At 39.8% G+C, this 115,343-nt stretch carries 118 protein-coding genes, 2 tRNA genes, 1 other RNA gene, 2 pseudogenes and 1 riboswitch (2 of these 124 only partly in view); of the genes and pseudogenes, 31 read left to right on the forward strand and 92 right to left on the reverse strand.

Translation table 11 applies throughout. The annotated features are described in order from the left end of the window. The 36 genes and pseudogenes from BK009_RS04765 to BK009_RS04940 all read right to left on the reverse strand — a co-directional run. Positions 1–439: the 5' portion of a 30S ribosomal protein S4 gene (locus BK009_RS04765; RefSeq protein ID WP_100906053.1), read on the reverse strand. It extends 143 nt beyond the left edge of the window; the window shows 439 of its 582 coding nt (coding positions 1–439); the start codon lies at positions 437–439; its stop codon lies beyond the left edge, outside the window. 18 nt (positions 440–457) lie between these two features. Next, positions 458–910, reverse strand: a complete 453-nt coding sequence (locus tag BK009_RS04770; protein WP_100906052.1) for a 30S ribosomal protein S13 — start codon at positions 908–910, stop codon at positions 458–460. A 178-nt stretch (positions 911–1,088) separates the two neighbouring features. Further along, positions 1,089–1,173: transfer RNA gene (locus tag BK009_RS04775), tRNA-Ser, on the reverse strand. A 175-nt stretch (positions 1,174–1,348) separates the two neighbouring features. Beyond that, positions 1,349–2,311 (reverse strand): RNA-guided pseudouridylation complex pseudouridine synthase subunit Cbf5, encoded by a 963-nt coding sequence (locus BK009_RS04780; protein WP_100906794.1) that lies wholly within the window; start codon positions 2,309–2,311, stop codon positions 1,349–1,351. 45 nt (positions 2,312–2,356) lie between these two features. Next, complete coding sequence (locus tag BK009_RS04785; RefSeq protein WP_100906050.1) at positions 2,357–2,587, reverse strand: 50S ribosomal protein L14e; 231 nt, start codon at positions 2,585–2,587, stop codon at positions 2,357–2,359. Continuing rightward, entirely contained in the window at positions 2,575–3,105 is a 531-nt protein-coding gene (gene cmk / locus BK009_RS04790) for a (d)CMP kinase (protein WP_100906049.1), read from the reverse strand. Before cmk ends, BK009_RS04785 begins: the two co-directional genes overlap by 13 nt. 7 nt (positions 3,106–3,112) lie before the next feature. Continuing rightward, on the reverse strand, positions 3,113–3,421 hold the full coding sequence (locus BK009_RS04795; protein ID WP_100906048.1) for a 50S ribosomal protein L34e: 309 nt from the start codon (positions 3,419–3,421) through the stop codon (positions 3,113–3,115). Between the two features lie 68 nt (positions 3,422–3,489). Continuing rightward, complete coding sequence (locus BK009_RS04800) at positions 3,490–4,059, reverse strand: DUF106 domain-containing protein (RefSeq protein ID WP_100906047.1); 570 nt, start codon at positions 4,057–4,059, stop codon at positions 3,490–3,492. 159 nt (positions 4,060–4,218) lie between these two features. Beyond that, positions 4,219–4,779, reverse strand: a complete 561-nt coding sequence (locus tag BK009_RS04805) for an adenylate kinase (protein WP_100906046.1) — start codon at positions 4,777–4,779, stop codon at positions 4,219–4,221. Continuing rightward, positions 4,780–6,126: a preprotein translocase subunit SecY gene (secY, locus tag BK009_RS04810; RefSeq protein WP_100906045.1), complete on the reverse strand. Its 1,347-nt coding sequence runs from the start codon at positions 6,124–6,126 to the stop codon at positions 4,780–4,782. A 41-nt stretch (positions 6,127–6,167) separates the two neighbouring features. Continuing rightward, complete coding sequence (locus BK009_RS04815; protein WP_100906044.1) at positions 6,168–6,608, reverse strand: uL15 family ribosomal protein; 441 nt, start codon at positions 6,606–6,608, stop codon at positions 6,168–6,170. 83 nt (positions 6,609–6,691) lie between these two features. Then, positions 6,692–7,143 (reverse strand): annotated as a pseudogene (locus BK009_RS04820) (50S ribosomal protein L30). Positions 7,144–7,152: 9 nt separating this feature from the next. After that, positions 7,153–7,800 (reverse strand): 30S ribosomal protein S5, encoded by a 648-nt coding sequence (rpsE, locus tag BK009_RS04825; protein WP_100906042.1) that lies wholly within the window; start codon positions 7,798–7,800, stop codon positions 7,153–7,155. Beyond that, the gene (locus BK009_RS04830) at positions 7,800–8,381 is read right to left on the reverse strand and encodes a 50S ribosomal protein L18 (RefSeq protein WP_100909166.1); all 582 of its coding nucleotides are present in this window, start codon (positions 8,379–8,381) and stop codon (positions 7,800–7,802) included. The genes rpsE and BK009_RS04830 overlap by 1 nt, the downstream gene beginning before the upstream one ends. Before the next feature lie 13 nt (positions 8,382–8,394). Further along, complete coding sequence (locus BK009_RS04835) at positions 8,395–8,841, reverse strand: 50S ribosomal protein L19e (protein WP_100906040.1); 447 nt, start codon at positions 8,839–8,841, stop codon at positions 8,395–8,397. A 271-nt stretch (positions 8,842–9,112) separates the two neighbouring features. Further along, the gene (locus BK009_RS04840) at positions 9,113–9,439 is read right to left on the reverse strand and encodes a 50S ribosomal protein L32e (protein WP_100906752.1); all 327 of its coding nucleotides are present in this window, start codon (positions 9,437–9,439) and stop codon (positions 9,113–9,115) included. A 5-nt stretch (positions 9,440–9,444) separates the two neighbouring features. Further along, positions 9,445–9,978, reverse strand: a complete 534-nt coding sequence (locus tag BK009_RS04845) for a 50S ribosomal protein L6 (protein ID WP_100906795.1) — start codon at positions 9,976–9,978, stop codon at positions 9,445–9,447. 10 nt (positions 9,979–9,988) lie between these two features. Next, positions 9,989–10,381 (reverse strand): 30S ribosomal protein S8, encoded by a 393-nt coding sequence (locus BK009_RS04850; protein ID WP_100906038.1) that lies wholly within the window; start codon positions 10,379–10,381, stop codon positions 9,989–9,991. Between the two features lie 10 nt (positions 10,382–10,391). Further along, positions 10,392–10,544, reverse strand: coding sequence for a 30S ribosomal protein S14 (locus BK009_RS04855; protein WP_172636146.1), 153 nt, complete (start codon positions 10,542–10,544; stop codon positions 10,392–10,394). Further along, positions 10,545–11,066 (reverse strand): 50S ribosomal protein L5, encoded by a 522-nt coding sequence (locus BK009_RS04860; protein WP_100906037.1) that lies wholly within the window; start codon positions 11,064–11,066, stop codon positions 10,545–10,547. 1 nt (position 11,067) lies between these two features. Beyond that, on the reverse strand, positions 11,068–11,793 hold the full coding sequence (locus tag BK009_RS04865) for a 30S ribosomal protein S4e (protein ID WP_100906796.1): 726 nt from the start codon (positions 11,791–11,793) through the stop codon (positions 11,068–11,070). Between the two features lies 1 nt (position 11,794). Beyond that, the gene (gene rplX, locus BK009_RS04870) at positions 11,795–12,148 is read right to left on the reverse strand and encodes a 50S ribosomal protein L24 (protein ID WP_100906035.1); all 354 of its coding nucleotides are present in this window, start codon (positions 12,146–12,148) and stop codon (positions 11,795–11,797) included. An 8-nt stretch (positions 12,149–12,156) separates the two neighbouring features. Further along, the gene (locus BK009_RS04875) at positions 12,157–12,555 is read right to left on the reverse strand and encodes a 50S ribosomal protein L14 (protein ID WP_100906034.1); all 399 of its coding nucleotides are present in this window, start codon (positions 12,553–12,555) and stop codon (positions 12,157–12,159) included. Continuing rightward, positions 12,552–12,875 (reverse strand): 30S ribosomal protein S17, encoded by a 324-nt coding sequence (locus BK009_RS04880; RefSeq protein WP_100906033.1) that lies wholly within the window; start codon positions 12,873–12,875, stop codon positions 12,552–12,554. The genes BK009_RS04875 and BK009_RS04880 overlap by 4 nt, the downstream gene beginning before the upstream one ends. Before the next feature lie 4 nt (positions 12,876–12,879). After that, positions 12,880–13,170 carry a ribonuclease P protein component 1 gene (rnp1, locus tag BK009_RS04885; RefSeq protein WP_100906032.1) on the reverse strand — a complete coding sequence of 97 codons (291 nt, stop codon included), beginning with the start codon at positions 13,168–13,170 and terminating at the stop codon, positions 12,880–12,882. Between the two features lie 265 nt (positions 13,171–13,435). Then, a complete protein-coding gene (yciH, locus tag BK009_RS04890; protein ID WP_008514880.1) occupies positions 13,436–13,741 on the reverse strand; it encodes a stress response translation initiation inhibitor YciH in 306 nt (101 codons plus the stop codon). A gap of 5 nt (positions 13,742–13,746) precedes the next feature. Beyond that, on the reverse strand, positions 13,747–13,953 hold the full coding sequence (gene rpmC / locus BK009_RS04895) for a 50S ribosomal protein L29 (RefSeq protein WP_100906031.1): 207 nt from the start codon (positions 13,951–13,953) through the stop codon (positions 13,747–13,749). A 641-nt stretch (positions 13,954–14,594) separates the two neighbouring features. Further along, positions 14,595–15,326 (reverse strand): annotated as a pseudogene (locus BK009_RS12630) (30S ribosomal protein S3); the annotation flags it as partial. Next, positions 15,323–15,787, reverse strand: coding sequence for a 50S ribosomal protein L22 (locus tag BK009_RS04905; RefSeq protein WP_100906030.1), 465 nt, complete (start codon positions 15,785–15,787; stop codon positions 15,323–15,325). The pseudogene BK009_RS12630 and the gene BK009_RS04905, both read right to left, overlap by 4 nt. A 12-nt stretch (positions 15,788–15,799) precedes the next feature. Then, positions 15,800–16,210 carry a 30S ribosomal protein S19 gene (gene rpsS, locus BK009_RS04910; RefSeq protein WP_100906029.1) on the reverse strand — a complete coding sequence of 137 codons (411 nt, stop codon included), beginning with the start codon at positions 16,208–16,210 and terminating at the stop codon, positions 15,800–15,802. 91 nt (positions 16,211–16,301) lie between these two features. Continuing rightward, positions 16,302–17,027, reverse strand: coding sequence for a 50S ribosomal protein L2 (locus tag BK009_RS04915; RefSeq protein WP_100906028.1), 726 nt, complete (start codon positions 17,025–17,027; stop codon positions 16,302–16,304). A gap of 12 nt (positions 17,028–17,039) precedes the next feature. Further along, positions 17,040–17,300, reverse strand: coding sequence for a 50S ribosomal protein L23 (locus tag BK009_RS04920; protein WP_100906027.1), 261 nt, complete (start codon positions 17,298–17,300; stop codon positions 17,040–17,042). Positions 17,301–17,317: 17 nt separating this feature from the next. Then, the gene (gene rpl4p, locus BK009_RS04925) at positions 17,318–18,097 is read right to left on the reverse strand and encodes a 50S ribosomal protein L4 (protein ID WP_100906026.1); all 780 of its coding nucleotides are present in this window, start codon (positions 18,095–18,097) and stop codon (positions 17,318–17,320) included. 20 nt (positions 18,098–18,117) lie between these two features. Then, positions 18,118–19,128, reverse strand: a complete 1,011-nt coding sequence (rpl3p, locus tag BK009_RS04930) for a 50S ribosomal protein L3 (protein WP_100909168.1) — start codon at positions 19,126–19,128, stop codon at positions 18,118–18,120. Positions 19,129–19,371: 243 nt separating this feature from the next. Next, positions 19,372–20,193 (reverse strand): putative RNA uridine N3 methyltransferase, encoded by an 822-nt coding sequence (locus tag BK009_RS04935; RefSeq protein ID WP_100906024.1) that lies wholly within the window; start codon positions 20,191–20,193, stop codon positions 19,372–19,374. Between the two features lie 250 nt (positions 20,194–20,443). Further along, entirely contained in the window at positions 20,444–21,067 is a 624-nt protein-coding gene (locus BK009_RS04940) for an METTL5 family protein (protein ID WP_100909169.1), read from the reverse strand. Positions 21,068–21,439: 372 nt separating this feature from the next. Between BK009_RS04940 and BK009_RS04945 the strand changes: the two genes are divergently transcribed. The 3 genes from BK009_RS04945 (at position 21,440) to BK009_RS04955 (ending at position 25,465) form a co-directional block, all read left to right on the forward strand. Beyond that, positions 21,440–22,927 carry an acetyl-CoA carboxylase biotin carboxylase subunit gene (locus tag BK009_RS04945; RefSeq protein WP_100906799.1) on the forward strand — a complete coding sequence of 496 codons (1,488 nt, stop codon included), beginning with the start codon at positions 21,440–21,442 and terminating at the stop codon, positions 22,925–22,927. 52 nt (positions 22,928–22,979) lie between these two features. Next, positions 22,980–23,954: a biotin--[acetyl-CoA-carboxylase] ligase gene (locus BK009_RS04950; protein WP_100906800.1), complete on the forward strand. Its 975-nt coding sequence runs from the start codon at positions 22,980–22,982 to the stop codon at positions 23,952–23,954. 155 nt (positions 23,955–24,109) lie between these two features. Beyond that, a complete protein-coding gene (locus BK009_RS04955; RefSeq protein WP_100906801.1) occupies positions 24,110–25,465 on the forward strand; it encodes a PIG-L deacetylase family protein in 1,356 nt (451 codons plus the stop codon). Positions 25,466–25,717: 252 nt separating this feature from the next. Here the strand turns inward: BK009_RS04955 and rtcA are convergent, their stop codons facing one another. The 8 genes from rtcA to BK009_RS05000 all read right to left on the reverse strand — a co-directional run bounded on the left by rtcA (position 25,718) and on the right by BK009_RS05000 (position 36,649). Beyond that, on the reverse strand, positions 25,718–26,746 hold the full coding sequence (gene rtcA / locus BK009_RS04960; RefSeq protein ID WP_100906802.1) for an RNA 3'-terminal phosphate cyclase: 1,029 nt from the start codon (positions 26,744–26,746) through the stop codon (positions 25,718–25,720). Positions 26,747–26,974: 228 nt separating this feature from the next. Continuing rightward, complete coding sequence (locus BK009_RS04965) at positions 26,975–28,105, reverse strand: TIGR03576 family pyridoxal phosphate-dependent enzyme (RefSeq protein WP_236951037.1); 1,131 nt, start codon at positions 28,103–28,105, stop codon at positions 26,975–26,977. 28 nt (positions 28,106–28,133) lie between these two features. After that, the gene (locus BK009_RS04970) at positions 28,134–28,631 is read right to left on the reverse strand and encodes a TIGR00288 family NYN domain-containing protein (protein WP_100906017.1); all 498 of its coding nucleotides are present in this window, start codon (positions 28,629–28,631) and stop codon (positions 28,134–28,136) included. Between the two features lie 635 nt (positions 28,632–29,266). Then, complete coding sequence (locus BK009_RS04975; protein WP_100906016.1) at positions 29,267–29,599, reverse strand: hypothetical protein; 333 nt, start codon at positions 29,597–29,599, stop codon at positions 29,267–29,269. A 253-nt stretch (positions 29,600–29,852) separates the two neighbouring features. Continuing rightward, positions 29,853–31,439 (reverse strand): sensor histidine kinase, encoded by a 1,587-nt coding sequence (locus tag BK009_RS04980; RefSeq protein WP_100906804.1) that lies wholly within the window; start codon positions 31,437–31,439, stop codon positions 29,853–29,855. Positions 31,440–31,635: 196 nt separating this feature from the next. Beyond that, positions 31,636–35,046 carry a PAS domain S-box protein gene (locus tag BK009_RS12635; protein WP_157809707.1) on the reverse strand — a complete coding sequence of 1,137 codons (3,411 nt, stop codon included), beginning with the start codon at positions 35,044–35,046 and terminating at the stop codon, positions 31,636–31,638. 167 nt (positions 35,047–35,213) lie between these two features. Continuing rightward, entirely contained in the window at positions 35,214–35,342 is a 129-nt protein-coding gene (locus BK009_RS12785) for a hypothetical protein (protein ID WP_255553842.1), read from the reverse strand. Between the two features lie 92 nt (positions 35,343–35,434). Continuing rightward, positions 35,435–36,649, reverse strand: a complete 1,215-nt coding sequence (locus BK009_RS05000; RefSeq protein ID WP_100906805.1) for a cation:proton antiporter — start codon at positions 36,647–36,649, stop codon at positions 35,435–35,437. A gap of 156 nt (positions 36,650–36,805) precedes the next feature. Continuing rightward, positions 36,806–36,869, reverse strand: a riboswitch (Fluoride riboswitch). A gap of 430 nt (positions 36,870–37,299) precedes the next feature. Between BK009_RS05000 and BK009_RS12860 the strand changes: the two genes are divergently transcribed. Together BK009_RS12860 and BK009_RS12865 are read left to right on the forward strand one after the other, a co-directional pair. Then, positions 37,300–37,764 (forward strand): IS630 family transposase, encoded by a 465-nt coding sequence (locus tag BK009_RS12860; RefSeq protein ID WP_394340069.1) that lies wholly within the window; start codon positions 37,300–37,302, stop codon positions 37,762–37,764. Positions 37,765–37,793: 29 nt separating this feature from the next. Next, positions 37,794–38,294, forward strand: a complete 501-nt coding sequence (locus tag BK009_RS12865; protein WP_394340079.1) for an IS630 family transposase — start codon at positions 37,794–37,796, stop codon at positions 38,292–38,294. 237 nt (positions 38,295–38,531) lie between these two features. Here the strand turns inward: BK009_RS12865 and BK009_RS05010 are convergent, their stop codons facing one another. After that, positions 38,532–38,993: a hypothetical protein gene (locus BK009_RS05010; protein ID WP_100906812.1), complete on the reverse strand. Its 462-nt coding sequence runs from the start codon at positions 38,991–38,993 to the stop codon at positions 38,532–38,534. Between the two features lie 754 nt (positions 38,994–39,747). On the opposite strand from BK009_RS05010, the gene BK009_RS05015 reads away from it, so the two are divergent. From BK009_RS05015 to BK009_RS05025, 3 genes are all read left to right on the forward strand, one after another. Then, complete coding sequence (locus BK009_RS05015; protein ID WP_100909171.1) at positions 39,748–41,889, forward strand: acetate--CoA ligase family protein; 2,142 nt, start codon at positions 39,748–39,750, stop codon at positions 41,887–41,889. Positions 41,890–42,466: 577 nt separating this feature from the next. Continuing rightward, positions 42,467–44,833: a PAS domain-containing sensor histidine kinase gene (locus tag BK009_RS05020; RefSeq protein WP_100909172.1), complete on the forward strand. Its 2,367-nt coding sequence runs from the start codon at positions 42,467–42,469 to the stop codon at positions 44,831–44,833. Positions 44,834–45,015: 182 nt separating this feature from the next. Next, the gene (locus BK009_RS05025) at positions 45,016–45,246 is read left to right on the forward strand and encodes a hypothetical protein (RefSeq protein WP_100906003.1); all 231 of its coding nucleotides are present in this window, start codon (positions 45,016–45,018) and stop codon (positions 45,244–45,246) included. An 84-nt stretch (positions 45,247–45,330) separates the two neighbouring features. Here the strand turns inward: BK009_RS05025 and BK009_RS05030 are convergent, their stop codons facing one another. The 7 genes from BK009_RS05030 to BK009_RS05060 form a co-directional block, all read right to left on the reverse strand. After that, the gene (locus BK009_RS05030) at positions 45,331–45,522 is read right to left on the reverse strand and encodes a 4Fe-4S dicluster domain-containing protein (protein WP_100906002.1); all 192 of its coding nucleotides are present in this window, start codon (positions 45,520–45,522) and stop codon (positions 45,331–45,333) included. Between the two features lie 513 nt (positions 45,523–46,035). After that, on the reverse strand, positions 46,036–46,338 hold the full coding sequence (locus BK009_RS05035; protein WP_236951038.1) for a hypothetical protein: 303 nt from the start codon (positions 46,336–46,338) through the stop codon (positions 46,036–46,038). Positions 46,339–46,511: 173 nt separating this feature from the next. Further along, positions 46,512–47,654, reverse strand: a complete 1,143-nt coding sequence (locus BK009_RS05040) for a hypothetical protein (protein ID WP_100909174.1) — start codon at positions 47,652–47,654, stop codon at positions 46,512–46,514. 1 nt (position 47,655) lies between these two features. Beyond that, the gene (locus BK009_RS05045; RefSeq protein WP_100909175.1) at positions 47,656–48,324 is read right to left on the reverse strand and encodes a hypothetical protein; all 669 of its coding nucleotides are present in this window, start codon (positions 48,322–48,324) and stop codon (positions 47,656–47,658) included. Positions 48,325–48,398: 74 nt separating this feature from the next. Continuing rightward, entirely contained in the window at positions 48,399–49,193 is a 795-nt protein-coding gene (locus tag BK009_RS05050; protein WP_100909176.1) for a DUF6282 family protein, read from the reverse strand. A gap of 137 nt (positions 49,194–49,330) precedes the next feature. After that, positions 49,331–49,888 carry a FumA C-terminus/TtdB family hydratase beta subunit gene (locus BK009_RS05055; protein ID WP_100906749.1) on the reverse strand — a complete coding sequence of 186 codons (558 nt, stop codon included), beginning with the start codon at positions 49,886–49,888 and terminating at the stop codon, positions 49,331–49,333. 163 nt (positions 49,889–50,051) lie between these two features. Continuing rightward, a complete protein-coding gene (locus BK009_RS05060) occupies positions 50,052–50,609 on the reverse strand; it encodes a hypothetical protein (protein ID WP_100906819.1) in 558 nt (185 codons plus the stop codon). 779 nt (positions 50,610–51,388) lie between these two features. Between BK009_RS05060 and BK009_RS05065 the strand changes: the two genes are divergently transcribed. Next, positions 51,389–53,203: a DUF2070 family protein gene (locus BK009_RS05065; RefSeq protein WP_100909177.1), complete on the forward strand. Its 1,815-nt coding sequence runs from the start codon at positions 51,389–51,391 to the stop codon at positions 53,201–53,203. Positions 53,204–53,368: 165 nt separating this feature from the next. On the opposite strand, the gene BK009_RS05070 is transcribed toward BK009_RS05065, so the two are convergent. After that, on the reverse strand, positions 53,369–53,650 hold the full coding sequence (locus tag BK009_RS05070) for an EMC6-like membrane protein (protein WP_100909178.1): 282 nt from the start codon (positions 53,648–53,650) through the stop codon (positions 53,369–53,371). A 60-nt stretch (positions 53,651–53,710) separates the two neighbouring features. Here BK009_RS05070 and rqcH point away from each other — a divergent pair, with 60 nt between their 5' ends. Then, the gene (rqcH, locus tag BK009_RS05075; RefSeq protein WP_100909179.1) at positions 53,711–55,840 is read left to right on the forward strand and encodes a ribosome rescue protein RqcH; all 2,130 of its coding nucleotides are present in this window, start codon (positions 53,711–53,713) and stop codon (positions 55,838–55,840) included. Positions 55,841–56,019: 179 nt separating this feature from the next. Here the strand turns inward: rqcH and BK009_RS05080 are convergent, their stop codons facing one another. The 10 genes from BK009_RS05080 to BK009_RS05125 form a co-directional block, all read right to left on the reverse strand. Then, positions 56,020–56,325 (reverse strand): Zn-ribbon domain-containing protein, encoded by a 306-nt coding sequence (locus BK009_RS05080; protein ID WP_100906822.1) that lies wholly within the window; start codon positions 56,323–56,325, stop codon positions 56,020–56,022. After that, positions 56,309–56,692 carry an OapB/ArvB family protein gene (locus BK009_RS05085; protein WP_100905993.1) on the reverse strand — a complete coding sequence of 128 codons (384 nt, stop codon included), beginning with the start codon at positions 56,690–56,692 and terminating at the stop codon, positions 56,309–56,311. The genes BK009_RS05080 and BK009_RS05085 overlap by 17 nt, the downstream gene beginning before the upstream one ends. A gap of 12 nt (positions 56,693–56,704) precedes the next feature. Continuing rightward, positions 56,705–57,349 (reverse strand): Era-like GTP-binding protein, encoded by a 645-nt coding sequence (locus tag BK009_RS05090; protein ID WP_100909180.1) that lies wholly within the window; start codon positions 57,347–57,349, stop codon positions 56,705–56,707. A 4-nt stretch (positions 57,350–57,353) separates the two neighbouring features. Next, positions 57,354–58,049, reverse strand: a complete 696-nt coding sequence (locus BK009_RS05095; RefSeq protein WP_100906824.1) for a metal-dependent hydrolase — start codon at positions 58,047–58,049, stop codon at positions 57,354–57,356. Beyond that, positions 58,046–59,332 (reverse strand): DUF308 domain-containing protein, encoded by a 1,287-nt coding sequence (locus tag BK009_RS05100; protein WP_100905990.1) that lies wholly within the window; start codon positions 59,330–59,332, stop codon positions 58,046–58,048. The genes BK009_RS05095 and BK009_RS05100 overlap by 4 nt, the downstream gene beginning before the upstream one ends. A 183-nt stretch (positions 59,333–59,515) precedes the next feature. Beyond that, a complete protein-coding gene (locus BK009_RS05105) occupies positions 59,516–60,673 on the reverse strand; it encodes a UDP-N-acetylglucosamine--N-acetylmuramyl-(pentapeptide) pyrophosphoryl-undecaprenol N-acetylglucosamine transferase (RefSeq protein ID WP_100909181.1) in 1,158 nt (385 codons plus the stop codon). A 142-nt stretch (positions 60,674–60,815) separates the two neighbouring features. After that, on the reverse strand, positions 60,816–61,943 hold the full coding sequence (locus BK009_RS05110; RefSeq protein WP_100906827.1) for a DUF362 domain-containing protein: 1,128 nt from the start codon (positions 61,941–61,943) through the stop codon (positions 60,816–60,818). Between the two features lie 42 nt (positions 61,944–61,985). Then, a complete protein-coding gene (locus BK009_RS05115; RefSeq protein ID WP_100906828.1) occupies positions 61,986–62,903 on the reverse strand; it encodes a lysylphosphatidylglycerol synthase transmembrane domain-containing protein in 918 nt (305 codons plus the stop codon). Positions 62,904–63,229: 326 nt separating this feature from the next. Next, on the reverse strand, positions 63,230–64,099 hold the full coding sequence (locus tag BK009_RS05120) for a decaprenyl-phosphate phosphoribosyltransferase (protein WP_100906829.1): 870 nt from the start codon (positions 64,097–64,099) through the stop codon (positions 63,230–63,232). A gap of 430 nt (positions 64,100–64,529) precedes the next feature. Continuing rightward, positions 64,530–65,096, reverse strand: coding sequence for a hypothetical protein (locus BK009_RS05125; RefSeq protein ID WP_100906830.1), 567 nt, complete (start codon positions 65,094–65,096; stop codon positions 64,530–64,532). 205 nt (positions 65,097–65,301) lie between these two features. Here BK009_RS05125 and BK009_RS05130 point away from each other — a divergent pair, with 205 nt between their 5' ends. The 4 genes from BK009_RS05130 to BK009_RS05145 all read left to right on the forward strand — a co-directional run bounded on the left by BK009_RS05130 (position 65,302) and on the right by BK009_RS05145 (position 66,508). Continuing rightward, positions 65,302–65,481 (forward strand): class III signal peptide-containing protein, encoded by a 180-nt coding sequence (locus BK009_RS05130; protein WP_100909182.1) that lies wholly within the window; start codon positions 65,302–65,304, stop codon positions 65,479–65,481. 112 nt (positions 65,482–65,593) lie between these two features. Then, positions 65,594–65,773 carry a class III signal peptide-containing protein gene (locus BK009_RS05135; protein WP_100909182.1) on the forward strand — a complete coding sequence of 60 codons (180 nt, stop codon included), beginning with the start codon at positions 65,594–65,596 and terminating at the stop codon, positions 65,771–65,773. Positions 65,774–65,906: 133 nt separating this feature from the next. Then, the gene (locus BK009_RS05140; protein WP_100906833.1) at positions 65,907–66,086 is read left to right on the forward strand and encodes a Flp family type IVb pilin; all 180 of its coding nucleotides are present in this window, start codon (positions 65,907–65,909) and stop codon (positions 66,084–66,086) included. Between the two features lie 254 nt (positions 66,087–66,340). Then, positions 66,341–66,508 carry a class III signal peptide-containing protein gene (locus BK009_RS05145; RefSeq protein WP_100906834.1) on the forward strand — a complete coding sequence of 56 codons (168 nt, stop codon included), beginning with the start codon at positions 66,341–66,343 and terminating at the stop codon, positions 66,506–66,508. Between the two features lie 271 nt (positions 66,509–66,779). On the opposite strand, the gene BK009_RS05150 is transcribed toward BK009_RS05145, so the two are convergent. Continuing rightward, a complete protein-coding gene (locus BK009_RS05150; RefSeq protein WP_236951039.1) occupies positions 66,780–68,771 on the reverse strand; it encodes a dolichyl-diphosphooligosaccharide--protein glycosyltransferase subunit STT3 in 1,992 nt (663 codons plus the stop codon). Between the two features lie 192 nt (positions 68,772–68,963). Continuing rightward, on the reverse strand, positions 68,964–70,472 hold the full coding sequence (locus tag BK009_RS05155) for an ArnT family glycosyltransferase (protein WP_100909183.1): 1,509 nt from the start codon (positions 70,470–70,472) through the stop codon (positions 68,964–68,966). Between the two features lie 402 nt (positions 70,473–70,874). On the opposite strand from BK009_RS05155, the gene BK009_RS05160 reads away from it, so the two are divergent. The 4 genes from BK009_RS05160 to BK009_RS05175 all read left to right on the forward strand — a co-directional run bounded on the left by BK009_RS05160 (position 70,875) and on the right by BK009_RS05175 (position 75,379). Then, the gene (locus tag BK009_RS05160) at positions 70,875–71,468 is read left to right on the forward strand and encodes an acyltransferase (protein WP_232728111.1); all 594 of its coding nucleotides are present in this window, start codon (positions 70,875–70,877) and stop codon (positions 71,466–71,468) included. A 228-nt stretch (positions 71,469–71,696) separates the two neighbouring features. Then, on the forward strand, positions 71,697–72,641 hold the full coding sequence (locus BK009_RS05165; protein WP_100906838.1) for a glycosyltransferase: 945 nt from the start codon (positions 71,697–71,699) through the stop codon (positions 72,639–72,641). A 76-nt stretch (positions 72,642–72,717) separates the two neighbouring features. Beyond that, positions 72,718–73,734: a glycosyltransferase family 2 protein gene (locus BK009_RS05170; RefSeq protein WP_100907917.1), complete on the forward strand. Its 1,017-nt coding sequence runs from the start codon at positions 72,718–72,720 to the stop codon at positions 73,732–73,734. A gap of 76 nt (positions 73,735–73,810) precedes the next feature. After that, complete coding sequence (locus tag BK009_RS05175) at positions 73,811–75,379, forward strand: glycosyltransferase family 39 protein (RefSeq protein ID WP_100909184.1); 1,569 nt, start codon at positions 73,811–73,813, stop codon at positions 75,377–75,379. A 45-nt stretch (positions 75,380–75,424) separates the two neighbouring features. Here BK009_RS05175 and BK009_RS05180 read toward each other — a convergent pair whose 3' ends face one another. The 7 genes from BK009_RS05180 to BK009_RS05210 form a co-directional block, all read right to left on the reverse strand. Then, the gene (locus BK009_RS05180) at positions 75,425–76,588 is read right to left on the reverse strand and encodes a glycosyltransferase family protein (RefSeq protein ID WP_100906840.1); all 1,164 of its coding nucleotides are present in this window, start codon (positions 76,586–76,588) and stop codon (positions 75,425–75,427) included. A 1-nt stretch (position 76,589) separates the two neighbouring features. Beyond that, positions 76,590–77,564 carry a glycosyltransferase gene (locus tag BK009_RS05185; protein ID WP_100909185.1) on the reverse strand — a complete coding sequence of 325 codons (975 nt, stop codon included), beginning with the start codon at positions 77,562–77,564 and terminating at the stop codon, positions 76,590–76,592. A 108-nt stretch (positions 77,565–77,672) separates the two neighbouring features. Further along, positions 77,673–78,665: a glycosyltransferase family 2 protein gene (locus BK009_RS05190; protein ID WP_100909186.1), complete on the reverse strand. Its 993-nt coding sequence runs from the start codon at positions 78,663–78,665 to the stop codon at positions 77,673–77,675. A 24-nt stretch (positions 78,666–78,689) separates the two neighbouring features. Continuing rightward, a complete protein-coding gene (locus tag BK009_RS05195; protein ID WP_100909187.1) occupies positions 78,690–79,421 on the reverse strand; it encodes a glycosyltransferase in 732 nt (243 codons plus the stop codon). Between the two features lie 106 nt (positions 79,422–79,527). Further along, positions 79,528–80,670 (reverse strand): glycosyltransferase, encoded by a 1,143-nt coding sequence (locus tag BK009_RS05200; RefSeq protein WP_236951040.1) that lies wholly within the window; start codon positions 80,668–80,670, stop codon positions 79,528–79,530. A gap of 74 nt (positions 80,671–80,744) precedes the next feature. Beyond that, the gene (locus BK009_RS05205) at positions 80,745–82,421 is read right to left on the reverse strand and encodes a glycosyltransferase family 39 protein (RefSeq protein WP_100909189.1); all 1,677 of its coding nucleotides are present in this window, start codon (positions 82,419–82,421) and stop codon (positions 80,745–80,747) included. A 24-nt stretch (positions 82,422–82,445) separates the two neighbouring features. Then, entirely contained in the window at positions 82,446–84,071 is a 1,626-nt protein-coding gene (locus BK009_RS05210) for a glycosyltransferase family 39 protein (RefSeq protein ID WP_157809708.1), read from the reverse strand. A 372-nt stretch (positions 84,072–84,443) separates the two neighbouring features. Here BK009_RS05210 and BK009_RS05215 point away from each other — a divergent pair, with 372 nt between their 5' ends. Then, positions 84,444–85,058 (forward strand): hypothetical protein, encoded by a 615-nt coding sequence (locus BK009_RS05215; protein ID WP_100909191.1) that lies wholly within the window; start codon positions 84,444–84,446, stop codon positions 85,056–85,058. 119 nt (positions 85,059–85,177) lie between these two features. On the opposite strand, the gene BK009_RS05220 is transcribed toward BK009_RS05215, so the two are convergent. Next, the gene (locus BK009_RS05220; protein WP_100907434.1) at positions 85,178–86,143 is read right to left on the reverse strand and encodes an IS5 family transposase; all 966 of its coding nucleotides are present in this window, start codon (positions 86,141–86,143) and stop codon (positions 85,178–85,180) included. A 62-nt stretch (positions 86,144–86,205) separates the two neighbouring features. On the opposite strand from BK009_RS05220, the gene BK009_RS05225 reads away from it, so the two are divergent. Continuing rightward, the gene (locus tag BK009_RS05225) at positions 86,206–86,619 is read left to right on the forward strand and encodes a hypothetical protein (protein ID WP_100906853.1); all 414 of its coding nucleotides are present in this window, start codon (positions 86,206–86,208) and stop codon (positions 86,617–86,619) included. Here BK009_RS05225 and yjjX read toward each other — a convergent pair whose 3' ends face one another. Both yjjX and BK009_RS05235 read right to left on the reverse strand, forming a co-directional pair. Continuing rightward, positions 86,620–87,144 carry an inosine/xanthosine triphosphatase gene (gene yjjX, locus BK009_RS05230; protein WP_100906854.1) on the reverse strand — a complete coding sequence of 175 codons (525 nt, stop codon included), beginning with the start codon at positions 87,142–87,144 and terminating at the stop codon, positions 86,620–86,622. An 8-nt stretch (positions 87,145–87,152) separates the two neighbouring features. After that, the gene (locus BK009_RS05235) at positions 87,153–87,614 is read right to left on the reverse strand and encodes a phosphopantetheine adenylyltransferase (protein WP_100909192.1); all 462 of its coding nucleotides are present in this window, start codon (positions 87,612–87,614) and stop codon (positions 87,153–87,155) included. A gap of 156 nt (positions 87,615–87,770) precedes the next feature. On the opposite strand from BK009_RS05235, the gene BK009_RS05240 reads away from it, so the two are divergent. The 6 genes from BK009_RS05240 (at position 87,771) to BK009_RS05265 (ending at position 96,519) form a co-directional block, all read left to right on the forward strand. Next, positions 87,771–89,321: a radical SAM protein gene (locus tag BK009_RS05240; RefSeq protein WP_100909193.1), complete on the forward strand. Its 1,551-nt coding sequence runs from the start codon at positions 87,771–87,773 to the stop codon at positions 89,319–89,321. A 95-nt stretch (positions 89,322–89,416) separates the two neighbouring features. Beyond that, positions 89,417–90,529: a pyridoxal phosphate-dependent aminotransferase gene (locus BK009_RS05245; RefSeq protein ID WP_100909194.1), complete on the forward strand. Its 1,113-nt coding sequence runs from the start codon at positions 89,417–89,419 to the stop codon at positions 90,527–90,529. Between the two features lie 462 nt (positions 90,530–90,991). Further along, positions 90,992–93,529: a cation-translocating P-type ATPase gene (locus BK009_RS05250; RefSeq protein ID WP_100909195.1), complete on the forward strand. Its 2,538-nt coding sequence runs from the start codon at positions 90,992–90,994 to the stop codon at positions 93,527–93,529. 160 nt (positions 93,530–93,689) lie between these two features. Beyond that, positions 93,690–94,580 carry a 4Fe-4S binding protein gene (locus BK009_RS05255; protein WP_100909196.1) on the forward strand — a complete coding sequence of 297 codons (891 nt, stop codon included), beginning with the start codon at positions 93,690–93,692 and terminating at the stop codon, positions 94,578–94,580. A 160-nt stretch (positions 94,581–94,740) separates the two neighbouring features. Next, positions 94,741–95,919, forward strand: a complete 1,179-nt coding sequence (locus BK009_RS05260; RefSeq protein WP_100909197.1) for an aminotransferase-like domain-containing protein — start codon at positions 94,741–94,743, stop codon at positions 95,917–95,919. Positions 95,920–96,039: 120 nt separating this feature from the next. Then, entirely contained in the window at positions 96,040–96,519 is a 480-nt protein-coding gene (locus tag BK009_RS05265; RefSeq protein ID WP_205835927.1) for a VOC family protein, read from the forward strand. On the opposite strand, the gene BK009_RS05270 is transcribed toward BK009_RS05265, so the two are convergent. The 4 genes from BK009_RS05270 to ffs all read right to left on the reverse strand — a co-directional run bounded on the left by BK009_RS05270 (position 96,510) and on the right by ffs (position 99,646). Beyond that, entirely contained in the window at positions 96,510–97,448 is a 939-nt protein-coding gene (locus BK009_RS05270) for a prenyltransferase (RefSeq protein ID WP_257790625.1), read from the reverse strand. The genes BK009_RS05265 and BK009_RS05270 overlap by 10 nt on opposite strands. A gap of 191 nt (positions 97,449–97,639) precedes the next feature. Further along, a complete protein-coding gene (locus tag BK009_RS05275) occupies positions 97,640–98,938 on the reverse strand; it encodes a hemolysin family protein (RefSeq protein ID WP_100905966.1) in 1,299 nt (432 codons plus the stop codon). Between the two features lie 107 nt (positions 98,939–99,045). After that, a tRNA-Ser gene (locus BK009_RS05280) sits at positions 99,046–99,130 on the reverse strand. Positions 99,131–99,330: 200 nt separating this feature from the next. Continuing rightward, an RNA gene (gene ffs, locus BK009_RS05285) (signal recognition particle sRNA) lies at positions 99,331–99,646 on the reverse strand. A gap of 226 nt (positions 99,647–99,872) precedes the next feature. Here ffs and BK009_RS05290 point away from each other — a divergent pair. From BK009_RS05290 to BK009_RS05300, 3 genes are all read left to right on the forward strand, one after another. Beyond that, entirely contained in the window at positions 99,873–100,856 is a 984-nt protein-coding gene (locus BK009_RS05290; protein ID WP_100907919.1) for an inorganic phosphate transporter, read from the forward strand. 183 nt (positions 100,857–101,039) lie between these two features. Then, positions 101,040–102,263: an FprA family A-type flavoprotein gene (locus BK009_RS05295; protein WP_100909198.1), complete on the forward strand. Its 1,224-nt coding sequence runs from the start codon at positions 101,040–101,042 to the stop codon at positions 102,261–102,263. Positions 102,264–102,362: 99 nt separating this feature from the next. After that, the gene (locus BK009_RS05300; RefSeq protein ID WP_100905964.1) at positions 102,363–102,776 is read left to right on the forward strand and encodes a hypothetical protein; all 414 of its coding nucleotides are present in this window, start codon (positions 102,363–102,365) and stop codon (positions 102,774–102,776) included. Positions 102,777–103,022: 246 nt separating this feature from the next. On the opposite strand, the gene BK009_RS05305 is transcribed toward BK009_RS05300, so the two are convergent. From BK009_RS05305 to hdrC, 7 genes are all read right to left on the reverse strand, one after another. Further along, the gene (locus BK009_RS05305; protein ID WP_100905963.1) at positions 103,023–103,421 is read right to left on the reverse strand and encodes a CBS domain-containing protein; all 399 of its coding nucleotides are present in this window, start codon (positions 103,419–103,421) and stop codon (positions 103,023–103,025) included. Then, positions 103,399–104,316 carry a 2-phosphoglycerate kinase gene (locus BK009_RS05310; protein ID WP_100905962.1) on the reverse strand — a complete coding sequence of 306 codons (918 nt, stop codon included), beginning with the start codon at positions 104,314–104,316 and terminating at the stop codon, positions 103,399–103,401. The genes BK009_RS05305 and BK009_RS05310 overlap by 23 nt, the downstream gene beginning before the upstream one ends. Positions 104,317–104,445: 129 nt before the next feature. After that, positions 104,446–105,114 (reverse strand): metallophosphoesterase family protein, encoded by a 669-nt coding sequence (locus tag BK009_RS05315; protein WP_100905961.1) that lies wholly within the window; start codon positions 105,112–105,114, stop codon positions 104,446–104,448. A gap of 119 nt (positions 105,115–105,233) precedes the next feature. Next, positions 105,234–105,779, reverse strand: a complete 546-nt coding sequence (locus BK009_RS05320; RefSeq protein ID WP_100905960.1) for a DUF2096 domain-containing protein — start codon at positions 105,777–105,779, stop codon at positions 105,234–105,236. Next, a complete protein-coding gene (locus tag BK009_RS05325) occupies positions 105,772–106,041 on the reverse strand; it encodes a DUF749 domain-containing protein (RefSeq protein WP_100906863.1) in 270 nt (89 codons plus the stop codon). The genes BK009_RS05320 and BK009_RS05325 overlap by 8 nt, the downstream gene beginning before the upstream one ends. Positions 106,042–106,152: 111 nt before the next feature. Then, positions 106,153–107,049, reverse strand: coding sequence for a CoB--CoM heterodisulfide reductase subunit B (gene hdrB / locus BK009_RS05330; protein ID WP_100909199.1), 897 nt, complete (start codon positions 107,047–107,049; stop codon positions 106,153–106,155). Positions 107,050–107,059: 10 nt separating this feature from the next. Continuing rightward, a complete protein-coding gene (gene hdrC / locus BK009_RS12640; RefSeq protein ID WP_100906865.1) occupies positions 107,060–108,076 on the reverse strand; it encodes a CoB--CoM heterodisulfide reductase subunit C in 1,017 nt (338 codons plus the stop codon). 240 nt (positions 108,077–108,316) lie between these two features. Between hdrC and BK009_RS05340 the strand changes: the two genes are divergently transcribed. Continuing rightward, positions 108,317–109,045: an archaeosine tRNA-ribosyltransferase gene (locus tag BK009_RS05340; RefSeq protein WP_100905956.1), complete on the forward strand. Its 729-nt coding sequence runs from the start codon at positions 108,317–108,319 to the stop codon at positions 109,043–109,045. Between the two features lie 82 nt (positions 109,046–109,127). On the opposite strand, the gene BK009_RS05345 is transcribed toward BK009_RS05340, so the two are convergent. The 3 genes from BK009_RS05345 to BK009_RS05355 all read right to left on the reverse strand — a co-directional run bounded on the left by BK009_RS05345 (position 109,128) and on the right by BK009_RS05355 (position 112,029). Continuing rightward, a complete protein-coding gene (locus BK009_RS05345) occupies positions 109,128–109,706 on the reverse strand; it encodes a class I SAM-dependent methyltransferase (protein ID WP_100905955.1) in 579 nt (192 codons plus the stop codon). Between the two features lie 112 nt (positions 109,707–109,818). After that, on the reverse strand, positions 109,819–111,081 hold the full coding sequence (locus BK009_RS05350; protein ID WP_100909200.1) for an ABC transporter permease: 1,263 nt from the start codon (positions 111,079–111,081) through the stop codon (positions 109,819–109,821). A 3-nt stretch (positions 111,082–111,084) separates the two neighbouring features. Then, positions 111,085–112,029: an ABC transporter ATP-binding protein gene (locus BK009_RS05355; RefSeq protein ID WP_100909201.1), complete on the reverse strand. Its 945-nt coding sequence runs from the start codon at positions 112,027–112,029 to the stop codon at positions 111,085–111,087. A 398-nt stretch (positions 112,030–112,427) separates the two neighbouring features. Here BK009_RS05355 and BK009_RS05360 point away from each other — a divergent pair, with 398 nt between their 5' ends. Beyond that, entirely contained in the window at positions 112,428–112,646 is a 219-nt protein-coding gene (locus BK009_RS05360; protein WP_100905952.1) for a hypothetical protein, read from the forward strand. Between the two features lie 142 nt (positions 112,647–112,788). Here BK009_RS05360 and BK009_RS05365 read toward each other — a convergent pair whose 3' ends face one another. The 3 genes from BK009_RS05365 to dph5 all read right to left on the reverse strand — a co-directional run. Beyond that, positions 112,789–113,358, reverse strand: coding sequence for a DUF1847 domain-containing protein (locus BK009_RS05365; protein ID WP_100906870.1), 570 nt, complete (start codon positions 113,356–113,358; stop codon positions 112,789–112,791). Positions 113,359–113,482: 124 nt separating this feature from the next. Beyond that, positions 113,483–114,427 (reverse strand): DNA adenine methylase, encoded by a 945-nt coding sequence (locus BK009_RS05370; RefSeq protein ID WP_100906871.1) that lies wholly within the window; start codon positions 114,425–114,427, stop codon positions 113,483–113,485. A 147-nt stretch (positions 114,428–114,574) separates the two neighbouring features. After that, positions 114,575–115,343, reverse strand: the 3' portion of a protein-coding gene (dph5, locus tag BK009_RS05375; protein WP_100905950.1) for a diphthine synthase. 20 nt of this gene lie beyond the right edge of the window; 769 of the gene's 789 nt are visible here — the last part of the coding sequence; its start codon lies beyond the right edge, outside the window; the stop codon is at positions 114,575–114,577.

Below are 115,343 nucleotides of genomic sequence, written 5' to 3' on the forward strand. Positions count from 1 at the left end.
CCCTTTTAACCAGGTAGCTGGGGGAGTCAATCTTTTTGTTGTTCATGGCTATGTGCCCGTGAACCACGAATACTCGTGCTTCTTTGGCAGTGTAGGCCAGTCCTTTACGGTGTACTACAGTCTGTAATCTGCGGCGTAGTACATCTTCTACAGTAAGGTCCAGAACAGCTTCCAGTTTAGCATTCTCTGGCAGTATTCCTAATTTTATCAGGTGGCCCAGTAGTTGATCTCTTTCCTGGGAGTTGTGTTCACTGGTTATACCCAGCAGTTCCCTGGCATCTCTCCTGTACCTTTTAACCATGGTTTCGGCTTTCCAAACTTCTTTCTTGTTTTTCAGGCCGTATTTTTGAACTAATTTATTTTCCTGTTTTATGCGGTCTGCATTCCAGGGGTGTGAAGGGGTATCGTACTTTTTCCTTGCCTTTCTTGGATGTCCCATGTTAATCGTCTCCCGTGATTATCCTCTTCTTCTCCTTCTAACTCCAACGGAGCTTCCCTTACGGAATGTGGATTTGGTTCTCTGACCCCTTACTGGTAGTCCCACTTCGTGTCTTCGTCCCTTGTAACTTCGGGTTTTCTTCATCCGGTTGAGGTCGTCCCGTAGGCGCATCACCAGATCAGATTCTATGAGGTGGGTGGTTTCTCCAGTTTCATAGTCGTTACGACGGTTGAGCATCCATCTAGGTATAGTGCTGTTTTGAGGATCTTTAACAGCTTCTTCCAGGCGTAGTACTTCCTTGTCTGGTAAGTATCCTACTTTCTGGTTAGGATCAAAATCCATGGTGGTGCAGATGGCACCGGATAATGCCTTACCTATTCCCTTTATATCAGTCAGGGCGTTTATTATGGTCTTGTTCCCGTTCACGTCTTTACGGGCGATCCGGACCATATGTTTGAAATCGTCTTCCATTTAAAATTTCCTCCATATACATATATTATCTATTATTTTGGTCTGGGGAGTTCATGCGGATCATCAGTCCCAACCGGTTGGGGTTGGCTGAAACTTTACTTGAATTCCCTTTAATTGAGCTTAATAATAATTAAGATTCAATTATTCCATCTAACTTTAAAAATATGTTTTGATGAAACGCCGGGACTGGGATTTGAACCCAGGCGGAGCAAAGCTCCACAAGATTTCCAGTCTTGCGCCTTACCAGGCTAGACTATCCCGGCATAAGATTATATTCTACTCTTTATGTAATATAAAGTCTTTGCTGATTTTTTTCTCTAGGATAAAAATATCCAATTATCTGATGTGAGAACAGATATTCTACTGGTTTTATATGGTATATTAAAAACCCATTTATATGGTTTTAGGTAAAAGTCAGGAAAGAGTAAAAATTTATTTTTACTTCCACATCATTGGGTATGTTCCTGGTTCCATAAAAACCTTTTTTATATTTACCATGATGCCCTTCTCGGCCTGGTCAATTTCATTGGTGGTGGCCAGTGCCTCACCAGCTGCCACCAGTTCACCCTTAAGGGTTAGGACTGTCAGGGTTTCTTTCCTCTTAATACCTTCACTTAACTGGAGTATTCCGCCGGCTGCCAGATCCGCACCGTGGCACAGTGCATCCACTGCTGAATCCCGTACTACCACTTGTTTAAGGTGGCTGGCGGCCTGTTCCATGGGGAGCACACACTCCCGGAGGGGTGCCTCGTCATCATCTTCCTTCCAGTAATGGTAGGCATCAGTGACGTCCTGGAGGGTTTTAAGTGTTTCATCCTCCTGGAAGTCTCCGACACGTGTTCGGCGGAGTTCTGCCATGTGGGCTCCGCATCCTAATGCTTCACCAATATCGTGACAGTACTTACGGATGTAGGTACCGGCTTCACAACCAATACGGAATAGTGCATCCTGACCATCTATCTCCAGGATGTTCACGTAGTATACGCTCCGCACCCTGAGTTCCCTTTTCACTGCAGAACGCAATGGGGGTGTTTGGAATATTTTCCCGGTGAACTCTTCCAGAATATTCACCACACGCTCTTTCCCCACATCTTCGTGGATGCGCATGAGGCATACGTATTCTTTGGGTGCCTCCAGGAGTAGTTGTATGGCCCGGGTTGCATTGTCAATTCCAATGGGCAGTACTCCGGTGACCCTGGGATCCAGAGTTCCACCGTGACCGGTTTTGTCACACTGGAGGATCCGTTTAACCCATGCATCGATTTCATGGGATGTTGGGCCGGAGGATTTATCCAGGTTAATTATGCCCCTGGACAGATGCTCCTCAATAGGCCTTTCTTCCGGCGGAGAGCCGTATTGGGGATCTGTTTCCCCGTAGGCTTTTTGAAGGAGTTCTGCCATGTTGGATTAACCTTTTTAGTTTGTGTGTATTCAGACGGCTTGCATTTAAGCAATTGCGGCTTCGAATTCTTTTTTGATTTCTTCAGGGTCTTCAGTCTTGATTTCAATTACCTGTTCCAATGGTTCCAGGTGTTTGATGTTGCATCTGCGGTTTTTAACTGTGTTTCCTATTACTTCCACAAATTTATCATCTATGATCTCGACTATTACACATTTTTCACCGGCTTCTCTTCCGGAGATTTTCATACAAATTCTTCCAACTTCTATTGCTGGCATTTGATCACCTCAGTTACTTTTACTATGATTTGAGCGACGCTATCAGCCTTAAAGGCATGAGTGTTAATTACAACGTCATAGACATCCATGTTGTTAATGTCTATTTGGTGTATTTCCAGGTACCGTTGGGCTTCACTCCGCTCTCTGGTTATTATCTCTTCACGTGCCAGGGTGATGGATTTACTCTCCCGCTTACTGATCCGCTCTGAGCGGACATCCAGGGGGGCGTTGCACCATACCTTCAAATCAGCGTCCACAAAGTAGGCTGACAGGCGGCCTTCCACTATGAGATCTTCACTTTCTGCGGCTATTTTAGCCTGTCTCTGGTCTATTTCCTGGTCAATTTCTATGTTTCCTTCGGCGAATTTACTGAACTTGAGTATGTCCATACCCCTCTCTGCAGCCATCTGCCGGAATATGTCCCCTGCTGAAATGTAGGGGATTCCTGTTTTTTCAGATAGTATGCGGGAGGTTGTGCTGGTTCCACTGCCTGCAGGTCCACCGATGGTTATGATCATTTGAGATCTATTCCTCAATCTCTTGAGATTCAGTCTCTTGGGGTGCGCCTAATGAACGGGCCTGTTCCTTGAACAATCGGCGTGTGCACTCGGTGCACAGGTTTCCGCCGTATGGTCGGTTAGGTCGTTTTTTGGATTTGGCGAGTTTTCTTATTTGGTAAGGTCTTCCTCGTGGAACCCCGTGTAAGAGTTTACCGCATTCAGCACAGTGGTGCTTTTTAGGTTTTTTCTTTTTGTAGTGGAGGACGGTTTTGCCTCCAGGGGTCCTACGGAAGGTTCTTTTGTAGGTTCGTGATCTGTATCTTAACGCTGGCATTTTATTATCTCCTTATATTAAATTTAGTAAAATTTTCCTCTCTGAATTTAACACAGACTAGGTGGGGTTTATATTCCCCCACTTTTAAGTCCCATGAATTTTCGGAATAACATGGACATGGCAAATGAGCAGAGAATGTACCATCCCAGCCATTCAATGGCCATATAGGGAACTCCAGGTGACTGGTGATAGAACATGTGGAACAGTGGCACCAGTAGAACGTAGAATACAAATGATGGTAATTCCACTACCAGTTTACCAATTGCTGGTTCAGCAGCCATCCACCAGAATATGAGGAGGATGGGTAACATGGTCACGATCATGGGTTTGAAGGAGTTGGTCATCATTTCCTTCTGTAAGTCCATGAATTCAGACTGTTTTTTCTGCGCTCGGGCCATTTCTTTAGGATCCCCTGATTTCTGGGCTGCCATCATCTCCTGCTGGAAAACTTTCATTTCCTTCTGCACAAACTGCAACCGGTCCTGGTCCACCAGTAGTTTGTTGGCCAGGGTTATGAAAAAGGCCACAATGGTGGATATTATGAACACCCCGATCATTGGGCCAAAGGTATTGACCAAAGGCATGAACACAAAGTCCAGTACATTGAATATTGGTTGAGTTATAAATTCAAATGCCATTTTTTCTTCCTCTTATACCCACAATGGGTTCTATAATCCCAAAATGTTCCTATCTATTTTTTTTATATATCTTAAAAATTCTTAATCCCTTTGTATGTCTGGAAAAATTTCTTATCAATAAATGATTCTCCCCTTATAAAACACTATCTATAACTGCTCTTATCTTATTAAGGTTTGTTTCATTTCTTCAACTGACTTCTCCAAAAGGTCATTATGATTTTCAATGATCTTGACAGTGGCCCCAGTGTATACGGCATAGGCCATGGCTGTGGCCCGGTTCATTTCCTGGTGCAGGTTTATCTCCTGCAATCTTTCCATGTCCCTGATCCGGGTGGTGTCACTCACCCGACGCATGAGTATTTCATCCCCATCAGCTTCGATGAGAATGAACATGTCGGGTTCCAGTTCCTCCAGGACCCATTGGGGTAGGCCGGGTAAGAATCCAGATGGGGTTTTAATGGTACAGTGGGTGTCCACAATGGTGTTGGCTTTCTCAGCCCGGGCTCTTATGGTTCCAGCTGCTTTTTTTTGAACTTTCTTCTGGGTTTCAGGGGGGAGTTTACGCATGGAATCCCGGTCTTCCACCAACTTCATTTCCTGAGCTATTTCCAGCATAACATCCCCGTAGTTCACGTGGACGTAGTCGGTTTCTTTAAGTGCGTGTTGAAGCACAGTGGTGCTTCCTGATCCGGGTATTCCTGCAACTACAACAACTTTCATTTAATCACCTAAGAACTTCCTGAGCATGGGGTGCATGTCCATGAGTTGCTCCTGAGCTATTTCTTCATAGAGTTTATACACAATACCCACAGTCAAGAGAACACCGGTACCCCCTCCCAATGCTCCGGTAAGGTCTGCGCCGAAGGCCAGGAGACCTACAAAGGCACCTCCCAGAACGGTGATTGCTGGGATGTATTTTTTCAGCAGTCTCTCAAACTGGGTACGGCTGCTCCTGAATCCGGGAATTTGCATTCCCATTCCATGTAATTGTTTGGCCACTGCTTTGGGCCCTATATTACTTAATTCAACCCATAACCAGGCGAATAACACACATGATGCAATGAATACCACACCATAAATTGCAACCTGCAATGGATTGGTTAGTAAACTGGAAAGCCCATAGGGGGTGGTTAAATAGTAGGCCACTCCACTTATGGCTCTGCCATTGGATACTGTTCCCAGAATTGGGAATCCTAACTTCTGGAATAAGGCAGCGAATAGCTGCACGTTTAAGAGTAATGCGCTGGTTAGTATAACCGGCATATTACTGGCATAGATGAACTTTAATGGGTATTTACCCCTTGCTCCCTTTACCCCTCCAAAGGACAATGGTATTTCCACCCGCATACTTTCTGCATAAACTACCACCAGGAACACTGCTACCAATGCGATGATGGGTATCAGTAGACTGAAGTCGGGTTGGCTGGTGGTGAGTAGGTACAGGAATTGGGGTATGGCACCGGATGGTACTCCCGGTGATGTTGGTGAAGATAATGGATTTAAAGATCCAGTGACTATCTGGGATGATACACCGGCAACAATAAACAGTCCTACTCCACTTCCAAATCCCCATTTGGATATTACTTCATCCAGGAAGATGATCAGTATTCCACCAATGGTGATCTGCAGGATCATGACCCATACCAGTGATGGGGTTGATGCTGAAAGTGAACCAGTGAGGACCAGAACTCCACCCTCGAAGAGGGTGAATATCACTGCCAGGAGTTTCTGGGTTCCCTGGAAGAAAGCCTTGTCATCATGTTGTGAGAGATCCAGATTGAGGATCTTACCTCCAACCAGGAGTTGGAGTATGATGGATGCTGATACTATGGGTCCGATACCCAGGGTAATTATAGAACCAAAACTACCGGCCATTACCGCCCTTAACTGGGAGAATTGGTCCACAGCAGTGGGACTGAGGCCGAATAATGGTATCTGACTGAGTATAAAGTACAGTATCAGGATTACCCCAGTCCACTTTAATTTTTCTTTAAAGGGGACCCGGTAACTTGGTGATTTTACCTGGGGTAAATATGAGAAAATCGGCAGAAGAGCTTCCTTCAACAATGTTTTCACTCCTTATAGGAACTTCCAGTTATACAGTTATTCTACTGGAGACTTACTGCTTCTCCCCCATTTTCTTCAATCTTGGCAACTGCACTTGCAGAGAAGTGGTTAGCTTTGATTGTAAGAGATTTGGTTAGTTTTCCTTTGCCCAGTACTTTATCGTAGCCTAATTGAGTGACATCGATAATGATGGTGTCTCCTTCCTTCTGGGCTAATTCCTGTTCAACCAGTTTTTCAGCATTATCATCCAGATAATCCAGGTTCACTGTTTTGAACTTGTTTATGGTCTTTTGTGGTCTTTTGAAACCGTGCTTACCATACCTGTCCGGGTCGAATTTAACAACCCAGGTCCACATATGTTTATGGCCTCCGGCTTTTCCTCTTCCACCACGGTGACCGGCTCCTCTTCGTTTCTTAGAGCAACCGCCCCCAATAGTTCGGGAGCCACGCAGTTTCCTTATTTTGCGGGTTCTTCTTATCATAATGTTACACCTTGAATTGTGATTTTATTAAAGGAAATTATGGGTTTTAGTGTAAACTCTATACCCATGATCAACCCGGGGGGTTAGATCATTTTCTGTATGAGCTGAGAGATTTCCTCTCCACGGTAACCCAATGTTCCTCCTTCTCTAAAGCTTTTTCGAATGTGATTGTAACCTTTTCGTGGGGGTGTAATCGGAAGACTGGTTTCATACCAACTTCTTCCAGAGTGGTTTCTTCCTTGAGTATGGCTTCGGCCAATTCCTCAGCTGAAGAGTAGTCTCCACTGAGTGCTTCAGGAGTGAACCTTTCCCTTCCCGGGAATCTTCCTCTTTTCTCTATGACTTGGGTTAGGGTTTCCTGGTCTATTTCACCCCAGGTTATATAGTCCTTTCCTTTCCGGAGCATGCCCAGGTAACTGGGGTTTTCAGGGAGGATGACAGCGTGATTTATTCGGGTAAGACTGAGCATTTCCAGGGTGTCAGCTATGTCACCCTTGATTCCAGTTCGTCCCCTGACTCTTAATGCTATAAACATGATATCACCTTACTCCACACAGACGCCCAGTTTTTTTAGGTCTTTGGCTGGGGCTTTCACCATGCTTAACTTTTTAAGTGCATCGAACACAGCACCTGCGAAGTTGATGGTGGTCTGGGTTTGTCCTCTGGTCATGGACCATACATCGTCAATTCCAGCCAGTCCAAGGATGGTTTTACCAACGTTTCCTATGGCCAGACCCACACCTCCTGGTGCAGGTATGAGAGTTACCCGGACACTGCCAATTTTACCTTCCACTTTGAAAGGTACGGTGTGTTCTCGTCCACAAACACAACCCCAGTCTCCGCATCCTCGGCGGACCTTGATGACATTGTATTTTGCGTTATCCACTGCTTTTCGTATGGCTGGGCCAACCTCTTTGGCTTTGCCCTGCCCTAATCCCACGTAACCGTTCTTGTTTCCCACGGCTACAATAACCCGGAAGTTCACTTTTCGCCCGGATTTGTGCATTCTCTGCACCAGGTTAACATCCATGACCTCTTCTTCGAGATCTGGGAGTAGTGCATCCACAATTTCCAGTTCCATGATAGGCAGGCCACGATCGAAGATCTCATCAATGGATGTGATCTGGCCCTCCTTCACCATGCGACCCAAGTTGGTTTTGGGCTCCCATTCTTCGGTGTTATAATCATTCATTATGATACCTCTTTTTCGATCTTTTCCTTGATACTTTGAAAGTGATCAGGTAATTCCATGGGTTTTAATCCCCGCTGGATGTACTGGGAGAACTTTTTCTCCATTTCCGCCTTCTCTAATGATTGGGCGTACTGGGCTATGTGTTCTCCTGTGATTCTGTCTTCAGAAGGAAGGATAACATCTTTGTGAGGTACATCGAGACCAGCATCTATTGCTCCTTTAAGAACTGCGTAAATTCTTGATCCCTTGATGGATGTTGCCAGTCCCATGTCCAGGACTGCTCCCTCAATACCTTCTTTGATGGCTTTCTTACCACAAAGGTATCCTGTGAGGTAGGCGGCAGAGGTGTTTTTACCACTGGCTAACCATCCCATGTTTTTAAGTTCCTGGGAATGGGCTGATACCAGGGTTTCATCACCCTCCATCTGCACATCTACTATTTGAGCTATGGTGTGATTGCCAGTGACTCGAACTACCAGACGATGTTTGTCTAATCCGATTAGTTTTAATCTTGCACCGTAGTCGGTTTTTCCTTCTCTTCTACGTTTAAATGCTACTTTATATCTTGATCCTTTTGCCATTGTCGTTCCCCCATTATCTTAAAAGGTCGTGGTCCCTGGCGTAGGTTTTCATGTAGGATTTACTACGGAATGCTCCACCTTTAGCCATTCGATATAGCTTACGGTAGGTGGTCCGGTTGATTTCACGTTCATCCCTCATGTCCTTGAGGTCTTTTCGGAGTGCCCTGATGGTAGTCATCCAGGCTTTCTTCTTAGGGGTTCTAGCCCCTTTAGCTCCTTTTATACTTCCTCTACCTTTTCTTCTTCCTTTCTTCTTCTGTTCCGCTATCTTTTTTGATCGGTAACTGCTGATACCCTTTTTGGGTCGTGCTTTGATGTACCCGTCCTGGATGAGTTTATTAACTCCTTCCCGGGTAATTGCCCGTGAAACCTCTTCCAGGTTGTTAGGGTCTATCCACACCCTGTTCACACCTACTTTAAGTAGGTCTGCAGCTAGTCTCTTCTGAGTAGTAAGATTCATAAAGAAACCTCCATGTCGACCTTTTAGAAAAAGGTCGATCAAAACTTCTTTCAGGTTCTAAATTGAGTCAATTTTCGAACCAGGGATGCTGATACTTCCCTTGCATCCGTTTTTTCATTCATATTTTTTTCATATTGCCATCAAACAATTACTGGTGATGGTCCCTTGATTTCCTAATGATAAACCATTCCTTCCAGATTCAAGTCCAGGGGAATGATTTTAGGATATTTATACCACTTTAGGATTAAAGATAATTAAATAAGGAATTAATTTAATTTAAGATTTTAATTCCCAGCTCCTTAGCTTTCTGGAGCATAACTTCCCTTTTCCTAAGTCCAATGGTTGAACTGATTCTTCCAGCCTGGGTTGCAGGATCCAGATTTTCCAGATCTTTTATGTTGCACACCAGAATATCCTGGTATCCGGATGGATGTAGTCCTTTAGTAGCTCTAGGTGAGCAGTAACCAATGGTAGGTATTGCAGGTTTTCGGGCTTGGTACCTTCTTGCTTTACTGAGTTTACCTCTGGCTTTCCTCCAGTTTTCGCCCAGTTTTTTGTACCTGTGCCATTCCTGTCTCCTGAATTTTGGTTTCCTCATGAGGATCACTCCTTAGCCACCAGGTATATTCCATCCTGGAACACCCTGGGGTCTCTTCCCTTGATTTTTGTAGCCTGTTCAAGGTTGGCCATTGTCTGACCCACGTCTTCCTTGTTTATACCGGTAACGATCACTTCATCACCTTGAACCTTAACCTGTACACTGCCAACTATTTTAGCGGTACGAGGATGTCTTTCTCCCAGGAAGTTTTCAATGGTTACTTTGTCCTTGGAAGCTTTCACAGCCATTGGAAAGTGAGCGTAAACAATCTTCATCCGGTAGGTGAATCCTTCGGTTAATCCTTGGATCATATTGCTGATGTGAGACCTGATGGTGCCCAGCATAGCCTTATCCTTCTTTTTGGGGAAACGAGTTTCCAGGACCACCATACTATCTTCCTGTTTGATGGTGACGTTACCCTGATTAAACTTTCGTGAAAGTTCTCCTTTGGGTCCTTTAACTGTTACTTCTTGGTTAATGGTGATTTCCACGCCTTCTGGGACGGGGACTTCTTCCCTTAAAACCACTGCTAAAGCCATTTTTATCACCTTAATAAACGTATACCAATAATCTACCACCGATACCACGTTCTTTGGCTTCTTGGTGGGTCATTATCCCTTCGGGTGTTGTTACTATCATTATTCCGAAGTTCTTTGATGGTAGGTATCGTTTTTCGAATTTTTCGAATTCATCTTTTTTCACGGCGTGCCTGGGCTTTATCACACCGCACTTGTTTATATTTCCCTCTAGTTCCACGGTGAACATACCGGCCTTATCATCGTCCACGTATTCAAATTCACCAATGTAACCTTCTTTTTGCATCGTCCTCAGGACTTGCCCGATCATCTTGGATGCGGGAGATACTGTACATTTGTTGTTTCCCTGTATCTCGTTATTCCGCATGTTGGTCAGGGCGTTGGCCAGAGGATCCATAAGTGTCATCTTGTCACCTCTAATTATACTTCTTAAATCCTATTTTAGGGGCGAGTTCCCGGAAACATTGCCTGCAGAGCATGAGGCCATATCTTCTAACTAAAGCAGAGTGGTCTCCGCACCTTCTACATTTCCTGGATGCCTTTCCGTATTTTCTTGGCAAAATTATCACCTATTCATCTTTATCAGATTCTAATTGAATCTGGAAATTTTCCTTCATGTACTCCATGGTCTCATCTTCAGTGACCTGGTGTTTATGAGGAATGTGCTTTCGCTGTACTTTCCTTCTTTTTATCCTGTATCCAGGTTTTTCGAAGGTTATGTTAACGTTCATGCCGAATATTCCAATATCCGGATCGTAGCGCATTCCAGGAATATCAATATGTTCCCTTATTCCAAAGGATAAGTTTCCCTGGCTGTCAAACTGTCGTGGTTTGATTTTGTAGTCAATTCCAGAGAGAATGAGTTTCACAGCCTCATTAGCCTTTTCACCACGCAGGGTTACTTTGCAGGCTATTGGTTGTCCCTTTCGGATTCCGAATTCGGGGTTGGTTACCTTGGAAATAGTTCGCACTGGTTTCTGGCTGGTGATATTCTGAAGCAGTTTTTCTGCTCTTGCCAGTCTTTCACCGGCTTCTCCCACACCAATGTTGACAGTGGCTTTGGCTATGCGTACCTGCTGCATGGGGTTCATTCTATTCTCCTCCAGGTAGTGAAATCACTGGTTTATCTTTTCCCAGGACAAAAATATATTCCTGAAGTGTCTGGAATGTTGTTCCATCAGTTTCAATGAGTACGGTGTTGGGCATGGAACTGCGAGTGACGTTAATCTCTTTAACTGTTCCAATCTCACCAATGTGCTTACCACCAGTGATGATACCAATAGTTCCATCTTCAAATTTGATGGTGTCTTTAATTTCTTGATCAGGCACATTAAGAATTAGTACGTCACCAGTCTTGTACTCGTCATCAGTCAGGTAGTTCCTACCGTCGTGGAGGTTTAACTGTGTTTTACCTCCTTTGATGGTGACTTTATCCTCTATACGGCATAATTTGAACTCGGTATTTCCCTCTTCAATAGGGTGGAGCATCAGTCTTCCCCGTTCGTCAGGAAGCACCCGGTAGGCTTTTCCACTTTTTGGTAACTGGATTACATCCATGAATCCAACTGGGAATTTGTAGTCCTTACGGATGCGTCCGTCCACCAGGATTTCACCATTGTTGATGATGATTCTGGCTTCACGGGCATTATCTGCTATTTGGAGTATGTCACGAACTATGACTAGGAGTGGTAATGATCCTTCTATGGAGTGTGGTCCTGGACTGGGTTTCACCGTCCACGTAAACTCTTTAGGGTGGATGGGCCAGTGTTCAGGTGATTTAAACCTTTTTAAATGTTTTCTTGATCCCATTTTGGCCATTTTATCCCTTCCTCTCTAATATTTCATTTCTTTCATCATCATCCAGATCCATTTCTATAATTTGAAGGTTGGATGGATGTATTGGATGGTAAACTTGATTTCCGTCGGGTTTCTGCACACTGAGGCCTTCCACTAGGAGTCGGTAGTGTTTAAGGTCAACACCTTCCACTTTACCTTCGTCACCTTTGAAGTCACCTCGGAGAACTTTTACAGTGTCTCCTTTCCGTACTGGTAATGAACGTCGTCCGTACTCTTCCCGTAGTTCTGGGCTGAGATTGACACTCATCAGTTTGTGACGGATGTGTAATGGTGCCTGGTAACGGAATTTTCTCTGTTTTCTTGGTTGTTTGGACATTTAATCACCTACACGATAATGCTGGCAGCACTTCCCACTGATGGCCATCGGTCCGCAGCTTCCTTGGCTACTGGTCCTCTGATTTCAGAACCTTTCAGGACTCCTTCGGGGCTGACAATAACTGCTGCATTGTCTTCGAATTTTACTCTAAGTCCATCGGCCCTGCGGAATTCTTTTTTCTGTCTTACGACCACTGCAGTGGTAACTTCCCGGCGCATGTCCACTGATCCTTTTTTAACGGAAATAACAACCATGTCACCCACACCAGCGGTAGCCAGTCTTCTTCGAACACCTTTGTATCCTTTGACTGATATTATTTCCACTTCACGGGCTCCAGTGTTATCTACGCATTGCAGGCGGGCGCCTATGGGTAGTGATTTACTGACGTTTGATGTGATGGCTTTCATTTTTTATCCCCTTTAACCTCCACCACCACGAAGTGCTTGGTCTTGGAAAGGGGTCTGCACTCCGCAATTTTCACTGCATCGCCAATATTTACTTGGATACAGTCTGGTTTATGGGCGTTTATTTTTGATTTTCGCTTTTCGTATCGCTCATATTTTCGTATGAACTTGTAAAAACTCCTTTCAACGGTAATTGTCCTTTCTGCTTTGTCACTAGTGACTATTCCTTCCAGGATCTGACCCCGCACTGGCAGGGTCCCGTGGAAGGGACAGTTAGGATCATCGCATTTTTCTTTGGGTTCGGTAACTTCAATACCAACCATATTATCACCAATATTTCCTAAATCTCTTTTTTATTCTATCTTCAGGGCGAGAAACAATGATCTTCCCTTCGATTTCTATTGTAACACCATCGGGAAGTGTGAATTTAAAGGTTGCACTCCCTTTGGGTATGATTTTTTCTTTTCCTTCGCCATCTTCAATGGTGAGGGTGTTTTTGGTTTCGTTCACCACTCGTCCTTTAATTCCCTTTAAATCTCCGTGCATACTGTGGGTGATTTCCACTTCCAGCCCCACCAGTTCATGTCTTATTAGGTTTTGGGGAGTTATGGTTATCATAGTGTGCGTGGTAGATGGTGAATGTTATCTCTCAAGTGAGTAATCCCAACAGAACCCATTGGAGCTAAATATAGATCCAGTGGGGGCCATTGGATATTAATCTCCCAGAAGACTTGTCCTAATTCGGTTTTAAACCGATGATTGGGAAAGCCTCTTTAAGTATGAACTTAAAACCGGTGCTAACTTACTTAAAAAAACATGATTGATTATTCCAGGTTATCTGGAGTATTCGATCTCATGTAATTTGCAGTTAGTTAACCTTAATCTAACGAACCTGGATGTCATCTGAAGAAAAGCCCATTCCGGCTAGAACTTCTTTGACTCTCCTTTTATGGTCTCCTTGCAGTTCGATTTGGCCTTTTTTGGCCGTTCCCCCGCAGGCACATTTGTTTTTCAGTTCCTTGGTGAGTTCTTTAATGTCAATATCGTGTTCATCAATTCCCTCCACGATAGTCATCAGTTTCCCGAATCTTCTTCTCACCGTGAATACTTTAACACTCTGTATCTCTCGAGCTATTTCCTCACAGACGCAGAGTTCCTCTGGTAGACCACAAACATCGCAGACTTTCATCGATTTTAGTTCTCCTTATTTTTTTCGTTAAGTATGGTTTTGACCCGTGCAATGGTTTTTTTAAGTTCCCTGATCTTCCCCGGGTTTTCGTAAATCCCCGCGGCAGCACTCTTGGAAATGTTGTTGGCATGTTCTGCCTGAAGTTCTTCCAGTTTTTTCTGGATTTCCTCCGTTCCCATTTCACGAATCTCTTTGCTCCTTAATATAACCATATTTATACATCCTTTTATAATTTATGATGATTTCTAAGGATTAAATCCTTTTAGGATTTCTCCACTTTTTCCTTGATTTCGGAAGCTTCTTCCTTGATATCAGCCACTTTGTCAGAGGCTTTTTTCTTGGCTTCAGCAGCTTTTTCCTTAACTTCTTCGGCTTTTTCCTCAGCAGCTTCTTTGACTTCAGCAGCTTTCTCTTTCACTTCTTCAGCCTTTTCCTCAACCACTTCTTTAGCTTCAGCAGCTTTCTCTTTCACTTCTTCAGCCTTTTCCTCAACCACTTCTTTAGCTTCAGCAGCTTTCTCTTTCACTTCTTCAGCCTTTTCCTCAACCACTTCTTTAGCTTCAGCAGCTTTTTCCTTAACTTCCTCAGCTTTCTCTTCTACTGCTTCTTTAGCTTCGGAAGCTTTATCTTTCACTTCTTCAGCTTTTTCTTCAGCAGCTTTCTTAACCTCGGTGGCTTTGGTTTTGGCTTCAGTAGCTTTATCTTTCACTTCTTCAGCTTTTTCCTCAACCGCTTTCTTAACCTCGGTGGCTTTGGTTTTGGCTTCAGTAGCTTTATCTTTCACTTCTTCAGCTTTTTCCTCAACCGCTTCTTTGGCTTCGGTGGCTTTGGTTTTGAGATCCTCTTTGACAGGTTCTTCCACTGGTACTTCAGCGGCTTCTTCTGCAGCTTCTTCGGTGATCTCTTCTAGGATTTCCACAGATCCTTCGGTGATTTCTTCAGTAGGTGCTTCAACTGCTTCTGCAGTTTCAGTGGTTACTGGTTCTTCCACTTTAGGCTGGATTATATCCACCTTATCCGGTAGAACAACATCTGGTGGCATGATACGTACAGATATTCCCAGAACACCAGGTTTAAGTGGTGCAGTTGCGAATCCTTGTTTCACGTATTTAATGGATGGTTCTCCACATTTTTTGATGTATCCGTCGGTGAATTTTGCACAGGCAGATCTGGATCCTCTGATTTTACCGGAAATAGTTACTTCCACTCCCTGGGCTCCAGCTCCCATGATTCTTCGGAGGGCGGAATATGCCACTCGTCGGAAGTGCATTCCCCTCTGGAGCATGGCTGATATTTTGTGAGCCATGATCTTGGGGTTTAGTTCTGGGATGTCAACTTCTTTAACTTCTACCTGGGGGTTTTCCAGTTCGTAGTTGTTTTTGAGGTTTTGGGTTATGGCTCGTACTGTTTTACCGCCTCGGCCGATTACCATTCCTGGTCTTTCAGCGTATACCACTACCATGGTACCTAGGGGTGTTACTTGGATTTCCATTCCACCGTAGCCTGCTCTGTCAAGTTCTTTCTCCAGATATTCGTCGATTCGGGTTCTCTTTAGTCCCTCGGTTACAAAGTCTTTTTCAATCATGCGCTCTGTGCCTCCCCTAGAACTACCTGAATGTGTGTGGTTGGGGTGTTGAATGGTGTTGCCCTTCCGAATGCTCTTGGGATGTATCCTCTGATAATGAAGCCCCTGTGACTGGATATATGGACTATTTTAAGATTTTCGGTGTCCATACCTTGGTATTCGGCATTGGCCTCTGCATTTTCCAGAACATCTAGAATGTGACCGGCGGCTTTTTTAGGGTATCGGCCGGTAGGCCATCCTTTCAGTCCTCTTTTGTGGCCTACTTTTTTGTTGTGTCGTTTGAATGGTACAGCTCTTTTCATCTGGATGACATCTTCCAGGTATTCCTTGGCATCGTCAAGGTACATGCCCCGGAGTTCTCTGCAGATCTCCACCGAATGTTTGGGGGAGATCTTGAGGGATCTTCCAGCTGCCTTGGCTACTTTTCCCGATCCTTCGTAAGCGTATTTCATTTTTGCCATGGTTGATTCTCCTTATTTCAGGGGCACGAACATGGATGAACGGGTAGCACCCATACCAGGGTCTCCGTGCTGTACTCTTTGTCGGGTTACGGCGAATTCACCGAAGTAACATCCGATCATTTCAGGCTGTATCTGGACGTTCACAAATTCTTTACCATTGTAGATACCGAAGGTCATACCCACCATTTCTGGTAGTACAATCATGTCCCTACAGTGGGTTCTGATTATTGTTGGTCGTCCACCCTTGTCTCCTTCTTTTTTCAGTTTTCGTATCTTCTCTATTACTTTTTTTTGCCTGGGCAGGAATCCCTTTTTGAGGGATCTGCGCTGTCTTGATGGGAATAACTGGATGACATTATCCAGTGGCATCTGTTGCAGCTCTTCCAGGGTGTAACCGCGATACTTAAATTCTTTCCTCGCCAATTAGCCTCCTCCTTAAAACGCTTTTATTTTCCTTATTTTATTCTCGTAATCTATCCTTAAACCATTTCTGCCAAAAGGGGATAAAATGAGTTTATCTCCTTCTTCCGGTTCTTTTAGCTGCAATGGAACCCACTTTTCTTCCTGGTGGGGCGTGTCTGGAGACTGTGGTAGGTCGTCCTGGATGCTGACGGTTTCCACCACCGTGTGGGTGGTCTACTGCGTTCATTGCAACTCCACGCACTCCCATGCTCTTTTTACCCTTGGCTTTTGCAGCGTGATGTCGGTTTCCTGCTTTGAGGAATGGTTTTTCTTTCCTACCTCCCCCTGCGACCACACCGATAGTGGCTCTGCACTGGGGGTTGAAAGCCTTTAATTCCCCGGAGGGAAGTTCCACAATGGCTTTACCCACGTCATGGGTGATAAGAGAAGCGTAAGTTCCTGAAGATCGGACGAATTTTCCTCCGTCTCCAGGGTTTCTCTCCAGGTTGTACACAGGTGTTCCTTCTGGGATTTCTCCCAGAGGTAGTGAGTTTCCTGGTTTTATTGGTGCGGATATTCCGCATGCTATTTCATCGTTGATAGCTATACTTTCTGGGGCCAGTATCAGTTTTTGTTCTCCATTTTCGAACTTAACTTTGGCCACAGGGGCAGTTCTACCGGGGTCGTGGATGATGTCCACTACTTTTCCCTGGAGACTGCCATTTTTTTCAATATCATCAAATGAACGGTACTGTATTTTTCCTTTGAAACGGTGTGATGCACTTCTGTAGGTGGGGGTTCCTCTTCCCCTCCTCTGAATTATTAATCGTTTTCCCATTATTAATCCTCCCTAGAATACACCCATTTTAACGGCAATGTCTTCTGCACTTTCATCTTCTGCCAGTTTGAGATAGGCTATTTTTTCACCACGGGAGTTTACCTGAGTGTTAACACGTTCCACTTTAACATCAAAGAGTTGTTGGAAAGCCCGTTTTATCTCAGACTTCTTTGCGGTTCTTCGGACCACAAAGGTTAACTCGTTTTTGTAATCAATGGCGTTCATGCTTTTCTCAGTTAGCTGTGGTTTAATTATTATGTTGTAAGGATCCATTCATGACACCTGCCTGTTTAGAATAAATCTCCCAGTTTTTCGATTGCTGATTTGGTGTAAACAGTAAGTCGACCGGGGTGGGTTCCTGGTGCCAGGAGTTCAGCGTTGATGTTATCTACAACCACCACATCTACTCCGGGATGGTTTCTAGCTCCTAGGCTGATTCCTTTATCTTCTCCCACGACAAGTAAAGGTCCTTTGGGTGTTTTGTATTTTCTTCCCCTGATTTTACCTCTACCAGCCCTGATTTTTCGGCCGTTTTTGGCCCGAACCACATCATCCATTATTCCCAGGTTTTTGAAAATTTCCCTGGTTTCACTGGTTTTCTTGACTGCGCACAGTTCATCGTCCACCACGAATGGTATCTGAGGCACGTTTTCGGTTCGGTGACCGCGTGCTTCCACCAGTTCGAGGTTGGTGGTGGCTGCTATTGCTGAGCGTATAGCCAGTCTTCTTTCTTTTTTGTTGATCTTCTCGTGGATGATCCTAGCGGTACGTGGCGGGTGGGCTTTTCTTCCACCAGTTGTCTGGGGTACGAAAGCTCCTTTGGATCCTGCAGGGTGTCTTGAACCCTTTACACGGGGAACCATGGCCGCTCCACGACCTGCACCGAATGATTCGGCGGTAGTTCGTTTACCGGCCATAGGGTCTGTTCCCCATGGCTGTATACGGGCACTTTGAGCAGATAGAACCGCCCTTTTTATTAGGTCCGGTCTGAATTCTTCGGAGAATATCTCCGGAAGCTCCATCTCGCCAGTAACTTTACCTTTTAATGAGTAAACATTGATCTTTTTCATTCCCATCACTCTTAAAATAACTAGACTCCCTGCTTGGAGGCTGTGCTAATGTATGATATTTGCGGAGCATCATCGTGTTTTCCGTGTGGTCGGATTGCTTTTCTGAGCATGACCAGTCTTTTGGATGGTCCGGGTAATGATCCTTTAAGGAGTAAGTAATTGTTCTTAACCAACCCGTACTTCACAAATCCACCTTCAGGGTTAACTTCATCGGCCTGGTCGGCTTCTCCTATTTTCAGGATTTTCTTATTGTACTCTGTACGCTGGTGGTATCCCATCTGACCAGCCATAGGTACAGTCCACATGGTTCTGGCTGGGGTCCATGGTCCGATTGAACCAACGTGTCTTCCTTTACTACTTCGGGCTGCTTTTCCGTACTGTATACGGACACCCCATCTTTTGATTACTCCCTGGAATCCTTTACCTTTGGTGACTGCTACTGCATCGGTGTGTTCACCATCGGCAAAAACATCTGCAGGGTTGATTTCTTTTCCCAGTACACTGACAGCGTATTCCAATTTGTCTTCTGCAGTCTTTCCACCTATTCCACATTCCATTAGTTCTGGTTTTTTCTTGGGAACACTGGCCATTCGTGGTTTGGTGTGTATTAGTGCTCGAATTTCCACTACTTTATCCAGGTTTTCTTTTAAACTTGCCAGTTGCGCTTCAGAGTCATATTCCACAGGTATGGAGATTTTCCTTTTCAGGTCTTCATCCATATCTTGCGCCAGGACATCGGTCATGGCCTTGAGTCCGCGGCTGGTCTGGGTGTAAGCCCGGATACCCATTACCACTATTGGTGGGGTTTCCACTACAGTTACTGCGGTGGATATTTCCATTCCTTCAGTGGGTGAGTTTTTAGTGTTATCCGTCTGGGTCACGTGGGTCATACCCACCTTGTAACCAGGGAACCCTAAAAGTCCCGGCTCTTCCCTTTCGGGCCAGGAGCTTATACGGGGTGATTCCCTGGCTGCTCTTTTTCTAGGACTAAATGCAACTGATCCTTTTCTAGGTTGGTGATGTCTAGCCATCTAATATTTCCTCCTTAAATCCTTAAAATTTTCCACTTTTCCAAATGTGTGAACATGAATATATTTCAATTTACAATGTAGGGTCCCCTCTTTGGAACGCCCAAGACGTATTTCTACAGTACAATGGCTAAGATTAGTATAGCGGTAGTACATTAGAATACGCACTACTTGTATCAAAATTTAAAACTGATTAGCCTGGCTAATCAGCCCCATGGTTCCCAGTTATGCCTGTCAAAAGCATAACTAATCCATTAGCATGTTAAATACTGATAAAGTAGCTAAAACTGCCTCTTCAGTTCTTACAGTCTTAGTTCCCTGGTTAGGGATGGTGTTAACCTCCAGGTCCAATACATCCCCTGGGTTGCCCATTAATTCGTGTAAGCCCGAATACGGACCACCAAACAAAATAGCTACGTGTTTGGAGCCCCTTAACCCCTCTCTTACTTCGTTTAAAACAGAAGTGATGGGTTCAGCATAGCGTGATGTTCCCACCACCAGATCAGGTTGTGGTTTCAACATATCTATGCTGTCATCTAAATTTTTATAAGTAGAAAGTACATCATAGCCCCAATAGAACTCTGGTTCATCAGGACTGATTATTATTTCCTTTCCTAACTTATCCACCTTAAAGCTTAAGACCCGATTTACACTGAGTTTTTCCTTGCACAGTGCATCCCGGTCAGCACCAATATCAACTATGGTGCCTTTTCTGGTCCTTTTCAATGTAAGTCCCTGTCTAAAATCACCTTGCTGGAGTTCTCCAGTGGGGTGATGAGGAGTTCGAAGCGGTGGTAGTATGCCTACGTTCCGCAACTCCCGGGTTATAGGAAATACCTTTTTTCTAAGGTACTGTGGGGTATTCATATAAGTGAGGATATCACTAATAAACTTTACCCCTTTACTGTCTTCTGGGTCTTCAGTATCGCTGTAAATAACGATTTTTGTAGCCCGGAATAGGGCGGCTGATCTGCCAATCAACCCTACTTTGTATGTCTTTAGTTTTAAATCTTTTGTTTCCCTGAGAAATGAAGAGGGGATGAAAATTGAAATATTCTTACTTAACATCTTTAAATTTCTGTTTTTGATCCTTATAATATATATGGGACTAAAAATTCCTGTGGAACAAAATCATTCTATTATATTTTTACTTGATTTTTGGATAAATTTTGTGAATCAAACATCTTGCAGTCTTTACTTATAACTTGAAAAAACTATTTTCAAAAAAACCTTGTAACCAACTAAAAAAATCTGTTTAGAACAAATTTATCTAACTATTGTATCTAAAACTAAAATTATCTAACTAAATATTGATTTCCTATTCCATTTTCTCCATCCGTAGAACAACTACTTCCACTTCCCTTTTCTCATCCTGGTGAAAGTGATAGATGCGGGGTAGGGGAAACTGGTAGTGGAATGTATGGGTGATGCTGGCATTTAACGCCTTCAACATTAATTCCAAAAAATCCATAGTCTTGGCCAGATGGAAGGAGTAAACAACCGGAGCTACTTCCAGTGCTTTTTCAATAAAACGACGATCAGCATCCTTCTGATGAGCTTTCTGCGCCCCGAATGGTGGGTTCTGGATCACAGTGTCCGCCTCTCCCTGAAATTCACGGACATCCTGTTTTAGGAAGGTGCACTTGTCCTGAACTTCAAGTTGGTGGGCCTCAGAATTTGCCACTTGCAGTGCATCGCCATCCACATCCACCCCAATAACTTCCACTGCACCCATTAAAGCAGCGCCCAGTGCCAGGATTCCAGTTCCACAACCAAGATCTACCACTTTAAGGTCCTGGATATCGCCGTAGGCATTGGCATTCCAGATGACATCAGCGGCTATAATGGAAGGTGTGTGGTACTGTTCCAAGTTGGGGTCAGGGTGGGGGTGGGGAGGGATGTGTTGCAGGGCCATTTCCAGCTGTCTTTTCTTGGTTATCATTGGGCTCAAAGATTTTTTTAATGAATATCGATTTTTATTTAAATTTGTAAATTGTTCTTAACCTAAAATCCAATTAACGGATAAATAAAAAATATTATCCATAATTAATATTAGTTTTCATGGGTTAATTTAGCAACATTAACAGCAATATAATTATAATCCACATAATTAGTGAGGATATGTTTTCTATTTTTCATTATTTTTTCCCAGTTTAGATGGAGGGGTGGTTAACATAAAAATCATTAAGGAGATATTGATAATAGATATAATTAACAAAACAATGGTATATTTATATATAAATGGAATTTAGGTAATTAGTATTTGAAAAAACATTAATAAACATACCTCGATTAAGATAGAAAGGAAGATATCATGTTTGACAAGGTTCTGGTTGCTAACCGTGGAGAAATCGCCATCAGAGTGATGCGCGCCTGCAGAGAGCTGGACGTGAAGAGTGTGGCGGTGTATTCAGACGCGGATAAAAATTCACTCTTCGCCAAGTACGCCGATGAATCCTACCACATAGGAGGACCATCACCTGGAGATAGCTACCTGAATATACCCCGAATTCTGGAAGTTGCCGAAAAATCAGGGGCAGATGCAGTGCACCCTGGATATGGTTTCCTGGCTGAAAACCCCCACCTTGGAGATGAATGTTCCAAACAGGGGATGAAACTAATAGGACCATCAGGTTCAGTTATTGAAGCCATGGGAAGTAAGATTGAATCCCGTAAACTCATGGAAAAGGCAGGGGTGCCAGTGATACCAGGTAACAGTAAGGGAGTCACCGACCCGGATGAAGCCCTAAAAATAGCGGAGGCCATTGGTTACCCGGTGATAGTGAAGGCATCTGCAGGTGGTGGTGGAATAGGCATGCGAACAGTTTACGAGGAAGATGAACTTCTACGCGCCCTGGAATCCACCCAATCCGTTGCCGAATCTGCATTCGGAGATTCCACTGTTTTCATAGAAAAATATGTGGAGGAACCCCGCCATATTGAATTCCAGATCCTGGCGGATGAACACGGTAACACCATCCACGTGGCTGACCGTGAGTGCAGTATCCAGCGCCGACACCAAAAACTAATTGAAGAAGCGCCGTCCCCCATCATGACTGATGAACTCCGGGACCAGATGGGATCAACAGCTGTGAAAGCTGCATCAGCAATTGACTACACCAATGCCGGGACTGTGGAATTCTTATACTCCCATGGAGAGTTTTATTTCCTGGAAATGAACACCCGTATCCAGGTGGAGCATCCCATAACCGAAGTGGTTACCGGGGTGGACCTGGTTAAAGAACAACTGAAAATAGCCTCCGGTCGAGAATTATGCTGCTCCCAGGAGGATATCCAGGTGAGGGGCCATGCCATTGAATGCCGGATCAATGCTGAGGATCCACTGGCAGATTTCGCCCCCAATCCCGGTAAGATAACGGGTTATCGTTCCCCGGGAGGTCCGGGAGTGCGAGTGGACAGTGGGGTTTACATGAACTACACCATACCCCCCTACTATGATTCCATGATCTCCAAACTCATTGTATGGGGAAGTACCCGTAACGAAGCCATAACACGGATGAGACGGGCCCTCTCAGAATACATTATACTGGGAGTGAAAACCACCATCCCCTTCCATAAGTCCATGATGTTAAGTCCCAATTTCTGGGAAGCAAAACTACACACCCACTTTGTTGATGAATACCGGAAGGAAATAATGGATAACATGGCAAAGATCATCCAGAAAGATAAGGAAATGGAAACCCGGCTAAAATCAACCTTCCTACCATCTAAAAGGGTGGCTGCAATTTCAGCAGCAGTTAACAGTCACCTGACCAGTACCATGACCAACAACAAAAAATAAGATAGCTTGAAAATTAAATGAACAATCAATAGGATTATTTGCAGGTGGTTCCATGCATGAAAAGCAGATTTTGAAGACACTCCATGCCCAGAAGGGTGAGTATGTATCCAGTGACAATTTAGCTTCCAAGATGGGTATCTCCAATGCCCAGCTTTCTGATGAAATCCAGAAACTTCAAAATGATGGTTACCGGATCGATTCATCATCGGAACGTGGTTATCGTCTTATTAAAACAACCAACCGGCTTTTACCCTATGAGATACAGTTAAACCTGACCACCAAATACATTGGCCAGGAAATATATCATTACTCCGAGGTGGATTCCACCAACAACGTGGCCAAAGAACTGGCCGAAAAGGGAGCAGTGGAAGGAACCATTGTAATAGCTGAAAGTCAGCGTAGGGGTAAAGGTAGAAGGGGTAAAAAATGGTTATCACCATCTGGTGGGGTTTGGATGACCATTATACTACGGCCAGATATTCCAACTTCACAGGCACCCCTCTTAACCCTTTTAACTGGAGTGGCAGTTGCCGAAACACTGACCCATGAATGTGGGCTTGATGTGGGCATAAAATGGCCCAATGACATATTGATTGGGGATAAAAAGGTTTGCGGGATCTTAACTGAAGCCATTGCCCGTAAAGGTGGATTGGACTATGTGGTGGTGGGTATTGGCATTGATCTTAACGTTGATGTGGATGAATTCCCACCAGATCTGCGTAAAGGGGCCACATCCCTCAAGAATGAGCTTGAAAAGGAGATTCCAGGCGAAAAGCTGGTACAAAATTTCCTATTGAACTTCGAAAACCTTTACCAGAACTTCAAAGAAGGACAGCTCTCTGAAATCCTCAACCAGTGGCGGAGTCTCTCCACAACCATTGGTTCTACTGTGGAAGTTAAAAAGAGAGGGGGAACAATCAGGGGAGAGGCTGTGGGCATAACCAGAGATGGGATCCTCATTCTGGAAATGGATGATGGAAGTCTGCGGAAGATTATTTCAGGAGAATGCACCCATTATAAGAGATAAACACTCGTACTGACCTACTCCAACTACTTTTTTTTTAGTGAATTGTATTTTTAAGGGTTGACCACGATAAGGTTGAATCAAATTTAAATAAGTTTCTTAATGAAAACTAATTACATGGGTTAACTATTTTATTGATCGAATTAAAGGAGTTTTACATGAAGTTGAAATATAAGATAATGTTATTATCAGTTTTGATTGTTACTTTAGCTTTTATGGCTTATTCATACTCACAAATCCCTTTTTATACCCAGGAATATCCTGCAGGACCCTCCCTTAATACTGGGGACCGGCTGCTGATTGTGGCTCCCCACCCTGATGATGAGGTAATTTGCAATGGCGGAATAATAGGTTATGCAGTGGAGCACCATATACCGGTTAAAGTGGTGGTGGTGACTGATGGTAATGATACCAAAACTTCACCCATCACCCGCCATGGTGAAACTATCAACGGGACGAAAATACTGGGTTTAAATGAAGAGGATGTAATATTTCTAGGCTACAATGATGGTAGTTTAAGGAGCCTTTTGAATGACTACTGGGATAATAAGAATCCCTTCACTGCTCCGGATGGTTCTAAACAGATTAACTATCCCTATGCCCATGAAAAAAATGCCAGTTACAGTGGCAGCAGCCTTACCAATAATCTGAAAACCATAATAAACGAGTTTAATCCAACAATTATCGTTTATCCTGGTGGGGATGATGAACAGTTTGATCATCAGGCCACCAGTGGCTTTATTGAGCACGCCACAACCCAGACCGGATACAATGGCAGTAAATATACTTATCTATTGCATTTACCCCCTAACTGGCCCAGTCCACGGAGTTACTATCCAGAATATTATCTAGTTCCCCCCAAGCAACTGGTGGGGATGGAGAATGGTCCGAAATGGTCAGTGTTTAATCTCACCACCCACCAGGAGCGTTTGAAAGAGGAATCATTGCAGGCCTACAGGACCCAAATTGTCCCTTCATCCTATCTATTATCATTCCTACGTAAAAATGAGTTATTCGCGGAATATTCTACCATTAATGTATCCAGAAACAATGCGAACATCACCGAACAGGACTATGCCCGTGGTTTGCAGGTTCCACCAATACTATTTGTTGATGCTGCAGGTGATGGGAAATATCATGGAAAAGAGGAACCCTGGGATATATTATCAGCAGGAATGGACATCAACAAGGAAAAATCATGGATATCCTTAAAAACAGTGGGTAAACCCGTTTCGAGTGCAGTGTACAATGTTCGTTTGAATATTTTCAATCCAGAGGGAACTCAACGGGTGAAAATATCAGTTGATAATGGTGCTGCCCGTCTAGAGAGGGAGGGAATTGGTACCTCAACCAGTGAAGAAATCCCCCTGATAATCAAAAACAATACCATGATTATGGAAATACCTTCCAATCTCTTTAAAAATAATCCCTATTTCATTCTAAGTATTGATGCCACTAAATCTGGGGCAGTTCTTGACCAGACACCCTGGAGGGTAGTCAAAGTCCAGCCGTAGGGGGAAGTAGTTTTCCCCCACCCGTAGTTAAGTATCTTCTTTAAATGTTATTTACTCACTTTACTCTATTTATTATCATAATCATTCTACTTTACACCAATTTATCAATAAAAATCAGGATATATCTATTAAAAATCAATTTATTTCAATTTAAAATCGAGTTATTCAATTATTGAGTAAGTTCATCAAATATCAAAAAAATCCTACCCAACTGTATATATATTGTAAGGCTTGATCTGGTTAACTTATTTCCTATTCAACAGTAAGGGTGGTTACCTCTCCCAAACCACCATCTATATGAAATTTTTTTCCAGTGAATTTCTCGGTGGCGTAGATATTGGTCAGGGTGTGCTGGGTAAGGTGGGAGGTTCGAACAGATGAGGAGCCTGCCAGGGCCAGGTAGGGAATGATCTGATCACCCATATACTGATCCACAGCTGCCCCCCTGGATAAGCATGATAATATTCCTTGGGCTGCTTCCTTTCCCACTATTTCTGCCCTTTTACCAGGTTTACCCAGTGAACTGGCCCCTACACGAGGAATCTTCCGCCCTTTAACCTCACTCCATAGTACCAGACCAGAACCGGGACTTGAGGTATTGTTATCGGTTTTTATTTCGATATTACTTTCATAACCTGCATTGCGGATTGTTTCCTCGGCTGTCCGGGCCTGTCTAATGGAAACATGTGATGGAAGTTGGGAGGAATAGGATATCCCTTTTATGAAATCTACTTCCAGTTCATGGAGTTTTAAGGGATTCAATTTTTTCACCGGTTCTATGCAGGCTTTTAACACACCCCCACCACGGGGATAGTATCCACGCTGGAGGAGTTCCAGGCTAATGGAGATACCCATGGCTTGCAGTACTGGTAGGGTGACCTGTTCCATGTAATCCACTGGTGGCGCCCACTGAACATCTGTACCACCTTTGATCATGATTTCAACACCCTGGTCTGTGAATATGGATGGTATCATTAATGCCTGGAGTATCAACGTTATGCTACCGGCAGTTTGAATATCCACCTCCAATTTACCTCCGGTTAACTGGCCTGGAGTGAATGTAATCTGGGTTGAACCCAATTCCAATCCCTCAACGGTTGCTTTGGAGATTTTTCCCAGGGTAATGGCTGCCTTCAGGTGTTGGGGCATTAAACCTGGTTTGGGCCGGTTGCTGCGGATGTCTCGGATGGTGAAGGCCTTTCCAGTGACGGATGAAAGTGCTGTTGAGACCCTTAAAAGAGCGCCCCCTCCCTCACCATATGATCCATTGATTTCTAACATTTGTGAGCATCCACGTACCGTTTTAAATTTTATAATGAAACTTTACTAATTTTAAACCAGATAATATAAAAAAAAGCATGGGAAAATAGAGGTAACCCTGAAAAATTAGTTCCTGAAGATTGTTCCCCAAAATAATTACCGAAAGATTATTCTCAGTTCCTGAAGATCATTTCCCAAAGTTGTTCCTATTATATTGGAAATTAGGTTTTATTTACTAGAAATTAGTTTTTATTCGTATAATACACTTAGACTGGCTTCTTCATCAGGGATGATTTCTCTCACAACTTCAAGTGATTCCTTCAGGGCCTGGATTATTTGGTTATCATCCACTCTTTCTGCATCTTTACTGGAAATGTCCAGGCGAATGGTATCAGAAACTCCGGGCATTCCCACTGCAGGGATGGTAACCATGTGATGTTCCCTTAAAAGTACCATAGCCATTAAAGTCGCTAGTTCACGTTTTGTGAGATTATCATTCCCTTCAGGGGTGATTTCGTTTTCAAGGTTTGCAGCAGAGATCATGAAGCCTGTGGGTGTTTTTTCCACTCCTTTGAAAACATTCCCTGCTATTTTATGAAGTTTATCTCTTCTTTCCAGAGAATCTAAAATTCTTTGGGGTTTGAAATTCTCCAGAGCCCTTACTATGCCTGCTACAATTGGTGGTTGGGCTTCCAGTCCAAACTGATGTGCCTTGTCCTGTATCCGGTCAATTAAAGAACTATTTCCCGCCATTAATCCTGCCCGGGGACCGTCCATTAACTTATCAGTACTGGTCACCACCAGATCCGCACCCATATCCAGTGCACGGGGCTGATCATAGATTACAGTACGTATTCGTGCTCCTGAAGCATCATCAACCATCACTGGAATCTGTTTTGCGTGTGAAATCTGGATGATCCTATTAAAATCAGTTAAGGGGAGTACCTTGTGATCCATTGTTGATCCGGTTATAATCACCAGGGATGTTTCATCAGTAAGCTGGAAATCCTGTAGATTATCAAATTCCCGGTAGGATGCACCCTGCAGTTTCACACTGCGGGGGATAGAGGGGTGTGAGGGTAACTCTGGCAGGTAGTGTATTACCTCTTCGCCAGGTTTTACCAGGGCCAGCAGGGTGGCCAGTATAGCTGCACTGGTGCGGTTGAAGGCAGCCACTTTTTCCCCGCCCAGGTGTTGGGTTCCTTCCTTCTGGAGGTTGGAAGAAAAAATGGCCGGACCAGAATAGGTTTCCAGGAGGTTGAGATCCGATTTTTTAACTGGGAATCCTCCGGCTAAACCCGAAAGGTCGTATAAACTGGATCTTCCCTCTTGGTTCAGCAGGGCGGCAATGAATCTTAAAGCAGCTTCTCTTCTTTTCATTTCATCCCGAGAAGAACAGATAAGCATTTCATTCGTCCTTGGAATATTTTTTATGATCTTCTGCCTTCAGAACGATAGCATCATCTGCTGAGTTCTGCAGGGCAGCGCTGAAACCAGGTTCGGCCCCAATTACTATGGTTTCTTTCCCATTCTCTTTAGCCTTATTGATTATGGGTAAAAAATCAGCATCACGAGTCATAAGCGCTACTACATCAATATTGGGATTGTAGATTAGTTCCATGGCTTCAACTGCCATGTAAACATCAGTGTCTCCAGCCACCACAATGGGGGTGAATCCCTGGTTCACGATGGCTTCAATGAGTTTGTCTGAGGCATACTGGTTCAAGAGAACCTTACCCACCCTCATATTACCGTATTCAGCCATTATCTCCCTTACCAGATCTAAGTTAAGGCTGAATTCCTTCCTTAGCATGTTAGGGCCATCTACCAGGAGTCCGATATTTTTGGATCCTGATTCTGACTTTCTAAGTGGGATGTAAGAAGTTAATTTTTCAAAACTTCGCATTTTTGTCCTCCAAGATGTGGCAAAAAATAGTCTACTGTGGTGGTGAGTTTATTATACTTATTAATATTGACCCCAATGAAGGTATCATAAAAAACCATTTTTTTAAAGGAAATATCTGAATATTATCTAAAGTCAATAATGACCACCAGTTGACAAAGACCTAATATTAACCCTTTAGAAGGTAATTAGGCTGTATATTTTTACCATCTTATTTAGATTATTTGTATATCTATAGATTTTTATATATATTAAACTTTGCAAAAATAATTTTCCCGGTTTAAAATTCCTCCTTGAAAGTTTAGAGTAATTTAAAGGATTCACATGAAAAAAATATACTCGAAGCTATCTGACCCTAATATAATAAAATAATGGAGAGGATGGTTATGGGCTTTTTATTACTTGGGCTTTGATAGAGGATATATGTTCCCCAGCCTCTTAAAAGACCATCTGCCCAGATATACTCTAAAATACAATCTACCACATGGCTGTGAAGACCATAACCCTTAATATCCCCTAAAATACCAACTAACCATATACCTCTAGAGGACTTTCACCATTTATACTCCCTAGAATACTATTACCTTTAATAGTCTCTGGAACTATCTCCCATTTAATATATTATAACCCGATTAGTTTTACTCCACTTCCAGAGTAAATGCATCACCAAAAAGATCTTTTATAACCGGGAGATCTTCTTCAGGTATGTTTATTACTTCCACATCAGACATGTCCCGGAAGTAGTACTCTGCATTGGCGATTTGACCCTCATCATTCATGTAAAGATACAGGCCATCCACGAATTCCTCCGGATTTTGAGAGGGAAGGAATATTTCGAAACGAATAAGGACTTGTGAGCCGGGAATGTTATCTTGAAGCTCCTTTTTTTTCTGTTCATCCTGCAAAGCTGCTCTAAATTCTTTCATCCGGGAATTAAGTTCCTTCAGTATTCTTTGTTCAATGTTACTCATGAATTCACCTAATTTTTTATTTAATACAGGGCTTCTATTACTTGTTTATTTATACTATTTTATTGGTTTTTTTGCCTTAAATATAACTGGAAGTGGATTTATACACTTCAAGAATTAATAGAAAATAATTGGGCGAAGTATTAATAGTTTTTCCTTGTGGGATATAATCCTCATCCAATTAGCCACATGTATTAAATTTAATGCGCCGGAGAAAGTCTTGAAAAAAATATGATAAATGTATAAACAACTTCTTTTATTTGTATACGTACTTCTTTTCCTTAAATTCAATGGTGAATTGGGTTCCTTTATCCTGTTTAAGTTCCATCTTCCCATCGATCTGATCGGTTAGTATGTTCACCAAACGCAACCCCAATGATTTAGTATTTCTGTAGTCCAGGTTCTCAGGAAACCCCACACCATCATCAGCCACTGTTAACTGGTAGTGTTCATTTTCCCCCTGGAAAGCAATATCTATCCTGCCACTTCGATCATTGGGAAATGCATGCTTGAGACAGTTTGATAGGAGTTCATTCACAATGAGGCCCAGAGGAATCATGGTGTTGATATCGATCATCACATCCTCCAGATCAAAGTTAAGCTCAACACGATCCTGGGCAATGGCATATATCCGGAAAAGATCACTGGCCAGAGTTAAAATGTAATCCCCAATATTAATGCGTTTAAGGTGGCTTGACTGGTAGAGCCGATCATGAATGAGTGCCATGGACCGGGCACGGTTCTGACTGTCTTTGAAAACATCAAGAACCTCTTTATCAGTTATATAACGAGATTGAAGGTTGAGTAAACTGGATATGATCATAAGGTTGTTCTTAACCCTGTGGTGAATTTCCCTTAAGAGCATCTCCTTTTCTTCAAGGGAGACCTTAATCTCTTCTTCCATTTTTTTACGTTCGGTTATGTCCCGGGCTATGGATAATGATAATTTATCCTGGTTAAGGGTGAAAATATGAGTGTTGATCTCCACTGGTATTTTACGACCATCCTTGGACATTAATGTAGTTTCAAAGGTGATTTTGTTCTCTTTAACCCGGCCGGCCATTCTTTTAGACTCATTAAATGATTTTATATCCTCAATATCACGGGGTGACATGTTAAGGAGTTCTTCATGGGTGTATCCCAGTATCTGACTGGCCACACTGTTAACTTCCACGAACTTCCCTGACACTCCATCTTCTGTGAGCTGGTGGAGGAAAATAGCATCGTTGGCATTGTTGAATAGTTTACGGAATTTCTCCTCGCTGGCCAGTAAGGCTCTTTCCGCGGTTCTGTTTTTAAGCGCCACTGAAGAAAGGTTTACCAGGGTTAAAAGGGCTTCCGGATCTTCCAACTTCTCCTGAGCATCCAGAAATATGGTGGCACTGCCATAGATCTGCTCATCCCACTTAAAACCAGTGGTGTATATTTCACCAGTACCCAGTAGTTCTTGAATGCGTTGACATTCCTCTATAGATAGCTGACCTCCCAGTGCTGAGTAAAGACCACCTTTAACCCGGTGTAACTGGTTTTCGGAAAGTGCTATTCTAGCACTTTCAGATAGGGAGCTCCATTTAACAGCCAGATCAGCCAGGTAATCATTGGTAAAGTTTTCCTGAAGTGCCTGTACCTTCTGTGGATCACCATTCACACTTTTGATACGGAACACATTCAAATCAATTTCATAGGTGGAGATGAACACCAAACTCCCACCAACCATTTGTCCTATTTTCTCTCCAATGTAGTGGTAGATATCCTCTTCCAGGGGTAATTCCAAAAAATCAAAGGCAATTTGTGATAAAAATCCTTGACAATCAGATGAGAATTTCCAGTATTTGTTTTCCATTTTCTTTTCCCATGGTGAAGTTCTGTTGATAATTGGTTAACTCCCCCACCTATCTACAACTAATTTAAAAACTGCAAACGCCTTTCAGCCTATTAGAAGGATTTCTCACCTTCAGCCTTATTGGAGAATTTTTCCCCTTCAAAGTATTAGAATATCCCCATAACATATTAGGTTATGGCAGGGTGAGAATGTTACATTATTTACCGTATTTGACTTCTTTGAAGGTGATGGTGAATTCAGTTCCCTGAGAGGTATCCAGTTCAATCTGGCCATCAATTTGTTTGGTTAAATTGTTCACCAGTTGCAGTCCCAGTGAATCCGTGTTACGGTAGTCCACATCCTCAGGGAAGGATATTCCGGTGTCCCCCACCTTTAACTGGTACTGGTCATCCCTTGAATTGAAATAAATGTTTATATCACCTTCCATCCCTTCAGGGAATCCGTGTTTAAGGGCATTGGATATGAGTTCATTAAGCATCAGCCCCAGTGGAATGGAGGTGTTGATGTCCATCATAACATCCTCCACATCGATGTTGAGGTTTATACGGCCAGAACTATCAGTGTAGGTTCGGAACAAATCATTGGCCAGGGTGCGGATGTATTCACCGAAGTTGATCCTCTTAAGATCAGTGGATCGGTACAGTTTCTCATGGATCAGGGCCATGGAATTGGCCCGGTTTTGACTTTCCTTGAAGATGCCTAAAGCCTCTTTATCCTTAATGTAACGTGATTGCAGGTTCAGGAGACTGGCGATAATCATCAGATTGTTCTTAACCCGGTGGTGGATCTCTTTGAGGAGCATTTCCTTCTCCTCTAGTGATTGCTGTATTTCTTCTTCCATCTTCACCCTTTCGGTGATATCTCTACTCACCGCAAGTAAACCACTTATATTCCCCTCATCATCGGTGATCATATTTGCTACCACCTCAGTGGGAACTGTGCCGCCATCTTTACACACCTGGTCAACCCGGAATATCTGCATTTTAACCGATTCATCCCCTGAAAGGAAGGCCTGAACCTTCACTGGTAACCTTTCCACAAGGTACTGGTATGATTCTGGGGTTAGTATTTCTTCCAAGGACTGGTTTAAAACTTCTTCCACAGTGTATCCCCTTAACTTGTAGACCGAGGGGCTTACATAGGTGAATTTTTGAGAATCAAAGTCCATTAACCAGATCACATCACCAGAATTCTCAGAAAGTAAACGGTACTTCTCTTCACTTTCCTTTAACGCAATTTCTGCCTGTTTACGTTCGGTGATATCCCGTAAAATGAAAACCATAAATTCCAATTCACCATTATCGTCATATATTAAAGAAACTGTGTAACTTCCTATCCATGATTCACCAGTATCGGTCTTTCTGAGAATAACTTCATAATCATGGATAGTCTCACCATTTAATGCCCGCACTCCTGGCCAATCATCGGTTGAAAGAGGCTTTCCTTCAAGGGAACAGAGTTCAAATAATTCATAGTAATCGGAAAGCTTGTCCATGAATTCTTCCCTGGTCTTGAAGCGATGGAAATCAACTGCTGCATCATTGCTCATGAAAAATTTACCATCTTTATCCATGATAAGAATGGCATCACTCATATTGGACAGGATAGCCTCCATCTGGGCGTTTCGCTCACGTAATGTTTTCTCAGCTATTTTGGCAGCGGTAATATCTTCTAAGGTGGCGTAAACACTGGAAGGTTCTTTATCACCTGACTTGAACTCGGGAGTGGAATTAATATTTATCCAGCGATATGAATCATTAGAAGGATTGAAAACACCCATGATCACGTTTTTAATCTTTTCACCGGTTTTAAGTGAAATCATGGCAGGATGGGTATCACCCGGGAAATCAGAGCCATCTTCATGTATGGATCTCCATCGGGGGTCGGTGGAAGTTCTGCCCTGCATTTGATCCATGGTTAATCCCAGTATTTCCTGTGCTGCAGGGTTGGCAGATGTTATGTAGCCGTCCTTATTTTGATAGACCACTCCCTGAGCCATGGTCTCGAAAAGGTTCCTGAATTTTTCTTCACTCTTCTTCAAGGCCAGCTCTACCTTTTTACGTTCAGTGATGTTTTCAAAAACTGCCACAAAATGTTCAGGTTTCGGGCTGAAGACCGATATATTCAACCAGATCTCCAGGGGTTTAAAATAGGTTTCTATAGTCTCAGGCACCCCCGTGAGGGTGACCCTACCATAAACTTCAAATAGTTCCGGTTGTGCTTCTATAATTCCTGGAATGGCTTCTGTAACTTTTTTTCCTTCTATGTCCTCTAATCCAGTGAGTTGGTAAAAGGCCTGGTTAACATCGATGTATATCCAATCATTGGGCTGGCCATCATCATCAAATAACATCTTGCAATATGCAAAGCCTTCCATCATATTTTCAAAGAGGGTTCTGTATTTCTTCTCACTTTCCATCAGGGCCTTTTCCGTTTTCCTGCGTTCAGTGACATCCCTGGCTACTGAGATAGTAACATCCTGTCCCTGTAGCTGGAATATATGCATGGCCACATCCACCGGTATTCTCTCACCATCCCGGGTGATGTTGGTCATTTCCAGATTAACGTAACCATCTACATGGAGCTTATTCAAATTTTCAGGCATATTTTTCCCATCTTCAGAGGATAATATGTCCAGGGGGGATAGTTCTAAAAATTCTTCACGGGTGTAGCCCATTGTGTCCAGGGCAGCCTGGTTTACTTCAATGAATTTACCAGGTCCCTCTGGGTGCATAATGTTTAGTGTAACCATATCATTGGCATTGTTGAATACTTCCCGGAATTTCTCTTCACTTTCCTTCAGAGCTGATTCCATCTTCTTACGTTGGGTAATGTCGTGGGCCACATGTACACTGCCTATTAACTGACCGCCAACAATTATGGGTGATACAGAAATTTCATATTCTCCGTGGAAATTATCCACAAAAGCATCCTTATAATGTTGCTGGCAATCCTGGAGCAGTTTCTCGTGGGGGCAGTAGGACGGTGGCTCATCAGTATTATGAACCAGTTCAAAACATTTTTTACCAACTAGTTCCTCCGGTTTCATGTCAAGGGCCTGGGCCATTGCCAAATTAACTTTCATTATATTATGGTTTGAATCAATGAGGGATATTAAATCAGGTAAAGCATCGAATGTTACTTCCCATAATTTTTCAGCCTTTTTTAAGTTTAATTCGGCCTTTTTACGTTGGTTTATGTCTTCCAGTGTTTCCAGAACACCAATAACATTTCCTTCATTATCTTTGATCTCGGCAGCAGTGAAGGCCAGCCAGGTACCTTTTTCACCCACATTGGGAAAGAATTCCTCAAAAGCAAAGGCATTTTCCACATATTCCGATTTTTCACAGCCAGGATACCATTTGTTAACACCATCCTCATCACCATCAGCGAGTAAATCAGCCATCAAGGGTTTATCTGCATGGTATAATACTGTCTGGTGTTTATCTGTTCCTAAAACTTCACTGGACTTGATTCCAGTGTATTTTTCCAGGGCCCTGTTCCAGGAAATAATCTCGTGTTCCAGGTTAATAATGAATTGAGGGATGGGAGAACTATCAATAAATGCACTAGTAAAATCATCCCATCCTATGCTCTTTTTTTCCATTAATACACCCCACTAATTAGCTAAATAAAACAGGTTAATCCCCTAAAAATGTCTGACCTTCAGAACTCTAGTTCTTAAGATGTTCCTTTTATACTGAATTATATTTTTGTTTGTCAAAAAACTTATAATTTTGCCTTGGATTGATAAAAAATGAAAAGTGGATCTACTTATTTTGATTGGTCCCTTACCCTTTCATCCCGGTAAGCATGATAAAAGACATAGGTAATTCCCACAATTAAGGACCCCATAAATAGTCCGAATCCCAAAATAACTGCAGTGATAACATTAAAGATCATAAATGACTTTAATATCGCCCAATTGAGCGTATTTCATTAAAAGTTTCATTTTTTTTAGGTTTTCATCTCTAAGCCTCCATATTTTAAAAAGTTTAACCCTTAATCGCATTTTCATCAACTTTAAGTGCTTTTTCACCATACACACTAACCCCAAATGCACCTAAAGGTGCGGTAAATAGTATGGCAATTACAGCTATGGCCAGGATCTCCTGTCCAGATGCAACACCCATGGAAAGGGGAATAGCGCCAATTGCTGCTTGTACTGTGGCTTTAGGCATGTATGCCATTATACAAAATATTTTTTCCTGCAAATCTAGATTTGAACCTACCAATGACACATATACTCCTATACTACGTGCTATTAAGCCGACTATAATTATGGTTAAGCCAACAACTGCAAATGATGCAGCTAAGTAGATATTTACCTGGGCTCCCACCAGAACAAAGAGCAATATCTCGGCAAATACCCATATTTTATCGAATTTACTGGAAATCTGCGTACCCAGTTCGGGCATTTTCTGCAGTATTACAAAACCGATTACCATAACCCCTACCAGGGCAGCAATGGGAACAATACTACTCAAAACATCTCCTAAATTCTTTAATATGATGGCTGATGCTAATATTATCAGTGTTTTCTCGGTATTGCGTATGTTGAAGTGTTTAAAGAGGTATATCAGGATAACTGCAATGATCAGCCCAAATAATATCCCTATAATGAATTGTAGGGGAATGCTGAGGACTGTCATTAGGTAGTTTACCTGTTGGCCTCCGTATATACTAAGAAATATTGAGAATATGGTTATGGAAACCACATCATCCACCGAGGCCCCGGTTAAAATGATAAGGGGTATTCCTTTACTGGTTCCCATTCTTCTCTTGATGAATGAAAGCATCTGGGGTACGATAACTGCAGGAGATACCGCTGCAATTATGAACCCCAGCATACCCGCCTCAACAATAGGCAGACCCAAGAGGTAGTGGGATACGAACATCACAGTGAGCCCTTCCACCACATCGGGGATGAAACTCATTTTAATAGCAGACATTCCTACCTTACGCAAGCTATCCATGTGGATTCCGAATCCTGCCCTTAAAAGGATTATAATAAGAGCTATTGCCCTTAAATCTCCAGATATATTTAGTATGGCCTTATCAATTAAGTTCAATCCATAAGGACCGATTATTATACCTAAAATGAGCATTCCAAGTAATCCTGGGAGCTTAATCTGTTTGAAGAGCTTACTGAAGAGCAAACCCAGTAGTATTATAATGGCTACGCTAAAGGCAACATATTGAAATTCCATTTAGATCACTCCCAATCTTTAAATAGTTAGTTTGGGGATGTTCCCTAACAAGTGATCAACTAGAGTGGAATTCAATTCATCATAATAGGGGTATTTAAAAATAGTATTGCATATTGGGGTTTTTTTATTTAACATTTACTTTTCCTCCGATTCTTTAAATTTTCAGGAGTCATCAGCTTGTTTTAAGCATTTTTTGGTGAACCCCATCACCGAAGTTAGTGTTATAATTTTGGCCATATTTATAGTTTGAGACTACGACACCAATTTTAAAAAAATCTGGCATGTTAAAGTAATAATCCATTTACCATAGTCCAAGACATTTTACCATAGTCCAAGACATCCCAGTTATTTTCAAAACTCTTATATGGAGAACTGAATAGTTACAAGTTTGAAAATAGATATAAAAGCAAAGAAGGGAATTTAAATGGTTTTATTTAACGGTTAAAAACAATTAAAGATGAAAATAACCAAATAACATCGTTAATGGGTGCATGGTATATCCTGAACAAATAAAATTTAATAGTAATAGACATATTCAATTGAATTCGTGTTTTTTACTAATTCTCATGAAAAAAATGAATTATAGTTAAATACGTAACCTTTTTAACTAATAAGGTTCATATTTATTATTCATGAGTAGAAATCCTTCAATGAAAGTTGAAAAGTGGATTACTAGCGAAGAGCTCAAAAAACGAATCAGAGAAAAAGAAAAAGACATCAAAGTTTTAAATCGACTACATTTCATGAATTATTTATACAGTGGGTGCAGTGTTCCTGAAGCAAGTGATAAACTGGGAATAACGAAAGTCACAGGTTATAATTGGCTAGAAAGATGGAATGCAGACGGGTATGATGGTTTAATACCCAGATTTGCCGGAGGGAGGCCATCTAAACTTTCAGACAAAGAAAAACGTCAATTAAAAGAAATACTTAGAAAAAGAGATGATTGGACCACCAAAGAGATTCGTAACCTAATCCACGAAGAATTCGAAGTCGAATATAGCTTAAAACAAGTAGGAATCATTCTAAGAAACATGGGCTTAAAATTTGGTAAACCATACCCTAAGGATTATAGAAGACCACCTGACGCTGAAAAACAGTTAAAAAAAACATAGACCAATATTTAAACCTAAATCATGGTGTAATAGGATTTTTAGATGAATTCTCACCACAAAGCACAGCTAACACACAAAGAGTTTGGTCAACTACCAAACCATCTATAACCAAAAATACCACTCGTTTGAAAGCCAACACAATGGGATTCTACGCAATAAAAGGACAAAGCACCATCGATTTCAAAGAACACTCACGAAAAGAAGAAATAACTGCTTTCCTAAAACAAATAAGAACAGTAAACCCTTATGGCAGAATAATGATCATACTTGACAACTTCAGATCCCACCACGCCAAACTAACCACAGAAACCGCCAAAAAACTCAACATAGACCTCATCTTCATACCACCATACTCACCTGACCTCAAACCCATAGAATTCATCTGGAAAACAATAAAAAGAGAAATATCACCATTATTCATAGAAACACGAGAACAATTACGCGAATTAATAGAAAAAAACTATAAAAAATGCACACAATCCCTAACATATGCCCAAAAATGGATAAAAAAATTCTTAAAAATAAGTTAAAAAAGATTAGTAATGAACTATAATTTTCATATTTTATCACCGTATAAGATACTGTTCATAATTAATCATTAATTTTGTGAATTTTTTTCTACTAGTAACTATCATGTAACCTGTTTTTTCCAAACATCACTACAAAGACGTTAAAATTCAATTCAACATTAGAGAATCAGAGAATAAGAAAAGCTTACATTATTAACAAAGTCTTTATGGGTTAAACCCTAAAATTTGATGTAGTTATTACCATTTATTTTTCCATGGCATTTTTTGATTTTTATACCTAAGAAGATATGATCTAAATAACATGATTATCCCTATAATTATCATCCCTATTATTGAGTAAGTGAAATATACATTGCCCAAATAATTTTGTTTAAAAAAGGATTCATATATTATAATTACTCCAAACAGGATTAACAAAGCTAAAGAAGACAGATAATAGGTTTTATTGTGATAACCTTTGTTTCTGAATGTTCCATCAATAATGAAGGAAATACCCACTAAACTAGATAATATCTGTTGTTTTTCATTAAATATTAAAAGACTAATTAATCCAAAAATTAGGACAATAAAGCCGGTGATTATCATTAGATTAGATTTTTTCATCTTTTTTGATTTAACTATAATAAATCCAACAAAATATGTTACAATGAAGATAATAGCAAGCCCTATAAGTAGCGTAATGAGTGGATGCGCCAACATATTATCACTTACTTTTTTTACTATCTTGATGTTGAAAGAAGATAATAATCATAATTATCGTTAAAAATAGATATTCATACAGTCATATTTATTCTTTTATCAATAATATTGCAATCTTATTTTAGAACGAAAATAATGACAATTTAGTTACTTCGTTATAGGATAGTTTAACGAAATAAAACGGATTCTATAATCACTAAAATTAATATGGTGAAATAAGTATTTTTAATTTAATTGGGGTATATGTACTGATCATTTTTCTGTTGTTTGATGAATTTAAAGAAAAAAGAGGTTATTATTGGTTAAATCGTTGCTTGTAACCCAACTCTTTGAAAGTAATATTATTCATTAATCTACAAGGATTTATTTCAAACCCCTATTACAATTGAGTTCTCCAGATTGATGTATAAATAAAAATCTGAAACAATATTACGGGTAGTTTAAGATTATTAATATCCTCAATCTAAAAATTATCCCTTTTTACTGATTTTATTTAATAAATTTTCAGGTTGAAATACATTCACCAGCAATTGATTTTTCATCCTCATAATCACAACTTTCCATTTCTAATTAAAAATGATTGTAGACTTGACCCTATGTAGATAAAACTATTTCAATTCTAAAATAAAGAATTCTTAGAACTTATTAAGTTAGTTATTACTTTATTAACATGTATTTTTTTATAAATCCTTTGATTAATCCGAATATAATAAATAAGGGACCCCATAATTAGTATTAGATAATAGGTGATAACATGCTTGAAATGTTTAATGCTAAATCAGTTGCAGTAATAGGTGCATCAGAGACAAAGGGTAAAATTGGTTACGACTTGATGAAATCCCTTTTAAATTATTACAAAGGTAAAATCGTCCCCATCAACCCCAAAGGTGGTGAAGTCATGGGACTTACGGCCTATAAATCCATTAAAGAACACGGCCCAGTGGACCTGGCAGTTATAGTCATCCCATCACACCTGATCCCCACCACAGTGGAAGAATGTGGAGAAACTGGAATAAAAAACATAGTTGTGATCTCCGCAGGATTCAAGGAAGTGGACCAGGAAGGAGCAAGACTGGAAAACCAGCTGGTGGAAATATGCAAGGAATACAACATTAAACTGGTGGGCCCCAATTGTCTGGGAGTAATGGACACCTACAATAACATGAACGCATCATTCTCCTCAGACATCGCCCATAAAGGAAAAATATCCTTCATGACCCAGTCCGGAGCCATCATGGCCGCCATCCTGGATTACGCTGATAAGAAGAACATCGGGTTTTCCAGGATTGTCAGCCTGGGAAACAAGGCAGTGATCAATGAAAACGATTGTATGAAGGATTTCATGGAAGATGAAAACACCGAAGTAATAACTGCCTACCTGGAAGGTATAGTTGACGGGCCCGGTTTCATTGATGCCTGTAGGAGGGCATCACAGAAAAAGCCAGTCCTGGTTATAAAGTCCGGAACCACCTCCAAGGGATCAGAGGCAGTGTCCTCACACACAGGTACCATTGCTGGATCTGATTCTGCCTACGAAGCAGCCTTCTCCCAGTGTGGGATCATCCGGGTTAATTCCCTGGATGAGATGATGGATTACAGCAGTGCCCTGGCCCTGTCGCCCCTACCTAATGGTAAGAAGATAGCCATAATCACCAATGCCGGTGGACCAGCAATTATGACCACTGACGCTGCCATAAAAGCCGGGCTGGAAATGGCTGAGCTCACCACTGAAACCAAGGCCCGGTTAAATGAAGGATTACCAGATACTGCCAGTGTGAAGAATCCAGTGGATGTTTTGGGTGATGCCAGCCCCGAGAGATATGCCTTCACCCTGGAAACCGTGTTGGAGGATCCCAATGTGGATGGGGTGATCTACCTGGTAACACCCCAATCAGTCACTGAGCCAGAGGGAATTGCCCAGGTGGCAATTGATCATACGAAAAAAACTGAAAAACCAATTCTGTGCAGTTTCTTTGGAGGAACACGTTTTGAAGGGGCAGAAAAACTATTAGCCGCAGAACAGGTACCCAATTACCTTTACCCTAAAAGGGCAGTTAAGAGTATGAAAACCCTCTCTGATTACACCCTAATCCGGAAACAGGAATATCCCAAATCTCCGGAATTTGATGCTGATAAAAATCTGGTTAAAAACATTATAGAGGATGCACGGGAAAAGGGTAAACACACCCTGGGATTGGAGTCACTGGACATATTAAAGGCCTATGGAATCCCCACCGTGGGCACTGCCATCACCACTAACCTGGAAGAGACTGTGAAAGCCGCCGAGAAAATAGGATACCCCCTGGTTATGAAGATCGTCTCCCCCCAGATTTCACACAAGTCTGATGTGGGTGGAATTAAGCTCAACCTTACCAGTGCTGAGGAAGTGAAGGTTGCCTATGAGGATATGATGATGAACATACCATTAAAGGAGCCAGAAGCTGATCTGGAGGGTGTTCAGTTACAGAAAATGTTAACTGGTGGTACTGAAGTTATCATTGGTATGGTGCAGGATCCCACCTTTGGTTCCATGCTCATGTTTGGACTGGGCGGGATATATGTGGAAGTCCTGGAAGATGTTAATTTCGCCATTGCCCCGGTAAATGAGATGGAAGCCAAGGATATGATAAGGAAGATCAGAACCCATGAACTCCTGGAGGGAGTTCGGGGAGCTAAGCCCAAGGATGTGGATTCCATTGTGGATATAATTCTCCGTATATCACAACTGGTCACTGACTTCCCGGAGATCAACGAGTTTGAAATCAACCCATTAATGGTATTTGATGAAGGAGACGGAGCACTCGCCGTGGACATGAGGCTGATGTTAAAAGAAGGAGACAAAAGCGATCTCCTACAGAGTTCACCCCGATCCACAAGTCTTAAAACAAAATGTTAGATTGAGATGTGGGTTCTACAGTCATAAACCTCAGATGATTTTTCAGGGTTTTTTATCCTACTTTAACAGTTTTTTCTTAATACTTTTTTTCCAGATCAGCATATTTACTTTTTTTCCAGATCAACTGATAACATTTTTCCAGATCAAGAGATACATTTACCGTTTCACCGGATAAACTTATTATAGCCCCTTATTTTCTAATTATCCCGTTTTATGGATGAATATACTCTTTTTACCCCTGTTGTTTAAATTATATTAATAAGCAACTACATAATTAAAACTAGGGAATGGTTATAGTGGGGGATGCAATGAAAGTTAAGGAACTGGTACCTACGTTCCGGTCCATGGAGGAAAATGTCCACTCTAACTTGGAATAATAATAAGTATATTTTAAACTGTGAATAACTTCACAAAAAATTTTAAACTGGTTTATTTATTTGTGAATGATATAAATAATTAGAAGAACTTCAGATTGTTAGGTAATTGCCCCCTAATTGTGTTATGATGAATAAACCAGCGAAAATTGATTTAATATCTGCAAAATCAATATTATGGGAAAACTTCACATAGTGTTAACATGAGCAAAAAGCCATTAATATCCTTTAAAGTTGGAGTTTTACTAGCAATAATTATTACTATTAGCTTTGCAATTATTTCATTACTTCTACAGGATGATCAAACCCTCAGGATGATTTTCGGTGACCTGTCCAGTCCCCTCATTGGATTGGTGGTGGTTATCAGTTTGTCATATGCTGCTTACCGCTCCCAAGGTCGTATGCGGATTGCCTGGATGCTGATGACACTGGGTATTTTATCCTATGCACTGGGTGATGTTGCCTGGGCCATTATAGAGTTGGGATACAATCAGAACCCCTTCCCGTCTGTAGCTGACATTTTCTACCTGGTTTTTTATCCTCTTTTTGCTCTGGGCATTTATTTCCTTCCCCGTGCTAAGTTCAGTTACCTGGAAGAATTGAAGATCATTCTGGAAATGGGAATAGTCATACTGACAGTGGGCCTTATTTTCTGGATATTCCTGATAGAGCCTAATCTTTCTAATCAGGAAGAGTTCTTCCCTAGTATGATATCCATAACCTACATAATTGGTGATTTTGTTCTTCTTTTCGCCCTTATGCGGCTCCTTTACAGCAAATTCAAGGAAGAATACTACGGTCCTATGATACTCCTCGGTTTGGGAGTTATTGCTTTCATAGTAAGTGATTGTATTTACTCTTACCAGAATTTGCAGGGAACCTATGTATCCGGGGGTTTGCTGGATGTTGGTTGGATAATAGGCTTACTGGTGGTTGGTTTAGCAGCCTTCTTACACGCTAGTGATGAAAAATACAATCTTTACCAGTACTTTAAGACATTACCATTGACCCAATCCAACTTTACTTCTTATTTACCCCTTATTTGGGCCTTAATTGCTTTCTTATTACTCATACAAGTTGATAGAATTCCATATCAACCAAATATAGATTTAATGGAAATAATAGTGGGGATTATAATATTTATGGTGCTGATTCGGCAGTTACTTACGGAAAAAGCACTTTTAATTAGTGAAAAGAATTACCGTGAGCTGGTGGACAATTCCATGGTTGGTGTCTATCAAACCAACCTAAATGGAGATATACTCTTTGCCAATGAATCTCTGGTCAGAATATTCAAATCAGAAAGTGTAGAGGAGCTCAAATCCCAAAAGATTATAGATTTTTATAAAAACCCTTCCGAAAGAAAAAAAATCATTCGCAAGCTTAAAAAAGAAGGTAAACTGGAACAGTACGAATTAGAAATGGTTTCCAACACTGGTAAAACCATAAACATGTTAATGAGTGCCAATCTCACCGGCGATACTATATCCGGTATGTTAATGGACATCACCCAGCGTAAATACACTGAAATGGCACTGCAGGATAATGAAGAGAAATATCGCACTCTTTTTGAAGCTAACCCGAACCACACCATACTGGTAAGTTCAGATGGTGTAATTTTAGATGCTAACAGTTCCGCACTTCGTTTTTCAGGTCTATCTGCTGGAGAATTAATTGGCAAGAACTTCTCTGAATTGGGAATATTCTCCGCAGATAATCTAAGTTTTGTTAGGGAAAAATTTGCACGTGCCCTGAAAGGGGAAACTTTGAAACCTTTCCAGTACCAGTTGATCAATGAAAAGGGAGAGTACAGTTGGATTGAAACCCAACTGGTTCCCATAAAAAAGGATGAGATGGCCAACTCCATTCTGGTAATTGACACTGATATAACTGATCGAAAGAATGCTATGGATAGACTAAAATCATCAGTGAATGAGAAGAAGATTTTAATCAAAGAAATTCATCACCGGGTGAAGAATAACATGCAAATTATCTCCAGCCTGCTAAATCTGCAAATCCAACACCTGAATGATGATGAAGAAGTTGCAACCACTGTCCTAAAGGAGAGCCAGAACCGGGTTATGACCATGGCCATGATCCATGAAAAACTCTACCAGTCCAAAGATTTCACCCACATCAGATTTGAGGATTACATTAAACGGTTGTTATCTGATTTATTCTATTCTTATGACACCAGCAGTGACCGGGTTAAGCTGGTGGTGGATGTTGATGACGTAAACCTGAATATGGAGACTGCAGTTCCCTGCGGACTGATAATCAGTGAACTCTTCTCCAACAGCCTGAAATACGCATTTCCAGATGGCAGGGAAGGGGAGATAAGGGTAACCCTTAAACAAATCCCTGATGATGAAAAGAAATTTCTGTTAACCGTGAACGATAATGGTGTGGGTATGCCTCCGGATCTGGACTTTAAAAACACCACGACCCTGGGATTGGAACTGGTTAACAGCCTGACCAAACAGATTGATGGTGAGATCGAACTTGACCGCAGCCATGGTACCGAATTTAAAATAAGATTTAATGAATTGACCTATAAGAAAAGAATATGATCCTCTACATTTCAAATAACAATGTCAATTCTAAGTTAGGGAAATTATGCTTCACGGAATTAGATACAATCTCTTTGGATTTTAAAATTAATTCTAACCATCTAGTTAAGAGGAATAAAGTAAAGATATATAGGATGCCAATAAATAATAAAAATCAATCTGTTTTAAAGGAGTGATGTAATATGGATGTAGGTATGTTGACTGTGCAGTATCTAAACGGGAAAGAGGAATCCTTTGACATCTCCAGTTCGGAAGTGGATCAGATAAAGGTGATGGAAGACCGGATGGTTATCAGTTTCAATAAAGACCCTTCCACCCGCCGAAACCGATGTAAGGTTATAATCACCAGCAACCTGTCAAGTTATGAGATTTCACCGTGTGATCTGGAAGGATTAATTTCATCCTTCAAATAATATCCGGTGAACCGGCTTCTAATGTTTAATAGGCCTAAAAAATAATGTTAATCAATCAAGTAAAGGGAAAAAAATAGTTTCATCTTAAAAATTCTCATGTTTCACTGCATCCTCAGGACAGTTATCCACACACATGCCACATAGTATGCAGTTATCAGTATCCCCTACTAAGGGAACAGATTCATCATCATCCTGCTGGAAGATACCCACTGGGCAGTTGCTTACACAGGTGCCGCACTTGGTACACAATTCTGGATCTATTTCAATTTTAGGCATATTTATTCCTCCATGACAATAGATGATCGTTTTAAATTAAAATAATTTATCCCAAAATAGTTTATACACCCCTCACCCTATTTTTATATCAATCATTCCCCTATAAATTTTCTATTATCAATTCCTCATTAAAACATCCCCTGAAAACAAGTTAGATTCCAGTCTGGAACCATAGCCCAGGTAGGGGGTGGGGTGAAAATTGGCAAAGTTGGTGTTTTTCAATAACCACATATATACTGACTCCCCGAAATAGGGCACTTTCTCAAATTAATACATTTTTAGTGTAAGAGTATTAGTTAGGTTGCACTGAAATTTTAGTGTTGAGGTCCACTGAAACATTATAGAATGTGGAAAATTACAAACTTTTTTTATGTTATTTTCATTGTGAAAATTTAGTATGGGTTTTACCTATTTTTCCCAAACCCCAATTACTTAATTGTCGTACTGGTTCCTTCTTCAAAAACTTAAGTCTACATTAGAACTGCTAATAATACCATTATGATCAATGATACATCAGTCCGGTTGGATAAATTCAATTATGATCCCGGTCAACTCTTCAGTGGCCTTCAGGAATTCTCGGAATGTGGGAGGGTAACTGTTGGCACCATGGGCTTCCAGGTTTTGATCCCCATAGACCAGGTTAACTTCCCATTCATCCCCTTCCACACAACTATCCTTACAGCTGACCACGTACTCATCATACCAATCCCATACTCGGATCTCATTCACATGAGACCAGAATTCATTCCAATCATGTATTTCAGGTTTGATGTCTTTCTGTTGATCTATCCCTGATTCCAGAGAGAACTCCTTCAAGAATAATCTATCCCCATCCCATTCTAAGTTAAAAAAATAATCCTTAGGTGGAATTTGGTAACGTATACTGAATTCTGTGGGGTGCGGATCTGTCAATAAACTCTCTCCTAGATTGCAATGCTTATAATGGCCATCTATTGGAATATTATTTCTGGTTAAATAGTTTTAGATGCTTATCTGTTGAAGAGCTCATCCCACTTCTGCTCACCGAAAAGGGATATGAACTTCTCCTTATCCTCGGAGGAATACTGGAAAGCTTCCGGTCTTTTATACCTTTTTTGAGTGTATATGGTTTCTGCCTGGTTGACCAGCTCTTCAGGAGGTTTTTGATAGGGCTGACAATGAGGGTATGCTTTTTTAATTAGTTCCAGGGTTTCATCAGAATACCAGACCCGGTTGGCCTGGTATTCATTAATGTAGGTTTCATGCTGGAATATGTCATCCCAACCTAGTTGGAAGTAGTCCTGCAGGACTACTTCCCTGGCCCTTAGAACACCAGGATTACATTCCTGGGTGCGTTTAATGTTACGCATGGTGAAAGTCTGACCCCTTAAATCCACCCAACGTTCATCATGAGGTGCGAAACTTCCAAATGAATCCAGCCAATCGTAAACATTCATCAACATTTTCTCCCATAAACGTATGGTGATATTCCAACCAGTTATGAGGGGAGCGTATTCCCAGTCAAGTCTTTCCCTTTCCAATCCAAATTGGAAGCTATCTGCAACCTTGAATGGTAAATCAGCCACCAGTTTATCATGTATTTTGAGTAGTTTATCCTGTTTTTCCACTTCCAGAGGAAGATGCATAAACTCTGCAAAGGTTCTATCTCTCATTATAGAATCCCTTACAATCAGATCACCTTCTAATAACTGGTAGAGTCCTTTTTCTTCAGCTGTGCGCAGGAATACTGCATATGAAATTCCTGATCGGCCCAGTTCTATTAACTCTTCAATGGGGGCCTTTAAAATTTCATAATTGGGATCAGCCTCCAGGTTTTTAATGGAATTTTCATAGGCTTCCAGGGTTTTCTCCAGTAGAATTTCATCACCATCATCCCCTGAATATTCACCCCTGAGCAGTGCCGCCATTGTTTCAGAATAAGCATTGCTGAACTGGATGAATAGATTTTCGGTGGTGAGTTTCGCAGTGAAATCTGTTATATCATCAGTTTCCATTGCCAGGGCTTCCATTCTTCTAAGGGCATTCTCCATAGCCTTGAAAGATTCACTTTCCACCCCTTTCTCACTGATTTCCCGGTACATGTTGCGGTAGGTGTCCAGTATAGCATCAGCCATTGCCTTGTCCACTGGCATGTTAAATCCCCCGGTAGTTTTTGAACTGTTCTACTCTCTTTTTTAGTATTTCATCCGGTATGGGAATTAATCTGCGGTGTCTTTCCTCCCAGATTAGGTCCAGGTTAAATTTCCAGTGGGGATCCCATTGCTGGGCATTGGGTACCACTATTTCCACCCAGTCTTTACGTCCCTGATCAATGAGTTCCTGGGGGTAATCATGGTTTATTTCTTCCTTCCATTCCTCGGGGACTTCTGCATTCTGGTAAACCTCTATTTCTTCCAGCATCATCAGGTCATGGCTGATCTCCTGGGTGAAAAGGTCCAGGGTGATCTCAATATTCACCTCACCTTCAATCTCGGTTACGGTGTTAATGAGTTCTGCTTCAGTTTTAACTGAATCAACAAATTCCAGAATTCTTAAAGGAGCATGCGATCTTATTTCTTCATTTAAATCCTGATAAAAGTTCATTCTTGCAGTTTCCTTATCCTTTACCAGGGCAATTGCACTTTTAAGAGCTAACTGTTCATTTTCAACTTTTTGACCGAATTCTTCCAGGTTTTTTGAGTTAGCGATTGCCTGATAGAGTGCATCCTGGGATTCATGAGAATAGGGATACAGTGGGTTGTGTTCATATTTTTTCAATCGGGCCTGATAATATTGCAAATATTCCTGATGTCTTTTTTCCAATTTAAACCCTTCTTATTATGATTTTATTCTAATTATGCAACTAGAGAAATTATTTTTAGGAGTTATCTTGATTTTTATTTAAATAATAAATTTTCAGGGTTATCCCGACACATGAGGGTTATATCTTCCCCGGAAATTCCCTGTTTGATCAGGCTGGCCATCATCATCTGCATTCCCATCACTGGACTGGGGTTGTGTTGCTGTCCAAAGTCCGTGGCCAGGATACAATGCTGAGCACCCACCTCTTTAATGGCCTCCACCATTACCATTGGATCCAGCTTATCATGGCGGGGCATGGTGGCCACCCAGCAGTGTTCCAGGTAAGCATGACGGGCCATTTCCTTCATTTCATCGGTTGATGCCCCCACCACCCGGGTTAGGGGATGGTTGATCAATACTTTTCCCACTCCCAAACTGCGGCAGTGATCCAGTACCTGGAATATTTCCCCTGGATTGAGGTGGCCAGTGGCCAGAACCAGGTTGTTTTCTATTACCAGGTTTAATATTTCCTCCAGAGGATCAGCTTCCAGTTTTATTTCATGGTGATGGATGGTGGGGAGCCACACTATTTTACCACCCATGGAAGCCATGCTCTCCACTGCATCGGGATTTAAACCACCTACATTATGGTTGAGGGTTACACCACCCACTACTGGTAGGCCAGTAACCCAGTGGGCCAGGTAAGCCCTGCCAGCCGTGGGTTCTACATGGGATTTGATGACAATTGCAGCCATACCACTTTCTTTGGCCTCCAGAGCCGCCTCATAATCGTTTAATAGTCTTGGTTTAACATCAGGGCTGGTGTGGATATGGGTGTCTATGAAACCCGTGAGGATTTCTGCAGGTTTGATATCTTGACTGGAGTTCATATCTTTCAGATCCAGGATTTATTATTAATATGGGATTGTATTACATTTATTAAGATTTACAGTGTGTTTTTCCTTCAATCAGTCCATTAAAAATTATTGTAAAAAAAAATAGTAATATTTCCCTGATCTTTTTTGATTTAACCTTTGTTGGGTTGGTTTGCCTTTCGAACTTCCTGGTAAAGATTACCCCCGGTTGAGTCCATGGTAACGATTAATGGTCCGAAATCCTTGACTTCCAGTTCCCAGACTGCCTCTGGCACTCCCAGATCCAGCCAGTTAACACTGTTGATCTTTAGGACTGAACTGACGTAGAGTGCAGCGCAACCACCTACTGCTGCCAGGAAAACAGCACCGTTTCGTTTCAATGCATTGGCAGTTTTCTCATCCATCCCTCCTTTACCGATTACTGCCAGGGCTCCCTGGTCCAGTACTTCTGCCTGGTAAGGGTTCATGCGGGTGCTGGTGGTGGGTCCTACTGCCACCATCTGGTACTGGTTATCATCCTCTTTTTTTATTATGGGACCAGCATGGAATATCACTGCCCCTTCCAGATCCACTGGTGAACCAGTCTCAATTATGCGTTTATGGGCACTGTCCCTTGCAGTGTAAATGGTTCCAGTGATGTAAACTGAATCTTTAATTCTTAATTTTTCAGTGTCTTCCTTCTTTAGAGGTGTTTTAAGATGAACGATCATTATGGCACCTTTTGTGATTTTATTATTTAATTGACTCTTAAGACTTCCAAATGATTTGTACTCTTCCAGATAATCTTTTAATATAATCATCTGAAATAGGATTTTATTTCAAATCTAATTTCCTTTTAAATCTGATTTAACCCTTAACAAAATAAGTTTTTGTTCATCCCCTGAAAACTGCCAATATTAGAACGGTAATCAGGATGATGATAACCACTCCCAATATTATGAGGGGGTCTGTTTCTTCATAAAAAAGGATTAATTTCTCCATTAAACTGGGATTTTTAACTCTACCCTTTTTTTCTTGAATAATTGTCATTAAACGTTCCTGTTCCAATATGATATTAAGATATTTCTTTTGATTGATAACATTAATTTCACGGTCAATTACATCCCATAGTTCTTCTTTTTCAGACAATTCCTCATCGATGTAATCGTCTTCTATTTCTATGGTGGGGAAGAAATTTTTGAGGGATTCTCTTCTTTTGAAGATTCTGGTTTGAAATGAATCATAAACCTCTTTATTCTGACTGAGGTTGTAACTCTTTAATTCCAATTCTTTATCTGTTTTACAGAATTCCAATGGATTACCACACTCACACTTCACATAGTCCCTGGGAGACTCACTTTCCTTTAATTTGTAGTATCCCCCGCAGTAATTGCAAAACAGGTACCCGCCACCCCTTGTATGAATTGATTTTATGGTTCTCTTTAAAACCATTGCCCACACCTTGTTACTTGTATAATTATCAATTTTTATTCAATATCAATTAAATCATTCGGAAATTATCCAGAAAGTATAAAAAAATTAGATTTAGTTATCCTAAACCCATCACATGGCTTTCCTAATAATTAACCTAATTAAATATAGGTTTATTGGTATGATATTAATGCTTTTTGGAAATATGGTTCGAGGGGGTGCACAGAAATAGTAAAGATGCTTACAAACAGTTGAGCATTGAATTCTTACTGGATTATAACAAAATTGGGGATAGTTGAGAATAGGTAGGTATATCCACCAATAATAATAGATACATGTCAGTACATTTAATAGCCATACATTAATGTTAATTACAGGTAAAGAAATAATGATTATTATTCCAAAAAAAAAACTTCAAAAATCTGGAAGAATTTCCAAAAATATGGATAAATTTCATTCAGGGAAATACTTAACTCCCGGAAGAGTATGATTTGTAAATATAAAGCAACATTATGAACACCATTAAGTATTACTTTTTTATATTTATATATGAAACAGGGGTTAAGGTTTAATTAACTTAATGGATTTAATAGTAGATATTGCTATTAATTTTACTAGAATGAAACTAACTCTCGAACCAGGAAAATCAATCAAAAAATAATAAAACTATTATTCCTAACCCATAAAGACTAAGGTATAAATAAAGATAATAGACTAATATATTAAGTCAATAATACGTTAATAACCAGATTAATCTTAAAAATTTAATTATCCATTTCTTTGTATCCATGAGGTGAATTATGTCCGCTGTTGATAACATTACTGATCTTTCCAAGTACATGGTAACCCTTCCACCAAGTAGAATATCCATTTTAACCATGACCTTCCTTAGCTTCCTTACAGGTGCTATTGCTGCTTACCTTGAACCTTTATCCTCTGTATTTGACAGTATAGTATACGGTGGATCAGCAGGGTTCCTGATCTTTGGACTAACTTCCATCATGGATGGGGCTATAACCCAACCACTGGTCAATGCCATGGAAGGAAGACACATGAAAATGAAGCAGTCCATGTTTGTATCCCTTCTAAACATGGTATTGGTGGCAATGGTTTACATTGCAGGTAGTTTAGTATCCACCTTTACTTTTTACAGTTATATCATTGATGCCCTGATTTTAGGCTGTGCACTAGCTTTTGGCCTGCGTACATTCGTTATCTGGGGAACCTCCAACATAGGAGCCGTCCGATCAATTTTAATCTCCGCAATTCAACCAGTTCTAATACTCAGCATGGTGGTGGTAATTGTATTTTTAACCACCATTGGCACCAATATCGGATCATTCAGTATCATAGCAGTGGCCCTTAAGGGACTAATCGCCGGACTGATACTGATGATCGCTATTTACTCCTTTATACTGGTGATTGAATCACCCATTAAACGTAACTTGGGAGTGGGGGGTCTGGAATTATTATCACTATTTATAGCCCAGTACACTGAAGGATCAAGGGCCATGGAAGCACTCTTCGAAGATATGGGTGAACCAATAGACACCCTGGTGGGACTGGTTAGTTTCAAGGGTAAAAATGGGGTGAAAGGAGTGTTCATATCCCCCTGCGTCCATCCAGGACCAGTTGGAAACATTGGAGGGGGAAATATGCCCACTGTTCTGGCTAAAAGCCTGGAACCATTCGCAATGGTCAGCCATGGCCCCTCCACCCATGACTTTAACCCGGTGAGTTCCAGGGAAATCTGTAAAATCAAAGATGTGGTGGAAAAATCCCTGGAAAATATGGAATACTTCTCCCTGGCCAGTCAGTTCATCCAGGTGGAACATGAGGATGCTAAACTGGGCGCCCAGTACTTTGGAGATAATTTATTACTCCTGGCCACCTTTGCACCCCTTGGATTTGATGATATTGATTTCGGAGTGGGACTGGCAATTATTAAAGCAGCACAGGGACATACTAAGGCAGAAAATGTGATCCTGGTGGACTGTCACAACTCATTCAAAGGAGAATCAGGTAGGGTGCTCCCTGGAAACCCTGAAGTTTTCCAACTCTTAAGTGCAGTGGAGAAACTGGAAAAACCCTCAGAAAGTGAACTTAAAATGGGATGTGCCAATGACACCATTCCAGAGTTAGGTAAAAGGAGTGGTGTTGGTCAAAGTGGAGTTAAAGTGATGGTTCTGGATGTTAACGGTCAGAAAACTGCTTATATCCTTTTGGATGCCAACAACATGGTTATTGGTTTCCGGGATGAAATACTCACTGCAGTGGAAAAACTGGGACTGGACCATGCCGAGGTAATGACCACTGACACCCACTTTGTCAACACTCTTTCCGGGGGTCACAACCCCCTGGGAACAAAAGACCGTGATATTATAGTGGTTAAAACAGTAGAATGTGTTAAAAATGCTTTAAATGATCTGGAACCAGTTCTGGTTGGTGCTGAAACTGTGAAGCTGTCCAGTATAAACACCTTAGGCCCCACCCATGCTACTGAACTGGTAACCACCATAACTTCCATAGTGGCGGTAAGCAGGATAGTGGCACCACTGTTATTTGTACTGGCACTGTTCTTTGTATTTATCTGGATATTCTACTGGTCCTTCTAAACATAAGCCATAACTAGTTAAAACATTCCTTAAACTGATTAATAAATATTTAAAAAAGGAATCTCATAAATATATTCCTGGAATAAGCATAAAAAAGATAAGGCTAATAACATTTCAAAAAAAATAGAGGTATTTGATTTAAAATAGGGATGTGTTGGGGATGATTTATAACAGGTTATACATCATAACCCATACCAGTACCCACACAAAGAAGAAGGGTAAAATACCACTCCAGAGCCATCCCTTCATCCCACCAACTGCTTCCTTACCGAATAATCGTTCGGATAGCTGTCCTGTTAAATATAGGATTAATAGTCCTCCCAGGACTGCCAGGAATTCGTTTTTACCAAGAGCGCTTATGGCGCCTGTGGATAGTAAGTATGATATGGCTCCGGCAACAATTGCCAGTGCCGCATGTATGCTGGTTAACTTAACTTCAATGTCCATATTTTTCCTCCGTTTTTAACTATGGTCATTACCATATAATATAGATAAAGGTGTACTCTCATGAAAGCAATGTCCAATGTTGATCTTTACGCCATCTCCCATGAACTCAATGAACTCCTGACTGATGCCAGGGTGCAGAAAGCATACCAACCCACCAGGGACACTGTAATCATACGATTCCACGTCCCAGGAAAAGGAAGGGTAGACGTAGCATTCCAGGCCGGTTTAAGGGTGCACACCACCCAGTATCCGCCTGAAAACCCAAAAGTACCACCTTCATTTCCCATGCTCCTACGAAAGCATTTGAAAAATGCCACAGTGAAAGGGGTCCGGCAACATAACTTTGACCGTATCCTGGAAATTGACATCCAGAAGGAACATCGCTTTACTCTGGTTGTTGAACTTTTCTCCCAAGGTAATATAATACTTTTGGATGAAGAGAACCGAATAATCTTACCCCTGAAACATCGCCACGCCCAGGGCCGGAAGATAACCTCCAAGGAAGAATACCATTACCCCCCAGAACGGGGCATACACCCCCTGAACGTTGAACTGGAGGAACTAAAAGAATTATTCGAAGATTCTGACTCTGATCTTATCCGGGCACTGGCCCGGAGTGGGCTGGGTGGAATGTACTCCGAGGAAATAATCCTGCGTTCAGGTGTGGATAAAAAACAACCCGCCAACCAGGTCAGTGAAGAAGAAATTGAATCCATCCATAAGAACATGGTGGAACTCTTCAAACCCCTTAAAACATTCCAGTTCCACCCACAGATTGTGCGGGATGTTATTGAAGAAAACAAATCAAGTGTCGAGTCAGTGAAAACTGCTGAAGATAAAACCAAAACTGATGAAACAGACAAAAACATTGGCTCTGCTGATGAAAAAACAGGTCAAACTACTGACAACAAAGACATATCTGATTTTAAAAAGGTTAAAACTGGTAAAGAGGATGTTCTACCCCTTGATACGTTGATCTACCAGAATTTCCAGAAGGAACGCTTTGATACCTTTAACCAGGCTGCTGATGAGTTCTACAGTGGAAAGGTTGGTGCAGATATCAAGAAGGTTCAGGAAGATGTGTGGGCTAAAGAAGTGGGTAAATACGAGAAAAGGCTCCGCATACAGGAAGAAACCCTGAAGAAGTTCCAGGAAACCATAATTGAAACCAAAAAGAAGGGTAACCTCCTGTACTCCCATTACTCTGAAATTCAAAACCTCCTGGACATCATTCATCAGGCCCGGGAGAATTTTTCCTGGATGGACATCGCCTCTAAACTTAAAAAAGCCCGTAAAGAAGGAATGAAGGAAGCGCAGATCATTGAATCCATGGATAAGATGGGAGTACTCACCCTTAACCTGGAGGGTGAAAGGGTGATTGTAGATGCCAATCTGGAGATCCCGGAAAATGCCGAGAAATATTATAATAAGGGTAAAAAGGCTAAACGGAAGATCAAAGGAGTTAACATAGCCATTGAACGCACCCGTAAAGACGTGGAAAGAAAACGCAACAAGCGGGAACTGGCCCTGGAAAGGGTGAAAGTTCCCCAGAAGAGAGTGCGCAGGGAGCTTAAATGGTTCGAGAAACTACGCTGGTTCTTGTCATCCGATGGACTGCTGGTTATTGGTGGTCGGGATGCCGGTACCAATGAACTGGTTGTGAAGCGCTACCTGGATAACCAGGATATTTATCTGCACTCCGACATACACGGAGCTCCATCTGTGGTTATTAAAAAAGGTGAAGTGGAGGGAGAAATTCCAGAATCAACTATTCAGGAAGCAGGAACTCTGGCAGCATCATTTTCCAGTGCCTGGAGTAAGGGTTACGCTTCCCAGGATGTCTATTGGGTGCATCCGGATCAGGTTTCCAAAACACCCCAATCAGGGGAATTCGTTGCCAGAGGGGCCTTCATAATCAGGGGCTCACGTAAATATCTCCGGGGAATACCCCTCAAGATAGCGGTGGGAATAGTGGATTACGAAGGAGAAAGAATAATGGCTGGTCCGGTGGAATCTGTGTCCAAGTACACCGATAACTACGTGGTATTAAAACCAGGTTTTACCAAGAAAGAGGAAATTGCACGGGCAGTTCTTAAAAAGATCGACCCGGAACGGGTATTAACCCTTGAAGATGTGATCAGAGTACTGCCATCGGGTAAGTGTGATTTTGTGGATAATCGAAGAAGATAATCCCCTAATAATATTAGGGGATTTCATATTCAAAATAATCTAAGAATGGATTTTCAATAAATCCAGTGGGATTCTAAACAGATCCAAAAGGATTCTAAATAAATCTCTAGAAATAATAGAAAAAATATGTGGAGAAAAGAATTCTTAAAAATACAGAGAAAGGAAATACAATTTAGTGCTCAGGACTTTCCTTTTCTTTCCTTAATCTTCTTCTTCAGAATGTAGTTAATGTCTATCAGGTATTTTCCTTCTTCATCAGAGACTATCACTGATTCATCAGAAATCAGGGATTCCAGGTTCACCTCGTAGACCCCGTGTTCCTTGACCATTATGGTCTCCACTGAGTTTCCCTTTATTTCCTTGATTTCTTTGACCTTTCCTTCCTGGTGGAATTCAAAGAATTTACTGCCACAATTGGGGCAGCCCTTCATGATTAGGTCTTCTGAGTCTTCGTATTCCTGGCCGCACTTAATACATCGATGCATCACTACCACCGAGGCTTGCCACCATGGAGAGGAAGTTGGACTTCCTTTTCACTGCTTTCATCACATTAGCCGGGCCAATAATGGTTATACCCACTGTTTTCTTCTTGGATAATCCGAAAAAGGAACTTTCATCCTTTTCCAATGTGTAAATATCAATACCCATGAAACTTTCCACATCGATCTCACGCATGGTGGTTTCGATTAATTCTGCCTCTTCTTCTGGTTCCAGTCCGCCCTCAATCACCAGTAGTTCGCCTTTTTTAACCTTCTCCACGATCATTGATATTTTTTCAATACTACTCTGGGCTTTAAGGGCATCTGATGAGAGGAAATCCATTTTGAGACTGTTGGTATCAGCGTCATCCATATCTATCACCTGTTAGTTAAAACTCTCCACCATGGCCTTGTACAATTTATCGGTGTTTTCACCGTGGAGGGCAGAGATGGAGACCACTTTATGCTGGGGGAACACCGATAGAATCCTTTCTGAATTGGATTCTGGTAGATCCACCTTGTTGGCCACAATTACAAAGGGTATTTTACGGGCCTCCAGGTTACCGATTATGGTGATGTTGGCCTGGGTGAGGGGATCCTTAGTTGAATCCACCACTAATAAAACACCAGTCACATCATCTAACCATTTGATAGCTTCTATTATGCCCTTAGTGGCTTCTTTAGCCCGTTCTTTGGCTTCCTGTTCAGATAGGCCATATTGTAGGAAGTTTTTATAATCGATCTTGGTGGCTATTCCCGGGGTGTCAATGATGTCGAAATCCAGTTCCACACCATCGTAGCTTAGGGTAACCCTTTCCTGCCGGTAAACTCTCCTGGTTTCGTGTGGTATTTCTGAAACCAGTCCCAGGGATTTCCCGGTCCAATCTTTGGTCATCCGGTTAGCCAGGGTGGTTTTCCCAGAGTTGGGGTGGCCGTAGAATCCTATTTTGAGTTTTTTTTCTTTTCCAATTAGTTTGTTGAAGATGTCTGTGAAAAATTTTTTTCTGAAAATACGCATGATATCGACCATTAAATCACTCTTGGTAGGTTTCACCGGGTTTAAGCACTGTTACTTTGGTCTCGGTATTTTTTTCAACCATATCTTTGAAATCGTATGGGTCCTGTTCTATAGGGGGGAATGTGTTGTAATGTATGGGTATTATGACTTCTGGTTCGATCCAGCTGGCTGCAATGGTAGCCTCCCTTATTCCCATGGTATATCGATCTCCTATGGGTATTAATGCTATTTCTGGCCGGTATATATCCCGTATAACTGTTTTCATATCTCCGAAAATACCGGTGTCTCCAGAGTGGTAGATCTTCCTCTTATTCTCCAGTTCTAGGATGTAACCACAGCTACTTCCACCCGGCCCGATTCCATCTATGAAATCCATGTCTGATGAGTGGATGGCATTGACCATGGTAATCTTTATACCGGCAACTTCAATGGTTCCCCCCATGTTCATACCCATTGTTTCCAATCCCAGTTGGGAGATGTAAACTGAATGCTCATGGTTACACACAATTAATGCATTGTTATTTTTGGCTAATTCCACTGCATCACCGAAATGGTCATTATGACCATGAGTGACACATATGACATCGGCTTTAACTTCTTCGGGGTCAAATGGGCAGGCCGGGTTGTCACGGAGGAAGGGATCAATCAAGATGTTAATATCATTATCAGTTAATATGTGGAAGGCAGAGTGTCCCAGCCACTGGATCTTCATTCTTTCAGCTCCAGATCCACTTCCTTAGATATGCTCCAGGCATCATCAAACATTCTTTCAATTTCCAGGATGGATTTTGTGTCCTTGTAGATAACTCCCACTTCATAACTTTCGTATATGGGATCAGTGGATATTATAAGACCATTACTTTCATCAGACACTACAGCCACGGTGTGCACGTGGGGCATGGTCCGGATCTGTACATCTTTTTCCTGGAGGAGTTTTATTAATTCCACTGATGCATCATCGTCTAAGCTTGCTTCCTGGATGATCATACGGCTTTCAGTGTCCATGAACTTTTTAAGGATTCCCACATCAATGTTACGCACCCAAGGGTACATCATCAGTAACTTGTTCTCTGCAGTTATGATGGTGTCCTTCATGGCTTCCTGAACATCTTGTGCCTCGAATGACCATATAATAGATGGCTCGGTCGAATCTGTCTTCAATTTATCAATGGTTCCCTTGAAGGAATCTAACCGTTCATCGATGATGCTCTCAATATCCTTGGCATTCTGGATGTAGTTTTCCTTGAGTTTGTCCAGTCTGTTTTTAACGAACTGATCATCCCGTCCAGTTCGAGTTTGCAGTTCCTTGAGTCTTTCCTTGTCAGCAGTTTCCAGTACTGATTTTGGGGCTGGAACTTTCTTTTCTTCTTTTTCTTGAAGTTTTACTGGTTTTACCTGGGGAGGTTCAGCTTCTTTTTTTACCTCTTCAGGGGCTTTTTTAACCGGGGCGATTCTTTTAGGGGGTTCTTTAGGTTTAGTGGTCATTTCCGGAGGTAAGGTGGTTGATTTCTCAGTGTTTGGTGTCTTTTTTATCGCACCTGGTGTTTCCGTCTTTTTTTGTGGTTTTATTACCTTTTTGGGTTTTATGGCCGTTCCAGTTGTGGTTTCTTTTTCCTTTTTTATAGTTGGTGTGGATGTGGTTGCTGGCCCGAATTTTGCCTGTTGTTTAACCCTTGGTTTGGGTTTAATGGCACGTAATTCAGAAGACAGAGCTGGTTCTGAAGGCTTTTTATCTTTAACTGGCATTTTTTTAGGTTTTACTGGTGCAGTACCTGGTTTCTTAGGAATTTTTGCCTTTTTTGGTTTGGGCATAACCCCTTTGGATAAATCTAACCTGCTACCGAAAAATATCACTAAAATAAGTCCTAATACCGCTGCTATTAACCCTACAAAGAAAGCTAACGGGTTTGGTGGGATGTTAAAACCTAGGTACATGAAATAAAAACCACCGATAACCATGAGAGCCCCAAAAACGCTGACAATTAAATTGATCATCTCATACCTCCGAATCTTATTATGTTAGGGATTATTTATAAATTATTAGTTTCATCACACACCAATTATTATCATTCTTTCAATTTGGGTCTTAAAAAAATGAATTTCTAATTCTAAATAGTGAATTAACAATTATTAATATTTTCCGGATTTAGCCGATGGGATCATGCCATGGGGATAAATTTACTCTAAAAGTTTTCCATTATTCACTGAATTCCGAATGATACTTGCTGCATCTTCAGTTCCCTTGTACTGGGAGAATATATTCCTAACACTGGCTGCATTTTTCTGGAGGTCTTGATCTTTCAGTAGGGAATTGATCCTCTCGGATAAACCCTGGGAAGTTAAAGTACCCATTTTTTCAACCTGAGCTATTCCATATCTCTCCATTTTCGTGGCGTTTTTCATTTGTTCCGGATGATTTTCAATGGGAACCATCAGGCTGGGGATGCCCAGGGAAGCTATTTCCATGGAGGTGGTGTGTCCAGCCAGGCTCACCAGGAAGTCCGATAGTTTCATCCACTCCATGATATCTCCCAGGAAGCGTTTGCATATTATTCCCGGGGATGATGCAAGATCCAGTTTCACTTGGGGCCCGGTTACCAGTATTAACTGGTCACAGTCCAGGTCAGGTGCTGCCTGGTGCAGGAGACTTAAAAGTTTATTACCAAACTGGGATCCTCCCACAGTGGCCATTACAATCTTCTCTGATGATCCGAATCCGAAGCGTTTCCGGAGTTCTTTTTTACTTTCCATAGATTTAGGGTCCATCTTCAGGATTGGTCCAGTGAAGTTCACCCGGTTTTTGATCTGCGAAGGTACCGGGTAGGAGTTTTCAATGTCCGGGATGATGATGGAATGGCAGAGACGGGAGACATCCCTGATGAAACGTTGCAATCCGTTTTCCAAGTACTCCAGGGTGATGTCCTTATGGTGCTCTTCTTTAAGTTCTGGAGCCAGGTCGTTACTCACCAGGATGCAGGGTATGCCCAGCACCCGGCAGGTGATGGGGACTGAATAATGAGAGTCAGATACAACCACGTCAGGATTGAATTCCTTGATTATACGGGATTCATGGTAGATACTCTTCAGGAAAATGTAAGGTGCGTCTATGGATTTGCGAGCGGTGTGTTTAAAGTTCAATTCCCCGGAACTCCCGTAGAACTTGATGGTGGGGAGTTCTTCCACCTTATAATCACTGTACTCATTGAGGGTCTGATATCCAGAACCATAACTAGCAAAGAGAACCTCATCACCCATTTCCTCTAATTTCTGGGCTAAAGCCACTGAACGGGAGGTGTGTCCCATTCCAATGCCACAGGGTATTAGGAGTACTTTCATTTAAGTGCCTTGGAAAGTTTTAAACATTAATCTAAAACATTAAAAATGGAATACAATAAGAATCAATTGTGGTCTTTTTTAAATAAATTTATCTATGGGGATAATGATCAACTCTCAGAATATTTGTCTTAAACCTAATTCTTCAATATGGATCCCATTCCTTGATTTCAGGATATTCTGGAAATTCACCAAAGGAATATTTCTGGAATAATTCCCCCCATCTAGTCTGTTTGAATCTGTTTATGTTCTTTTTACCTGCGGTGGGATACCAAAAATGATCGTGATAGAATTCTGAGGCAAATATGAAGCTTTTAAAGAAGGGAGAATTGAATAGAGCATTGTGTATGGTGGGTATTCTCATGGTTTTTTTCCGGATGATCTGATCCCAACGTATCACTGGACTTTTCTGGGTATGGAATTTGAAGTTCGTGATATCTAAATCCGCTCGGTCAATACCCACAAACTCGATCTGATCAGTGTCACCCATTCCCAAACCCTGATCATGAGCTAATTTGATGTAATCTATTTCTAAAGGTTCAAAACCCATGATCTTAGCGGCAATGGCATCAATAGCTACTTGGTCACTGCTGGCCAGAATCATGTCCCCATAAAATGGTTCCATGGTCCGTGGCCCGGCACCGTTTCCACAGACACAACCATCCATAACTGCAAAAATACCATCATGTATCTCTTTCTGGATGGCCAATAGATCTACCAGTACTTCATGGATCATCTTATGCGCATGATGCCGATATTTCGGTATCAAACCACCAAAGGCATTTTTCATGGCCCCAGTAGTCTGGGTGTGTCCATGGGTTTTCATGGTTGGAAAATGGATGATATTGGAACCTTTAAATATCTCCGGGATCAGCACTCCCCCAAATATTTCATCCATTGCCAACATTTCACTTCGGGGTTCATATTCAACCCATTTTACATCGGTGAGGGGCTGGAACTTTACATCATGACAATCTAATAATGGCAACCATTTATTGTAGTAGGCACCCTTCCATGGATGGGTCACCACAGTCTGGTTTTCCACCGCCAGGACCTTGGAGTAATTTTCACTTTTCAGGGTTTCCAGGACTCCTTCCAGTTGCCAGGGTGGAGTGGAACATGCGGGATAAAAAAGTGTCCAGGAGAGGTTTAATTTAAGGATGTTTAATTTATCCTTGGTAATTATTTTATCATAATCAGCCAGCCGCATTAAATCCGAGTAATCTGTGACCACATTTTCAGGTGAAGTTTTTAAAATCGCAACCTTTGACATACCATAAACCTTCGTTAAATAGATCTTTTCTGAAATATCTTTTTACATTACTTTTCTTTTAAACAATAAATATACCATTAGTCCCATTATCACTCCATACCATAATGTGCCCAGGCGGATGATCAGGGCCACTCCCACTGATACTGTGGCAGTGAGTCCAAAAAATTGGAGTAAACCTGATATTGTGGCTTCGGCAATCCCCAAACCTCCTGGTATCATGCTCACTGCACCCACCAGTGAGGAGAAACTGAAAATAAATGTGGAAACGGTTAAGATAATATGCTGGCTGAATCCCATAACCACCAAGTAAAGTCCCATACATTCAAAGAACCAGGCGAGTACACTTAAAATAATGGCCACCATAAGATTTTTGGATACCATTGTTGTCTCAAATGTCTGATGCATTTCTTTAACATTAGGAGAGTATTTTCCCGCCCTTTTCTCCATGAAAAATATTAATTTCTTTAATATATACTTTGATTTTATTACCATGAAAAAAACAACAAAAAACAGGAAGACAATAATGAGAATGTAGGATCCTTTTTCATAGTAAACAATCCCAGTTAATGACAATATTATAAGTGCTAAAAGATCCGTTACTCGGTCAATGATCACAACCGGAATAGTTTTTGAAAGTTTGTCTCCGTTTATTTCTTTAATTAACCATCCTTTCCATATTTCTCCCATCTTCGCAGGAGTTATGATCATTGAAAGGCCACTAAAGAATACAAAGATATTGTCTTTAGTTTTCATGTGGATACCCACACTCTCCAGGAAGTAATTCCACTTTATAAACCGGATAAAATACCCTATGGTAGTAAATATTAACAATAATATCAAGTATGCCCATTGGAAACTTTCAAATGCCTGGATGAGTTTGTCAATATCTGCGTATATACAGAGAGCAAGATAAATAGTCACTGCCAGAAGAAGGGTTATCCAGATCTTACCTTTCGCCATATTTTTAACACCTTGTGGTCATGTATTAACAACTGAGGATTCTGTCCAATATTGGGTATTCGTTTTTAATGGGGAGAATGCGATGTTTCTCTTTTTAATGAATCTTTGCCTATTGTGTTCCATTTTTAACAAGTTTCACCTATTCATTTGCAAATGAGCATCACTACCCGTAGTTAAACGCACTATGTTGAGTTGCAAATACCAGTATTCGAATGGTTAAATTTTCCGGTTTTAAGCATCGAAAGTCAAACAACTCAATTTTATCTATAAGTTTAAGATGTTCTATTTATCCATTATGAAAGAATATAATCCCTAATTATTACTTTTTAGAAAATTCCCCTAATTTTATCCACATAAATTACAATAAAAACGATCATTACCCATAAAATCATGCTTAATATCATTCCTTTATCTTTGAAAATGAGTTCTGGTTCTCCGCCCAAGTTTTTACTGTGGACCAAGAATAGGTATTTAAATAGCCCATAAAAAGCAAATGGTATAGTTATCATCATATAGATTTTTCCCACGAAGAAAGTATAGAGTGAATAAGACATTATGAGGCTGCTGGTGGTAATGGTTATCATCTGATCCAGCATTTGAGTGGAATATCCCTCCAGTATTATTCTGTGATTTTTAGCCTCATCTCCCAATATTATGAGTTCATGCCTTCTTTTTCCCAGTGCTAAAAACAAAGCCAGAAGGAAGGCACAGATGATAAGCCATGGCGAAACAAAAACACTTATGGCCAATGCTCCTGCAACAGCCCTAATAACAAATCCCGATGATATGATAAGTATATCTGCGATGATGATGTTTTTAAGCCATAATGAATATGAAAGGAGCAATATAATAAAAAACAAAGTAATAAGAAAGAAATACTGATTAACCCAGTAAGCTACCGTGAAAGAGATAGTTAAGAATAATACAATGAAGAATATTGCATGGGATACTTTCAAAGTTCCAGAGGGTACTGGTCTTTTACGTTTTTTTGGATGATTTTTATCCTTTTCAATATCTAAAATATCATTAATAAGATAAATGGAACCAGATAACAGACAAAAAACAAGGAAAGCAACCCCTGAATCAACTAAAAAGGTCAGATTCAGCATATTAGAAGAGAAAAGAACCCCAATGAACAAGACTAAATTCTTATACCACTGCTTGGGGCGCATGGACTTTATAACGTTACTGATCATTTAAATCATTATTTCTTAATTTTAAGAACTCCAACTAGATATTGTCAAGCCTATATTATTAAGTTGACTCAGGCACCATAGAAAATTTTCTATTTTTATCATTTTAATTTAATACTGTAATTATAAAGTACATGGTATCTAGAGGCCCTTCAAACACCTACAAAAAATGAGTTTATCATATTTCGTGTTAATGTATCATGTTCAGAGCTAAAATTTTTAGATTAGAGTAGTTTTCAATAGGGATTTTTTTATACCCGACAATTAGAAGTTCTTTATTAAAAATACGTATATTAAACTCCATATTTTATTATATCAATAATTACGTTGATATTTTGACAACTGATTTTTCTTCTTATTTTCAATTAAAGATCACTTGATATAATTCATTTAATTGATTGGGCGGCCCTCAGCAATATTGAAAAAAAAATAATTATTCATTTGACTGGACAAAAGAAATAATGTTTTTGAATAATTTAAGGGATCCTTTATTGTTGCTTAATCCCCAGGCTAATTTGTTTCTAAGGGCTCTTTTTTGTTCTTCACCCATCGAGTTCATGTAGAAAATGGTCTGGTTAAATAGAGAGTCTGCTTCGTTGGAGTTCTTGAGAGTTTCCCGTTCAATTTGAAGTTCATCAATCCTCCTGCGGAAAATCCGTTTAAGATTCTTAGATGCCCGGTAAACCTCATCGTGATCCTTGCTTTCCATCTGTTTAAGGATGGTTTCGATTTCCACAAAATCCATTCTGGAAACACCGAAAACAATACCCTCTGGCCTTATAGATTGTATCCTTTTGACACCATTGTATATTGTAAAATCATAATCTGCTATGTATATCTGTCCTTCACGCAGAAGTGCCATTAATGATTCGTTAAAAGTCTTGTCTGATGTGCCTATCCCTGATTTTGATCTTATAACTTCCAATATTCTTTTTTTGGATAGCTCATCATTTTCTAAGATTTCCAGGATTAATTTTCGTAAATTGTAGTTTTTAGGCATGGTCACAAGCCCTCTTAATTAGTGTGTGATAATATGCACAAAGAAGTATATAAAAGATAATTATTAGTGAACACTAAATGTTATTAGTAATTACATTAAATTGTAATATGAATGTTGTTACAAAAAGGCAATAAAAATATTTATATATAACTATAAACAGAGGAGTTGTATATAAGTTGTAAAAAACCCTATTGGAGGTAAAAATATGAGTTTTCTAAAAGATGAAGGTGGACAAGGAGCAGCTGAATATATATTACTGTTTGGTGGTGTTATAGTTATCGCAATAGCTGCATTACTAATTTACAGAGCATACTTCAGCGGAACTTCCGGATTAAACGCCTCTCAGGACGTTAACACCATAAGAACCACAAGCGTGCTCCAATAAAGAAACCCCATAAGTGGTTCAAACCATATATGGGTAACTTTCTTTTTTTTATAAACCAGCATAATACTTTTTTAACAATCATTGTATTGTGTATCATTAGGAGGAGTAAATTATGAGTTTTTTAAAAGATGAAGGTGGACAAGGAGCAGCTGAATATATCTTACTGTTTGGTGGAGTTATAGTTATAGCAATAGCTGCATTACTAATCTACAGAGCATACTTTAGCGGAACTTCCGGATTAAACGCCTCTCAGGACGTTAACACCATAAGAACCACAAGCGTGCTCCAATAAAGAAACCCATAATGGTTAATACCATTATGGTATTTTTTTTATTCAACTATCATGATCATGTTGATTAGATATTAGAGTATATTTTAACTAAAGTACATTCTGTGATTGGGGTTCATGTTGGGAGGTAAATAATATGGGCTTTTTAAAAGATGAAAGTGGGCAAGGAGCAGCTGAATATATCTTACTGTTTGGTGGAATTATTGTTATAGCAATAGCTGCATTATTAGTCTACAGATCATACATTCAAGGCGCTTCTTCACTAAACGCCGCTCAGGACGTTGAAACCATAAGAACCACAAGCGCACTTCAATAAAACATTGGAGTAATTTCTTTCTTTTATTTATTTTCTAATTATTTCTTATTTTCTAATTTATCTCTCAAATCTTTAGAAAAAATAATAATTAGGAACCTAATTGAAGAATTAGGACGTATGATAAATCAGGTTCAATCCATTCGAGAATTCTTCCCGAGTGAAAAATAATTTATAGCAGAATCTTTCAAATATAATAAGAGTACTGGATTAAATTATGATTCTATAATTTTATTACGATATAAAAGGTGGATTAAATGGATGAAAAAGGTCAGATTAGCGCTGAAATGATATTATTAATTGGAGCTATGTTAGTTATTGTAATTGTCGCTGGCGGATACATAATAAATATTACCCAATCAATTGCAGGGAATATTACTCAAGTGATTGATACTGCGAGAAATGCTGCTATTGGTAAAATGTAGTTTTTAAGATTATTATATAATAATTTTATCAAATTCCCCAAACAACTGCTTTATCACTGTAGAATAAAGGTTTAAACACAGTTGAATTACTCTTTTCAATAACTAACTTGGTGAAAATTGAATTCTCAAATTTTTTATCTATTACTACTGCTTTTTCATGATTTATTATGAAGACAGCAAAATCACTATTAGGATCCATGTAATGCTTTAAGATGGTCCCATTGTCAATGAATTCTACAAAATAGGGTGTTTCGTCTCCCCAGGTTAAAGTTTAGGTTTTAAAATCCATAAATACATCATTTGTTGAATTAAAATAGTCAGGAGCTATTTTCACAGTTCCCACTGAGTAAGTATAATTTTTAGAAGACTTTTCATTGAAGTTCCAATCACCAAACTTAAATATCCAGTGTCCAGTGCCAATCATTTTATCATTGGTAACTACAACCATAGGAGATGGATTTTCAGGATGAGTATATTTCAAAACTTTATCAGTCTGATTACTTGTTAAATTATAATTATTTAAAAGCAAATTACGAGCATTAGCTTCATCCTGACCTAGTATATTGTCCATAATATCCACACTTTTACTAGTATTTTGTACATACATAACCAAGGTTACATAACCCTGATCTCCACTGGTGGATAACATTCGCATGATACCAACAGAAAGGCTCTCATTGTCTGTTGAAAATGCTTTATTTATCCAGTAATCCCTTGAAATACTGGGAGATTTATCTTTATATGGGAACAAATCATCAAAACTTCGAACAGATAATGTTTCTATGTAACCCATTCTACCATCTTCAAGGACCGGACGATCAGCAATAGCAGCATATAAATGGCCATTATTCCAATCACCGACAATAACAGTGTTATCTGCAGTGTTATTATTAATCCAAACTGAAGCATCCCAAATGTCATCATTAATCCCGGGTGTTAGCATAAAGCTAGTTCCACTGACCCATATTCCTGGAAAAGTTGCTAATATTACAATTAAAATAGCGAAAACATTGAGAATACCGGGATTTTTTTTGAAAAAAACAATTTTTTCACTGTTTTTCAATAAGCCCAAATATTCAATGCATATGCCCACCATTATTCCAGTACTAACCACCAGTGGTGGGATTAACAATATAATGAAACGTTCACCACCATTTAAAGCACCAAAACCTGTTAGGGTCCATAAAACCAGGAAAGAAAATGATATCCAGTTAATTCTGTTCAATAATTTCTGGCTTAACTCATCATTTAATAATATGCGGAAAGTCCATAAAAGTCCAAATAACCCTGCAAAGAGGGAAAGGCCCAAAGCAGAAATGATTACTTCAATCGAAGGTTTAGTCAGTTCAGAAACTGAAATGTATAGATTCGGCCAATCAGCCCAGGATCCATTACCAGAAGATAACGTAATAAGTTGAATCGGCCCGTATAGCAGTTTAAAAATATTTATTAATCCGGTGGAGACCCCTACTAGGATCAATGTCACTGCCAAAAACAATACCAGGTTGTATAGGTGATTTTTTACTATCCCACCCTTTAACTTAGTCCAGAGAATGAGAACAACCCAAAAGATAACCATGAGGTAAAACAGGTACTGCCAACCATTCCAGGCAAGGGCAAATAAGAAAGTAGACACTGCTGCTAGGCAAGAAAAAAGTATTGCCTTTTGAGGTTTATTTATATTATTTAGGGCCATGAAAAAGAAGCTAACCACTAAAAAAGGAAATAATAAATTGAACATATCAGTATCAAACCATCCAGGGACAGTTCGGGTAAAATAATAGGGAATTGTTACTGATAAAATACCTGCAGCCACTGCCCCATATTTATTAGTTAATCTGCTAACAAAGAAATAGGCCATAATTCCAGCCAGTGGCGCTATAAACGCAGACAACCAGAAACAGATGACAAAAAGAGGTAAATCTGCAAATAGGTTAATAAATTTATAAATAAAAACTGTTAAATAGACTATTAAAGGGGGATAATCAAGTGGAACTCCAGGAGGGTAGTATGAATGAAGATCCCATTCAACACCTTTAATTATTGTATCCCCCAAATATCCATGGTCCAAATAGTTTTCTGCTAAACGGTAATTATAGTAAGAGTCCAGCTCGTACATGTAAGGAAGGTCACTTTGATCCTGATAGAAAGGTTTTTGATATTCTGGAATGGAATTGAGAGTAATAGTTCCCACTCTCATGGAAAACCCAATGCTAAAAATCAGCAAGACAATAGCTATGTTGACGATTAATTTTTTATCCATTTATACTCCAACAGAATATTTGAATAAGTTTAATTTTTTTTAATGCTGCTGAATTATTTTTTTATAAATATTAATGAGGGACAGCACATTAATCCAACCTTTACCCTGAAAACATTATCATATCTATAAGGGTTTCACGGTTAAAAGAATTATAATGTCCCATAACTCTATTTTTTAATATTAAACGATGATCTAAGATGTCCTTTTTACTTGGTATACTTTAGTTATTCCAAATCCAGCGGTGTCATTACTTGGAATTTCAGCAATCAGTGTGCAATTTTGGTTAATGAAAATCTCAATATAATCATCCTCCATTGCCCATATGTTATCATAAAGAATGTATTCCGCTCTTAAATCCACCATCATTTCATTGGTTTTATTTACGTTTTCACGCCCGTAATATTTGTAATTATCATGTAATGCAATCCAATAATTATGATCTCCCACAACAATACTTCCATGAGGTATATACTTTTGAACCTCGTATTCAATTCTCATATAATCATAATCATTAGTTTTTTCTAAAAAGCTAATTATAAATATACAATTCCCAACTATTAGCATAAACCATAAAACAATAATAATAACTGACATTATACTTCTTCTATTCATTTTAAACTTTATTTTATTTTTAAGAGTCAAAGCCATGATTATTGACAAATAGGGGATGGTTAATCCTAAGTAAATAAAGAATTTGTGATAAACCAGAACAGCAAAAACCCCGATATTTACCATTAAAACAATTAACAAAAATTTTCTACCAAACCTCCCCTCTCGGGAAAGATAGTACAAACCCAAAACTGTTAAAATCACAACCAATGCCAACACCAGAAATGCCAAAAATAGGCCATTATACTGATTTAACCACCAAAAAAGGTTTATGTAACGTGTAGGTTCCACTAATATATTACTCAGAGGATTTGAAGGAGATCTAGCAATATTTCCCATGAATTGGCCTTTAAAAGCCGCAAAATCCAGAGATATATATAATGCATAAGGAATTAATGGAAGTAAAATCCCTGAAATGAATGCACCAATTTCATTGAGATTTAGATTAAATTTTAATGTCTTAAAATCTATTTTTTCGGCCAAAATAATTATTACAACCGACAGTATCGCAATAAGACCATTGGGGTGAGATAACAATGCAAGCATTGCAAAAAAAGCGGAAGCAAAATAATAACCAATTTTGAACTCTTTCAACGCCAAAAACGTGAAATAAAGAGCAATAATCATGAAACATGCCACTGCAATTTCCATCCGAGCATTTCGGGAGACCATGAAGAATAAAGGGTTTGAAATCAGAGCAAAAGATGTTAATAACCCAATTTTTTTGTTATACAATTTAAAACCAAGTAAGTAGGTAAATAAAACTGTTAAAAAACCTAAACTAACACTTACCAGTCTAGCTTGTATAACTCCAAAACCTAATAATTTAAAAGAAGTTGCCATTAATAAAATAAATACCGGTGGTTGCCAGTAAGTGAAATTAGCAAGATTACAAGAGCCATAGATCATGGTTGTGCCCATTTTACCAAATGTGGCCAAATCATAGGCAGGATTAATAAACCAATTCTCATCACCATTGACAACTGGAAACTTACCAAGATTAAATGAATATAATACGGCGTAGATTAATAAGAGAATTATTATCTCCTTATTTTGAAATGAAAAACGTTTAATTCGTGTCAAAATAGTCATATGAATCTTTTATAATAAATTTTAATAATATCAACTGTATTAATCAATATCAATACCAGTTTTATATGTGTTTCATCTAATTATCATTCTTAATACATGTTATATTAAACTATTTTTTACTATAAACCAATCATATTGTCATTATCACTAAATAAATTTTCAAATTATACTCATTAAAATTATAACAATTATATTGCCAATTTAACATTATTAAATTGTAGGTTTATGATATTAAAGAGTATAGTTGATTAAAAATAATCAATAGGAAAATTGATTAAGTACCAGTTTAATAATATATGTTAACTAACTGCCTAGGAAATGGATTTAATCAATGAAATTTGGAGTATTATGGCATTATTCAAAAACCCATGGGGTTCCAATGAAAAAGTCAATTTCAAAAATATGTTTTTTGGAGTTGACTCTGAAGAAAATATTGGCAAACCTAAAGTTCATGATAATGTGACACTAGGAGTCAGTTATAAATTCAGATCAAAACCCCCTTTAATTGGTAAAAACGCTTTGCTGCGTTCGAACACCGTGATCTATAATGATGTGGAAATTGGTAACGATTTTCAAACTGGTCATGGAGTGTTGGTTAGGGAAAAAACCACAATAGGTGACAGAGTCCTCCTGGGAACCAATAGCGTTATTGAAGGCCACACAGAAATTGGAAATAATATCAGTATCCAATCAAATGTTTATATCCCTAAAAATTCTTTAATCGAAGATCATGTTTTTATAGGCCCATGTGCCTGCTTTACTAACGATCGGTACCCTTTGAGAGGTGACTATAAGCTTAAAGGCCCCATAATACGGAAAGGTGCGTCTATTGGGGCAAATTCTACCTTCCTCTCTGGGATTGAAATTGGAGAAGGATCCATGATTGCTGCAGGGGCTATTGTAACTAGAGATGTACCGCCATTCTATTTGGCGATAGGTGCCCCTGCCAAAATGAAACCTTTACCTAAACATTTCAAGACTTTGAACAAAATCTAATTTTTATAGAAATTTAATTTTTATTTTTTTTAGAATAAAATATGAATAAAATATTTTAGACCGCCTAAACTATTTTTGAATACTACATACCAAAATTTATCAAAAACAATAAGTCAACAAATTTAGTAATCACTAAATATTCTAAATTGAATCTAATTAAAACTGTCCACCATCTATTGATAATTTTTCAGAAATTATATTAACTAATTAAAACTCTAATTGTTGTATATGAAGATCTCTGTAATAATCCCCATGTATAATGAGGAAGAAAATGTCCTGAAGACATTGCAAATAGTAGAGGCAATTCTAAAAGATTATTATGAAAATTACGAAATTCTGGTTGTAAACGATGGAAGCCAGGATAATACCAGCCAACTAGTAAAAGAGTATGCTTCCACCAACTCCCCAATCATCCTTTTAGAACACCCTATAAACATGGGGATGGGTAAGGCACTTATTACTGGTTTTAATTTTTCAAGTGGAGATGTGGTTGTTACTCTGGATGCAGATCTAAGTTACGATCCATTGTACATTCCTAAATTAATCGAAACACTGGATTCTGCTGCTGTTGATATTGTAATTGGTTCACAGTACATGTCCGGGGGAAAAACAGAATCAATACCATTTCACAGATTATTTATAAGTAAGATGGCCAATAAAATCGTTGGCTACGCACTCACCGGAAATATAAGTACCGTTACAGGTATTTTAAGAGCATATCGTAAAGAAGTCTTAGATTCCATAGAAATAGAATCCTCAGGAACAGAAATTAACCCCGAAATACTTTCAAAAGCCAATGCAGTTGGTTTTAAAATAAAGGAGATCCCAGTAGTTCTTAAGGGAAGAGAATTTGGTGAATCAAAAATAAAAATAAAATCAACAACTATAGCCCATCTTCTATTCACATTCTACGAGAAACCAATGATGCTTTTTGGAATTGTTGGACTAACAATGTGCGTTATTGGAATAATCAGCGCCATATACCTTTTTTATTTGTATTTAATTGGTAGTTTAGACCCTACCAGACCATTAATGCTGTTCATGGTCGTAACTATTCTTTCAGGGATTCAGATATTAATATTTGGATTTGTTGCAACCCAGATAAGCCTTTTAAAACGGGAAATATATCTAGTTCAAAAGGAAAATAAGTTGCTTAGAAAAAAATTAAAATAAATTAATCTTTTTTTATAAGATTAATAGAAGTTTAATTCCCATTAATATTGTTCCGTGTTGAGTACTAATGATTATTATGAATTATCCAAGGGTTACAATAGTTATTGTGAACTATAATGGGTGGAAAGACACCATAGAATGTCTGGAATCTGTTTATAAAATCGACTACCCTTACTTTTCAGTTGTGTTGGTAGACAACAATTCCAATGACGAGTCTCTATCCAAAATAAGAGAATACTGTAAAGGAGAATTGAAGATTGTATCACAATACTTTGATTATAACCCTGAAAATAAACCCCTATTCCTTCAAGAATTTGATAATTATGAAAAAGGTATAAAGTTAAGATATCTAAACAAAAATGATTCATATTCTCTAACTTTAATAAAAAATAATAGAAATTATGGATTTGCTGAAGGAAATAATATTGGGATAAGGTTTTCCTTAAATAATCTAGATCCGGAATATGTTTTACTTTTAAATAACGATACTGTTGTGGGGGAAAATTTACTGGATGATCTGGTTAAAACTGGAGAAAGTAAGGAAGAAATTGGTATTTTAGGACCTAAAATTTATTTTTATGACAAACCAGACGTAATTTGGAGTGCAGGTTGCAGAATATCCTGGAAATTAAGCCGGGGGATACAAATCGGCACAAACGAAGTTGATCAAGGACAGTTCGATGAACAAAGAGAAGTTGAATACGTTAGTGGTTCTTCATTTCTTATTAAAACCGAAGCCATCCAGAAAATAGGTTTGATGGATGAGAAGTACTTTTTATACTTTGAAGAAAGTGATTGGACCCTAAGAGCTAATCAGGCGGGTTATAAGAGTTTATACGTCCCCACTGCCCACATTTGGCATAAAGTATCCCAATCTGGTGGAGGGATCAGCAAACCAATAGGCTTGTATTATATAACACGTAACCGGTGGATTTTTATGAGAAAATGGGCTAAAAAGAGTGATTATGCTTTTTTTGTTATCTACCAAATAATAGGATTCTTCATACTACCCCTAATACTTAGTATTTATTATGGGAATAGAAAACTCTTTATCAGTTATTATCATGGATTCTTTGATGGAATAAAATTCTAAAAACTATTTATCACATGGGAATAGATGTTTTTCTAGATGATTAATAAAAGAAAAATGATTATTATAGATGGTTTTAATGGAAAAAAAGAATTTTCTTATCACTAATTTTGATTTAAGCATAAGCTTAATTATATATTCAATTCTCGCAATATTTTCCATCAATTATTATCATTTTAATCTTGGAACCGATGGAATTTCATATTTATCTATAGCTGAGAATTATGTAAATGGATGCTGGTCACTTGCCATTAACGGATATTGGAGTCCTCTTTACTCCTGGTTACTGACACCAATCATTTTTTTTGATTATAATGTATCAACTGCACCATATGTGACTAGGATAGTGTCTTTAGTAGCCGGTTTTGTTACTATAATCAGCTTGAATAGGCTAAGTCTCACTTTTAATTTAAATAGAACAGTGAAAAAAGTTTTATTGATAACTTCAATCCCCATGATTTTATTTTATTCAATATTTAAGGACACACCGGATGTACTGGTAGTCTGCCTGCTTGTTTACTATTTCAGTTTTATTTTCGATGAAAATTATCCGAATTATTGGATTAATGGTGCTATATGTGGGTTTCTGGGTGGTATGGGTTTTTTAACCAAAACTTATATTTTTCCTTTTTTCATGGTGCATTTCCTTTTTTTCAATTTTTTATACTATTTTAAAGGACTTAAAAAAAATAGAAAGGGTGTAAAAAAAAATCTAATTGTGGGATTGGTAGTATTTCTGGCAATTAGTGGAATATGGATCACAACTTTAAGCTTAAAATATGATAAACCAACCATTGGGACTACAACAGAATATAATCACGCAATTGTTGGTCCTGAGTATGGTAATCATCCGGTTTATTCCATAGGACTTATTAGGCCCCCAAATCCAAGTGCCACAAGTACTTGGGAGGAACCTTCATTAGTTAAATTGAATGACTGGAGTCCCTTTGAATCACGGGAATATTTTGAATTTCAGTTAAAACTAACCAAGGACAACCTTCTCAAAACAGCTATTATATTTGAATATTACTCATTATTATCCTTTGCAATAATTTTTATTAGTTTATACTTTATCCTGAAATTGAAGACCGAGAGATCTTTTAAAAACAGATTGATTTATATAATGCTCACCATATTTATATATTCCTCAGGATATTTGCTTATTTTCGTTGAAGAACGTTATTTATGGCCTGCAATTACTTTAATGATGTTTTGTGGATTTTATATAATTAGTACGCTGTATAAAGAAAAGAATCTTAGTTTAAAATTCAGAAATATATTTTTAGTAATTTTGATGGTATCTTTTATCTTTACTCCAGCTTTTGAATTGTTTATTTATCCCAGTACTGATAATGGCTTGTATGATTTAAGTAAAACCTTACAAAATGACTATGGCCTACAAGGGAACATCGCATCCAATGGTCATTGGGAAAATACATTAGCGATTTCCTATTATCTGAACAACCAATATTATGGGTTACCCAAGAATATTATTGACCCTGTTGAACTCAAAAATGAATTAATTGCCAATAATATTACTTATTACTTTGTTTGGGGTGATTCAAATAATGTTCAGGTGATAAATTATAATGAACTAACCAATGGAAGGATTCAAGGGTTGAGAATATATGGAAGGACATATAATTGATAGTCTTTTAAATTGAAAGCTTTTTTAATGTGAATGTATTATAGGTCATTTAGAAACATTCCTGTAAATAATATTATTAAACTGATTTGATGAATTTTCCCATGACAATCTTTTATTAATTATTTTATTTTGAGAAGTTTCAAGAACATCATTTAATACATCCTGGTGATTTAAATAATATATCACTTTATTGTATAAATCATCAATATTAGAATTTATAAAAATCATTTCTTCTTCCGAAAAAAAGGTAGGTGCACTACCATCAGCGAGATCTATCACCGGGATGCCTGAAAGAGTCATTTCATAGTTAACTAATGAAATATTAGTCAGTGATGCAACTAATCCAAAATGACATTCATTATATAATTCAATTAACTCTTTAGTTTTGAGTTTACCTAAATTTTTAATAAATGGCAATTTAATATGTTTATTTAACCCAAATACATATACCTCTAGTTCATATCCTAATTTTGATAATTTTTCATGAAGATAACCAATTTGTTGGATTAAAAGAAAGGGTGCTCTTCTACTATCCAATTTTAAGTATAATGCTATTTTAACAAGTTTATTGATAATAATTTTTCTCTTTTTAAGTTTATACTGTCCTAATTCAACTGGAAAATCAATATAATCAACTTTTTCAGTTGTTTTACGTTCCACAATAGATTTATTCCATTTTCCAAGACTTACCATGTGAAATCCAAATTTGTATGTATTCAATGCCAAATAATAGAGGTCACCCATAGCATAGAAATATGGTTCGAAATCTTGAATAAAATACATTTTATAATCAAAAATATCTTGAAAAGCAAGCAGCCAATAACAAGATTCCCAGTAGGTAGCTATACCTATATCTGAATTGAATTTATTTAATTCACTTTGTTCTAGGAAAGTACCTTGATATCCTGGCAAATTAATTTCTGCACTTTTCTCCATTTTTTCCCTACTAGTACCATCATATGTGATGTAATACACATCATGTCCTAATTGAGATAGTAAAGTGCCTAATCGTAATATGGAAGTATGCCCACCACTATATGATACCATGCCCGGAACAATAAAAGCAATTTTATATTGATCTTTAACAGGCAAATATTGTTTTACACAATATCCATGTTCTATTTGAGAAATAATTTTTGATACTCTCTTTAAAACCAGAAGATCATATTCAAATCTTATAAATGATGCTAAATCTTTTAGTTTTTTCATGTTAATCTTTTCCAGGTCTAAAAAATATTGATTTAAAAGATGATGTCGTATTTGTCCAAAAAAACTTTAATTTATTATCTTTCCTATTCTTAAGAATATTATAGTTGGAAAAAGTTAGATTGTAAACTAATAACAGAATATAAAGGAGTACACTGCGTTGTTTCATAAGATAAAGGTTATTTCTTATGCCAAATGAATATTTCATAATATTTTCTGCATCAGCTGCAATAATATCATCAGAATAATTTTTTTGAGTTTCATGATAAACAATACTGTCAGCTACATAAAGACCTAAAAAATTATTTTCAGTCATGCGATTGGTATATTCTATATCCTCGGCCCAAACAAAAAATTCTTTCAAAGGTAATCCCACTTCTTCAATCACTTCTCTTTTTATCAGTAAAGACAACCAGGAAGCAGCCCTTATAACTAAAACATTACTATTTTCGAATTTATTGAAAGGGATTTCCTTCACTAAAGGCTGTACTTGGGGAATGTTCATGACATGAACATTTCCATCACGCCATAAAACTTTACTACATAAAAAACCAATATTCTTCACTAATACAGTTTTCTCCAATAACTTATTTAATGAGTTTTTTTTAGGTACGGAATCATTATCTAAAACCCATATCCATTTATAACCTTCATTATATGCTTCCCTAATTCCATCATGAAATCCCCCAGCACTTCCACTATTGGAAAAATTTCTTAAATAATAGAATTTAATTACATTTCCATCTTGATTCTTTACATTGGAAGAAGTTTTCCAAATTTCATTAGTATTTAAAGGAGGAAGCTCCGAGATATAACCTTCATTTTTTAGTAAGTTTGGGGTTCCATCATTTGAAGCGTTATCTATTAAATAAATGGCATCTAGGGAATCACACTGTTGTAAATAGGATAAACATTTAGATAATGGTTTTTTCCTGTTATAAGTAGCAATTACAGCACAAACATTAGAATCTTTATTCATTAATGTTTCACCTTAACCTATTTCACTTCGGTTATCACAATTATTCCATAGCATGCTGTAAGTCTCAGTTACAACAGTTGAATCACTATTAAAATTTTAGTGATTCATTTATTTATACAATTCTTTTAATAGATGAGCATAATTTACTCCAGAATTTCTAATACGAGTTATTCTAAGCAAAAAACTCCCAATCATGAAGTATATCAGAAATACTGAAAATATTGTCTTTTGATAAAAAGTTCCATATTCTTTTACGGTCGATGTTGTATTTTTTAAGCTCAACCCCCAAAAATAGAACCATTTTGAATTGTCTTTCTTAATACTTCTCCAGCCTTTGTGATATATGATGGATTTGGGAACGTAAACCGCTTTCCAAGAATTTTTACTCGCTCTCCAAGATAGTTCCGCATCTTCATAAGAAGTAATGTAACTCTCTCTGAGCAAACCAATTGATTCTAACATTTCACGTTTGTAAAAAGCTCCTGCTCCTTTAGCACCCATTATATTAATTTTTTTGTCAAATTGATGTTTATCAATTTTTCCATGACCTCGATCTATAATCCGTCCCCAACTGATAATATGGCCAGTAGAATCAATTATTTTATGATCATATGCATTTAATAATTTAGGGGAGTAGATTCCCACTCTTTCTTGGTTTTCTGCAGCTTTAGTTAATTCGTTCAGGAAATTTTCATCTGCAATCGTATCATTATTCAACAATAAAATAAAATCAGGATTAAACACGCGTAGAGCAAATCTAATACCTATATTGTTTCCTTTGGCATATCCATAATTTTTAGAATTTTTTAAAAGGATCAAATTTCTAATGGTTTTTTCAGATTCTAAATATGGATTAACATGGTGAAAATCTTTTTCTTCATATTCAAACATTTTAATATCAATATTTCTTTCAGATTTCAGAGTATTATTGGAGTTAGAGCAAAATTTCTTTATTTCTTCAATTGAATCATCTTTTGAATCATTGTCAACCACAATAACCTCATAATTATGATAATTAATCTGATATAAAGATTCTAAACATTCAATAGTATCTTCCCAACCATTCCAGTTTAGGATTATTATTGTTATTTCTGGGTTCATAATACAACCAGCATGAAAATTATCTTATAACTTCATTAAAAAGGTTACTAATAAATTTTTAATAAGAGGAAGCCTTCTTTGAAAATTTAAAGGAAGAAATGTTATCCAATCCTCAACAGTAGTTAAAATTAATTTATGATTTCTATGCTTTTTCAACAGATTATTAAGTGTATTATAATATTTTTCTGATAGCGAATATCCTTTAGATCTATGATATGCATATAATGGGAGTACGTAAACTTCATAACCTAATTTTTCCACTGTTAAACAATAATCAACACCATATAAATGCCAGTTATCACACACCACTTCATCAAAGGAAAGATTATCGAATATTTTTTTAGGTATAATCATTAAGCACTCATCTAATGTTTCCACTTTAGTAGGAACGTTAATAGGATAAGGTGATATTAAATGTGGAGGAATACCATCTTTAATATTAGTTATTGGCCACCAATATTTTTTTGATCGCCCGGCAACTCCTGCAACTCCAAGTTTTTCATAAGAATTTAAATAATTCTCAGCATCCTTCAACCATGTGGGAGAACTCATATCCATATCCTGATGCACAAACATAATATAATCATTACTGGCCTTTTGACCACCATAATTCAATGCTTCAGCAGCAGATTTAAATTTTTTATTAGTATTATCGATTAATATCAGTTCATATCTGTTAATTTGTATATTGAGACTTTTTAATAAATATTCAGACAAGATATATTGATCGTTGTAAACACACACAATTGAAAACATTTCAATCCCCTAGATTGGATATTATAATCATCATAAATTCAAAATTTTTGGTATTTATTGAATGACACTCAATTAAAAATATTGAGTAATCTTACCATAATAATATCTAGATTAATTGAAACTCCTTTATATATCGGTCAGAAATCTTCTTCCAAGAAAATTTAGCTTTTACATCACTTTGACCATTAATAACTAGACTATTTCTTAGTTCATTATCACTTAGGAGGAGAGAAATATTACTAGAAAGTTTACTTTTAATTTTCTGTTCAACTAAAACCCCATTTTTCCCATCTTCAATAATATCCGATATCCCCCCAACATCAGACCCTATAACCGGGACCCCACAAGCCATAGCTTCCAATAAAACCACCCCTAGACCTTCAGTATTCCCCTGCGAATCCACAATGGATGGTAAAATAAATAGATCCGCTGAATTGTACAACATGAGTAACTTTTCATCAGAAACATTCTTAACAATTTCCACCTTACCTGTCAGGTCCAGTTCATAGATTAAAGATTTCAATTTAGATTCCAATGGTCCGGATCCAACTATTTTCAATTGCACATTTTCATGTTTTTCTAAAACATGAGGCATTGCACGAATAAGGTACTCAAAACCTTTTCTTTCAATTAAATAACCAACAGATAATATTTGGAATATATTTTCATCTTTATAAACATCGAGTGGTCTGAAAAAATCTGTGTCAACTCCGAATGGTATCACATCAATCTTTTCTTCGTCAAGTCCTGCTTCCAGACAGAAGTTCCGGGTAGCATTACTGTTGGTGATAGTTTTAGAGGAGTTATTTACCAACCAGCGCAGAGCAAACAGCATATGGTAACGTTTGGAAAGATGAACTTCTTCTCCGTGTATTGTGGTTATGTAAGGAATTCCATAAAATTTTTTAAGAAACAATGCACCTAATCCATTGGGAATAGGCCACTGCACATGAATAACATCCATATTTTTAAGTATTCGCAACGAATAAAAAACATTGAAAAACAGAAAGGTTAAAACCTGAATTTTAACCAGAAACCCTTCCTTAACATTATCAATCATCCCCGCCCTTCCTGAAAGCTTCTCAAATCTACGGGGATAGAAATAGTGGAATCTTTCCACGTGCACACCTTCAAGGATATAATCTGTTTCACCACCAGTAAAAGGTGCTAAAACATGAACATCATGTCCTTTCTTGACAATCTCCCTCATCAACCTGTGAACAAAGATTCCATGAGGATCATCCTCCAAATCAGGATAAGCAGAGGTTATAACTCCAATTTTTATGTTAACACCACTTTATTCATAGCAATTATTATTTTCTTTCAAACCCTTTTGTATATAGTTATAGAGCCAAATCTTGCAACTGGAACGTAATTTGTGAAATTCATATTGTCCCAGGTGCACATGTAATAATCAGGACTTATTCTATTGAGTTCATTATTTAATGCATTCTTATCATCAGAGGTGAAATTGAAGTCTTTAACACCCTGATATAAACTCTGATTGTCACGGAACATTGGCATTTTCCCTACATTAGTCTGCAGGTACCATCCAAAGTAGGACCAGTAATCAGCATAGATTACCTTAGATTTGTAGTCTGGATCATTAATCTTTAGCCACTGACTGACATTAGACACATCCTGATTGAATATCTTATTCTTCTGATTAACCTCTTCTATTTCAGAAAGTTGTACTGCAACCGAAAATATCATCATCATTGATAGTATTATCGCAAAAACATACAATGTCAGATTTTTCTGTTTAAACTTGAATTCAAATTTTTGGGTGATAAAATTCAATCCTCGTGCCAGGAAATAAGCCACTGGAGGAGTCATGGAAATAAAATACCGGTGATCCTTGGCAACATACACGCTTTGGAATATGAAAAATGCCATGAACCATGAAAAGTAAAGTAAGTCCCAGCCAACATCTAATTCCAGTTCAGAAGAGACATTATAGATAAGGAATGTAATGGTAAAGAAAATTATTTCACTTACCATGTAATTGGTTTTCCCAAAAGTAGCGACAAAAACTGCCAACAAAGCTAATATTAGAAGTAATTTAACTTTATTTCCAGTTTTTAAATTTTTAAGAGGAGTTGAAGATCCTATTTTACCAAGTACTGACCCTATTTTACCAATATTTTGGTATGAATAAACAAATAAACCAAATACAGCAGAAAGTATGATTATCCAGAACGCTGTTCCTATGTAATAGGGCATATTTTTAACAAAATACAGTGAATCTGGGTTGTATGCAAAGTGTATTGTGCTCCCTAAACTTTCTGAACTTCTAAAAAAATCCATGAATGGATATAATGCATTACCGAATTTGGTATTGAAATAGATAAATATTGGAAGTAAAACCAGTGCCCCTAAAATCATTCCAATTACAATGTTTCGGGGATTTTTAATCTCGTGTCGATTTGCAATGATGTAGGCAAATATTGGAAAAATGATCAAAGCCAGGTTAAAGCGGGTTAAAAAAGCCATCATGGCCACAGGGAATGCTAAGTAGAAAAACTTAGAATTCTTTTTAACACCAAGATAAGTTAAATAAATAGCCCATATTGAAATAGAAACACTTGAAACATCGGTAAGGCCGGCTCCTGCAAAAGTGATTATTATGGGGAATGTTGCGAATAATAAACTGCCCACAAAGCTAATAATGGCATTGAAACGTTCTTTTAAGAATAAATAAAGTCCAATGCATCCTAGAAGGTATATGAGTCCATCTATGATAGAGGTGATTCCCATATACAAACCATCAAATCTGAAATAGAGGGATGCTAAAAAGGAAAGTAATGGTGGTCTTAAAAGATCTGAATATCCAATTGATTTACCTGCAAATAAAGCAGAGTTTGCCAGAAAATCAAAACCATCAAACTCGGGACCAACAATTAATTGGATTCTCACACGAAAATAAGTTATCAATGAGACAGTTATTATCAGGAGAACTAGGAAAACCAGTTTAGAGTTTTTATCTTCAAATTTCATCATAGGTAAATCACCGAATTCATCTAGTTACTGTCTTTTGTAAATAGTTACATATCCAAACTGTTTTATTAACTGATAATTAGTTAAATTTAACCCTTCTTTAACAGTCAAAAAATAATTGGCATTATCTGTGTTTAAATTGTTTTCATAATCCTTGTTATTGTTAGATAATTGTACCTGCTTGACATTTGTCTTCAAATACCAGCTGAAGTAAGGCCATTGATCTGAGGATATGTTTTTATCAAAGTATTGAGGATCATTAACTTTAAGCCATTGGCTGGCCATTTTAATATCATTCAATTCAACCACATTTTGAGATTCATGATCATATATCCCCTGTATATAATCAGCAGCTGCTACGAGCATCATAAATACCAGTATAACTGCAAATATATTATGTGCCATGTTTTTATACTTACTTTCCAATCCCCATAATCTTTTAATTTGGCTAAAACCCAATATTAAAAAATAAGTTAAAGCGGGGGCCATTGTGATAAAGTAACGATCATCTTTAACCGCGTAAACACTGTGGAATATGAAAAATGCCACAAACCATGATACAAATAAAATATAAATGTCTAAATCCTTGATATTGCCATTTCTCAGAGTATAAAACAAAACAAAACAAAAAACCAGAAATATGATCTCAGTGATGAAGTATTGTGTCCATGCAAAGGTTATAATAAATAATGAAAATAATAAAAACAGTGCCAAAACCTTTATTTTTGTATGATGTGACAGTTTAGATGGACTAAATTGTTTGAAATTTAATTTAACAGTCTTAAATTTAGTTAATAAACCAATGAATGCGCTAAGCACTGAACCTAAGATAATGGCCATCCCTCCAACCCCAATATATGATAAAATATTTTTTAGGAAATAGAGGGGGTCAGGATGGTAATATACGTAAGTGGTTGACCATGCTTTTTGGGTTGAGCCATAAAATGAAGAAAATGGACCCAATGGATTGCCGAATTGATTGTAAAAGAATACAAGAACAATCAAGCCAGGTAATAAAGACAATAATATTCCCCCAATCATATTTTTAAGGGACACATCATGGCGATTGATTACTAGATAGAAAAATATGGGAAAAATAATGAATCCTGCAGGATATCTTGTTAAAAAGGCTAACATGGCCAGGGGGAAAGAAAAGTAAAAAAACAGTGGATTCTTTTTAACTGCTAACACAGTGGCATACAATGCCCAGATGGATAAAGCCACACTTGGAATATCTGTAAGTCCAACTCCAGTAAATAAAATAACCACTGGAAAAGAGCTGAAGAGTAAACTCCCCAAAAAGCTTTCCATGGCCTCAAATTTAATTCGGAAAAATAAATATAGCCCAATAGCCCCGAATACTAAAAATGAAGCATCTAAATAGAATATTACTGATTCAGATACCACACTTAAACGGAAGATGAGTGATGTTAAAAACGGGAAAAAGGGAGGTCTGGTCAGATCTGTGTATCCAAATCCCTGCCCAGCAAAGTACATGGCATTGGATAGGAAGTCAAAAGTATCCCAGATAGGACCGATTTCTATTTGGATTTGAACCCGGTAATATGCAATTAAAGCTACAAGAAAAACTAAAATAATGCCATAAACCAATGAATCATGATCCCTGACATATTCTCTTAATTTCAGATACAAAGAATCCCCCATAAGTTAAGACGATTTTTAATAATGACATAGTTTATTGTAAATGTTTGAAATTTTTGCATTCATGTTTAACAATACGGATCATTTATAAATCATAGTATTCTTCAGTTATAAAAGAATATATAATTATTGTAATCATATTATATGCTCTAAATCTCAATTGAAGCTTTTTAACAAATTAGGTTAGTATATTAATCAGTAATATTATCCTGTTGGAAGAGCATTATGGCATCCTCCGTTATTCCATACAGTTTTCGCATTTTTATGGTATCTTGTCGGAGTGGAGATTTGCGAATACAATTTTTGTATTAACCCAAATCATTTTAACCATTATCATAGCTTCATTGATTGGAAAACGGGAATATGGAGTTATGGCTGGTTTTTTTTGCAGGAATGTTTTCTTTAACTGCACCTAGAGTAGATATTTTAGCTGTGGCCCTTCCGGCCAATTTTATCCCCATTTTAGCAACTTTAACTATTTATTTCCTACCTAAAAATCAATTCAAAGCATTCATAACATCATTGATAGGTGTTTGGACCCATTCAGTAGGTTTGATAATTTTTATTCCATTATTCTTAGTTGATGGTACCCAAAAAAATTGGAAATATATTTTATTGTTATTATCTGTGTTATTTTGGGGATGGTATTTTATATCATTTTCAGGGCAAAGCGGAGTTATAAAAAGTGCTTATCCTCCTTTTTATATCATCCCCACTATACAAATATTCAGTTTAATTTTAATAGGCCTATTTGGTTCCATTGGACCATATTTCCTTTACAAAATGGACAATAAACGGTTTAAATTGATAATTGCATATATTGTAATTGTTATGGTTTCTGGGTACACGGATATTTCCCGAGGATTTGAATATGCGGCATTGCCTTTGGCCATAATGGCGGGTTTAGCAGTTTCAAAGCTATACGAAATTATTAAAATTAAAAAAAAGTTTTTATCCAATTATTTTGTCTTAAGATAATTTCTATTTACTTTGTTTTTTAGTTTAAGTTTTTATTTTGTATTGGTTTTTTTGAGGTTTTCTTTTGGTTTTTTGGTTAGTTTTGTGTATTGTTGTATTTTTTTTAGGATTATTGTGGGTTATTTGATGATAGCGTTCGCTAGTTTGTCTGATTTGTAGGTTAGGGTGTTTAGTTGTAGTAGGTTGTAGCTGAAGCAGTTGAATATGTTTCGTGTGTGGTTTCGGAGGATGTTTGTGAGTCGTGTGTGTCCGGAGTGGAATATGGTTTTGATTACGGCGTATGGGCGTTCTCCTGGTGATCTTTTGCGTGATATTCTTTTATTTCTCATTTTGTCATGTATTTTTAGTGGATGGCCGCGTGTTGCGCGGTTCATGGTGGCGTTGTGTCCTTTGCATTGCCCTCCAAAGTATCCACGGTCACGATACATGATTTCATCTTGTTGGGATAAGTCAATTTGACTATCATGCACTTTAGCAGTTGTTGTTTCGAGTTCACGTATCAATTCATATTCCATGTCCATTTTTGTGTGTAGTTTGTATCCGAAACTGGATTTTTTGCCTTTTTTGGCCCAGGTTCCATCTTTGCTGCGGCGAGTTTTAGCACGGGGTCCACGTGGTTCGTCAACCTTTTTATGACCTGGATCAGCTGTTATAAATGTTGAATCCTGAATAAAGCCTTCTTTAACCTTTAAACCTTTACTGTTAATTTGTCGTTGTAATTCTTCCCATATTTCCTTGTCTTTACCAGTATGACTCAATCTTTCTCTAAAAGACCAGACCGTTGCACGGTCTGGTATATCATCTGGAAATCCTAAGAACTTTCTGAAAGAAATACGGTCCGTGGCCTGCCTTTCAAGTTCTGGATCAGATAAACCGTACCATGATTGTAAAACCAACATTTTAATCATGACTACTTCATCATTGTTGGGCCTACCACCACGTTCTGTTCGATTATCATACATTTCCCTGATGATCGGCCTGAAAATCTCCCATTCAATCAAAGGTTCAACTTCAGCCAACTTATCACCCAACCGTTCAACACGAGCATACTCCTTGTTCAAGAGATAATCATCAAACGACTTCATAGTATTCTTATACTCCTAATACGATATAAAAATATCGTAAATTCCATAAACACCCACCAAACATGATAAAAAACCATCCACAAAACATTAAAACCAAAAAATCAAAAAGGTTTATAGAAATTCTCTTAATTTTAGTATTACTATCAATTTTAGGAGTTGCACCATTTTTTTCAATTGTAGAAAATACTCATGCAAACTGGGATAATATCCCTATTAATGGATATGTTGAATTAAGTGATTATATAACAGATAACTCAGATCAAAGTGAGATTATTTGGGCAGATCCTTCATCTGCAGATAAAATCGTTTGGTTAACTGGGAGGAGGGTATCAAACGGTAGGTATAGTGCTCCAAAGAATTTCGTGGAAGAACATCAAAAAATTAACATTTATACCATAAATAATACATTTTATATAAATAATGAGAATAACGAAACTATTAAAAAAATTGATAGTAAGTACGTCTTATTTTGCTAGTCAAAAGTAAACCCTTTCATTCATCCTGGGTATCATCGCCATCAACACACACTGCTCGGTATTCCCTGTACGATCCAGTAACCCTCGGCTGAGGTGGCTTACTGCACCAGTTTTCTGTCCCAATCGGTCAATACCTGTAACTTGGTCCATAACATCCCCCACTTCCATACCTTCTAAGACTTTTTCTATGACCAGTGGAGGGTATTCAAAACCAGCACTGACTCCGAGGGTGGTCTTCTCACCATCGTAGATGGCACACCATTGCAGGTCTAGGTAACCGGTTATGCTGTGAGGTACCTCTAAAAGACCTGATTCTATGCCCACTGAAAGATCAAATTCTTCAGAATATGCATTTTTAGCCCGGTTAATAGCGCCTTGAATGGTAACTTCTAATCCTATGGGCTGGTCTGGCACACCAGAATCCACATGTTTTGCCTGCACACCCATTTGAGGATATATTTTCTTTAAAACATTCCTGGTGGCCTTTAACTTCACCGGATTTTTGGATCCCACTATAACCTTCATTTTACTTTTTACCTTTTAATTATAGTTCCCACCTGATCTATCTCACCCCTCCTTATACGGGTGGAGGATATGGGTTTACCATCCTCCGCCAGGACCATGCTTATGGTTATTATGTCCAGGGGTTTCATTCCCTTCTCCCGGCGTATCTGGTTTATCTTGAATGCTGTGGGTTCTGTTTCAGGACTTACTACTATTGCATCTACAGATTCATCATCTATGGTGACTCCGTAGGGGTCTTCCAGTCGAGATATAATGTAATTCGAGTGTTCTTTAAGTAGGGAGTTCAGGTTGGACATCCTTACATTGCAGGGTTCGATTTCTCCTTTTATACCCCCGAATTCATCGGAGGTGACTCCTATTAGTACCTGTTCACCAACCTGAAATGCCTTTTCTATGAGTAATCGGTGGCCCTGGTGGAATTTATCAAAGGTTCCTCCCACTGCCACCTTTTTATATTTGTTAAACTTCATTCTCTCTATCCTTAAACTAATTATTAGATTTACTAGTTTATTATTTTTTAAAAAACTTGAAACCCCTAATGGGGATGATCTTAATTAATTGATAATGAGTTTCACTTATTGATTATGTAGATATCTTGATTATATTGGTGGTCAAGATAATAAACTATGCTCTTGGAACACAATGTGGTGGTGAAGGATCCCCTCAAAGTGGGCCTTCGCTTCGCCTCCTGCTACCCCAATCTTTACCGCAGTGCCATGTCCTCACTGGGTTTTCACATAATCTACGACTTCCTGAACCATCAGGAGGATGTTTACTGTGAACGGGTGGTTTATCCCTATGGTAAGAGCCTGGAGACTGGTTCCCCCCTGAAGGATTTTGATGTGGTGGGGTTCTCCTTACAGTATGAACAGGATTACCCCCATGTCCTGGAAATGCTCCGGGAGGGTGGTTTAAACATCCACAAGGAAGATCGGTCCCCTGATGATCCATTGATCATTGCTGGTGGTCCCTGTGCCAGCTCCAACCCCCTACCCATGACTAATTTCATTGATTTCTTCCTGGTGGGTGATGGTGAGGTCATACTCCCTGATTTCCTGGACAAGTTAAGTGAACTGGATAACCCCAGGGAGGAGATGGATGCCTTCCTGGATGTAGAAGGAGTGTTCATCCCCGGTAACAGAGCCAAATTGGTTCAGGTGGAGGATATGCAGGATGCCTGGCGCCCAATAAAACAGGTTCATCCTGAAACCGATAACCAAGACCTCATCCCTGCCTTTGGCAGATCATTCCTCCTGGAGGTTTCCAGGGGTTGTGCCCGTGGTTGCCGGTTTTGCATGGCTGGCTGTATTTACCGACCCCGCAGAGAAGTAGATTTTAAAACCCTTATCCAGACTGCAGAGGCTGGCAGAGAAGCCACGGGTTTAAATAAAATCGCACTTATTGGAGGTGCTGTTTCGGATTACTCACAGATTGAAGAGTTATGCCGCCAACTCCTCCAGCGTGATTTCCAGGTTACCACACCATCCCTGCGTATTGAATCCATTTCCAGGGATCTTCTGGAAAGCTTGAAGGAAAGTGGGCTTAGAACCATTACCATCGCCCCGGAATCCACCTGGCGACTTAGAAAGGTGGTGAATAAACCCATCACCGATGATGACATCCGTAGCACCATGGCGACTGCCTTCGATATGAACTTTAATGTTAAGCTCTATTTCCTGGTAGGACTCCCCACGGAAACTGATGGTGATCTAGAAGACCTGGCGGATCTGATAAAGGATCTTGAAGTTATGGCCCCTCACCGTGATTCACTCCGCATAAGCGTCAACCCATTCATACCCAAACCCCACACACCCTTCCAGTGGACAGAGTTCAACCTCAAGGATATAAAGAGCAGGGTGAAATACCTGAAAAAACACACCAAAAACAGGCACTTCAAGGTAGAAAATCCCAATAAATCCCTGGCACAATACGTATTGTCAGTGGGAGATACCAATCTATCATCCATCATTGAAGACTCGTCCCATAGAAATGTCCCCCTTGGTGAGTGGAAAAAACTGACACCCCACTGGAACTTAGGAGACGTGCTTCCCTGGAAGGATCTAGATGTTAACATTGATGATGAATTCCTGATAGATGAATTTAACAAGGCTTTAAATGGGGATATTACACCCTGGTGTGAGACTTTTGGGTGTTACCATTGTGGTGCCTGTGATTAAAAAAAATAGATAAGAAAAGTTATATTAAATCTTATTAAATATCTCTATTTGATAACTTAGACTAAAATTTATCTAAATATAAAATGGCGATTACCATGAAACCTTCTAAAAGAGTTCAATGCATTGATCTGTCTGGAATTCGGAAAATGTTCGATATGGTGGGGGAAAACTCCATCAACCTGGCACTGGGAGAACCAGACTTTGATACACCAGTGCATATCCGTGAAGCAGTTAAGGAAGCCCTGGATGAGGGTTTCACCCATTACACCGGTAACACTGGCATAGTGGAATTAAGGGAGGCCATAGCCCATAAATTACAGACAGAAAACCAGATCCCAGCCTCACCCGAGTCAATTATAGTTACGGTGGGGGCCAGCGGAGCACTCTACTCCAGTGCCCATGCACTGGTAGATGATGGGGACGAAGTGATCATCCCTGATCCTGGTTTTGTGGCCTATGATGCCTGTGTGAAACTCAGTGGAGGGGTGCCCATACCTGCACAGCTCAAGGATGATAATGATTTCCGCATGATACCCGAGGATGTGCTGGAACTGGTAACAGCCAAAACCAAGGCCATTATAATGAATTCACCCGGTAACCCCACCGGTGCGGTCCTGGAAAAGGAAGATGTTAAGGGTTTAGCAGACATTGCCACTGACCATAACTTGACCCTGATCTCTGATGAGATCTACGATAAGATCATTTACGGTAAGAAACATTACAGCCCGGCAACCTACTCAGATAACGTGGTAACCATTAATGGGTTCTCCAAGACCTATGCCATGACTGGTTTCCGCATAGGATACCTGGCAGCTCCCCCAACTTTAACCGAGGAACTTTTAAAAATCCATCAGTACAGTGTTACCTGTACCACCTCCCTGGCCCAAAAAGCAGCTCTGGCAGCACTCACCGGACCCCAGGACAGTGTGGGTGAGATGGTGGCTGAATTTAAAAGACGTCGGGATTTGGTGGTGGGAAGGCTGCGTGATATGGGAATCCACTGCAACCTGCCCCACGGTGCATTTTACGTGTTCCCATCCACTGATAATCCGGAAAAATTCGTGGAAGAAGCACTGAAGAAAGACGTGGTACTGGTTCCCGGTACTTCTTTCGGCCAATATGGTGCTGGACACTTCCGCATATCATACGCCGCATCCTACCAGAATCTGGAAGAAGCCATGGATCGTCTGGAGTCCATAGGCTGGTAAAAACCAGCCAGAAACCTCTCCAGAATCTTCCATTTATTTTCTTCAATTCTAAATCAAAATGAATCCAGCACCAAAATGACAAGTTAATTCCATTATTTCTTTATTTTTAGCTCATAAGGACAAATATCATATCAAAATGACAAGTAAATTACTTTTTTCTTTTATTTTTAACATAGATTGTTAATATTTCATAATGATAAAAAAAAAAAAATCACTTTAAATTTTAAAATTAAGCATCCTAGCATGAATTAGATAAACCTAACATTCTATTTTCACTTATTAGGGAATCCTAACACCCTAATTATTGGAAAAAGATATATATGTCCGTTTTCATATCTTAATCAATTCAGATATGTTTTCATTTTTAACCAAGTCAAGAAAAAAATAATTCACCAATCATGGATCTAACACAGGAGTATAACTATTCACTGGAGTATAAAAATCCAACAATGGAGTATAATCATGGTAAATGAACTGGACCTGGAGAAGATCAAAGGACTCACCGAAGAGGAAGCTACCCAGAAGATCAAGGAATTTGGCCATAATGAGCTTCCCTCCACTGAGCAGAGATCAATTTTTGCCATTGTTTTAGAGGTAATCCGGGAACCCATGTTCCTCCTCTTAATTGCTTGTGGTGCTATTTACCTGGTTTTAGGAGATCTTCAGGAGGCTTTGATGCTCCTGGGATTTGTTTTTGTGATTATGGGGATAACCTTCTATCAGGAACGTAAAACTGAACGCACCCTGGAGGCTCTCCGTGATCTTTCCAGTCCCCGGGCACTGGTCATCCGTGATGGGCGAGAGAAGAGGATCCCTGGAAGGGAGGTAGTAGCCGGTGATATCATCATGCTCAAGGAGGGTGACCGGGTCCCGGCCGATGGGGTTATCCTGGACTGCAGCAACCTCCTCATCAATGAATCCCTCCTCACCGGTGAATCAGTACCGGTACGTAAAGTGCAGTGTGGGGGTTTAATGGACATGCATCCCCCTGGTGGTGATGGGCTTCCTTCAATCTACTCCGGAACCCTGGTGGTGCAGGGTCAGGGATTGGCCCAGGTTATATCCATTGGACTGGACACTGAGATGGGCCGTATTGGTAAACGCCTCCAGACCCTGGAGACCGAAGACACCAACCTCCAGAGGGAAACCCGTATCCTAGTACGGAACATGGCCCTCCTGGGTGTGGCCTTATGTGCCGCAGTGGTGGTGATCTACGGATTCACCAGATTGGACTGGCTTAACGGATTTCTAGCCGGTATAACCCTGGCCATGGCCATCCTACCTGAAGAATTCCCAGTGGTTTTAACCATCTTCCTGGCCCTGGGGGCCTGGAGAATAAGTCAGAAAAACGTCCTCACCCGGCGTTCCCATGCCATTCAGGCCCTGGGATCCACCACCGTCCTCTGTGTGGATAAAACTGGTACTTTAACTTTAAACCAGATGTCAGTGGGTAAGATCATGAATGGCACTGACTTTTTTGATGTGACCCTTGACACTAATCATCTTCCCGAGTCCTTCCACGAACTGGTGGAGTTCAGTATACTGGCCAGCCAACGAGATCCCTTCGATCCCATGGAGAAATCCCTTAAAAAGTTTGGAAACAACACTCTCCAAGAAACAGAACACATCCATGAGGACTGGAAACTCATTAAAGAATACCCCTTATCCCAGGAACTCCTGGCCATGTCCCATGTATGGCAATCTCCAGATGGTGCAGATTACATAATCGCAGCTAAAGGGGCACCAGAAGCAGTGGCTGATCTCTGCCACATGGAACCCCATGAACTGGAACAGTTATCTCGTAACATTTCCCAGATGGCTGGTGAGGGTTTGAGGATAATCGGAGTGGCCCGTGGATCATTTACCCAGAAGGATCTCCCTGGAAAGCAGCATGACTTTAACTTCCAGTTCATGGGACTGGTGGGATTCCAGGACCCGATCCGTGCAGAAGTCCCTCAAGCAGTTCAGGAGTGTTACCAGGCTGGTATACGGGTGGTGATGATCACCGGAGACTACCCTGGCACTGCCCGGAATATAGCCCAAAAGATAGGGCTCAATCAGCCAGAAATGGTCATCACTGGTGATGAACTGGATGCTATGGATGATGAGACGTTGAAAGACCGGGTGAAGGATGTTAACATCTTTGCCCGTATGGTGCCCGAGATGAAGCTGCGCCTGGTGGAGGCATTTAAATCAAATGGTGAGACTGTGGCCATGACTGGGGATGGTGTCAACGATGCCCCAGCCCTTAAATCCGCCCAGATTGGTATAAGTATGGGTGGGCGTGGTACTGATGTGGCCAGGGAAGCATCAGATCTGGTTTTACTGGAGGATGATTTTTCATCCATTGTGGCCACGGTGAAGATGGGCCGCCGCATCTATGACAATCTGAAAAAAGCCACGGCCTACATCTTCGCAGTGCATGTTCCCATCATTGGAATGTCCTTCTTACCAGTAGTCTTCCAGTGGCCCCTGGTCCTATTCCCGGTGCAGATCGTGTTTCTGGAGCTCATCATTGACCCGGCCTGTTCCGTGGTCTTTGAAGCAGAACCTCCAGAGAAGGATGTGATGAAACGTCCTCCCAGGAGTTCCAGTGAAGGATTATTCAACCGGAAGAACATTGGAATGAGTGTTTTGCAGGGAATAGTTGTGCTTATATTTGTCCTGGCCATTTACCTGGTGGGTCTTAACTGGCAGGGAGAAGCCAGTGCCCGGACACTGAGCTACATTACCCTGATCTTCGCCAACCTGGCCCTCATACTAACCAACCGTTCCTGGTCCCGCACCATATACCAGACACTACGCTCACCTAACCAGGCACTCTGGTGGGTTTTAGGCGGTGCGGTCCTATTTTTAGCAGCGATTTTATACTTCCCCCCACTGCAGCAACTGTTCAAGTTCTGCCCACTTAACCTGTGGGAGATACTCCTGTGCCTGGCAGCGGGTATGCTGAGTGTGTTATGGTTTGAAGTATTTAAATGGTTTAAAAATAGAGATTAACTAGTTCACGAACTGGTTAAAAAATGGAATAAATGGTAAAGAATGGGTTAAAACCATGAAAAAGAATTTATTTAACTCATTCATCCTTTTGTTACCATACTCCCCTTCCACTATTTTTATTTCCACCGAAAAACATAATTAAGCACAAGTGGGGTTACAAATGAAACCGGCAATTTCCAACATTGAATCAGAGCTTCTGGATAAATGTTCAGACCTAGGAATACCTATGGTGGGTTTTTCACCGGTGGAACGGTGGGAAAATCCCCCAGAAGAACTCCCGCAACATTTTTCCAGCTGGATACCATCAGATTTCTGGCCACAGTCCATTTATCCCGAGGCACAGACAGTGGTGGTGATTGGTTTGCCAGTGCAGCTCCCCATAGTGGAAACTGCCCCTTCCATCTATTACCATGAACTCTACGAGACTGTAAACATCCTACTGGATGAGAAAGCCTATGAAATAGCTAACTTCCTTACCTTGAAGGGTTATCCTTCCATTCCCCTGCCAAGGGATGGTTACGGTGATATTGAAGTGCTCATGGAAAAACCCTTAACATTTTTTTCCCATAAACATGCCGCCTATCTGGCGGGTTTAGGATCCTTTGGTTTGAATAACATCCTCCTAACACCAGAATGGGGGCCAAGGGTGCGTTTTACCAGTATATTCACCACCCTTAGACTGGAGGGAACCCCCATTCCTGGTGATGACCTGTGCACCCGTTGTTTATCCTGCGCTGAGAACTGTCCAGTGGGGGCTATTGAATCAGAATATCCCGTTAAAAGGATAACTTCCGAAGGTGATACTGGATCTACAGATGATTTCCCTCCCCTAATTAACAAGATCTCCTGTGCCACCCGCAGCCGGAAACTGAGGCGAGAATACCGGTCCCCCTGTGGCATATGTATCAAAGTATGCCCAGTTGGCGAAGACCGGAAACTATTTGAAAGGGAAAACACCACCATGTACACCCAGAGGGATGGTTTTGAAAAGTACCATCAGGCATGGGACCATGTACGCAGCTACGGGAGTAAAAAAATAATTTTCAGATGATATGATCATAGGATGGGAGTTCCATCCATTAATAAAGAGAATTAATAATGTTTCATGGTAAATGTTATTCTTGATGAAATATTCATATTATAGATTAGGGAAATATCACTTTATTTAGAATTACATTAAAACTTATTAAACCGAATTAAGAGGATTTTTCATGAATCACCGTTTTGCTCGTCGAATGAATAAAATACCAAGGTCTTTTGTCCGGGAAATCTTGAAGGTCACCGATGATGAAGATATGATTTCCTTTGCTGGTGGACTTCCCAATCCACAGTCCTTCCCGGTGGAGGCCATTAAAGATGCCACATCCCGGGTTCTGACTGAAGACGGGGAGAAAGTTCTCCAGTACAGCACCACTGAGGGTTACCGCCCTTTAAGGGAACTTATAGCCCAGCGATATAAAAAGCAGGGTCTCCAGGTGGAAGTGGATGATATTCTCATTACCAATGGATCCCAGCAGTGCCTGGATCTGGTGGGGAAGGTTTTCCTGGACTGTGATGATGGGGTGGTTATGGAAAGACCCACCTATCTGGCGGCGATACAGGCTTTTGGATTGTATGAACCACAATTCCATTCCGTACCACTTCTGGATGATGGTGTGGACACCGAGGCCCTGGAAAAAATCCTGAAAGAGGAAGAAATTAAACTATTCTATTCAGTCACCAGTTTCCAGAACCCCACGGGAATAACCTACTCACGAGATAAAAGACGGGAGGTTGCTGAAATTCTCACAAAACACAACACCATCCTGGTTGAAGACAACCCATACGGTGAGATCAGGTTCATGGGGGAGGACATCCCACCTATCAAATCCATGATCCCGGATTCAATCCTTTTTGGAACCTTTTCCAAGATCGTCTCCCCTGGTATGAGGATGGGATGGATTGTGGCCCCTCCCGAGGTTATGGAAAAACTGGTAACTGCCAAACAGGCCTCTGATCTCCATTCCAATTACTTCACCCAGAGGGTGGTCTACCAGTACCTCCAGGATAACAACGTGGACAACCATATTCAAAATATAAGGAAACTCTACAAGTCCCAGAGGGACCAGATGGTCCAATCCATCAGAGAATACCTGCCGGAGGGTGTTAAACACACAGCCCCTGAAGGTGGGATGTTTTTATGGGTCACCCTTCCGGAAGGAATGTCTTCCATGGATTTATTTAAACTGGCAATTAAAGAGAAAGTTGCCTTTGTACCAGGGGAAACATTCTACACTGAAAACCCTGAAACTGATACCATGAGACTGAATTTCTCCAACTGCTGTGAGGAAGAGATCATAGAGGGTATGAAGAGACTGGGAACTGCCATCCAGAAGATGGAAGACCTTTGATTTAGACATCATGATGATTTAACTCGTAATGCAAATTTAAAGATTACTAAAGATTTCAACAGGTAAAGCAAATTTAAAGGTTACTGAAGATTTAGCATAGGGTAATCAGAGGTTATTTAAATGAAAATCAAATATGTATGTCCATTAATTGCAGTGGAAGACATTCAAAAATCCCGAAAATTCTATGAAGATGTTTTAAAGCAGGAAGTGGAAATGGACCACGGGGCTAACGTTGCCTTTAAGGGCGGTTTTGCCATACACGACGCTGCACACTATCAGGGGCTTTTAGGGGAGTCATACCCCATAGATATCCGGGTTAAAAAGAATTTTTTAGAACTTTACTTTGAATCCGAGGATTTGAACCGTCTTCAGGAAAAATTAGATTCAATTAACACTAAATTTCTCCACCGGATACAGGAGCAGCCCTGGGGGCAGAGGGTTATGCGTTTTTATGACCCGGATGGTTACATAATTGAGGTGGGTGAACCCCTGGAATTCGTGGTGAGAAGATTCGCCCAAGAGGGTTTCTCCCCTGAAGAGGTATCTCAAAAGTCTTCTTTGCCCCTTGAATTTGTGGAAACAGTTCTGGATCAAAAATAAGTGCTTATAATCCCTGACAGTAAATAAAGATCAAAAACAGTGATGAAAACTACCAGAATCAGGATATTCCAATTTACAAGTTTGGTTGCCCTTTCTCTTTTAGCTGTGCGACTGATGAGAAGGTACAAACCCACCATTGTGGGGAACAATGACATCAAAGCCATTAACTGGAAGTTGATCCCCGGGAAGATGCCTGAAAGAGACAGGAGCATGAGGGACAGAGTTCCCAGCACCCCTACCAAACCAATAGATATGAACCCTATTTTCCGCCCTTTTTTCACTATAAAAGTGTTTTTATGGCCTTTTTTATCACCCTCCATATCAGGGATTTCAACGCTTAAGATAAAGCTAGTCATGAAAATGACGAATGGTAACGTGAACAGCACTATTTTCAAATCCAGATATCCACAAATCGCCACGTAACCAGCTGCGGGTAAGATAAATCCACTCAGAGCAGTTACAACCTCACCTAACCCCCTGTAAGATAGTTTTAATGGGGGTGCTGAGTAGTACCACGCAATGAAATTCCCAAAAAGGGCGATTAAAAGAAATGTTAAGGATGAATAAATAAAAGAGAAGATTACGGCCAGAGATAAGGATAAAATGATTAATAGGATTCCAAACTTTTTTGCCAGCGGCCGGAGCTCCGGGTTTCGAACCAGAACACCACTTCCCCCTGCAAAAAGGGTGGACTGGTTGTAGTGATCCACTTCAAAATCCCAGTAATCATTGCTGTAGGAAACAGATAGATGGGCTAATAGTAAAACTGCATATCCTCCTAAAAATCTATCCCATAAAAAAGGCATGTTAAAAGTAACTGCCAGTAGTGCACCATTGGTGAAACATAGGAAACCAAATAAAAGAAATGGTAAACGTCCTAGTTTAAGGATTAAACCTATTTTATTTAGCCAGATTACCCTTACCCCCACACCTAAGTGGTTTAAAATTAATTCTATATTTATAATTGTACTTGGATATTCTTATTCTTTCCCATGAACAATTCATTAACAATTCCAATTCTAGTTAAAGCTAGTAAAAGAAAATCCAATAATTGGCCGTTATATTGGCAGTGGGCCTGTTAATAAATTCATCCTAATAGAACAGTCCCTTAAAATTAGTTTTATTTATGATATACCAGCACTTTATCAATATGGTGGCCATCCATATCCACCACTTCAAAATTAAGGTTCTCGGACTGGAATGATTCTCCAGTCTCCGGTATTTTACCTAGATAATTCAGTATAAAACCGGCCAGAGTCTGGTAAACACCCTTTTCTTCATCAGATAATGCTTTGATTTGGAGTATATCCTTAAATTCATCAATGGATATGGCCCCATCAATTAACCAGCTCCCGTCCGGTCTTTGAACTGCTTTGGGTTCATCTGGTTCGTCCATGGCTGGAATTTCACCCACAATTGATTCCAGAATGTCGTTAAGAGTGATTAATCCTTCAATACTTCCATACTCATCCACAACAATGGCCATGTGCACATTGTCCTGAGATTCCTTAAACAGGTTTAGAATGTCCAGAACATCAGAACTTTCCGGGACAATAATGGGACTTTTAAGGTACTCATTAAGGGTGTTCCCATTTTCTATTTCCACCTCAAAAAGATCCTTTAACTGTATTACACCTAAAAAGTTGTCCAGGGAATTTTTTCCCACTGGAAACATGGCTCTTTTACTTCCAGTTATTTTGGCTTTAATATTTTCCACAGAATCATCCACATCAAGCCAGGTTATCCCGGTTTTGGGTGTCATAAGTGAACTGGCCCTTCTATCATCCAGGAGGAATACTCGTTTTATTATGTCTTCCTCAGTTTTCTCAAATTCCCCAGTTTGGGTACCTTCTTCTATCAGGAGTTTGATTTCTTCTTCTGAAACGTTTTCTTCCTGGGCTTCCTTCACCTGGAGGATCTTGAGAACTGCTTCCATGGATAAACTGAGTAAAGCAACCAGTGGTGATGCGATTTTTGATAGGTACTTCATTGGCTTGGCAATTTTCACCGCAATTTGTTCCGGGTTGTTCAGGGCGATTCTCTTGGGAACCAGCTCCCCCACTATCAAGGAGAGGTAGGTGATAATCAGAACCACTATTAAGAATCCTAAGGCTTCACTGTAGGGTTGTAAAAGTGGAATGCCTGCCAGGCTACGGGATATATTTTCGGCAAGTGTTGCACCACCAAAAGCACCGGCTAAAATACCGATGAGGGTTATTCCGATTTGTATGGTGGATAAAAATTGGTTTGGTGATTCTGCAAGTTCGATGGCTGTGTCAGCATTTTTGTTACCGGCTTGACTCATCTTTTGCAGTTTTATCCTTCGGGATGTGATTATGGCAATCTCAGAAAGGGCAAAAACACCGTTTAAGATTACTAAAATTAGAATAATTAGAATTTCTAGATATATTAAATCCATTGCCCATCCCAGCGTGTGCATCTATATTTCAGATATGTCATCAGTAGAGTTATTTTTATATTACTTTAAGATTTATATGAATATAAAGGGTTAAATAAGTATAAAAGCGCAGGGGACGGGATTTGAACCCGCGAGATCCAAAGGATCATGGGATTAGCAGTCCCACGCCGTACCAGGCTGGGCCACCCCTGCAAATGAATATAAAAAAGTGGTAAATAAAACATTGTCAACCCTACTATTTAAATATAGGGAATTTTTTTAAAAGGGATTTTTCATTATCTATTGGTGATGTTTTATAAATGTTTTTAACATCGGGGATCATACCGGAATTAATGGTTTAAGTTATATTTTTTTATTCACCATGTTTAACGATTGATTGGTTTTATAAGTTTAAGTGGGCGTGTTCAAGGGTGGACAGCCATCCTGGATGCTGGTGATCCAAAATCCCAACTCCGCCCCGTTACTCCACAAGCATCAGCTGTCTAAGGTAGAGCTGCTTCTTTCCAGACCTGACCCGTTCCCTTGGTTAAGACAGTTTACTCCAGCCCTCCAGCTAAAGTTCTGCCACCACTAATCCTGCGGGACGAGGTTTCTACGTTGAAATCCTGGGCCAACACCCATTCAAACTGCCGCCCCTTGAACTTCGACTGCACCATATAGGGGATGTGCGCTTACAGAGGACCCCTGACCCTCCAGTCTAGCCCAGTTAATGTTGGTACTGATGGTATTTTAAGGTTGCGATCAGGATATTTGCCACCAATACAAAACAAGTTAAGTTTATAAACTTCACAAAGTTTTCTCCAAAAAAACAGAATATCCCATATTCAGAAACTTGAGATCTATGAGTTCCAGTGATTTATGCCTATAAAAAAAGATTTTTGCAGGGAAAAAAATGGGTCAAAAATATTTCAACCATCTCCCCCATATTATTAGCATGGAATGGCTGCTAGTTATTGGTGTGGTTATCAGTGTCTACATGGCCTTCAACATTGCTGCCAATGACATTGGTAATTCAGTGGGGACAACAGTAGGAAGTGGTTCCCTTACCCTGCGCAAAGCCCTGATCATGGGGGCAGTATTTGAATTTTTCGGGGCCATGTATCTGGGAAATAATGTGATAAAAACTGTGGGTAGTGGGATAATCAATGCCGACATCCTACCGGCCACCGGAGCGTTTATAATCACCCTGGCTGCTGCACTGTGGATAACCATAACCCTCATTAAAAAAATACCCATATCTGGCTCCGATGCCATTATCAGTGCTGTTTTTGGATATGGTCTGGTTGCTGTGGGCATCAACAACATGAACCTGAATGTTTTAGGCCTTATACTTACTAGCTGGATTTTATCCCCCCTTCTAGGGCTTTTAATAGGGTTTTTCCTATATTATCTTCTTAAAAATGCGTTTTTGGAGAAAGTTAAGGATATTGCAGTAAAGGGCCGTTTGGAGAAGGTTTTCTCCTACCTCCAGATTGGTAGTTCTGCCTTTGCAGCGTTGAATGTGGGGGCTATTGACATAGCAGTGGCCACCGGTGTGCTCTATTATGCCTTCGGAGCCAGTGCTGGCTTGGACATTAAACTCATTGGAGCCATAGGCATTGTTATGGGGATCATGGTGGCTGGGGGGAGAATTACCGACACCATAGGGAGGAGGATAACTGATCTCATCCCTTCGAGGGGTTTTGCAGCCCAGATATCTGCAGCTTCAGTGATTTTCCTCTTCGCCACCATGGGAATGCCAGTTTCGCCCACCCAGACCCTGGTGGGAACCGTTATTGGAGTGGGTTTGGCCAGGGGCACCCAGACCATCAAACTGGATGTGATAAAAAACATTGCCACCACCTGGATTGTTACCATTCCCGCCTGCATTGGGATTTCTGCAGGATTGGCAATTCTTTTGAACTTTTCACTGAATTAGACCATATATTTATAAAAAAAAATATAATGATAAGGTAATTTTACAAAATAATGCATAATACTTCTTTTTTATAGGATTTTTCGGTCAATAATTGAAACTGTTCGTAATAAAAAATATATGAAACCAGTACCATATAATTATTAAGTTTATGGTTTAGATGTTTTGATTTTTAGGAGGGAAACAATGAAAGCAGATGCAGTTAAGATTGCAGATGGTGTGTACTGGATTGGTGTCCTTGATTGGGATATTCGAGATTATCATGGTTACACCCTTAATGGAACAACCTATAATGCATTTTTAGTATTTGGAGATAATGAGGTTGCAGTGGTAGATAACACTTACCCTGGTTCTTCAGCACAGTTATGGGGTAGGATAAAGGATGCCTTTAGCCAGGAGAACCGGGAATTAAAGATTGATGTGATTATCCAGAACCATATTGAAAAGGATCATAGTGGGGCTCTAACTGAAATTCACAAGCGTTTCCCTGATGCTCCAATTTACTGCAGCCAGGTGGCAATAAATGGTTTGAAACAACACTATCCCGGACTGGCTGATGCTGACTTCCACCCGGTGAAAACCGGTGACACCCTGGAAGTAGGGGGCCGTACCCTGGCCTTCCTGGATGCCAAAATGTTGCACTGGCCAGACAGCATGTTCACCCTCCTCCTGGATGAGGGTATACTGTTTTCCAATGATGCCTTTGGCCAGCACCTCTGTTTCAGGGAAAGGTACGATCATGAAATACCAGAATACGTGTTGATGAATGCTGCCCAAAAATTCTACGCCAACCTGGTGACCCCCGCCTCAATGCTGGTGGTGCGCAAGCTGGAGGAGGTTAAGGAACTGGGGTTACTAGAGAATATTAGGGTCATAGCCCCATCCCATGGTCAGATCTGGACTGATCCCATGAAGATCATCACTGCCTACACCAACTGGGCTACTGGACAGTGTAAAGACAAAGCCACCATTATCTATGACACTATGCATTACTCCACCCGTATGATGGCCCATGCCCTGGCTGAGGGTCTCATGAGTGGAGGGGTGGATGTGGCCATGTACTTCATGCATACTGATGAGCGTAGCGAAATGGTTAATGACATCCTGGATAGTAAAGCCTTGCTTCTGGGAGTTCCAACACTCTTCAACGGACCATACCCCAGTGCCGGGGATCTGCTCTACTACCTGGAGGGCCTGAGCTTCCAGCGCACCGGACTTAAACGACTGGCAGTTACCTTCGGCTCCAAGGGATGGAGCGGTAAGGCCGTGGACAAAGTAGCAGACACTCTCACTAAATGCGGATTCGAAGTTTTTGATAAATATGAGGTTAACTATGTACCTACTGGTGACCAGCTGGATAAGTGTTACCAGATAGGTCAGGAAATTGCAGGGAAGATTAAGGAAATGTAAGAGTAACTAAATAACGTAGCAAATTTGAGGGCCCTTAGGAAATTTAATGACTAAGGTGACTAATGTGAAAAAATAAAACAGGGAATCGGAGGGTGAAAAATGGAAGAACTGGAATTTGAAAGTGGGCTGGACAATGAGAAAAAGGTGATAATAACCCTGTTCTGGACCAACCGGAAGGCTGCCCGGACTGAAGGCTGTGCTCCGTTCCGGATAAAAAAAATAGAAACACTAAACGAAACATATACTCCCCAGGGGACTAAACTGCTTAAAATAAGTGATGAAATCATGGCTGATATGGTTCAAACACTGAATGCAGGTAAAACCATACCCATGGAGTTCAATATAGGTGAAGAGAACCTGAATGTTTCCTTAAGTGCAGATTCTCTCTCAGTCACTGCTCAAAAGAGTCCGGAGATAGAAGAGGAGATAATTGAAAAACTGGAAATGGAATTAACCAAGAAGTTTCCCAACTTATGTGACTCATTCACCCCCAGGATAACTCCTCAAAGTTAAAAAATAATCCCATATCCCTTTTTTATATTTTTTAATTAACCTTAGAATGACTTTTCTAATTTATTCAGATTTTCTAACTATTCAGAAGGGATCAGTATAATTAAGGGAATCTATTTCCATAGCAAAGCTAATCACGCCCCCATCAAACAGGGACAATTTTTGATATCAATTCTTCTTTTATACCCACTAAAAAACCATTTAAAAAGAGAAATATGAAGATTAAGGTATTGGAATCTAGAATAGGTATTAAATCTTAATGGATCTAATTATATCCCCATCGGAAACAATACCCACCAATTTATGATCATCCAGTACTATTAACTGGTTGATTATACCCTCATCTGAACCGTATTCATGCATTTTCTGCACTGCAGTGGCCAGGTCGTCTTCAGGAGATACATATATTACCTGATCAACCATCACTTCCCCTACAGTGGTTCCCAGTTCATATTTATCCAGTATCAGGTTGTGACCGAGATCAGTGGCAGTTACAATTCCCACCAGTTTTCCATTATCATCCACAACTGGTAGTGAGCTTATTTTGTACTTCATCAGTTTTTCAAAGGCAAATACAACATCTTCAGTGGGAGGGACAGTTATAACCGTCTGGCTCATTACATCCTTAACCTTCAGTTTCCGTAACATGGTCTTCACTTCCATAGGTTTTAGTAATATCTTCAATAATCGATTCAATGGTGGTAGTGATGTCAATGTTTTCGATCACTGGCACGTGGTACTTGTTAGCCTGACTCTCAAAATATTTATGAGTTCTTCTAATAGCTCCAAAGTAATTCATGTACCTTTCAAGGGGCCTTCTTGCCCATTGTTGCCTGCACCTTGAGTAAAATCTGCCTTTATGAACTTCTTCATCTTCCAGGGTTAGAATAAACATGTGCACGTTATCCCTGGAAACCAGGTCTTCCCTGATGAATCCGGGTACTATGTGGACACCTTCAATTACTATGCTAATACCTTCGGTTATGGATCGTTCAATAACTGCTTCCACACCCACACTCACCGTGTCCACATGGTCTCTGAATCCTATTAATACTTCATCCAGTTCTGGTGGTGGTGGTATGCGCAGGGAGCGGTAGGCGGTGTAGCTGGATTCGTAGATGGTGGGGAGGAGGTCCTTTGATGCGATTTTACGCATTACTTCCCGTATCATATCGGTACTGATCATGTTACGGATTCCCAGTCTGTTGGCCACCTCGAATGCTATGGAGGAAGTTCCCACCCCAGATGAACCTCCTATGAGAATCACTAAAGGATCCTGGCACTTTCTTATCCTTTTCCAAAGTCCATATTGGACTGCTATTTCACTGTCCTCTTTTTTGAGCCTTTGACGGACGATATTCACCAAGTCATCCAGTTTGATTAATTTTACGCCATCTTTTTTGAGTTGAGCTTCGATCTGGGATGAGAATGTGTATGCCTTGTTGGGATCCATTTCAGCACGGGTTAAAGACCTGGCTAAAACTCCCTTTGAAAAGGGTTCCCTGTATTTTTTCCCGCTTACCTCTCCTTCAACCATAATCATATCTATCTCACCTCAAAATGGCAACAATGTAAATATTTAAAAAAATCAAGATATTATTTGTCAACATCATTTAAATCATTTTCTCTTAGGATTTTTTTTATCAGGGAATATTATAAGCGATTGTTGAATTTAAAGTTTTATTATTTCAGTTTCAATTTTTTCCCTTGTGGAATCATCCCGAATTTGGATTAAACATGCGTAACCCTGTGATAGTTCCCCCGGGTTTACGATGGTGGTTTTACCAATCTTATCAGTGCCGCTGGCTTCGTGAATATGACCACAGATGTTCAAGGTAGGCTGCACATCTTCAATTATTTTACGGAGGCTCGTACTACCCACATGCACCCCTGAAGGTAAGAGGTCGGTTTTAGTATTATAGGGCGGGGCGTGGGTGATGAAAAGGGTTATTTTTTCATCTTTTATTCCCTCAATGGCCCTTTTAGCTTCATCATAGATTTGCACCTCCTCAAATTCAAGGGGGGTGTCAAATGGTGTAGGGTTTGATCCTCCAAACCCACATATTCCTATGTTTTTAATTACTACATTACGTGCGTGGATATTTATAGCCCTGGAGTTATCAATGTTAGTATGTATGGATCTGGGGTCACAGTTTCCAGGTATGACCATTACCGGTATTTCGAATGAACTGATTTCATTCAAGAGGTCCTCTCCCAGTTCAGGGGGGCCGAAATGGGTTATATCACCAGCAATAATTATCAGGTCCACTTTGTTATCAGTTAGGTAAGTGATGATGGGTTTTATATCGCCATGGAGATCGCTTACAGCTAGTATTTTCATAGGTTTTTCCCCTTAATTTAAAAAATTGAGTTTGAACACTTAAACTACTGACTAAAATCTAACTAGAAAAATTACAATTGGAATAAGGTGAATCGAAGGCATTCCAACTGATCTTTTTTTTATTCCATATCATTTATCTGTTCCTTGAAAAATGAGGAAAGTTCCTGGAGACTTTTTTTAATGTTTTCCTTATCCCCATACACCACCAGCAGGGCATCTTCCTCAAATTCAATGATAACATTTTCATATTCTGCAATTTCCTGAACCCTATCCTCGGATAGGGGGGCTTTGAAGTTCATTCGGACCATTGAAAATCCTGAGGGTGCGCCAACCACGAATTTAGACTCAGTTTTCTTTTGAGGATAGACTTCTTCTCCCCTGGAAGCCCTTAAAAGTTTATCCATCCATTTGTCAGCGTACTCTGAACCTAACTCTTCAGCTAAACCCATTAAAGCATCCTGTATTGAGGTTAAAAATTCGTTGATGCGTTTGACTTCTACCTGTCTTTGCGGGTCTGTGGGATCCACTTTGTAGAAGTTAATGGTGGTTTTGGCCATCTGGATGTTTTTGGTGATTTCTTTAGGGATCTCCATTTCCTTCTTTCTAAGATCTGTGAGAAGTTCCACCAGCACCAGCCATGTCTGTTCTGCTGGCAATTCATTCATAGTAACCTTCCAGAACCTGTTTTGAACGGTGGTTAAGTTTGGCATCAGCTACCTTAAGCTCTTCATCAATATCTTCTAAGCTTTTATATAAATCTAAAAACAGTACATAAACACTTTCTGTGCCTGTAATATCAAGAATGGCTATGTCATCAGCATCAGTTATTGTTTTATCATCTATGGATGCTTTGTACTGTACAAAAGGACCGTATTTTTCCGGTAAATCCGTGTATTTGAATACTCCAGCCAGAGTAGCTACGAACAAAAAAACACCTCTTTATAAGTTTGGTTAATTCTTAGTTAAAATCAGTATTTAATTAGTATTTTGAAAAATAAAAAACTTATGGGTAAAAAAAGAAGATGATGGAAAATGTGTTTATTCTCCACCGGTAATTTCATCCAGTTTTGCCAGGGCAGGGTCTGCACTGATCTGATGAGCATCGACAGTTAGGTCGTCTTTACTGACCCCCATTGCCAGTCCGTAGAGTTGCGCCAGGTGGAAAACAGGTATATCCCAGTTTTCGTCGTAGGCTTTGTTAACTTCGGTCTGTCCTACATCGAACTGTAAATGACAGAATGGACAAACGTTAACTATAGCGTCTACTCCTGCTGCTTTCATATTCTGGAGTTTTTCACGGGTGAATGATAGAGTTACATCTATGTCTCGGGATCTTAATCCACCACCAGCTCCACAGCACATCATTTTGTCCTTGTAAGGTACTGATTTTGCTCCGGTTACTTCCACCAGCTCATCCAGTATGGTTGGCTGGATTGGGTCGTCGATATCGATTTCAGCACTTGGTTTGAGGAAGTGACAGCCGTAGTGTACTGCAACGTTAAGGTTTAAGGGGTTGGTAACGGATTCTGCTAGTTTGTCCATTCCAACATCGTTGTAAAGGATTTCAGCGAAGTGTCTTACGTTTATTTCGCCTTTGTATTCACGACCAGCTTCTGCTAGAACACCGTTGATCTTTTCCTTCATTGCGGCGTCTTCGTGGAGCATGTGGTTGGTTTCAAATAGTGATCCGAAACATCCATTACACTCGGTCATGATGTCGTTACCCTGTTCTTCGGCTATGGTTAAGTTCCTGGCAGCGATGGCAGCCCAGGTGGTTCTGTCGAAGGATCCGAATACTCCGGGTGCTGGGCAGCATGATGCTCCTTCCATATCCTGTAGTTCGATATCCAGATTGTCAAACATGATCCGGGTTGCCTTTTCAATTCCAGGGTACCGGTTGTTCATTATACATCCTAAGAAATATGCGAATGCCATTTTTATCACCTTATTCTAGTTCTCCTGTTTCCCAGTTGTAGCCGATTAGGGTGTCGAAACCTGTGGCTTTAACTATTGTTTGTACTTCTTCCAGTGCTTCTGGGAACTGGTGAGTGGTTGGTGGTAGTTCAGTTAGACCAACACTTTTTCGTAATGCCATGGTGGCGTCGTTAATTGGTACACCGTGTCCGGTTTTTGTAACGAATAATCCGGTCATTTTGTGTGATTGGGCCATGAATCCAGCCTGTGCAGCCTGGTTTCTTATGATCTTCACGATGTCTACGATTTTAATTCCTCGTGGGCATCTTTCCTGACATTCGTAACAAGTGGTACACATCCAGATAGAGTCGTCGGATATAACGTCTTCTTTGAGTCCCATTACAGCCCTTCTAACTACTCCTCTTATCCGGTATGGGGTTCTTCTTCCTGATGGGCAGGCACCAGTACAGGTACCGCACTGGAAACATATGGCCACTGACTCTGCGCCAGCATCCATGATTTCCTGTTTGAAATCTTCATCTACATCTGCACGGGTTATAGGTTTTTCATCACTTTGCAGTAAAGTCATGCTTTCACTCCTTTCTTTTTTTGGCTTTTCTTCTGATATGACTGGTTCGTCAGCTTCAGATTCTTCAGTTTCAGCCTTTTCCGGTTCAATTTCTTCTGGAATCTCTGTATCAGATTCTGATTCAGTTACTTTCTCAGGTTCTGAAATTTCAGGTTCTGATTCCGTTGTTTTTTCTGGTTCTGATATTTCAACAGTTGTTTCTGAGGGTTCTTCCCCAGTTACTGGTTTTTCTTCAACCGGTTCCTCTTTGGCTTCCACCGGCGTCTCTTCAGCTGGAGTTTCTGGTTCTGTTGATTCTGTTACTTCTGATTTCTCAGGAACTTCCTCGACTGTCTCTTGTGTTACTGTTTCTTTTTCTTCAACCGGGGGCTTTTCTGTCTCTGATTTTGCCACTTTATCTTTATTTTGCGGCTCTTCTCCGCCACTAATTACGTTTTTTAAGCGATCTAAAAAGCTCATTATATTCACGCCCCGGTCATCCCACGGTTCTCTTGGAAAACCATGTGATTTCCAGTTAAAAGTCTTTAGTATAGAGCTATATAAAGGTTGCTAAAAATTAGCTAGCTGTAACCTTTTAGGTTACACCTTCAGAGGATAAGTGTATTAAATTGTAATGAATAAAATAAATAATTGATTATGAATCTATTGATTAAAAATTAACATTACAAACCATTAATTATTAAAAAAGAAACTGATCACATGTTGGAAATAAAATCACACGACGGACCGGCGAGGCAGGGAAAGTACCAGACTACTGAAACACCAAATATTTTAGAATTTAATCCAGAGTTAATGGTTCCAGACGAACCAATGCCCTACGATGTACCTCGAGAAATGGCAGAATGGTCTGTGAAAAATACTCTGAAACATGCCGAGAAAGGTGATGTTAAACAGATAGCAGTGATTCACGGGGCTAAGTACCCTAATCTTCGCTTGGAATGTGCTGCTGGACTGGAAGAATTAGGTTATCGGCTTTTCCTGGTGGCTAATCCTGAAGAACTGTTAAGAAGACCTCAAGATCTTTTGAAGATAATCACCAGCCTACGGCAGAATATTAGTCCCAACTCATCTCTATTCTTCCCATTCGTGGAACTGAATTTTGTACCCTTACTGGTTTATCTAGGTGTGGATTGGTTTGGAAATTCCAGTGCAGATTATTATGCTAAAATAGGGGTGATGACCACACCTCACAATAATTATAACCTACAACAGTACCCAGTATATGATTTAAACCCAGAAGAACTAAAGAAATATAATCGTGAGTCTCTGGACTTCGTTTTGAGGGAGGTGAGGGCCAATATAAAAAACGGAACTCTGCGTAATCTGGTAGAAGAAAGATGCTGCTCTTCCCCTGAAGCAATGTCTGCTCTGAGGATTTTAGACAGAGATTATGGGGATTTTGTGGATAGTTACACCCAATTATACTAATCATAATGAAACTATCCATTCCTTATCTTATTAAAAAAATGCCTAAGGTTTTTTGGGAAAAAATTACCATATTATTGAATATTTACTTTTTAAAAGATTCCACCAGGTAATGGTATTTCCCAACTTCGGTGGTTCCACCAATCTTAAATCCATGTTCTAACAGAATTTTTTCCACATTTTCAGGAGTTAAACGAACATCGTAGGATGGTCCTGGTGGCCCCACCACTTTAATGAATTCCACCACTGCAAAGGTGCCACCTGGCTTTAAAACCCTCTTAATTTCAGATAAAGGCAGATTTAAGGTTCCTTCCGCTGCAAATCCATGGAGTACATTAGCCATGACACACTTATCCACAGATTCATCATCCAACGGTATCATTACAGTCATATCCGCCAGAATCGGTGCGATGTTATTTATTCCTTCCTTTTTGATTTCTGCTTTTAGCTGATCCAGGCTGGGCTGATAAACATCCAAAGAGAATATTTTCCCTTCATTTCCCACCAAACCGGAAGCAGCCAGTGATATGTGCCCATCACCACAACCAGCATCCATTAAAGTCTGTCCTTGCTTTAAACCCATGGCTGACAATACAGTTTTAGGGTCCAGTATATCCCGGGTTGATTTACCATGATGTTTATGGCCGTGTTTTTCCATCTGCATATCCATCAACTCCTCATACTTTTAATATTGACTGTTCCTTCCTAATCAATTATTATGCCATTCCACCCACTAAAAAAAAGAGGGTTTTTTAGTACCCCCTTTGTTTCTTATTTTAGTTTTCTGCTCTTAATCTATTTTTGGAAAACAATCCCACCCCAATGATGAATAGAATTATGGTTAACAGAACTGCCCATCCCACTTGATAGGCTATGGTATCCCATCCCCCACCGAAGGTTAGGGTGGATCTGAGGGCGTTCAGGATGTGTGTCCAGGGAAGTAGGTCGTATACCTGGAATGGTTGTCCCCAGAAGTTGGCGATCACCACTTGAGGTAAAGGGAAGAATGCCCCAACCAGGAAACTGGTGGGAACACTTATAAGGGTCCCCAGGTTGGCCGCCTGCCTGTCGTTACGGGCAAAGGCAGCTATTATCATTCCCAGAGATATGGAAGCCACTCCTCCAATTATCCCCACTAAAATAGCCAGTAAAAGAGTGTATAAACCCCCCTGCCAATGGAATCCGATTAAAACCGCCACTGTTAGAAGGATTATAACCTGTGCAGCGGCAATAAGTGACCAAGGTATGAGTCCACCGAATAAAAGGTCGAATGATGTCATTTTAGAGAGTTTAAGTCTGGATAGGGTTCCTTTTTCCACTTCACGAGTTAAGGCAGCGGCCACAGTGGTGGTTAAAAGGAGTATGGCAAATACAATCATTCCAGGGGCCATAAAGTCGAAGGTGGTGAAGGAACCGGTTCCGGGAATGGATTCCACCCTAGTCTGCAGGTAGGTGTCCGCTTCAACTCCCGGAGATCCAGTAAATGCATTCCTTATTTCACTCATGAGTTTATCCTGGTATTGTCCCAGTACACCGGTTAATATTCCCTGACTCACCCCAAATCCAATGTAGCTAGTGTCTCCCCTGATAATTAGGGTGGATGTAACATTGGAAGGAGGATTAATGGTTGTCTGCTGCTGTATGGTGCTGGTGATTAGTGCCACCACTGATTGGGAGAAGTTGGGAGGTATGATTAGCTCGGCATCCACATCCCTTGTTTTGATTTTTTTATCGGCATCAGTTTCAGTGGTTTTGGTGACGTTAAACAGATTCACATCACTGTCAGGATAAGTGGAGTCTTCCAGAACTTTGGTTAGATTGTTCCCGAAGTTCACCTGTTCCCCGGTACCAGGCAGGGTGGCCCCGGTGTCGTAGTTAACCACGGCGATCATGTTAGGTTGGTTATTCTGGCCCATCCCCCCAAATGCAAATCCAAAGACCAGCATGAAGAACATTGGAAAAAGCAGGATCATTGCCAGGCCCCTGCGGTCACGTATCAATTCTTTAAAATCCTTTTGGGCTATGCTTATAAACTTCATTTTCTACTCCCTCAGCCCTGTGCCAGTCAGATCTATAAATACATCCTCCAGAGTATTCTGACGAATAGAAAGGTCAGAAACATGCACACCAGTGGTTTCCACCAGGTCTATTATCTGTGGGAGTTTGCCCACAGCATCCAGGGCACGGACATTCAATCCATCATCTATTTCTACCACAGCCTGTACATCAGGCATATCCGCCAGGATATTGATAACTTCCTGATTTGAGGCCGGGTTGGAGAGCTTCATTTCCACCACATCACCTTCACCTATCTCCTTTTTAAGGTTGGAAGGTGTGTCCAGGCGGAGGAGTTTACCATGGTCAATGATGGCGATACGGTCCGATAATCGGTCGGCTTCATCCATTAAGTGGGTAGTTAAAATAACGGTTTTGCCCTCATCATCCCGCAGGCTGCGTATGTAATGCCATAACACCCGGCGGGACTGGGGGTCAAGACCTTCAGAGGGTTCATCCAGCACTACAATATCTGGCTGGTGCACTACAGCCATGGCCAGGTTCAAACGACGTTTCATTCCTCCGGATAGCTGAGCAACAAGGGTGTTAGCCTTGTCCTGCAGGAAAAGATCATCCAAGAGTTTCTGTACTCGTACCTTTAATTCATTCCTGGGAACCTGGCACATGTCTCCCATGAGCATGAGGCTTTCCTTACAGGTTAAAAAGTCCCATAAAACCAGTTCCTGGGGGCAGATACCTATGGTGCATTTTTCGATTTTTTCCACACCCTTTCCATCAATGAATATCTGTCCACTACTAGGACGTAACAATCCCACCATCATATTTATGGAAGTGGTTTTACCAGCCCCATTGGGCCCTAAAAAACCAAAAACCTCACCTTTTTTTATTTTTAAATTCAGGTTATCTACCGCCCTGAAATCACCAAAATCCCGGGTGACTTCACGGGCCTCTATAATAATGTTGCCAGCCATTTTATTCCTCCATTATTAATACACATTTATGTAAATTATTAATAATAACTATTTAGGGAAACGCAAGTTATGGAAAACCAAGGTTTCCGGTGCAGCCAGTTCAGGCTTCGATTAACCAGGAAATGATAACTGTAAGTTATAGTAATGCCCCTTGTTTTTTCTATATATACCCGGCTGAGAACTCCTGATTAAGTAGATAATTGATTTTATTTTTCTACCCTGAAGTTTTTCCATGGTAATGATATTCCATGAAGATTTATTCCATGAGATATAGATTATAGATATTAGATAATTAGATGCATCACCTGATAGCCAATTATGGCTGATTGTGAAAGAAGAGATTTATAACCGGAAATTGAAGGAATTAGTTTAGTTAAGGATAATAAGAGGTGTTAGAAATGATTGACCGGATTGAAGTGAGCATGATCAATGAAAGTGTGCATAACTTCAGAAAAGGTGAATTTGGAGTGGAATCAATTGAAATCCATGAAAAACGTGGTTTAATTGAGATTATTTATGTTGCACAGGAGACTGGGCATAAAATCGTACTGATTCCCCTGCAAAATGTGGAAAAATGTGAATTTACTGATAAATATGTAAGTTCTGAGAATGAGTGAGGTTTAAAAGATTTTAGGAATATGGAAGTTTTAATTAGTAAAGGCGTATGTATATCCCTAAAATTAACAGATCTCTAAATTCATTACTTATTCCTAAAATTTGAACCCATATCAGTCGAGCTTTGGTCAATTATCAGACCAGTCACTTATTAAGTTTATTTTGATAGTATTTTGAATAAACTGCTCCTAATGGGTTGTGGGTAAGGACTCTGTCCTTTACAACCAGAGTAGTTACTGGAGCCTCTGAATGTCTGGTGAACAGTATGTCATGACCAATACACAGTCCAATTATGATGTTAAGGTCTGTGTTTTTTTCATTGAGAATTGATGCCTGCCCTAAGGGGTTGCACATGGATTCATAACTTTTTTTATCAATCTGTTCCAGTTTGAAATCTGCCTTATCAATACCACATACCTTACAGCAAACTGAGTAGACCTTAAAATGTTTTTTGAATATTTTCTGTATCTGGTGGGCTTCCTGTTCTAAACCCACACAGAATGCCATTCCAATCTTTTTATAATTCATCTCCTTTGAAAAGAGAATAACCTCTTCAATACGGGTTTTCTCCATGTAGTATCTAGCTTCGATAGCAGATGATGCTTTGAGTAAATCACTTTCCCCCTCCCTGTAAAGTTCTTTGATTTCTTCTCTATTTTCCAGGCAGTCCTTGCCGTTAAAACAATCTTTCTTAGTGCAAGAAGCACATTTCAAGGTATTCCCTCCAATTAAACTCTATTTTATCGATTTGCAATCAATTAAATTATTAATTTAATTAAACAGTTCTCCCATCAAATATTTAATCATAAATCCATAATATTAGTCCTGAATCAATAGTTTAATCATGGAAATTCCTGATGATTAACTCTTTTATCTCCCCCCGGCTGGACGTGTTAGAGTTAATGTTACGTTTAGCAGGCACCCGATCGATTTCATACCCACTATAGAGTTCATCAAAGAAATTATCTTTCAAATCATGATTTTTAGGGTCACTATTACTTAGAATTAGGTATGCTCCTTTTGAATCCATTTCCCTATAAAAATGTGCCAGTTTTTCCTGATCCTGGTCATTGAAGCGCTCCCGGGAGTAACTGGTGAAATGAGAAGTGCTGTTTAAGGGCCTATAGGGTGGGTCCATGTACACTAAGGTGTTTCTTTCAATGAAGTGTCGGGCATGGGTGAAGTCCCTGCACAGAATCTCAGTTTTTTCAAGGGCATGATGCACTGCCTGCAAGTTTCCTTCATCACAAATGGTAGGATTCCGGTACCTGCCAAAAGGCACGTTGAACTCACCCTTGCTATTGATACGAAACAGTCCATTGAAGCAAGTCTTATTCAGAAATATCAAGAGAGCAGTTCTCTGGATCCATTCATCACCATAATTCTGATAATCCATATCCTGCATCTTTTGGTTGTATTCCTCCCGTATACTGTAAAAATTCTCTTTCCTCACCTCTTCGCCCTTACTGAGGTGTTCTGTTTCCATATTCTTCAGGAGGGTGATGAGTTTATCCACGTCACTTTGAATCACCCTATAAGCCATGATTAATTCCGGATTGACATCCAGGAGAATGGATTCTGTGACCTGGTAATGGTTTTTCAGGTAGAAAAACATGGCCCCCCCTCCAACAAAGGGCTCCACATACCTTTCAATAACCCCACTTTCCAGTATAAATAGAGGTAATCTCTTTTCAAGTTCTAAAAGAAGCTGAGTTTTGCCCCCCGCCCACTTCAGGTATGGTCTGGCAATATCAAAGTCCTTTTTAAATGAATTTGTAGCCATTTTTGAAATCCTTAATTTTTATCAATGCAATGATTCTTTATCCCATGATTCTAATTAATTTCTAGACAATATTTAATGATATTCATAAATAAAATCCTTTAAACATCCCAATAACTAATTCCCCATCTAATTAATCCAGCATCTGATTTAATCTTCTTCCAGAATGAATTCTGGTGCGTTCCCCAATACCACCAGTCCCTCGGCCTCCAGAAAGTGCAAATCCCCCGGTATCATAATGCAATGTAATGGGCCTCCAAAATCTTCCTCCGTTAATTTATCTACCCGATCAGCCCGGACCAGCGGCTCAGGAGAACCTGCCCTGGCAATAACCACTGCCAAGGTATCTTCTTCTATGATTTCTTCCCTTCGTTCCTCTTCCACGCGCAGGAGGTATTCCAGTCCTTCATTGGCAGTCATGTAGTAATCCCGGTGGGCCTGGATATCCAGCAAAACCAGGGTGTGCAATCCCATTTTCTTATTCTCCCCAATAACATGGTAGGGTGAGTGGGGGAAGTAGTTTTGTTCCGGCCGGGGGATGGTGGTGACTTTCCCAAATTTGTAGGCCTGCAGGCCAGCAATACCTGGAGCTGCTGAGAGTATGGATGATGCATGTATAACCCTGGTTTTTATACCATTCCTGCGGGCTTCCATCAGGATGTCAGAATGGGTGGTTGCCATTAACGGGTCACCTGCTGTTAGGAATGCCACATCATTATTCTCTGCCTGTTTAATGGGTAAATTATCTTCTTCAACTTCTTCCCGGCGGAGTATGTTTATGGTTACTCCGGCCAGGCTTTCCAGTGATTTCAGATCACCCCCAAATAGACGGGCAGTGTAGAATTCTGCGTAAACAACATCAGCGGATTTAATGGCCTCCAGACCATTTAGTGATATGTCTTTTTCATCGTAAAGTCCC

This window comes from Methanobacterium subterraneum (genome assembly GCF_002813695.1).
In the GTDB taxonomy this organism is placed as follows: domain Archaea; phylum Methanobacteriota; class Methanobacteria; order Methanobacteriales; family Methanobacteriaceae; genus Methanobacterium; species Methanobacterium subterraneum.

What these genes read in the sequence shown, in the direction of transcription:
- BK009_RS05110 (WP_100906827.1), bottom strand. Translation starts at nt 61,943, where the DNA reads ATGTCAAAGGTTGCGATTTTAAAAACTTCACCTGAAAATGTGGTCACA.
- BK009_RS05125 (WP_100906830.1), bottom strand. Translation starts at nt 65,096, where the DNA reads ATGCCTAAAAACTACAATTTACGAAAATTAATCCTGGAAATCTTAGAA.
- BK009_RS05065 (WP_100909177.1), top strand. Translation starts at nt 51,389, where the DNA reads ATGTCCGCTGTTGATAACATTACTGATCTTTCCAAGTACATGGTAACC.
- BK009_RS05310 (WP_100905962.1), bottom strand. Translation starts at nt 104,316, where the DNA reads ATGATTATGGTTGAAGGAGAGGTAAGCGGGAAAAAATACAGGGAACCC.
- BK009_RS05205 (WP_100909189.1), bottom strand. Translation starts at nt 82,421, where the DNA reads ATGATGAAATTTGAAGATAAAAACTCTAAACTGGTTTTCCTAGTTCTC.
- BK009_RS05160 (WP_232728111.1), top strand. Translation starts at nt 70,875, where the DNA reads ATGTTTTTTGGAGTTGACTCTGAAGAAAATATTGGCAAACCTAAAGTT.
- hdrC (WP_100906865.1), bottom strand. Translation starts at nt 108,076, where the DNA reads ATGAGCTTTTTAGATCGCTTAAAAAACGTAATTAGTGGCGGAGAAGAG.
- BK009_RS05300 (WP_100905964.1), top strand. Translation starts at nt 102,363, where the DNA reads ATGGAAGAACTGGAATTTGAAAGTGGGCTGGACAATGAGAAAAAGGTG.
- BK009_RS04850 (WP_100906038.1), bottom strand. Translation starts at nt 10,381, where the DNA reads ATGACACTTATGGATCCTCTGGCCAACGCCCTGACCAACATGCGGAAT.
- BK009_RS05000 (WP_100906805.1), bottom strand. Translation starts at nt 36,649, where the DNA reads ATGGAATTTCAATATGTTGCCTTTAGCGTAGCCATTATAATACTACTG.
- BK009_RS04865 (WP_100906796.1), bottom strand. Translation starts at nt 11,793, where the DNA reads ATGGCCAAAATGGGATCAAGAAAACATTTAAAAAGGTTTAAATCACCT.
- BK009_RS05240 (WP_100909193.1), top strand. Translation starts at nt 87,771, where the DNA reads ATGCTCTTGGAACACAATGTGGTGGTGAAGGATCCCCTCAAAGTGGGC.
- BK009_RS05245 (WP_100909194.1), top strand. Translation starts at nt 89,417, where the DNA reads ATGAAACCTTCTAAAAGAGTTCAATGCATTGATCTGTCTGGAATTCGG.
- BK009_RS05080 (WP_100906822.1), bottom strand. Translation starts at nt 56,325, where the DNA reads ATGCATCGATGTATTAAGTGCGGCCAGGAATACGAAGACTCAGAAGAC.
- yjjX (WP_100906854.1), bottom strand. Translation starts at nt 87,144, where the DNA reads ATGAAGGTTATAGTGGGATCCAAAAATCCGGTGAAGTTAAAGGCCACC.
- BK009_RS04815 (WP_100906044.1), bottom strand. Translation starts at nt 6,608, where the DNA reads ATGATAAGAAGAACCCGCAAAATAAGGAAACTGCGTGGCTCCCGAACT.
- BK009_RS04835 (WP_100906040.1), bottom strand. Translation starts at nt 8,841, where the DNA reads ATGAATCTTACTACTCAGAAGAGACTAGCTGCAGACCTACTTAAAGTA.
- BK009_RS04880 (WP_100906033.1), bottom strand. Translation starts at nt 12,875, where the DNA reads ATGGTTGGTATTGAAGTTACCGAACCCAAAGAAAAATGCGATGATCCT.
- BK009_RS05305 (WP_100905963.1), bottom strand. Translation starts at nt 103,421, where the DNA reads ATGTTACGGAAACTGAAGGTTAAGGATGTAATGAGCCAGACGGTTATA.
- BK009_RS05360 (WP_100905952.1), top strand. Translation starts at nt 112,428, where the DNA reads ATGATTGACCGGATTGAAGTGAGCATGATCAATGAAAGTGTGCATAAC.
- BK009_RS05350 (WP_100909200.1), bottom strand. Translation starts at nt 111,081, where the DNA reads ATGAAGTTTATAAGCATAGCCCAAAAGGATTTTAAAGAATTGATACGT.
- BK009_RS05010 (WP_100906812.1), bottom strand. Translation starts at nt 38,993, where the DNA reads ATGTTGGCGCATCCACTCATTACGCTACTTATAGGGCTTGCTATTATC.
- BK009_RS04935 (WP_100906024.1), bottom strand. Translation starts at nt 20,193, where the DNA reads ATGTTAAGTAAGAATATTTCAATTTTCATCCCCTCTTCATTTCTCAGG.
- BK009_RS05315 (WP_100905961.1), bottom strand. Translation starts at nt 105,114, where the DNA reads ATGAAAATACTAGCTGTAAGCGATCTCCATGGCGATATAAAACCCATC.
- BK009_RS05195 (WP_100909187.1), bottom strand. Translation starts at nt 79,421, where the DNA reads ATGTTTTCAATTGTGTGTGTTTACAACGATCAATATATCTTGTCTGAA.
- BK009_RS05340 (WP_100905956.1), top strand. Translation starts at nt 108,317, where the DNA reads ATGTTGGAAATAAAATCACACGACGGACCGGCGAGGCAGGGAAAGTAC.
- rpl3p (WP_100909168.1), bottom strand. Translation starts at nt 19,128, where the DNA reads ATGGCTAGACATCACCAACCTAGAAAAGGATCAGTTGCATTTAGTCCT.
- BK009_RS04915 (WP_100906028.1), bottom strand. Translation starts at nt 17,027, where the DNA reads ATGGGAAAACGATTAATAATTCAGAGGAGGGGAAGAGGAACCCCCACC.
- BK009_RS05140 (WP_100906833.1), top strand. Translation starts at nt 65,907, where the DNA reads ATGGGCTTTTTAAAAGATGAAAGTGGGCAAGGAGCAGCTGAATATATC.
- rpmC (WP_100906031.1), bottom strand. Translation starts at nt 13,953, where the DNA reads ATGGTTATATTAAGGAGCAAAGAGATTCGTGAAATGGGAACGGAGGAA.
- BK009_RS05220 (WP_100907434.1), bottom strand. Translation starts at nt 86,143, where the DNA reads ATGAAGTCGTTTGATGATTATCTCTTGAACAAGGAGTATGCTCGTGTT.
- BK009_RS05145 (WP_100906834.1), top strand. Translation starts at nt 66,341, where the DNA reads ATGGATGAAAAAGGTCAGATTAGCGCTGAAATGATATTATTAATTGGA.
- BK009_RS05130 (WP_100909182.1), top strand. Translation starts at nt 65,302, where the DNA reads ATGAGTTTTCTAAAAGATGAAGGTGGACAAGGAGCAGCTGAATATATA.
- BK009_RS04845 (WP_100906795.1), bottom strand. Translation starts at nt 9,978, where the DNA reads ATGGCTTTAGCAGTGGTTTTAAGGGAAGAAGTCCCCGTCCCAGAAGGC.
- BK009_RS05025 (WP_100906003.1), top strand. Translation starts at nt 45,016, where the DNA reads ATGGATGTAGGTATGTTGACTGTGCAGTATCTAAACGGGAAAGAGGAA.
- BK009_RS05320 (WP_100905960.1), bottom strand. Translation starts at nt 105,779, where the DNA reads ATGAATGAATTGCCAGCAGAACAGACATGGCTGGTGCTGGTGGAACTT.
- BK009_RS04840 (WP_100906752.1), bottom strand. Translation starts at nt 9,439, where the DNA reads ATGAGGAAACCAAAATTCAGGAGACAGGAATGGCACAGGTACAAAAAA.
- BK009_RS04795 (WP_100906048.1), bottom strand. Translation starts at nt 3,421, where the DNA reads ATGCCAGCGTTAAGATACAGATCACGAACCTACAAAAGAACCTTCCGT.
- BK009_RS05020 (WP_100909172.1), top strand. Translation starts at nt 42,467, where the DNA reads ATGAGCAAAAAGCCATTAATATCCTTTAAAGTTGGAGTTTTACTAGCA.
- BK009_RS04955 (WP_100906801.1), top strand. Translation starts at nt 24,110, where the DNA reads ATGAAGTTGAAATATAAGATAATGTTATTATCAGTTTTGATTGTTACT.
- BK009_RS04860 (WP_100906037.1), bottom strand. Translation starts at nt 11,066, where the DNA reads ATGAACCCCATGCAGCAGGTACGCATAGCCAAAGCCACTGTCAACATT.
- BK009_RS05225 (WP_100906853.1), top strand. Translation starts at nt 86,206, where the DNA reads ATGATAAAAAACCATCCACAAAACATTAAAACCAAAAAATCAAAAAGG.
- BK009_RS12860 (WP_394340069.1), top strand. Translation starts at nt 37,300, where the DNA reads ATGAAAGTTGAAAAGTGGATTACTAGCGAAGAGCTCAAAAAACGAATC.
- BK009_RS05255 (WP_100909196.1), top strand. Translation starts at nt 93,690, where the DNA reads ATGAAACCGGCAATTTCCAACATTGAATCAGAGCTTCTGGATAAATGT.
- BK009_RS04975 (WP_100906016.1), bottom strand. Translation starts at nt 29,599, where the DNA reads ATGAGTAACATTGAACAAAGAATACTGAAGGAACTTAATTCCCGGATG.
- BK009_RS04800 (WP_100906047.1), bottom strand. Translation starts at nt 4,059, where the DNA reads ATGGCATTTGAATTTATAACTCAACCAATATTCAATGTACTGGACTTT.
- BK009_RS05040 (WP_100909174.1), bottom strand. Translation starts at nt 47,654, where the DNA reads ATGCCAGTGGACAAGGCAATGGCTGATGCTATACTGGACACCTACCGC.
- BK009_RS04940 (WP_100909169.1), bottom strand. Translation starts at nt 21,067, where the DNA reads ATGATAACCAAGAAAAGACAGCTGGAAATGGCCCTGCAACACATCCCT.
- BK009_RS05060 (WP_100906819.1), bottom strand. Translation starts at nt 50,609, where the DNA reads ATGGTTTTAAAGAGAACCATAAAATCAATTCATACAAGGGGTGGCGGG.
- BK009_RS04965 (WP_236951037.1), bottom strand. Translation starts at nt 28,105, where the DNA reads ATGAAAAGAAGAGAAGCTGCTTTAAGATTCATTGCCGCCCTGCTGAAC.
- BK009_RS05295 (WP_100909198.1), top strand. Translation starts at nt 101,040, where the DNA reads ATGAAAGCAGATGCAGTTAAGATTGCAGATGGTGTGTACTGGATTGGT.
- BK009_RS05165 (WP_100906838.1), top strand. Translation starts at nt 71,697, where the DNA reads ATGAAGATCTCTGTAATAATCCCCATGTATAATGAGGAAGAAAATGTC.
- BK009_RS05190 (WP_100909186.1), bottom strand. Translation starts at nt 78,665, where the DNA reads ATGAACCCAGAAATAACAATAATAATCCTAAACTGGAATGGTTGGGAA.
- BK009_RS05095 (WP_100906824.1), bottom strand. Translation starts at nt 58,049, where the DNA reads ATGAAGATCCAGTGGCTGGGACACTCTGCCTTCCACATATTAACTGAT.
- BK009_RS05030 (WP_100906002.1), bottom strand. Translation starts at nt 45,522, where the DNA reads ATGCCTAAAATTGAAATAGATCCAGAATTGTGTACCAAGTGCGGCACC.
- BK009_RS05185 (WP_100909185.1), bottom strand. Translation starts at nt 77,564, where the DNA reads ATGAATAAAGATTCTAATGTTTGTGCTGTAATTGCTACTTATAACAGG.
- BK009_RS05155 (WP_100909183.1), bottom strand. Translation starts at nt 70,472, where the DNA reads ATGACTATTTTGACACGAATTAAACGTTTTTCATTTCAAAATAAGGAG.
- BK009_RS05055 (WP_100906749.1), bottom strand. Translation starts at nt 49,888, where the DNA reads ATGATCGTTCATCTTAAAACACCTCTAAAGAAGGAAGACACTGAAAAA.
- BK009_RS04785 (WP_100906050.1), bottom strand. Translation starts at nt 2,587, where the DNA reads ATGCCAGCAATAGAAGTTGGAAGAATTTGTATGAAAATCTCCGGAAGA.
- yciH (WP_008514880.1), bottom strand. Translation starts at nt 13,741, where the DNA reads ATGAAAGTCTGCGATGTTTGTGGTCTACCAGAGGAACTCTGCGTCTGT.
- hdrB (WP_100909199.1), bottom strand. Translation starts at nt 107,049, where the DNA reads ATGGCATTCGCATATTTCTTAGGATGTATAATGAACAACCGGTACCCT.
- BK009_RS05070 (WP_100909178.1), bottom strand. Translation starts at nt 53,650, where the DNA reads ATGGACATTGAAGTTAAGTTAACCAGCATACATGCGGCACTGGCAATT.
- BK009_RS05345 (WP_100905955.1), bottom strand. Translation starts at nt 109,706, where the DNA reads ATGCAGATGGAAAAACACGGCCATAAACATCATGGTAAATCAACCCGG.
- BK009_RS05265 (WP_205835927.1), top strand. Translation starts at nt 96,040, where the DNA reads ATGAAAATCAAATATGTATGTCCATTAATTGCAGTGGAAGACATTCAA.
- BK009_RS04830 (WP_100909166.1), bottom strand. Translation starts at nt 8,381, where the DNA reads ATGGCAAAAGGATCAAGATATAAAGTAGCATTTAAACGTAGAAGAGAA.
- BK009_RS05085 (WP_100905993.1), bottom strand. Translation starts at nt 56,692, where the DNA reads ATGGATGACGCTGATACCAACAGTCTCAAAATGGATTTCCTCTCATCA.
- BK009_RS05180 (WP_100906840.1), bottom strand. Translation starts at nt 76,588, where the DNA reads ATGAAAAAACTAAAAGATTTAGCATCATTTATAAGATTTGAATATGAT.
- BK009_RS05175 (WP_100909184.1), top strand. Translation starts at nt 73,811, where the DNA reads ATGGAAAAAAAGAATTTTCTTATCACTAATTTTGATTTAAGCATAAGC.
- rpl4p (WP_100906026.1), bottom strand. Translation starts at nt 18,097, where the DNA reads ATGAAAAAGATCAATGTTTACTCATTAAAAGGTAAAGTTACTGGCGAG.
- BK009_RS05100 (WP_100905990.1), bottom strand. Translation starts at nt 59,332, where the DNA reads ATGATCAATTTAATTGTCAGCGTTTTTGGGGCTCTCATGGTTATCGGT.
- BK009_RS04780 (WP_100906794.1), bottom strand. Translation starts at nt 2,311, where the DNA reads ATGGCAGAACTCCTTCAAAAAGCCTACGGGGAAACAGATCCCCAATAC.
- BK009_RS04920 (WP_100906027.1), bottom strand. Translation starts at nt 17,300, where the DNA reads ATGGATCCTTACAACATAATAATTAAACCACAGCTAACTGAGAAAAGC.
- rpsE (WP_100906042.1), bottom strand. Translation starts at nt 7,800, where the DNA reads ATGAATGATTATAACACCGAAGAATGGGAGCCCAAAACCAACTTGGGT.
- BK009_RS05260 (WP_100909197.1), top strand. Translation starts at nt 94,741, where the DNA reads ATGAATCACCGTTTTGCTCGTCGAATGAATAAAATACCAAGGTCTTTT.
- BK009_RS05105 (WP_100909181.1), bottom strand. Translation starts at nt 60,673, where the DNA reads ATGAAAGTACTCCTAATACCCTGTGGCATTGGAATGGGACACACCTCC.
- BK009_RS05355 (WP_100909201.1), bottom strand. Translation starts at nt 112,029, where the DNA reads ATGGCTGGCAACATTATTATAGAGGCCCGTGAAGTCACCCGGGATTTT.
- BK009_RS05120 (WP_100906829.1), bottom strand. Translation starts at nt 64,099, where the DNA reads ATGATCAGTAACGTTATAAAGTCCATGCGCCCCAAGCAGTGGTATAAG.
- BK009_RS04950 (WP_100906800.1), top strand. Translation starts at nt 22,980, where the DNA reads ATGCATGAAAAGCAGATTTTGAAGACACTCCATGCCCAGAAGGGTGAG.
- BK009_RS04905 (WP_100906030.1), bottom strand. Translation starts at nt 15,787, where the DNA reads ATGGCAAAAATGAAATACGCTTACGAAGGATCGGGAAAAGTAGCCAAG.
- BK009_RS05215 (WP_100909191.1), top strand. Translation starts at nt 84,444, where the DNA reads ATGGAGTTATGGCTGGTTTTTTTTGCAGGAATGTTTTCTTTAACTGCA.
- BK009_RS05170 (WP_100907917.1), top strand. Translation starts at nt 72,718, where the DNA reads ATGAATTATCCAAGGGTTACAATAGTTATTGTGAACTATAATGGGTGG.
- BK009_RS12785 (WP_255553842.1), bottom strand. Translation starts at nt 35,342, where the DNA reads ATGATCTTTAATGTTATCACTGCAGTTATTTTGGGATTCGGACTATTT.
- BK009_RS04945 (WP_100906799.1), top strand. Translation starts at nt 21,440, where the DNA reads ATGTTTGACAAGGTTCTGGTTGCTAACCGTGGAGAAATCGCCATCAGA.
- BK009_RS05135 (WP_100909182.1), top strand. Translation starts at nt 65,594, where the DNA reads ATGAGTTTTTTAAAAGATGAAGGTGGACAAGGAGCAGCTGAATATATC.
- BK009_RS04770 (WP_100906052.1), bottom strand. Translation starts at nt 910, where the DNA reads ATGGAAGACGATTTCAAACATATGGTCCGGATCGCCCGTAAAGACGTG.
- BK009_RS04970 (WP_100906017.1), bottom strand. Translation starts at nt 28,631, where the DNA reads ATGCGAAGTTTTGAAAAATTAACTTCTTACATCCCACTTAGAAAGTCA.
- rtcA (WP_100906802.1), bottom strand. Translation starts at nt 26,746, where the DNA reads ATGTTAGAAATCAATGGATCATATGGTGAGGGAGGGGGCGCTCTTTTA.
- BK009_RS12635 (WP_157809707.1), bottom strand. Translation starts at nt 35,046, where the DNA reads ATGGAAAAAAAGAGCATAGGATGGGATGATTTTACTAGTGCATTTATT.
- BK009_RS05290 (WP_100907919.1), top strand. Translation starts at nt 99,873, where the DNA reads ATGGAATGGCTGCTAGTTATTGGTGTGGTTATCAGTGTCTACATGGCC.
- BK009_RS05150 (WP_236951039.1), bottom strand. Translation starts at nt 68,771, where the DNA reads ATGGATAAAAAATTAATCGTCAACATAGCTATTGTCTTGCTGATTTTT.
- BK009_RS04805 (WP_100906046.1), bottom strand. Translation starts at nt 4,779, where the DNA reads ATGAAAGTTGTTGTAGTTGCAGGAATACCCGGATCAGGAAGCACCACT.
- BK009_RS05050 (WP_100909176.1), bottom strand. Translation starts at nt 49,193, where the DNA reads ATGAACTCCAGTCAAGATATCAAACCTGCAGAAATCCTCACGGGTTTC.
- BK009_RS04980 (WP_100906804.1), bottom strand. Translation starts at nt 31,439, where the DNA reads ATGGAAAACAAATACTGGAAATTCTCATCTGATTGTCAAGGATTTTTA.
- rqcH (WP_100909179.1), top strand. Translation starts at nt 53,711, where the DNA reads ATGAAAGCAATGTCCAATGTTGATCTTTACGCCATCTCCCATGAACTC.
- BK009_RS05250 (WP_100909195.1), top strand. Translation starts at nt 90,992, where the DNA reads ATGGTAAATGAACTGGACCTGGAGAAGATCAAAGGACTCACCGAAGAG.
- BK009_RS04875 (WP_100906034.1), bottom strand. Translation starts at nt 12,555, where the DNA reads ATGAAAGCCATCACATCAAACGTCAGTAAATCACTACCCATAGGCGCC.
- BK009_RS05235 (WP_100909192.1), bottom strand. Translation starts at nt 87,614, where the DNA reads ATGAAGTTTAACAAATATAAAAAGGTGGCAGTGGGAGGAACCTTTGAT.
- BK009_RS05015 (WP_100909171.1), top strand. Translation starts at nt 39,748, where the DNA reads ATGCTTGAAATGTTTAATGCTAAATCAGTTGCAGTAATAGGTGCATCA.
- BK009_RS05370 (WP_100906871.1), bottom strand. Translation starts at nt 114,427, where the DNA reads ATGGCTACAAATTCATTTAAAAAGGACTTTGATATTGCCAGACCATAC.
- rplX (WP_100906035.1), bottom strand. Translation starts at nt 12,148, where the DNA reads ATGTCCAAACAACCAAGAAAACAGAGAAAATTCCGTTACCAGGCACCA.
- BK009_RS05090 (WP_100909180.1), bottom strand. Translation starts at nt 57,349, where the DNA reads ATGGTCGATATCATGCGTATTTTCAGAAAAAAATTTTTCACAGACATC.
- BK009_RS05275 (WP_100905966.1), bottom strand. Translation starts at nt 98,938, where the DNA reads ATGGATTTAATATATCTAGAAATTCTAATTATTCTAATTTTAGTAATC.
- BK009_RS05115 (WP_100906828.1), bottom strand. Translation starts at nt 62,903, where the DNA reads ATGGCGAAAGGTAAGATCTGGATAACCCTTCTTCTGGCAGTGACTATT.
- cmk (WP_100906049.1), bottom strand. Translation starts at nt 3,105, where the DNA reads ATGATCATAACCATCGGTGGACCTGCAGGCAGTGGAACCAGCACAACC.
- rnp1 (WP_100906032.1), bottom strand. Translation starts at nt 13,170, where the DNA reads ATGATAACCATAACTCCCCAAAACCTAATAAGACATGAACTGGTGGGG.